The sequence below is a fragment of the Ferrovibrio sp. GW821-FHT12E11 genome, assembly GCF_058806975.1.
The window spans coordinates 1,724,906-1,834,893 of record NZ_JBXAQG010000001.1 but is presented as its reverse complement, the minus strand read 5'-3'; the positions used below and the strand labels follow the sequence as shown (position 1 = coordinate 1,834,893).

Sequence of the window (109,988 nt, the reverse complement as noted above, 5' to 3'; positions counted from 1 at the left end):
GCAGCACATGACCCACGCGCAGCAGGTTGCCGTCGGGATCGGTAAAATGGAATTCGCGCAACCCCCAGGGTTTGTCTTCTATGGCGCTGAACCGCGGCAGGCCGAGCGGCTGCCATTCGCGATGCAGACTGTCGGCATCGCTGCAGCGGAAATAACAGGCCGACATGCTGTTCTTCGGCTCCAGCAGGATCGGGGCTGCGCCGCTGCAATCGGCGAAATGCAGTTCGTGGTCATCGCGCACGATCACCAGATAATCGGGATAGCGGTTCTGCCGCCCGAAACCGAGGCGGTGATAGAAGGCTGCCGTGCGGTCAAGATTGGCCGATGGCAGGATGGCGATGGCAGGCATGACGGCGCTCCAAAAGAAAACGGCCCGCCGTGAAGCGGGCCGTCATCATACAACCTGCTGTCCGGCGCTTACCACTCGGTAAGAACGGGCTCCATCTTCGCTGCGGTCAGGGCGTCGGAACGCGCCTTCATCCAGCCTTTCATGAAGGCGGCCTCGTCGGCATGGCTGCCCTTGTTGTGGCCGGCCCAGGCATCGGCCAGCACCTTCTGGCGCTGGATCAGGGCGGCGTTGCTCTTGTCGTATTCCGGCTTCCAGACGCCGATCTCCTTGAAGTATTTGATCGCGCCCTCATGCACCGGCACCACCCAGTCGAAGACCTGGCGCTTGATGTCCCAGCCGCTGTTGCCCGGCGCGGCATCCTTGTAGTCGGGGAAGAGTTCGACCATCGCCTTGGTCATCGCATAGACCATGCCGGCGTCGATGTTGTCGTAGGTCATCAGCACCGGATAGGGATAGGTCGCGGCTTCCACGGTCTTGGTGGCGCTCAGCTCCGGGCCTTCGGCGCCCATGAAGGGCACGAAGAACGGCGCCTTGCCTTTCAGCCGCGCCCAGCCGGCCTTGTCGCCATGCGGCACGGTCGGATACTGGATGCCGCGCGGGCTGGAGGCGAGCTGATAGGCCGGGCCCGAGATCGACGAGCCGAAGGCGGCATCCACCTGGCCGTTGATCATGCCCTGCATGGCCTGGCCGAAGCCGCCGAATTCTACGCGCTGCACGTCGTTCCAGGTCAGGTTGGCAAAGGCCAGCAGCGCCGTGATGTTCTGATTCAGCGACGGCGCGCCGATCACCCAGGCGACCTTCTTGCCCTTCAGGTCGGCCATGGTTTTGATATTGGCGTCTTTCGCCGTCATGATGGTGAGCAGCGCGTCGGAATTGTTCAGCAGCAGCGAGCGTACCGGCTGCGGACCCCAGTCCTTGGCGCCGAATTCGTAGACCGCTTCCTGCGCCATGTAGGTGCCGCCCACGCCGTTGGCGGAGAAGGGCACCTTGCCTTCGCGCAGCGGCACGGTGCGCGACACGTCATTCTTGCCGGGCAGCACGCGCAGCGTGATGTTCTGCTTGTTCTTGAGCGCGTTGCCGACGGCGACGGCCTGGTTGTAGCCGCCCGAGCCGACATCGTAGGCCGTCCAGGTCAGTTGGTCGGGCAGCTTCTGCGCCGATGCCGCCGTGGACAGGGCCAGCGCAGCAACAGCGCCGAGCAAAGAATAGGTGTAGTGACGCATCTCTGGTTTCCTCCGGTTATACGTTTATGCGATTTTTATGCGGCCAGTGTGTCGCTCTTCCCTAGTTTCAGCAACAGGAAAGCGCCGAGCGCCAGCGCCGCGCCGATCACCGCCAGCGTTGTATTGCTGACGGGAATGAGATTGCCGCCCGGTGCGGCCAGCGCGATGCCGCCGATGGCCAGCATGATGCGGGCGAGCAGCCGCAGCCAGGTGCCGTCCAGCCGCCCGGCGCCGATCAGCCAGCCCTGGATCGCGGCCGCGATCAGCCACACGCCAATGAAGGCGGTGACAATCACCGACACCACCTCCATCGGTTCGCCCTTCAGGATCAGGGCCGGATTGAGGGCGAAGAAGAACGGCACGATATAGATCACCGCGCCGAGCCGCACGGCCTGGAAGCCGATCTTGAACGGCGAGGTGCGCGCGAGCGGGGCGGCGGCAAAGGTAGCCAGCGCCACCGGCGGCGTGATGAAGGAGATCATGCCCCAGTACATGATGAACAGATGCACGGCGAGCGGATCGAGGCCGGCCTTGACCAGCGGCGGCGCCAGCACGATGGCGAGGAAGATGTAGCAGGCGGTCACCGTCATCCCCATGCCGAAGATGAAGCTGGTGATGGCGCCCATCAGCAGCAGAACGATCGGCTTGTCGCCGGCGAGATAGACCAGGTCGTTGGCCAGCGTGCCGGCGAGACCTGTCACCGAGAAGGCGCCGATGATGAAGCCGACGCCAGCCAGGATGGCGACCAGTTCGGCCAGCGCCCGGCCGGTGGCCAGCACCAGGTCGACGAAGCTGCGCCAGGTCAGACGGTTTTTCGGCAGGATCTGGTTGATCACCAGCAGCATGCCGGTGGCGATGAAGGGGGCCATCGCCTCCTGCTGCTCATTGATCATCAGGTAAACCAGAACGGCAAAGACGGCGATGTAGAGCCAGCCGTCCTTCAGGGTCGCCTTGAGCGACGGCAGCTCCTCCTGCTTCATGCCCTTGAGGCCCAGCCGCGCCGCATAAGCATCGATCTGCATGGAGAGCCCGAAATAGAACAGCAGCGCCGGCACGGCGGCGGCGAGCGCGATCTCGCCGTAGGAGATGCCGAGGAAGCTCGCCATCACGAAAGCGGTCGAGCCCATCACCGGCGGCATCAGCACCGCGCCGGTCGAGGCGACCGCTTCGACGCCGCCGGCATAGTCGGCACGAAAGCCGGTGCGTTTCATCGCGGGGATGGTGACGACGCCCGACGAGATTACGTTGGAGATCACGCTGCCCGAGATCGAGCCCTGTAAGGCGGATGAAATCACGCCGACCTGGGCGGCGCCGCCGCGCCAGCGGCCGACCAGTGCAAAGGCCACGTCGTTGAAGAACTTGCCGCCACCGGTGTGGTTCAGCGCCACACCGAAGACGATGAAGCCGATGACGATCTCGCCGAAGGCCCGCATGGGGATGCCGAAGGCGCTTTCGGCCGAGACGATGTGATAGGCCAGTGTATCGGTCAGCGGCTGGTCGATGCCGTTGAGCGGCGAGGGCAGCCTGCCGGCGACGACGGGATAGAGCGAGACGATGGCGACGATGATGAAGATCGGCGTGCCGCCGGTGCGGCGCAGGGCTTCTAGGATCAATACCCAGAGCAGCGCGCCGAGAATTTTTGCCATCGCCGGCGCTGCGAATTCCCAGCCCTCGCCGAGGATGGCTTCGGCTTTCCAGCTGAACCAGAACAGCGCCGCCATGGTGACAAGGCACAAGGCGATGTCGAGGCCGAGCCAGAGCGGAGACCGCGCGGCTTTCGGATGCCAGGGATAGGCGAGGAAGACCAGCGGCAGCGTGGCGACCGCCAGCAGGAAGAGGTAGCGGTTTTCGACCAGCGTGTAATTGAAGAGCCGCAGATTGAACTGCTGGTTCAGCACCAGCACCATGGTCAGCAGTGTCAGCGTACCGAAGGCGGCCTGCAGCCAGGCCGGCAGGATGCGATAGGACAGCTCCTCCACCATGCGGTCGGCGGCGGAGACGCCATCCTGCGAAATGACAGATGTATCCTGCTCGGCGCGCTGCTCGGCGTCGCTGTCCCGCTGCATTCTGTATCCCCTCCCTGTGGCCGACTTGCTGTCGGTCCGATTGTCGGACCAACAGCTTAGGCATCGATCACCGGAGGATCAACTCACCGAATGGCGAGCGGTACAAGACGATAATGACTTACGCCGTCTGACCGTCGGCCGGGTGGTCGCGCAGCAGCATCGGCTTCTGCCAGAAGGGCTGTGCGGCCTCGAAGGCGGCGATGCCGGGCGAAATGCCCGCGTCACGCAGGGTTGCGGCATCGACCTGGGCCAGCGCCCGGCGTGCCTGCACCCGCTGCTGCCAGGTGGCGAGCGTCTGCTTCAGCACCGGCAGGGCCAGGCTCCACCAGGGCTGATCGAGATGATCGAAGACGGCGGGATTGCTCACGCCGTCGAGCCAGCGCAGGTCGGCCTTGGTCGGCGCGATCACCAGCTTGGGGCCAAGCCAGTCCGGCCGCTCGCCGGTCGGCTTCAACTGCCGCAGATTTTGCGCTGCACCAGAACGATCGTGCTTTTTCGGGAGGGTCTGAGGGGACTGTTGTGCGATCTGGGTCATGGGGAGGCTCTTTTCTTTAGGTCGTCGGGGGAGGCGTACTGAAATCAGTGCGTGGCGGCTGACCGGTCCAGAAGACTGCGGAAAGCGGTTTCGGCGCGTTCGACGGCGGCGGCATCGCGCAGCAGCCGGCGGAAATAGGTCAGGCTGAGGAAGATGCCCTGCAGCTCGTAGGCAAACTGTTTCGGGTCCAGGTCGGCGCGGAAATGGCCTTCCTGCACGGCGATCTGGGCGCTGCGGGCGAGCGTCGCCTGCCACTGGCCCTGCATCTCGGCCAGATGGTCGCGCACCGGACCCGGCTTGTCGTCATATTCTGCCGACAGCGTCACGAACAGGCAGCCGCCGGGCATGTCGTCATTGTGCAGGCTCCAGTCCAGCCATTCCCGGAACAGCACCTCGATGCGCGGCCGGCCGCGCGGCGCTTTCATGGCCGGCTGCCAGATCGTGGCCATGAAACGCTGGGCCGCCTCGTCCAGCATGGCCCGCTCCAGCTCCTCCTTGGAGCCGAAATGGGCAAACAGGCCGGATTTCGACATGTTCAGCCGGTCGGCCAGCATGCCGATGGAAATCCCCTGGAAACCGTCGACGCTGGCAGCGCGGAGGGCCTCGGAGAGGATGGTTGCACGGGTTTGCTGGCCTTTGCTCATGGGGTGAATATACGAACGATCGTGCTGAAAGTCAAAACCAAACCGCGGAGCGGACGTGACGGGGCGCACAAACCGGCAGTTTGGGCCCGGACCCGGGCGCAGGGGCCGGAGCCGGATGCCGTGAAGGCTGGGCACGATCTCAGAGCCACGGAGTTTCCCTGACCATGACCACCCGACGCGCCCTTCTTTTGCAGGCGGCCCTGTTTTCCGGCCTGCCGGCCGTCACCGCGCTCTCGGCGCTTGCCCAGTCGCGGCAGCTGCCGCTGAAACCCACGCCGGCCTGCAGCGACGGTCATGCCGGCCAGCCCGGCCCGACGCCGGAGCAGACCGAAGGGCCGTACTACTCGCCGGACTCGCCGCAACGGACCAGCCTGCTCGAACCCGGCATGGCCGGCACGCGGCTGCGGCTCGGCGGCCTGGTGACGGGCCGCGACTGTCGGCCGCTGGCGCATGTGCTGGTCGATCTCTGGCATGCGGATGCGAACGGCGTTTATGACAATGCCGGCTATCGCCTGCGCGGCCACCAGTTCACCGATGCGCAGGGGCGCTGGCAGTTCGAGACCATCGTGCCGGCGCTCTATCCGGGCCGGACGCGGCACCTGCATGTGAAGCTGCAGCCGCCGCGCGGCGACATCCTCACCACGCAGCTCTATTTTCCAGGCGAGCCGGGCAATGCGCGCGATCCGATCTTCGACCGCCGCCTGCTGATGACGGTGGCCGGCGACGCCGATGCCCAGATCGCACGCTTCGATTTCGTGCTGGCGGTCGGGTGATGCGAAATTGACGCGGTGACAATGCCGCGCTTGATCCGGCGACGGGGCGGCGCGATATAGTGCCGCCATGATGGACCTCGCCACCCTGCTCACCTTCACGTTGGCCGCCTTCGCCCTGGCGGCCACGCCCGGTCCCGACATGCTGCTGGTGATGACGCGCAGCGTCGCGCAGGGGCGTACCGCCGGTCTGGTGACGCTGGCCGGCATCTGCGCCGGCTGCTATTTCCATGCGATTATTGCCGGCCTTAGTCTGAGCGGCGTGCTGCTGATGGCGCCGGTGATGTTCGAGATCATTCGCTGGGCCGGCGCGGCCTATCTGCTGTATCTCGCCGTGCAGGCCTTCCGTGGCGCTGGCGGTTTCTTGCCGCCGAGCGCCGATGCGCCGGCCCTGCCGCTGGGCACGCTGTTCCGCCAGGGTCTGCTGACCAACATTCTCAATCCGAAAGTGGCGTTGTTCTTCCTGGCGCTGTTCCCGCAGTTCATGCAGCCCGATCCGCAGACGGCGCTGGCGCAGGCGCTGGTGCTTGCCAGCGTGCTGAATGTGGTGGGTGGGCTGCTCAACGGCGGCATCGTGCTGGTGGCCGGGCGGCTCGGCGAGTGGCTGTCGCAGCGTCCCGGCTTCGTGCGCTGGCAGAACCGCCTGCTTGGTGGCGTGTTTGCGGCGCTCGCGCTCAGGCTGGCACTGGATCGCCGCTGAACGTCAGTTGATCTGCGGCGCCTGCAGCAGTCCGGCCATCTCGCCACTGCGGATCATGGCATTGCAGGTCGCGGTGAAAGCGGCGGCCACCTCGGGCGCGGTCTTCTGTCCGAAGGCCAGGTAGAGCTTCATGCTCAGCTCCGGCAGGGCCAGGAAATTTTCGACGGGATCGCCGCGCTCGCCCATCTCGCGCACGCGCTGGCGGATGGCAGCCGGATGCGAGGCGATGGCGTCGACCCGGCCATAGAGCAACAGCCGCAGGGCTTCATTCTCATCGGCGGCCGGAATCACGCTGACGCCATTGCGTTCCAGATACAGCGTCTTCACATCCTGGGCGACACCGGCGATGCGCCAGGTTTTCAGATCGGCAACGCGGGCGGCGGCCAGTTCCGTGCGGTTGCGGCGCCGGAACATCTGCACTTCGTAATCCAGCACCGGGCAGACCCAGTGGAAGCGCGTCTCGCGTTCCGGGCTGCGGGCGAAGAGGGCGATCAGGGTGTTGGGTTCGTTTTCCGTCGTGGCCAGCGCGCGGGCGAAGGGCAGGATGTCGAGCGTGGCCGGGCGGCCGAGACGATGGCTCAGCGTCTCGATCAGATACGCTGTCGGTCCGGCGGCTTTGCCGTCAGGGGCGGTGACCGTGTAGGGGACGAAGGGCGCGGCGACATAATGGATGGTCGGCAGGTCGGCGCCACGGGCCGGCAGGACGATCAGCAGCCAGCCGGCCAGCATGATCGTCAGGATGAAGAAAGCGGAGCGGAGCGGCGTGGCCAGCATGGCACATGGTATAGAGACGCGCTGCGCCACCCGGCAGGTAACTTTCCGGCTACCTCACGCCAGGGTCATCATATGCCCGCGGATTGGGCAGTGTCAGAGGCGCGCCGCCTTGACGCCTGAGACTTCGGCATGGCCGTCCAGGATGGCCGCCTTGATGGTTTCCAGCCCGCGCTCGAATTCTTCGATGCGCTCGCGCAGACCGCGCAGCTCGTCCAGCGCGATCTTGCTGATCGGCCGTTCGCTCTGGGCATATTCCAGCACCATGGAAGCATAGCGGCCACGCATTTTGGCCAGCGATTTCAGCATGGTCTCGATCTCGTTGGGCTCGATGCGGCCGAGCGCCCAGACCATCTGCGCCTGGGTGATCTCTTTCTCACGGATAATGATCTGCTGCACATACTGGCGCGCATTCAGCGCCGCGGTGACGGCTTCGACCGGGCCTTCCCGCAGCGCCAGGCGCTCGCGGGCGGAAAGCCCGGCATCGGCCATGGATTTGGTGCTGGCAGGGCTGGCCTGGTTTGCCGATTTCATGGCTGCCTTGAGATGGGGCTCGGCCTTTTCGGCCTGGCGCAGCGACAGCAATGCAATTCCCATGGCGGCAACTCCTGTGCGGATCGGTCTGTTTCCACAAGGAAGGGAGCAAGCCGCGTGCCATGGTTAAAATGGCGGATTATCAGGAAATATAATGAGGCCGCAGCCTGCCGGGCGGCAGATTCTGCCGACAAAGTCCGTCTTACGGGGCCAGGGCCGGCGCCGCCATGCTGGCGATGCGGTTGTCGAAACGCAGCTCCAGCAGCCAGTCTTTCGGCCGGGCGCGGTATTGCGCCATCTGGTCCGGCGTGAGGGCGAACTCTGCCTGGGTGGCCTGGGCCGCCGGCCGGCTGCCACCCCCGCCGCCCATGGGGAAGCTGATCCCGACGCCGGTGCCGAAGCCGCCGCTGGATCCGGCCGAGCCGCCGACCCCGACGGTCGGGCGATTCCAGGTCTCGTTGCCACCGCCGGTCCGGCCGGCGCCTTCGGGCTGGCTCAGGCGCTGGGTCAGCACATGGCGGCCATCCGGCATGGTCAGGCGGGCGTCGCGCAACGGCTGTTCGGACAGCACCCGCATATACAAAAGGCCGGTCTGCTCGCCCTGCCAGACGGCCACGCGCGGCGCGGTCGTTTCGGCGCTGCTGCAGGCGGCCAGGACCAGAAGGGCAAAGGCAATGAAGACGTTGCGGAAGGTCATGGCATCTATATAGGGGCGGCGGCCGTGGGTTCCCATAGCCCCGGACGAACGTTTAAGCTGCCGCAACATCTCGTAAAAAAGACAGGGAAACGTCATGGGCGGCACGCTTTTCGATCTCAAGGACAAGGTGGCGGTGATCACGGGCTCCAGCCGCGGCATCGGCCGCGCGATTGCCCTGCGCATGGCCGAGCATGGCGCAAAAGTCGTCGTCACCAGCCGCAAGGCCGAGGCCTGCCAGAAGGTGGCGGACGAGATCCAGGCTTCCGGCGGTGAGGCCATCGTCGTGCCCTGCAATGTGTCGGACAAGGCGCAGCTGCAGGCGCTGGTCGATGCCACCGTGAAGCAATGGGGCAAGGTCGACATCCTGGTCTGCAATGCCGCCGTGAATCCCTATTTCGGCCCGTCGAAGGACATCCCCGACGAGGCCTTCGACAAGATCATGGCGGTCAACATCAAGTCGAATCACTGGCTGGCCAACATGGTGGCGCCGGGCATGGCCGAGCGCGGCGACGGCGCCATTATCGTGATCTCTTCCGTGGGCGGCCTGTTCGGGTCCAACACGCTGGGCGCCTATGGCATCTCCAAGGCGGCCGACATGCAGCTGGTGCGCAACCTGGCCGTCGAATGGGGGCCGCAGAATGTGCGGGCCAACTGCATCGCGCCGGGCCTGATCCGCACCGATTTCGCCCGGGCGCTATGGGAAAACCCCGAGATCTCGAAGAAAGCCACGAAAGGCTATGCGCTGCGCCGCATCGGCGAACCTGACGAGATCGCCGGGGCCGCCGTGTTCCTGGGCTCCGCTGCCGGCAGTTTCATGACCGGCCAGACCATGGTGATCGATGGCGGCGGCATGGTGAATTTCCAGTCGGTCTGAATATAGGGCTTTGTAACGAAACGCCTTATATAAGCAGGTATGAGCTTCCGGCCCCTGATTCCCGATCCGCGCCAGATCATCGACCGCAAGGCGTTGACGCTGCAGCTCGATGCGCTGGGCGGCGAGGGCACCCATGGCAGCAAGGAACAACGCGCCCAGGCGCTGGTGCTGCTGAAGGCCGCGCTGACCCAGGGCCGCAAGGTGGTGCGCGACCGTTTCGAAAGCGGCACGCCGGCGCTGGCCACGCGCCAGTCGCTGGCCTTCCTCACCGACCAGGTGATCCGGCTGGCGCATGACTTCACGGTCAACCGGGTTTATCGCCTGCCCAATCCGACAGCCGCGGAAAAGCTCTCGATCGTCGGCGTCGGCGGCTATGGCCGCGGCGAGATGGCGCCGTTCTCCGATGTCGATCTGCTGTTCCTGTTCCCCTACAAGCAGACCCCCTGGGGCGAGCAGGTGGTGGAATACATGCTCTACCTGCTGTGGGATCTCGGCCTCAAGGTCGGCCATGCCACGCGCTCGGTGGATGAATGCATCCGCCTTAGCTTAAGCGACATCACCATCCGCACGGCCATCCTGGAACAGCGCTGGATCTGGGGCGACCAGGAGCTGGCGCTGCAGCTCAAGACCCGCTTCCAGAACGACGTGGTCGCCAAGAGCGGTTCGGATTTCATCGAGAAGAAGCTAGCCGAACGCGACGAGCGCCATCGCCGCATGGGCGACTCGCGCTATGTGGTCGAGCCCAATGTGAAGGAAGGCAAGGGGGGCTTGCGCGATCTGCACACGCTGGTGTGGATCAACAAATATGTCTACGGCATCACCGACGCCAGCGAACTGGTGCTGCGCGGCCTGCTGCTGCCGGAAGAGCAGCGCTCTTACGTGCAGGCGATGGAATATCTGTGGACCGTGCGCATCCATCTGCACTATCTGGCCAACCGCGCCGAGGAACGCCTGACCTTTGACATGCAGGTCGAGATCGCCAAGGCGATGGGCTATGCCGACCGGCCGGGCCGCAGCGATGTCGAGCGCTTCATGAAGAAGTATTATCTGGTCGCCAAGGAAGTGGGCGACCTGACGCGCATCTTCGCCGCCGCGCTGGAAGAGCGCCACAAGAAAAAGAAGCCACTGGCGGCGTTCCGCGCCAAGATCCGGCGGCCCAAGCAGCTCGATGGCTTCGAGGTCGATAACGGCCGGCTCAATGCCGGCAAGGCCGATCTGTTCGAGAAGCAGCCGATCAAGATGCTGGAAATGTTCCATGTGGCGCAGCAGCATGGGCTGGATATTCATCCCGAAGCGCTGCGCCTGGTGCGCCGGCATCTGAAGCTGCTGGATGGCAAGGTCCGTAACGATCCGGACGCCAACCGGCTGTTCATGGACATGCTGTGCTCGAAGCAGGATCCGGAAACCACGCTGCGCCGCCTGAACGAGGCTGGTGTGCTGGGGCGTTTCGTGCCCGATTTCGGCCGTGTGGTGGCGCAGACCCAGCACGACATGTACCACACCTACACGGTGGACGAGCATACCATCCGCGCCATTGGCCTGCTGTCGCAGATCGAAAGCGGCGCGCTGAAGGAAGATCATCCGCTCTCGGTGAATGTGATCAAGGAAGTGCTGTCGCGGCGCGTGCTCTATGTCGCGGTGCTGCTGCACGATATTGCCAAGGGCCGTGGCGGCGATCATTCCATGCTGGGCGAAAAGGTGGCCGAGAAGCTCGGGCCCCGCTTCGGCCTGTCGCCGGCGGAAACCGAAACGGTGGCTTGGCTGGTGCGCTGGCATCTCGCCATGTCGGCCACCGCCTTCAAGCGCGATCTGGGCGACGCCAAGACCGTGGTGGATTTCTCGCAGCTAGTGCAGAGCCCGGAGCGCCTGCGGCTGCTGCTCTGTCTCACGGTCGCCGATATCCGCGCCGTCGGCCCGACGATCTGGAACGGCTGGAAGGGCCAGCTGCTGCGCGAGCTGTATTATCGCGCCGAGGAATATCTCTCGGGCGGTTTCGCCGGCCGCGGCCGCGACCAGCGCATCGCCGAGACCAAGGAGAAGGTGCGCGCGGGCCTGAGCGGCTGGCCGAAGGCCGATATCGATCGCCTGCTCAAGCGTCATTACGAGAATTACTGGTACTCCAACGAGGCCGACGCGATCCTGCGCCATGCCCAGCTGATGCGCGAGGCCGATACAGCCGGCCGCACGCTGACCACGGCGACGCGGGCCGACCGCTTCCGCGCCGTCACCGAATTCACGCTCTATGCGCCCGATCACCCGGGGCTTTTCGCGCGCGTCGCCGGTGCCATGGCCTCGGTCGGGGCCAATATCGTCGATGCCAAGGTCTTCACCACCAATGACGGCATGGCGCTGGACAGCTTCTATATCCAGGACATGGACGGCGCGGCTTTCGACAAGGCGGATCGGCTGAAAAAGCTCGCCACCGCCATCGAACGCGCGCTGTCCGGCGATCTCAAGCTGCGCTCGGCGATTGCCACCGAAAAGCCGGGCCAGAACAGCCGCACCCGCGTCTTCAAAGTGGCGCCGCGCGTGCTGGTCGATAACACGGCGTCGAACCGCTACACCGTGATTGAGGTGAATGGCCGCGACCGGCCGGGCTTCCTCTATGATGTGACCCGCGGGCTCTACGATCTCAATCTCACCATCGGCTCGGCCCATATCGCCACCTATGGCGAACGCGCCGTCGACGTCTTCTACGTGCAGGATCTCACCGGCATGAAGCTGACCGACAAGCGCCGGTTGCTGCAGATCGAAAAACATCTGCTGAAAAAGATCAGCCCGGCCGAAGACAAGCCGGCCGCCAAGGCCGCTGCTGCAGCCAAGGCGGCCTGACCGGTGCCACCCAGACTGCAGGGCGGCATACGGCGTTGAGCCGTCCGTGGTCACGCTTGGCACAAAAACTCAATCTGCCATAATTGCCAATTCAGGAGTGGCGCATTATTTTGCGACCTTGAGTAGATGGTTTGGGGTGTTGCGCAGAGTTATGCGGGCGCTCCCGGCCATGGTGGATAGGGAAAGGCTTGCAGCTTATGAAGTCAGTGTTGAACAAGGTCTTGGCCAAGACGACCGGGTACCAGTTGGCTCGACACCGCAAAGACCCCAAGCTCTATCTCTATGGCGACAACGCCCGGCCCAGTACCCCGCGCTATCTCAATATTGGCGCCGGCAAGTGGGGCCACCCGATGTGGCATAATCTGGATAACCCGCGCGCCGACTACGGCAAGTCGCTGTATTCCCATATTGCCCATGATCTGACCTCAGGCGAGCCGTGGCCCATTGCCGATGACAGCCTAGAGGCGATTTACAGCTCGCACACGATCGAACATCTGAACGATGCGACCAACGCGGCGATGTTTCGGGAGGCTCACCGGACGTTGAAGAAAGGCGGAGTCATTCGGATCACGACGCCCGATATCGATCTTTACCTCGATGCCTATCGCCGGAAGGACGATCAGTTCTTCCGATATGCCACCGGTGGCCATCCGACTAAGCCGCTGCAATTCGGGATTGAGCAGGCTCTACTCGAGACCTTCGCTGGTCCGCTGAGCGCGTATCACAAGGCCAACGATATCGAAAAGGTTTCATCGGAGGAAATCCGCGCGCTGTTCGCCGGCGATCCCTATGCGGCTCTGGACAATCTTTGCGCCCGCATACCGCTCGAAATGGTGCGCAAATGGCCGAAGCATCATAAGGCATGGTTGAACGGCGCCAAGCTGACCGGCATGCTGAAGGCTGCCGGTTTCGCGGTCGCCGAGAAATCCGGATATGGGCAGTCGCGACTGGCGATTCTGCGCGATACCGATTTCTTCGATGCCACGCATCCACCGCTGTCGTTGCATGTCGAAGCCGTGAAGTGAGCGGCAACCGCTTGCCCTGATCGCCAGCAGAACGTGTCGCTGGTCACAGCGGCCTGCAGGCGCGTTGGGAAAGAGTGGTGCGTTGCCAGGGCCTTGCCTATACTCGCCGCGCCTGCAACGGAGCGGCCGTCCACCCCATGTCCCTGTTTCGCGCCATAGCCACTGTCGGCGGCCTCACCATGGTGAGCCGCATCGCCGGCTTCGTGCGCGACCTGCTGATCGCGCGCTATCTTGGCGCCGGTCCGATCGCCGACGCCTTCTTCGTGTCGCTGCGGCTGCCGAATTTCTTCCGCTCGCTGTTCGCCGAAGGCGCCTTCACCGCCGGCTTCCTGCCGCTGTTCAGCCGCACGGAGGCCAAGGAAGGCCGCGCCGCCGCGCAGCATTTCGCCGAGCGAGCGCTTGCCCTGCTGCTGCTGGTCACGCTTGGCTTCACGCTGGTGGCACAGATCGCCATGCCGCTGGTGATCCTGGTGCTGGCCCCGGGCTTTGCCAATGATCCGCTGCGCTTCCCGCTGTCGGTGACGCTGACCATCATCACCTTTCCCTATCTGCTGTTCATCAGCCTGGCTTCGCTTTACGGCGCGGTGCTGAACTGCCTGGGCCGCTTTTTCGCCATGGCGGCGACGCCGATCCTGCTCAACCTGGTGATGATCGCCGGCATGCTCTGGCTGACGCCGTATGTGCCCAATGCCGGTTATGCGCTGGCCTGGTCGACGCTGGTCGGTGGCATTCTGCAGTTCCTCTGGCTCGCCTGGGATGCCCATCGTGCCGGCCTGTCGCTGCGCCTGCGTCGTCCGGTGATCAATGACAAGGTGCGCCGCCTGTTCCGCCTGGTGCTGCCGGCCGCCCTGGGCGCCGGGGCCACTCAGGTCAACCTGATGGTCGGGCTGATCCTCGCCTCGCTGCTGCCGGCCGGCGCGGTGTCGTATCTCTTCTATGCCGACCGCATCAACCAGCTCACTGTGGGTGTGGTCGGCGCCGCAATCGCCACGGCGCTGCTGCCCACGCTGGCCGGCCAGCTGGCGCGCGACGATCACAAGGCGGCCACCTACACGCAGAACCGCGCCATCGAATTCGGCCTGCTGCTGGCCCTGCCATCGGCGGCAGCATTGCTGGTGGTGCCGTTCCCGATCATTTCGATCCTGTTCCAGCGCGGCGAGTTCAATCTGGTCACGGCGCAGGAGACGGCGATGACGCTGCTGGCTTATGCCATCGGCCTGCCGGGCTTCGTGCTGTCGCGCACCCTGACGCCGGCCTTCCATGCGCGCCAGGATACGCGCACCCCGGTCAAGCTGGCGCTGGTGACGATCGCGGTGAACATTGCGCTGAGCCTGGCGTTGATGCCGTTTCTGGCCCATGTCGGCCTGGCGCTGGCCACGGCGCTGGCCGCCAGCGCCAATACCCTTCTGCTGCTCTACACGCTGCATCGCCGCGGTCACTGGCGCAGCGATGCGCGCCTCAGCGGACGCGCCCTGCGCATCCTGATCGCTTCGGTGGCGATGGCCGCCGTGTTGGTGGCGCTGGATCGCGTGGTGCTGCCGCCCTGGTATGCCGGCGGTTTCTGGATGCGCGTTTCCGCCCTGGCTGTGCTGGTCGGCGGCGGCATGGTCACCTACCTGGCATCGATCCTGCTGCTGGGCGCCAGCCGTCCGTCGGAATGGCGGGCGATCCTGCGTCGCGGGTGACCGGCAGCTATTGACGGAATGCCGGCGCCCGGCGATAACCGGCGCGCTTTAAATTTTCCCGCAACCGGGGTCTTCCACCGCCCCATCGTCACAGGGACCGTCATGGCCTTCCAACGGCGCATCTTCTCGGGCATCCAGCCCACCGGCAATCTCCATCTTGGCAATTATCTCGGCGCGGTGCGCAACTGGGTCGCGCTGCAGACCGAATACGAGTGCATCTTCTGCATGGTCGACATGCATGCGATCACCGCGTCGCTGCTGAATGCCGACGACCTGCGCAACAGCACCCGCGAGCTGGCGGCGGCGATGATCGCCTCGGGCATCGACCCGAAGAAGAACATCCTGTTCAACCAGTCGCAGAATCCCGATCACGCCACCCTGGCCTGGATCTTCAACTGCGTCGCCCGGCTCGGCTGGATGAATCGCATGACCCAGTTCAAGGAAAAAGCCGGCAAGGACCGCGAGAATGCCTCGCTCGGTCTCTATGCCTATCCCGCCCTGATGGCCGCCGACATCCTGGCCTACAAGGCCACCCATGTGCCGGTCGGCGAGGATCAGAAACAGCATCTGGAGCTGACCCGCGATATCGCGCAGAAGTTCAACCACGACTACGGCAAGGAGATGTTCCCGCTCACCGAGCCGCAGATTTTCGGCACGGCCACGCGCGTGATGTCCCTACGTGACGGCGCCAAGAAGATGTCGAAGTCGGATGCGTCCGACCAGGCGCGCATCAACCTGACCGACACCGCCGATATGATCGCCGACAAGATCAAGCGCGCCAAGACCGATCCCGATCTGCTGCCCGACACGGTTGAAGGCCTGGAGGGCCGTCCGGAAGCCCAGAACCTGATGGGCATCTATGCCGCCCTGTCGAACCAGACGCTGGAGCAGGCGGTGACGGCCACGGCCGGCAAGGGCTGGGGCGCTTTCAAGACGCTCCTCACCGAGACTTCGGTTTCTGTACTCGGTCCGATCACAGCAGAGATGCGTCGTCTCACGGCCGACCCGGGCTATGTCGACGGCGTCCTGCGCGAAGGCGGCGAGAAGGCTCGCGCCCTGTCGGCGCCGGTGATCGCCGAAGTCTACGACACGGTCGGGTTCCTGCGGCCATAAGGCGCACGCAGGTGACCCTGCCTTCCACCTGCGCCGTGCTGATCGCCGGCGGCGGCCCCTGCGGCCTGATGCTGGCCAACGAACTGGGCCGCCGCGGTATCAACACCCTGCTGGTCGACGAGAAGCCGGGCACGGCCTTCAATCCGCAGGCCAATGCCACGCAGGCCCGCACGATGGAGCATTTCCGTCGCCTGGGATTTGCGGATGATATCCGCGCGCTTGGTCTGCCGCCGGATTATCCCACCGACATCGCCTATTTTACGCGCTATGCGGACCATGAACTGGCACGCTTCCGCCTGCCATCGGCACAGGAGGCGAAGCAGCGCGCGCGCGAATCCGGCTCCTCCTGGAGTACGCCGGAATTACCGCACCGCGTCTCGCAAAAATACGTCGAGGCCGTGTTGCGCCGGAAGGCGGAGGCACTGCCCGGCGTCACACTGCAGTATGGCTGGCGACTGAAGGATTTCACCGACCACGGAGACAGGCTTACCGCGACAGTGGAAAATGTCGCCGATGGCCGTCTGCATGCGGTGACGGCGGACTATCTCGTCGGTGCGGACGGCGCTCGCAGCATGGTGCGCGGCAGGTTGGGTATCCGTTATGGCGGCGAAACCGGCGTGCAGCGCGACTTCATGGGCGGGCGCATGTATGCGATCTACCTGCGGGCGCCGGATTTCTATGCTGCGACCGGCCAGGCACCGGCCTGGATGAATGTCACCTTCAACCCGTCACGCCGTGCTTTCATGGCGGCCGTCGATGGCAAGGGGGAGTTTGCCTTCCACACCCAGCTGCGGCCGGGGGAGGACGAGGCGTCGGTCAGTGAGGCTGATGCGCGGGCCATGTTCCATGCGGCCGCCGGCAAGACGATCGATCTCGAGATCCTCTCGCGCGGCACCTGGACGGCCGGCCATGCCCTGGTCGCCGAGCGCTTCGGCCGCGGTCGCGTGCTGCTGGGTGGCGATGCCGTGCATCTCTTCACGCCCACCGGCGGCCTGGGCTACAACACCGCCATCGAGGACGCCGTCAATCTCGGCTGGAAGGTGGCTGCCGTGCTGCAGGGTAGCGCACCGCCGGCGCTGCTCGGCAGCTATGAAGCCGAGCGCCGGCCGCTGGCATTGCGCAATACTGGTTATGCCCGCGCCTTCGCCGACTCGCTTGGCCTATTCACGGTCGATCCGGCCATCGAGACGGACACGCCGGCCGGTGTCGCGGCACGGCAGAAAGCCGGCGCCTATCTGGAAGAGCATGCGCGGCGCGAATTCAACATACCCGGCATCACCTTCGGCGGCCGGTATGATGGCTCGCCGGCGATCATCGCCGATGGCAGCACACCACCACCGGATGCGGCAAATATCTATGTGCCATCCGCCTGTCCAGGCGGTCGCCCGCCACATCTGTGGCTGGAGGACGGCGCATCCCTGTTCGACCGCTTTGGTTTCAACTGGACCCTGCTGCAGCTTGGCGGCGATGGCGCATTCGCAGCGGCCATGGCTGAGGCAGCACGCGCATGTCGCGTGGACTTGACGCGGGTCTCGCTTGCCTCGGAATCCGCCCGCGACGTGTATGCGGCGGACTATGTTCTGATCCGGCCGGACCACATCGTCGCCTGGCGCGGCGCAGGTGGCGAGCCTCAGGATATTCTGCGCCGGTTGCTGGGCCACCTTGAATGACAGCCGCGGCGGGCCCACATTGGTGGTGCCTCCCGTCCTTTTTCTGGCCGAACCCCCATGCTTGACGACACCACGACCGGCTCTTCCCTCAAAGCCTGGCTGCGCGCCCGCTGGCTGCCGGCTAGCGTCATCGCCGTCGTGCTGGTGTTCGGCCTGTATTATCCGGTCGGCATGCTGATCGCCCACAAGATTGACGACCGCATGGATTACGCCGTTCCGGCCGCCGATCTGCCCGCTGGCGGCAGCCGTACGGTGGCGATGGCGGCCTCTCTCATCGACCGCGAAGTGAATCGCAACGGCTGGGTCGCCAACGATCCCTTCTTCATGCCAGGCTCGATGCTCGACAACATGCCGAACTACCAGCTCGGCATGATTCACGCGCTGGGCCGTTTTGCCTTCCAGCTGGTCGACCAGATCGGCCGCACCCGCGGGTCGAGCCAGACCGACCGCGACCTGCAGGAGGCCGCCGGCCTGCTGCAGTATTCCGGCACCAAGTGGATTTTCGATTTCTCCACGTCCTTGCTGCCGACCGCGAAGTCGGAAGACCAGTATCGCAAGGCGCGTTCGGCGCTGCTTGGTTACAACACGCGGCTTGGCGCCGGCCAGGCGGTGTTCGAGCGCCGCGCCGACAATCTGCAGGCGACCTTGGAGCGCATCGCGCTAGATATCGGCTCGGCTTCGGCGGCGATTGACCGCCGCATCCAGGAGGGCGGCAATACCGTCATCGACTGGGAAGCCGACGATGTCTTCTACAGCGTCAAAGGGCAGATGTACGCCTATTACCTGATCCTGCGCGAGCTGAAGCAGGACTATCCCAATCTGGTGCGCGACCGCGAACTGGTCGGCACCTGGGACCAGATGCTGGCGTCATTCGCCGCCGCCGCCGGGCTGAAGCCGCTGGTGGTGTGGAATGCGAAGCCCGACGCGGTGATCCTGCCCAATCATCTGGGCTCGATGGGATTCTACGTCGAGCGTTCGCGCACCCAGATCTACGAGATCATCAATATCCTGCAGAAATAAGCCGGCGCCCTAGCTGTCGCTGCCGCGCTGCTGCACGATTGCCATGGCGAATTTGCCATTGCCGACCGACCAGTCGGAATAGTCGTTCTCGTGCGTGAAGATGAAGACGTCGCGCGGCGACACGCCGGCATCCTTCTCCAGATTGGCGGCAATCGCGGCATAGAGATCGCGCTTCATCGCGTCGCTGCGGCCGCGCCGCATGGTGATTTCCACCACCACCAGGTCGTCCGAACGGGCGATGCCGTTGAAGCCGCGGTCGTAGAAGAAATCGTCATCGCCGTATTCCTGCACGGCGTTGAACAGCTCGTCGGCGGGCATGCCGATGGCGGCGACCAGGGCCTGGTGAATGCCGGTGACAATGGCGCGCTTGCGGGCGGGCAGGGTGCCCCGGCGGACCAGGGTGCGGATAAAGGGCATGACGGAAAGCCTTGTTGCTTGGGTTCTGCGTGATCCAGCATCACGCCGCCGGCAGTGATATCTGGCAATTTATCAGTTGAAAAACGATCATTTTTCCGTCTTCCTGTGATTTAAACTCACAGGAAGAGTCATGCGTCGCCGCCTGCCCTCCCTCAATGCCCTGCGCAGTTTCGAGGCCGCCGCCCGGCAGGGCAGCATGACCCGCGCCGCCGATCTCCTCGGCGTCACCCATGGTGCCGTCAGTCGGCAGGTGCGTGGCCTAGAGGCAGAGCTTGGCCTGTCGCTGCTGGAAAACCATCGTGGCCGCCTGGTGCTGACGCCGTCCGGCACGCATCTGATGGCCGTGCTGGAAGATGCCTTCGACCGGATTGCGCGCGGCGTCGATGCCTTGCGCGCGGAGGCCTCCACCGATATCGCGGTGTCCAGCTTCGGCAGTTTTGCCATGCGCTGGCTGATCCCGCGGCTGCATCGCTTTCAGGCCGCCCATCCCGCGCTGATCGTCCGGCTGACGACATCGGACAGCGATATCGCGCTGGCGCAGGGCAGTTTCGATCTGGCGATCCGCGTCGGAAGCGGACCCTGGCCTGCCGGAGTTGCGGCGATTCCGCTCTTTGCGGAATTCGCGGGGCCGGTGCTGGCACCGGTGCTGTTGCAGCGCTGCCCTCTCGATACGCCGGCCGCGCTGCTGCAGGCGCCCTTGCTGCACACCGCCACGCGCAAGGATGCATGGCCCGAATGGTTCGCCCGCCATGGCCTTGCCACGCCGCCGGCGCTGGAGGCCCAGAGTTTCGAGCATGTCTATTTCATGCTGGAGGCGGCCATGGCCGGACTCGGCGTTGCCATCGGTTTCTGGCATCTCGTCGCCGATGACATGCAGGGCGGCCGCCTGCTCGCACCGTTCGGTTTCGCGCCGACCGGCCGGCATTACATGGCCTTGTTGCCGCAGTCCGGTTCCGCGGCAGCGCAGACCTTTGCCCGGTGGCTGCAGCAGGAAGCGCAGGCATTCATGGCGGCGCAGCCACCGCTTTAGCCGGTTAACCGCGCTGTCCTGGCCGCTTGCATTCCAGCCGTCAGCGATGGCACCTTGCCGGGATGAGTGAAACCAAAAGCCCGTCCGCCGCCGAGGCTCGCCGGCGCAGCAAGTTCCTGGTCGTCGTCGACGATACGCCGGAAGTGCGTGTTGCCGTGCGCTATGCCACGCGCCGCGCCCGCAATGTGCGCAGCGGCGTGGTGATGCTGCGCGTGGTGTCGCCGGTGGATTTCCAGCAATGGGCCGGCGTGGCCGAGATCATGCGCTCGGAAGCCCATGATGCGGCTGAAGGCCTGCTGCAGAAGCTGGCCGAACAGGTCAACCAGGACTCCGGTCTGCTGCCCGAGTTGGTGATCCGCGAGGGTGTGGCGAAAGACGAGATCCTGAAGCTGGTGGATGAAGATCCCGATATCCGCATGCTGGTGCTGGCTGCGGCGCCCGGCGGCGAGGGTCCGGGCCCGCTGGTCAGCGAACTGGCCGGTCAGAAGGCGGGGCAGCTGAGCTTCCTGCTCACCGTGATCCCGGGCAGCCTCACCGACGAGCAGATCGACCGGCTGACTTGATTTTCGTCGACGATACCGATGGCCATCGCATCGAGGTGGTAGTCGCTGCGGCGACCATGCACTGAGGCTATCGTTTTACGGCGGCACATCCAGCGGAATGGTGTGCTCGGTGAGAATGCTCACTTTGACCGGGTCGCCGATGTGATCAATCGGGTTGCCGTCATGGCCTTCCAGCCGGTCGTAGAGCGCGATACCGAAGATCAGGTCCACGTTGTGGCGGTTGCTCGACAACGGCAGCAGCAGGCGCTGAAACCGCATGACGGGCATGCCACGCCGTTCCCAGTGCTGCATGGCATACTGGGCATTCCCGGTCAGCACCAGATGATAGCTGGCCTCGATGCGGACGAGCTGGTCGTCATGGAACAGGTCCTCCAGATAGCGGCTGCTCAGCTCGAAGCCGAGATTCTCGCGCACGGTTTCGCCGGACAGCACGAAGCGGAAGCGATGGTGGTCGGGTTCCACCTCGACCAGGAACAGGTTCGGCAACAGGCGTTTCAGGTCGAGCGGATCGATATCGGCGCGCGCCGGATAGCGGTTGGTGCCGCGCCAGCGATGCCAGCAACTCAGCGCATAGCTGAGCCGGGCATCGTCCTTGAGGGCGGGCGGCAGGGCGGTCATGACATGGCGGACTCTGGCGTCGCGCGCGGGCCGCGACAAGCCCAGAACGCGCCGGGCCCCCCGACGTTACCGGAAATCTAGTCTTCGTAGCCCGCCAGACGCTCCGCAGGCAGACCGAACAGCTCCTGCGGTTCGCGCACGCCGCGCAGCACATGGAAGCCCAGCGGCTCCAGCCGCTGCCCGGGACTGCTGCCCGGGGTGTTGATCTCGGCGGCGAAGGCGGTCGAGGCCAGCAGGGGGCGCCCCACCGCCTTGGTCTGGGCTTCCAGCCGCGACACTTCGTTCACGGCACGGCCGATCACGGTGAAATCCAGACGGTCGCGGGCGCCGATATTGCCGAACACCACCTTGCCCACATGCAGGCCGATGCCGACCCGCAGCGGCGGCGCCCCGGCAATGCCGCGGCCCTGGTTCAGTTCATGCAGGCCGGCAAAGGCCGACTCGGCAGCGATCAGCGCGCGGCGGCAGGCGGCTTCGCGCGTATTGCCTTCCTCGACGCGGAAGATGGCCAGCAGGCCATCGCCGATGAATTTCAGCACCTCGCCCTCATGGGCCTGGATCGGGGCCGCCACGGCGTCGAAATAGCGGTCGAGGGTCGCCACCACCTCGGTGGCGGTGTTGCGGTCCGAAAAGGCGGTGAAGCCACGGAGGTCCGACAGCAGGATGGCGGCTTCCACCTCATAGCCTTGGCCGCGCTGGATGGCGCCGTTCAGCACCCGCTTGGCCGGTCCATGGCCCAGATAGGTGGTCAGCAGGTCCCGGGTCATGCGGCGGGAGGCTTCAAGCTCCATCCGCAGGGCGATCAGCGGCATCAGCTCCATCAGGTAGCTCAGATGCTCGGGCCGGAATCCGCCAGGCTTGTCGGTGGCGAAGCTCATGAAGGAGACATTCTGCCCGGCCTCGCGGCCCATGCCCGGTCCCTGGGTGAACCGCATGGGCAGCATCAGGTAGTCGGTCACCCCCATCGGTTTCAGCTCGTGCAGGATCTCGAAATCCAGCGGCGTGTCGGGCAGCTCGATCTGCCGGCGGATGGCGGCGGCGCCCTGGTGGATCACGGCGATCGGGCTGTTCAGGTATTCGGCGGTCTTGGTGATCCCGTGGGGCCGTTCGCCCATCGTGACTCCCACATCCCGTTGCCAGACGAAGCCGCGCGTATAGGTCTGGGGGTGCATCGAGGGCAGGCCGGTCATCAGACGGAGCAGTGGTATGCCTTCGTCGAGCAGATGGCGACAGAATCCCTCGATCAGGTCGGCGATCGGCATCGCCTGACCATCATGATCGACCAGCCAGCGGGCTGCCGGGGTGAGAACAAGCCGCGAATCGGGCCAGCTCGGCAGACGCGCCACCCCCTCTGCCGGGATGCTCATCGCTCCACAGCCCTGGGGACAACCCGCAGTTTTATCCACATCGGTTTAAATTCTTCCAATTATTGTGCGGCACGCGCAACTTAATTGCCGGAACACAGTTTTGCCATGACCTTCGTCCTTGATATTTGCGGACCCCCCAACCAATTTCCAGTCCACCTTTCACGGATACATCAAGAATGTTCATCCAGACCGAAACCACGCCGAACCCGGCGACCCTGAAATTCCTGCCCGGACGCGATGTCCTGGGCGGCGATTTCGGTTCGGTTGATTTCACCGATGCCGAGGCCGCCAAGGCTTCCCCACTGGCCACCCGCCTGTTCGCGGTGGCCGGGGTCGAGGGCGTCTTCCTGGGCGCCGACTTCGTCACCGTCACCAAGCCCGATGCGCGCGACTGGACCGAGCTGAAGCCGGCCCTGTTGGGCGCCATCATGGAGCATTTCATGGCCGGCCTGCCGGTTATGAATGCCGATGCTGGCAGCGCCGGCGTCGAAGAGACCTACGATCCAGCCGATGCGCCGCTCGTGGTCCAGATCAAGGAACTCATCGATACGCGGGTGCGTCCCGCGGTCGCCCAAGATGGCGGCGATATTATCTTCCGCGGATTCGAGCGGGGGATTGTTTACCTGCAGATGCAGGGCTCCTGTTCCGGTTGCCCCAGTTCGACGGCAACTTTGCGCTACGGCATCGAGAATATGCTGAAGCATTACGTGCCCGAGGTATCGGAAGTTCGGGCTGTCTGAGTATTCATCGCCGCTGGTTTCCTGGGGTTGCAGGAACTAACGGCAGTTCACCGCGTTTTCGGTGAGTTCACTGCGTTTCCTGGTGGGGGATCGCACATAGGGCAGCGTCCGGCGCGGTCCGACGAAGTTATGTCGGCTGTGTCGTGGGCTTGGCGCTGATAACTGTGGAGGTTTGACCCATGACGGCACATCGCGATAGGCGGTTGCTTGCCATTGGATCGGACGTACGTCTGATTGTTGCCGGTTTCGGTCTGTTATTGGCCGTCGGCCTGGTTTCCGGCGTGGGGGTGGGGCTGCTGTCCAGCCGCCAGCTCGCGCGCGTCCCCGACATGCAGGTGCAGCAGGCCTCGCTGGGCGAAGGCGTGCATGACGCCTGGGATCGCCTGCGCCAGGTGGCGCAGCTCGACTGGCGTGCGCTGATCGAGCCGCGCAGCGTCGTGGCCGATGCCGTGCGCCCCGTTGCACCCAAAATTACCGAAGAACAGCCTGCCGTGAGCGCGGCCGAAGCCTCGCGCCGCATCGCGGAAGTGCGTCAGTTCTCGCCGTATCGCACGGCGTTGCGCGCTGACTCCGACCGCACCGTCGATGCCATGCTGCGTCGCTTCGAGCAGGAAGGCTTCGATCTGGCCGAACTGCGCAATGCCAATGGCCAGGTGGAAGTGCCGCGTATTTTCCTGGCTTCGCTGCCGGTCGATATCGCCGATGTCAATCTGACCGAGAAGCGCAAGCGCGCCTTCCTGAAGGTGATGCTGCCGCATATCCTGCGCGAGAACGAGCGCATCGCTGCCGATCGCGACCGCCTGCAGCAGCTGCGCAAGCGCAATGAATTCGGTACGGCTGTTTCTGCGCGCGACCAGCAGTGGATCGAGCAGATGGCCGAGCAGTATGGTGTCGATGATGCCGACATCAATGAACTGATCGCGCGCGTCGACGTGGTGCCGCCGGGTCTGGCGCTGGCGCAGGCGGTGGAAGAATCCGGCTGGGGCACATCGCGCTTCGCACTGATGGGCAATGCCGTCTTCGGCATGTGGACCTGGAATCCGGGCAGCGGCCTGGTGCCGGAAAACCGTCCCGATGGCGAGACCTATGAAGTGCAGCGCTTCAAGAGCCTGGAGCATTCGGTCGCCGCCTATATGCGCAACCTGAATTCCAAGGCCAGCTATCGCGAATTCCGCGACAAGCGCGCCAACATGCGCGACCGCGGCAGTCTCGACAGCTACCAGCTGGCCGGCACCCTGCATCGCTATTCGGTGCGCGGCCCGGATTACATCCGCACCATCCGTTCGATCATGAAGTCGAACAGCCTGGACACCTTCGACGCCGCCAAGCTGGCGGACGAGCCGGCCCCGCTGTTCTCGACGCTGGACTTCTTCAGCAAATCCTAAGCGGTAAGACTTCCCTAACCATAAAGGCCGGCAGGACGCTGTTTCTGCCGGCCTTTTTTCGGTTTCGCCCGCCCGAGTCTGCCGCCCGCCCGTCTTGCGGCGCACCAAACCCGACCAATATACTGTAGATACCGGACTCGGCCGCGAAGCCGCGCCGCCGGTTTGCCTGTGAGGATCCTATGAACACCCGTCTTTCCCGTTTCCTGGCCGTGCCCGCCCTGCTGGCCGCCCTCAGCCTTGCCGCCTGCCAGAACGGCCAGGGCCCGGAGATGAACAAGGAGAATATCGGCACCGTGCTCGGCGGCATCGGTGGCGCCGTACTCGGTGCGCAGTTCGGCAAGGGCACCGGCCAGCTGGTTGGCGTGGCCGCCGGCGCGCTGGCAGGCGCCTATCTGGGCAACCAGGTCGGCTCGTCGCTCGACAAGGCCGACAAGGCGCATATGGAACAGGCCAGCCAGAAGGCTACGACGGCGCCGATCGGCCAGCCGATCTCTTGGCGCAATCCCGACAGCGGCAATGCCGGCACGGTGACGCCGACCCGCGAAGGCACGGCGTCGAATGGCGACTATTGCCGCGAGTTCCAGCAGTCGGTGACCGTGGGCGGCAAGACCGAGCAGGCCTTCGGCACTGCCTGCCGCCAGCCCGACGGCAGCTGGAAGGTCGTCAACGGCTGAGATCATGCATAGCGTAGTGGCGTCGTCGCGACGGCAGTTGCGTTCGGCCGGCAACCTTGCGGCGGCCGCGCTGGCCGCGCAGGTTCTGCTGGCGACCGCGTTGGTCTCCGGGCCGGCGCGGGCCGACTTCACGGCCGGCGTGCGCGCCTACGAGGCCGGCGATTATGCTGCTGCTTATGCCCAGTGGCTGCCAGTCGCTGAAAAGAACGATGTGGCTGCGATGCGCAACATCGGCCATCTCTACCGTTGGGGCCAGGGTGTCGAAAAGGACATCCAGAAGGCCATGGACTGGTATCGCCGCGCCGCCGAACTCGGCTTCTCGCGCGCCCAGGCCAATCTCGCCGCGATCTATCTGCAGGGCGAGGAGGGCGTGCCGGTCAATTACGAGGAAGCGCATAAGTGGTTTGCCGCCGCTGCCATCCAGGGCCATGCGGTGGCGCAGTATAATCTCGGCCTGATGTTCGAACTGGGCCTCGGCATCGAGAAGAGTGAGCCGCGTGCGCTCGGCTGGTACAATCTCGCGGCCAAGAACGGCCAGCCCGAAGCGCTGGACCGGCTGTCGCAGATGGTGCGCAAGCCCGAGGAGACGGCGCCGCTGATTTCAGGCCTCCGCCTGGCCGGGCCGCAGGCCGCCGAAGCCGACGACAAGACCGAAAGCACCACGGCCTCGGCTGTTGCGCCGGCCCCGGCAGCTGTGCCCAGTCTGCCGCCGCCAATTGCCGCGGCACCGGTTTCTGTCGAACAGCCTGCCGCCGAACCGCCAGCGGTACAGGCCGTGACTGTGCCGGCGTCAGAGCCTCCCGCCGTCCCGCCCGCCGAGACACCGGCGTCATCCCAGCCGGAACGGCCGGGCTTTTTCGCGCGTGTCTATAATGCGCTGGCGTCGGGTGGCGGCGTGTCGATCCCCGATATCTTCGACGGCGGCGAGAGCAAGACGGACGAGCAGAAGGCCGATGAGTCTAAGGATGGCGAGCCGAAGCCGGCCGGCGAGGCCAAACCATGAGCCGCGTCAGCGTCAGGATGCATCGCCATGCGTGATCCTTATACGGTGATCGGCGTTGCCCGCGCGGCGAGCCAGGACGATATCCGCAAGGCCTATCGCAAGCTGGCCAAGGAATTTCACCCGGACCGCAACCAGGGCAATGAAAAGGCCTCCGAGCGGTTCAAGGAAATTTCCGCTGCCTATGACATCATCGGCGATGCCGACAAGCGCGGCAAATTCGATCGCGGCGAGATCGATGCGGCCGGCCAGCCGCGCCGCCCCGGCTTCAACCCCAATGCCGGCGGCCGCGGCCCCGGTGGGGCGCGCGGCCCGTTCGGTGGTGGCACCGGCGATTTCTCCGGCTTTGACGGTACCGGCGCCGAAGACATTTTTGACGAGATTTTCAGCCAGATGCGGCGCGGTCGCAGCGGCGCCGGCGCGGCCGGTGCCGGAGGCTTCGGCGGTGCCCGTGGCAGCCGACCGCTGCGCGGTGCGGATCGCCATTTCAACCTGAAGATCGGCTTCCTCGATGCGGCCCGCGGCACTAAGCGCCGCCTCACCATGCCCGATGGCAAGCAGCTCGATGTCGCCATTCCGGCAGGCCTTGCCGATGGCCAGCAGATCCGCCTGCGCCATCAGGGTGACGGCGGCCGGCATGGCGGCGAGGCTGGCGATGCGCTCATTGAAGTGACGGTCGAGCCGCATGCCTTCTTCACCCGCCAGGGCGACGACATCCATGTTGAGCTGCCGGTCACCATCGACGAGGCCATTCTCGGCGCCAAGATTCCGGTGCCGACCATCGATGGCATGGTGGCGGTCGCCGTGCCGAAAAGCGCCAGTTCGGGCACCACGCTGCGGCTGAAAGGTCGCGGCTTCCCCGGCAAGGGCGATGAACGCGGCGACCAGTATGTGAAGCTGAAGGTGGTGCTGCCCGAAAAACCGAACTCGGCGCTGGAAAAGCTGATCGAGAGCTGGGTCAAGGGCAACAAATACGACGTCCGCGCCAAATACACGGTCGATTGAATCCGGGCGGCCGACCCATTAACGAAGCCTTCACCATCTCCTGACAGCTTTGGCCACGCGGACTTTCCTTGCACGGGAGTCTGGCGGATTCTATCGTCCGCCGCATCCCCGCCGATTCGCGCGGGCACAGGATTCGTTTTGACCGCTTCGTCTGGTCGGAAACCGGCATGTATTCACGGCGCCTCGTCATCTCTTCGCTTCTCGGCCTGCTCGGCAGCAGTGCGCTGCCGGGTCTGGGCCTGGCGGCTGACCGTGCCGCGCCGCTGCCCGGCCGCAAGCCGGCCGGCAGTGGCGCACCGCCGAAGCCGGTGCCGCCGCGCCCGCCGGCCGTCATCGTGCTCGATCCCGGCCATGGCGGTCGCGATCCCGGCGCCATCGGCGTCACCGGCACGGAGGAAAAGGATGTCACGCTCTCGATCTGCCTCAGCATCCGGCAGGCCCTGGCCGGCAATCCGAACCTGAAGGTTTTCATTACCCGCGAACGCGACAGCTATATTCCGCTGCCCAGCCGCGTCGCCTTCGCGCATGAGAAAAGCGCCGACCTGTTCCTGTCGATCCATGCCGATGCGGCGCCCAATCGCGGTGCCCGCGGCCTGTCGGCCTATACCCGCGCCGAAAAGGCCACGGACGATTTCGCCCGCCGGCTGGCCGACCGCGAGAACCAGGTGGACGCGATCTACGGCTTCGATGCCGGTGCCACCGACAAGCAGACGGCGGCCATCCTGATCGATCTGGCGCGTCGCCATGGCCACAATGCCTCGCTCAGCGCCAAGCGCCGCATCGTCACCGGCGTCGGCCGCCGCGTCGAACTGCTGGAGAATCCGATGCGCGCGGCGAATTTTGCCGTGCTGCGCTCGCCGGCGCTTCCCTCGGTGCTGATCGAGACCGGCTTCCTGTCCAATCCGCAGGACGAGAAAATCCTGCGCAATCCCAAAAGCCGCGCCGAACTGGCGCGCTACCTCGCCGACCAGATCGCCCCCGTCGCACTGGATCTGCGCGAGGCGTAAGCCGCGCCGCATTGCCCCCTGACAATTCAGCGGATGCGCATCGCCATTCCGGCTGCTAAAGCAGTCTGACGATGCTCCCGGAGATTCTTCCCCTCGTCCTTGCGCTTTGTGGCGTGTTCCTGATCGCCTTCATGCGCGGCGCCTTCGGCGGCGGTTTTGCCATCGTCGGCATCCCGCTGCTTTCGCTCGGCCTTGATCCGATCATGGCTGGCGCACTGCTGGCGCCGCTGTTCATCGTCATCGACCTGTTTGCGCTGCGCTACTGGAAGCCCAATACCTGGTCGAAACCCGATGCAAAACTGCTGCTGCCGATGCTGCTGCTCGGCATTGCGGCGGGCACCGTGCTGATGCGCGTGCTGGATCGCCACCTGATCGAAATCGCCATGGCGCTGATTACGCTGCTGTTCGCCGGCCTGTGGTTCAGGGGCGGCGGCGAGGTGCGGGTGCAGCCACGGCAGCCGGCGAAAGGCATGCTGGCGGGCTTCTGTTCCGGCATCACCACGATGGTGGCGCATGCAGGCGGACCGCCGCTCGCCCTGTATCTGCTGCCGCTGGGTCTGCCCAAGATGGTTCTGGCCGGCACCACCAGCCTGTTCTTCACGGTGGCCAACATGACCAAGGCCGGACCCTGGCTGTGGCTGGCGCGACCGGGCCCGGAGATCTGGATTCTGATGGCCTGCTGCCTGCCGGTGATTCCGCTCGCCGTCTGGGCCGGCTGGCGCCTGCATGAACGGCTGGACCAGCGCCAGCTCTATCGCATCTGCTACGGCCTGCTGATCGTCACCGCCTGCAAGCTGCTGTGGGACGGTGTGTCAGGTCTTGTCCAGTTCTGACGGCAGGATGGTTGCCCAGAAATCCTCGGCGATGCGGGTGCCGCGCTCGCGCGGACGGTAAAGCCGGATCTCGACCGGGATGGTCCAGGCCTCGCCACCGGCCGGCACCAGGCGGCGGCTGGCCAGATCTTCCTCGATCAGGCTTTGCGGCAGCCAGGCGATGCCGCGGCCATCACGGGCCATGGCGCGCAGCACGGTGCCCTGTGGCGCGATGAAACTGACGCGCAGCGGCAGACTGGTTTCGCGGCGGCCCAGCATCGCGGTGACGATGCGGCCCAGGCCGGAATCCTCGGCATAGGCCAGATAGGGCAGGGCCTGCGACGCGGCATCCAGAGCATGGCGCGGCTTGCCGCTGTCATCCGCTGCGCAAACCGGTAACAGCCGGTCCTGTGCCAGACGGCGGTACAGGAAACGGTCTGGCGGCAGGCGGTTGGCCACCGCATCGTGGCCGTGGCACAGCAGGAACTGACTCTGTCCCTGCAGAAGGGCTTCCTCGCCGGCCAGCATGCTGCCCGACATCAGGCGGATGGCGCCGAGCTTGGCGGCGATATCCAGGCCGCGCAGCCAGTCCGGGAAGAAGGTCAGCGATAATGCCTGGGTGGCGGCAAAGGTCAGCGTTGCGGTTTCCGCCTGCTCGGCCTGCCGCGCTTCCTCGCGGCCCTGCGCCAGGCGTCGCAACGTGTCGCGCACGGTGGGCATGAACTGCTCGCCGGCTGCCGTGAGCCTCACCGGCTGGGCCGAGCGGTCGAACAATCCGACACCAACCCAGTCCTCCAGCGCGCGGATGCGGCGGCTGAAGGCCGGCTGGGTCATATGCCTGGCCTCGGCGGCGCGGCTGAAATTGCCCGCTTCCGCCAGACTCAGGAAATCTTCCAGCCAGTTCAGTTCCATAAGGCTCATGCCCCGGGTGAATAACAGTATCTGAATCTGGCATTGGCGGTGGTCTGCTGTCCATGTCTAGATGCGGGCCTTCTCACAGGAGCCCGCCTTTCCCATGCGTATTGTCGATGTCCGCGAAAAAACCGTCTCGATCGCCTCGCCGATTGCCAATGCCTATATCGATTTTTCCAAGATGACCTGCTCGGTGGTCGCCGTGATCACCGACCAGCTGCGCGATGGAAAGCCTGTCGTCGGCTTCGGCTTCAACTCCAACGGCCGCTATGGCCAGGGCGCGCTGATGCGGGAACGCTTTTTGCCGCGCCTGACGGACGCCAAGCCGGACACGCTGATCGACACGGCCAACAACAATCTGGATCCGTTTGCGATCTGGAAGACGCTGATGAGCAACGAGAAGCCCGGAGGCCATGGCGAGCGGTCGGTCGCCGTCGGCACGCTGGATATGGCGGTGTGGGATGCCGTCGCCAAGATCGCCGGCGTGCCGCTCTGGCGCCTGCTGGCCGACCGCTATCGCGGCGGCGTCGCCGACGAGAAGGTCTGGGTCTATGCCGCTGGCGGCTACTACTATCCCGGTAAGGATCTGGGCGCGCTGCAGGACGAGATGAAAAGCTATCGCGACCGCGGCTACCGTGTCGTGAAAATGAAGATCGGCGGCGAGCCGCTGGCCGAGGATTTAAAGAGAATCGAGGCCGTACTGAAGATCGTCGGCGACGGGCAGAATCTCTGCGTCGACGTGAATGGCCGCTTCGACATCAAGACCGCCATAGAATACGGCAACGCCATCCGGCCCTATAATCTCTACTGGTATGAAGAGGTCGGCGATCCGCTGGATTACGCGCTGCAGGCCGAGCTGGGCCGGCATTACGACAAACCGATGGCCACCGGCGAGAACCTGTTCTCGCATCAGGATGCGCGCAACCTGATCCGCTTCGGCGGCATGAACAAGGATCGCGATTTCCTGCAATTCGACTGCGCACTCAGCTATGGCCTGGTGGAATACCTGCGCACCCTGGATGTGCTGAAAGAACATGGCTGGTCCAGCCGCCGCGTGGTGCCCCATGGCGGCCACCAGATGTCGTTGAACATTGCTGCCGGGCTGCATCTGGGCGGCAACGAAAGCTATCCCGATGTGTTCAAGCCGTTTGGTGGTTTTGCCGATGGCATCGCGGTGAACGACAGCTATGTGTCTTTGCCGCAGATTCCCGGTGTCGGCTTCGAGGCCAAGGCAGAACTCTACAAGGTGATGAAGGCGCTGCTCGATTGATCCGGCTCTGGCTGTAGGGCAGGCGATGCGCTAAACATCGCCTGCCCCCTCGAACCGGACATCCGATGCAAAAGAAACTGCCCGCCCGCTACAATCTGGTCGCCATGCCGCTGGCGCTGTCTTTCCTGATGACCTTCATTGTCTCGGGAATTTCGACCTTCAATGGCGTGGGCTTCACGCCCGGCGTGGTCGAGAAATGGATGCAGGCCTGGGGCCTGTCCTGGATCGTGGCGTTTCCCACCATGCTGTTCGTCTTTCCGCTGGTGCGGCGTCTGGTCGGTTTGATCGTCGAGTCGCCGCGGTCCTAGACGTTCTTCTGCAGCGCGACGGCGAAGAAGCCGTCCATGCCGCCGCGGCCCGACCACATCGAGGGCAGGGTGCGCAGCGCGCCGTCATGGGCCACGGCTTCCGACGGCAGGCGCAGTTTCGCCGCATCGGCCCGCACCAGCGTCGCGCCCTGCAGGGCCTGCAGATAACCGATCTGGTATTCGCCTTCTTCAGGCTGCAGCGAGCAGACGCAATAGACCATGCGCCCGCCGGGTTTCAGTAGGCTCCAGGCCTTGGCGATCAGCCGGCGCTGCAACTCGGCCAGCTTCATCACATCGGTCTCGTCTTTCAGATAAGGCAGATCGGGATGGCGGCGGATCGTGCCGGTGGCCGAGCAGGGCGCATCCAGCAGCACGGCATCGTATTGCCGCGTGGTGTTCCATTCGGCGATTTCGGCAGCGACCACATCGGCCTGCAGGCCAAGCCGCGCCATGTTCTGTTCCAGCCGTCGCAGCCGCTGCGCCGAACGGTCGACAGCGGTGACGGCAGCGCCCATCGCCGCCAGCTGCGCGGTTTTGCCGCCCGGCGCGGCGCAGAGATCGGCCACCGACTTGCCGGCCACATCGCCCAGCATCTTTGCCGGCAGGGTCGCGGCGACATCCTGTACCCACCAGGCGCCTTCGCTGAAGCCAGGCAGGCTTTCGACGCCGCCGGCAGCAGTGCGGCGCAGGCTGCCGCTCGGCAGCAGCTCGGCTTCGAGTTTTTCAGCCCAGCCCGCAGCGTCGTCTTTTACCGAGATATCCAGCGGCGCTTCGTTCAGATGCGCGGCGGCAATGGCGCGCGCGGTGTCTTCGCCGTAAGCGTTGATCCAGCTCTGCCACAGCCAGTCCGGCGTGTTGGCCTTGGCCGCATCCAGCTGCGCCACAATGGCGGGCCCTTCCGTGGCGACCTTGCGCAACACGGCGTTAATCAGGCCGCGCGGCTTTTTCTGCTCGGGATGCATCAGGTTGACGGCCTCGCCGACAGCGGCATGGGCCGGCGCATCGAGAAACAGCAGTTCAGCGGCGCCGAGCCGCATGGCTTCGCGCGGCAGCCCCTTGGGCCACAATGTGAGGAATTTGCGCAGGGTGCCGTCGATCTGGCCGCGGCGGCGCAAGGCTGTGGCGACCAGCCGGCGCACGAAGGCGCGGTCGCGGTCGGAGAGGTCGCGGAAGCCGTTCTTGCCGTCCAGCAGCGCATCATCCAGGGCCCGACCATGACCCAGCACACCGTCCAGCAGGCTGGCGGCAACGCGGCGGGCTGAGGGCGGGGCGGGGGGTGTCTGGTCTGGGGCTTCGGACATGGGCGTGTTCTAGCCTCCGGGGGATGCATAGTCGAGCGACTCGCCCGAAAGGGTGGAATCGGGCAGGCGAATCGGAGCGTTATCGCCGACCCGTGCCCCGGCTGTTCCCGGTGCCTTGCTTGGCGGGAGCGGTCAAATTTGCTACGCCTGTGCCATGCCGCAGCAAGCCACCCGAATCGCCCCCTCGATCCTCTCGGCTGATTTTGCCCAACTGGGCGCCGAGGTTGTCGCCATCGACAAGGCCGGTGCCGATTACATCCATATCGATGTGATGGACGGCCATTTCGTGCCCAATCTCACCATCGGGCCGAGCGTGGTCGGCGCGTTGCGTAAACACACGAGTAAGACCTTCGACGTGCATCTGATGATCTCGCCCATCGATGCCTTCATCCCGCAATTCGCCGAGGCCGGCGCCGACATCATCACGGTGCATCCGGAAGCCGGTCCCCATGTGCATCGCACGCTGCAGCTCATCCGCTCTCTGGGCAAGAAGGCCGGCCTGTCGCTTAACCCGGGCACCCCGGTTGAAGCCGCGCTTGCCGTGCTGGACATGGTCGACCTTGTGCTGGTGATGAGCGTCAATCCCGGTTTCGGCGGGCAGAAGTTCATCCATACCCAGCTCGACAAGATTCGTGTCTTGCGCGCCGCCATCGACAAGAGCGGCCGCGCTATCGACCTGGAAGTCGACGGTGGCATCAATGCCGAGACGGCAAAGCTTGCCGTCGATGCCGGTGCCGATGTGCTGGTGGCCGGCACCGCCACCTTCCAGGGCGGGCCGTCGGCCTATGCCGGCAACATCGCGCGGGTGCGCGCGTCCCGATCCAAGTGATCTGACGTGACTGCGGCACCGCTGCAGGATTCACTGGCGAGCAGAATGCGGCGGCGGCTGGCCGGCATCTGGTACGGCACGCGACTCTATGCCCTGGCCCTGCCGCGCAAGGCGCCACTGGAACTGCCGCTGCTGCCGGACGATCCGTTCCCGGGCGCGGTCTCGAATGCGGATCGTCTGTTCCAGGGCCGCTTCGTCTTTGCCGGCGCCGAGGTGGTATCGCCCCATGCCGCGCCCTGGGGCATGACGGCTGCCGAGACCAAACTCGATCCCGCCAGTCACGCGGCCTGGGCCGCCGGCCTGCATGGTTTTGCCTGGCTGCGCGATTTTTCTGCCCAGGGTGGCGACATGGCGCGGCGCATGGCACGCAGCCTGGTGGCCGACTGGATGGCGAAACATGCCGACCGCATCCATGGCATGGCCTGGCGGCCTGATATCGCCGGCGGCCGTCTGGCCCATTGGATTCTCGCCGCGCATTTTCTGCTTGATGGCTGCGACGAGCGCTTCGCCCATGATTTCCTGCTGTTGATCGCGCGGCACCGCGCCCATCTCGGCCGTGCCGCATTGCATGCACCGGCCGGCCTGCCGCGTCTGCGCGCCCTGCTCGGTCTGGTCTATGGCATCGAAGCGATGGGCGATGGTGCCGACGGACGCGATGGTGCCGCTGCCATGCGCGACCTGGTCGCCTGCCTCGACAGTCAGGTTCATGCCGATGGCGGTCATGTCTCGCGCAATCCCTCGATACTTTACCGCCTGCTGCGCGACCTGATCGCGCTCTGGATGTTTCTCAAGGCGGTCGATCCCGAACGCGGCGCGATGCTGCAGGTCTATCTCGACCGCATGGCACCGATGCTGCGGTTTTTCCGCCATGGCGATGGCGGGCTGGCGCTGTTTCATGGCGGCGAGGAAGAGCAGCCGTCACAGATAGACCTGGCTCTCGATCTGTCGGAGTCCGGCGGCAAGCCGCTCAACTCGGCCAGCCACAGCGGCTTTGAACGCGCGGCTGCCAAACGCGCGCTGTTGCTGCTCGATGCTGCAGGGGCACCGGCGGCACATCTTGGCACGCCGCATCGTGGCCTGCTGTCGGCTGAATTCAGTCATGCCAAGGATCGCCTGATCGTCAACTGTGGTGCCGCCCGCCGCCCGGGTGGCGGCTGGAGCGAGGCCCTGCGCGGCGTCGCTGCGCACAGCACGGTCAGTCTTGGGACTGGCGAACCGGCGCAGGATGCCCGCGTCAGCGTCACGCGCAACGAACAGGACGGTGCGATCTGGTTCGAGGCCGAGCATGATGGCTGGCAGGCCAGTCATAACCGGCTGCATCGCCGCCGTCTGTATGTGGCGGCGGGCGGCGAGGACCTGCGCGGTGAGGATATCGTCACCGAGGCGCCCGTTTCAGCGAATGCGGGCATGCCGGTACAGGCGACGCTGAGGTTGCATCTGCACCCGTCCGTGCACGCGTCTTTGATCGGCAGCGGCGACACGGTGATCCTGAAGGGCAACAGCGGGCAGGGCTGGCGTTGGCGCGGTGCCGGTGGCGTGGTACGATTGGAAGACAGCGTGTATTTCGGTAGTCGCGACACCAGTACGGGCGGCGAACCGCGCCGCACCCAGCAGATTGTTATGACCGGTTCGGCCGGTGCGGAGTCACTGGTATTCAAATGGGCCCTTACAAAAATCAATTAGGCAAGTTCGGTCCGGTGCATGTGGAGCCTGGCAAGGCTCTGCCCGGGGCGAATCCGGCCGATGACAGCCAGCTGCTCAATCTGGCCAGCCTGCCAACGCATATCTGGAAGAATGGCGGCGGCGTCACCACCGATATCGCCATGGGGCCACCCGGCGCGACGCTGGACAATTTTCGCTGGCGCGTCAGCCGCGCGGTGATCGAGCGCGACGGGCCGTTTTCGGTTTTCCCGGGCATCACCCGCTGGATCGCGCTGATGGACGGCGCCGGCTGTCATCTCGATTTCTCCGACGGCACCTCGCTCGACCTGGTGAAGCATCGCGTCTTCTGGTTCTCCGGTGATCTCGTCACGCAATGCCGGCTCAAGGGCGGGCGACCCTGCACGGTGATCAACGTGATGGCGCAGGCCGACGTGACCATGCGGGTGAATGTGCAGCGCAGTCGCCAGCCGCTGCCGTCGCAGGGCCATGCTGCGGTCTCCAGTTCCGGTGCCGCCGTGCGCCTCGATGCCTCTTATGTGCTGACGGCCGATGCGGATCGCTGAACCCCGCCCGCACGACAAGCCGGCCGGCACGCTGATCGATCTCGCCGCGCTGCCGGCGCAGCCATGGAAGAATGGCGGTGGCACCACCACCCAGATCGCCATCGATCCGCCCGAGGCCAGTCTTGACACCTTCGCCTGGCGCATCAGCAGCGCGCGTATCGAGGTCGACGGACCTTTCTCGGTCTTCGCCGGCGTCACGCGCTGGATTATGCTGCTACAGGGCAACGGCTTCGTGCTGGAGTTTCCCGGCGGCCGTTCGCTCACCGTGGCCAAGCCCTTCGTGCTGCATCGTTTCGATGGCGGTCTGCGCACGCGCTGCCGTCTGATCGATGGCCCCTGCACCGATCTGAATGTCATGGCGCGCCGCGACCTCAGCCTCAATGTCACCGTGACGACGGCGACCGCGGATGCTCCGCCCGAGGGCCATGCCCTGCGCCAGGCCGCAGGCGCGCAGATACGGCTCTCGGTCGGTCGCCTGCTGCGGGTCCTGGTCGCCGGCGAAGCCTGAGCCGCCCGGAATTCGGATCGCTGCCGGGCTTTAGCTCTTCAGGGCTTTCTCAGCCAGATCCTTGATCGAACCCTGCGGGCGCGGGCCGATCTGGGCAATCACGGCGGCGGCGCAGAGCGAGCCGAGCGTGCCGGCCTGATGCAGGTTGAAGCCATGGGTCAGGCCATAGAGGAAGCCCGAGGCGTAGAGGTCGCCGGCGCCGGTGGTGTCCACCACCTTCACGCCCTTCACCGCGTCGATGATATGCACGGCTTCGCCGGCCACGATCACCGAACCCTTTTCCGAACGCGTCAGCGCCGCGACATCGACATGCTGACGCACATGCTGCAGCGCGGAGTCGAAATCCTGCACCTGGTACAGCGCGGTGATCTCGGCCTCGTTGGCGAACAGGATGTCGATGTGGTTCTCGACGAGGTTGAGGAATTCGGCGCGATGGCGGTCGACGCAGAAGCTGTCCGACAGCGTCATCGCCACCTTGGCGCCGTTCTCATGGGCCAGCCGCATGGCCTTGCGCATGGCGTCCTTGGCGGTCGGCTGATCCCACAGATAGCCTTCCAGATAGACGATTTCAGCCTTGGCGACGGCGGCCGGATCCACATCGTCTGGCGTCAGGCCGACGCAGGCGCCCAGATAGGTGTTCATGGTGCGCTGCGCATCGGGCGTAATCAGGATCATGCAGCGCGCGGTCGAGGGGCCGTCGGTGGCCGGGGCATTATCGAACACGACACCCAGGTTGCGGATTTCGCGGATGAACACGGCACCCAGCGTGTCGTTGCGCACGCGGCCGATATACTGGACGGAGCCGCCCAGCGCGGCGACGCCGGCGGCAGTATTGGCGGCAGAACCGCCCGAGGTCTCGGTGGCGTGGCGCATCTCGGCATAGATCGCCTCGGCCCGGCCGCCATCGATCAGCGTCATGCTGGCCTTGGTCATGCCATGGGTGTCGATGAAATTGTCGTCCACCTTGGCCAGCACATCGACGATGGCATTGCCGATGGCGAGAACGTTGTTGCGAGCAGTGGTCATGGACGGCTTTCCGGGTCAGGATGAACGCCGCTACTCTGTAACCAATCGGCAGAAGGAAGGCAAATATGGACGCGTTGATCCGGATGACGGCCCGGCAGGCTGTGGCGGCCCTCAAATCCCGCGAGGTCACCCCGGCGGAACTGATCGATGCCGCCGCAGCCCGGATTGCCGCCGTCGAGCCCCAGGTCAATGCCCTGCCCACACTATGCCTGGACCGGGCCCGGGCGCTGGCCGCCAGGCTGGTGCCGCCCGATCCGGCCCCGCCGGGCTATCTTTACGGCCTGCCGATGGCCACCAAGGATCTCGTCGATGTGGCGGGCGTGCGCTCCACCCAGGGCAGCCGCGTCTTCGCCGATTACGTGCCGGCCAAATCCGGCTGGTCGGTCGAACGGCTGGAAGGCAACGGGGCGCTGATTATCGCCAAGTCGAACACGCCGGAATTCGGCGCCGGCTCGCAGACCTTCAACGATGTCTTCGGCACCACCACCAATCCGTGGAATACCGCCACCACCCCGGCCGGGTCCTCGGGCGGTGCGGCGGCGGCCCTGGCGGCGGGCGAAGTCTGGCTCGCTGATGGCTCCGATCTCGGCGGTTCCTTGCGCATTCCCGCCAGCTTCACCTCCGTGGTCGGCCTGCGTCCGTCGCCCGGCCGCGTTGCCTTCGGTCCGCGCGCGCTGCCCTTCGATCCGCTGTCGGTCTATGGCCCGATGGCGCGCAACGTGGCCGATTGCGCCCTGATGCTGGATGCGATGAGCGGCTTCGAGCCGCGCGATCCCTTAAGCATTCCGGCGCCAGAGCGCAGCTTCGTTGCGTCTGTCGATCACGCCATGGTCACTGGTCGTCTGCCGAGTCGATTTGCTAGTGGCTGCCGTATCGGCTGGTCGGCGGATCTCGGTCTCTCGCCGGTCGATGCGGAAGTGCTGCAGCTCTGCGAAGCCGCCGTGAAGCGGATCGAAAAGCTGGGCGCCGCGGTCAGCGACGAGATTCCCGATTTCAGTGGGGCGGAAGAGTGTTTCCAGGTTCTGCGCGCCGCCAACTTCGCCGTCACCGTATGGCCGAAGATCAAGGACAAGACCGATCTGGTGAAACCGGAAGTGATCTGGAATGCCGAGAAGGGGCTCAAGCTCACCGGCGAGGAAAAAGCGCAGGCCCTGCGCACACAGGGGCTCATCTACAATCGCGTCGCCAGTTTCTTCGAGAAGCACGATTTCCTGGTGCTGCCCACCTGCGTGGCGCCGCCCTTCGATCATCGCAAGCGCTATCTGGAAGAAGTCGCCGGCCGCAAATTCGACACCTACATTTCCTGGCTGGTGCTCACCTTTGCCATCACCATCACCGGCACGCCGGCGATCTCGATTCCCTGCGGCTTTACCCGCAAGGGACTACCGGTCGGACTCCAGATCGTGGCGCGGCCGCGCGCCGAGGCCGAATTGCTGGCCTTCAGTGCGGTGCTCGAGGCCGATCTGGGGCTGAGCCAGAACGTGCCCCTCGATCCGATTGCAGGCACGGCATGATCGCCGCGTCCTTCTCGCGCGCGCTGGCGCAGCTGCCCGATCCGGCTTTCCGCAGCGTGCTGGTGAAGTCGCTGCTGATCAGCATGGTGGTGTTCGGCCTGCTGGCGGTCGGCCTGTGGTCGGCTTTGCTGCTGCTGCCGGAAACGCAGCAGACCTGGATCGACTGGGTGGTCGGCTTCCTCTCGGGTGTCGGCTTCTTCCTTGGCATGATGCTGCTGTTTCCGGCGGTAATGACCGCAGCCATCGCCCTGTTCATCGACGATATCGCCGATGCGGTGGAGGCACGCTATTACCCTGGCCAGCCGCGCGGCCGGCCGGTGGCCTTCTGGCCGGCACTGGGCAACGCGCTGCGGTTTCTCGCCACCGTGCTGCTGATCAACCTGGCGCTGCTGCCGCTCTATGCCGTGCTGCTGTTCTTCCCGCCGCTGTCCTGGCTGCTGTCGGTCACCGTGAACGGCTGGCTGGTCGGCCGCGAGTATTTCGAGGCCGTGGCCTTCCGCTACCAGCCGCGCGCCGAGGCGGATCTGCTGCGCCGCCGGCGCCGTGGCGATGTCTGGCTCTGCGGCGTGCTCATTGTCCTTCTGTTAACCATTCCGCTGGTAAATTTTCTTGTCCCGATTGTAGCGACCGCTTTCATGGTACATGTCTACAAGCGATTGCACATGACAGGCCCGCATCAATCGGGCGGGACAGGCCTTTAACGCCGGCAGTACAGGGCTGCCAGACGGATATGAGGAGTGCCGCATGTTTGGTCGCAAGAAGCCGAGTACCGAGAGCGCCGCGCCGTTGCCGCTCGCCCCGGAGCCGAAGCAGCCTGAACTGGCGATCGGCCCCGTCGCTGCCGCGCCGGCTCCGCTGAAGGCGCTCGATGACGACCTGCCGCCGATGCCCAGCCATCTGCGCGCGGTCGGCAAGCCCGTCCTGCCCACTGCCCCCGTATCCGCCCCCGTATCCTCAGGAGCTCCCGTCATGGCCGAAGTGACCCCCCCGACCCCGACCTTCCGTCCCGAAATCGCCAAGCGTCCGAATGCCGACCTCGCGCCCAAGGCCGTGGTGCAGGCCAGCGCCGGTTCGGTCTCCTCGCCGTCTTCGGGCACCAATACCGAACCGAAAGTGCTGCTGATCGGTCGCGAAATCAGCCTGACCGGCCAGATCACCGCCTGCGACAAGGTGGTGGTGGAAGGCCGCGTCGAGGCCCAGCTGACCGACAGCCGTTTTGTCGAGATCACCGAAAGCGGCCAGTTCAAGGGCTCGGCCGAGGTGGATGAAGCGGAAATCCGCGGCCGCTTCGAGGGTCGCCTCAGTGTGCGTGGCCGCCTGCTCATCCGTGGCAGCGGCAAGGTTTCGGGCGAGATCGCCTATGGCCAGGTCGAGATCGAATGCGGCGGCGAGATTTCCGGCACGGTGCAGACTGTGGCGGCGGGCGCCCGTCCGGCCACGTCATCGGCGGCCGCCGAATAACTTTTTTTCTCAGGCCTATCTGTTTAAGCTGCGCGGCGTGAAAACGCCGCGCTTCTTTTTTGTCCTGCCGTTCCTGCTCGGGCTTGCCGCCTGTGGCGGACGGCCCGCGGCTACGCCCGCCACCGGTGTGATGCCGGGCGAGGTACTCGATCTTTCCCTGGTGCACCAGCAGCCGAACGAGCCGCCGCGCCGCGCCGTCTCCGCCGATGTGGTGCGCAAGTCCGAGGCCGAGGCGCGGGCGCTGTTCGGCGTGCCGACGGCGCTGCGTCGGGAACCGCCGGGTGAGGTCTGGCAGTATCAGGCGGAATTGCCGCGCTGCACGCTGCTGCTGTTTCTCTATCCCGATGATGCCGCCGCGCGCCTGCGCGTCAGCCATGCCCAGGTCCTGAGCCGCGTGCGCGGCCAGACAGTGGACGACAGCGACTGTCTCGCAGCCCTGCTCAAGACGCCGCAGCCGGCCGGGCCGGCGGCACGGCCGCTCTCCTAGTCCAGATCCAGGAACTCCGCGCGGAAGTCGGCATAGGTCAGCACGCGCAGGCCTTCCACATCCGGGATCGCGCGTGCCGTCTGCGTCAGCTGGTCCGTCAGGGCCTGGTCGTCGGTCACGAACAGGTCGCAGTGGGTTTTCGCCGCCGCCGCGATCATGGCGTCGCGCGCGGCATCCCAGCGGCTATTGAGTGACACCGTCTCGCAGCCCAGTTCGTGATACAGCTCCAGCAGCCGCAGGCGCCGCGGGATATCGGCGATCTGATGCAGCTCGTCTTCCTGCACGCGCGTGGTCACCAGGTTCAGCGGCATGCCGATGATCCGTGCGGCATCGTCATGCGCCAGGATCTGATCGTAGGCATTGGTGTCGAACATCAGACAGAGCGTCATGGCCTGGGCCGCCACTGTGCTGGCGTCAGCACGCTATCCAGCAGACCGCCGGCACAGCCGGAGGTAAGGCTGCATGGCCGCTGCTCGGGCAAGGCGTTCGTCCCCTTCATTTCTCCCTCTGCGCCGCTGCTTGCGGGCCGGGCCGGCATCCGGCGACAATGGTCGCCATCGCGACTCCGGCCAGTTTACCCCAGAATGCCGCAGCAAGCCGGGCGGAACAACCGTACCGGACAGAGAGGAAATATGACGGATTCGTCCATTGATGCGGTCCTGATCCAGATTAACGCCACCGGCCAGCTGGTCCTGGGGGGCGTTCTGGCCGTCATCATGTTCGGGGTGGCGCTGGACCTGCGGTTCAGCGATTTTGCCGATGTCCTGCGCCGGCCGCTGGCGCCGTTTTCGGGCCTCGCCGCCCAGCTGCTGGTGCTGCCGGCCGTCACCTGGGCCATCACCATGGTGATGCAGCCGGCCCCCAGCATCGCGCTGGGCATGATGGTGGTGGCGGCCTGCCCGGGCGGCAATCTGTCCAATCTGCTGACTCATATGGCGCGCGGCAACACCGCGCTGTCGGTCAGCATGACCGGCATTTCCAGCATCCTCGCCGTGGTGACCACGCCGCTGAACATTCTCTTCTGGGCCTCGCTCAATCCTGCAACCGCCGTGCTGCTGCGGCAGGTGAGCATCGAACCGGTCTCCTTCATCGGCTCCACCGTCATGATCCTCGGCATTCCGATGGTCGCCGGCATGCTCACCGTACGCTACTGGCCCGGTGCTGCTGCCCGGTTGCGGCGGCTCTTCCAGATTCTCTCACTGTTGTTCCTGGTCGTGTTCATCGCCGCCACCGTGGTGGCGAATGGCCGGCATCTGGGCGTCTTCCTCACCCAGATCCTGCCGCTGGTGGTGCTGCATAACACTGTCGCTGTCCTGCTGGGCTGGGCAGCGGCGCGAGTCTGGCGGCTCAGCGCCTTCGACACCCGTGCCATGACCATCGAGGTCAGCATGCATAATTCCGGCCTGGGCCTGGCGCTGATCCTCAATCATTTCGATGCGCTCGGCGGCGCGGCGCTGATCGCGGCCGGCTGGGGCGTATGGCATATTGTGTCGGGCTGGGCGCTCGCCGCATGGTGGAAGCGCCAGGATCAGCGGGCTGGTTTTGCCTAGGCAGGGATTGCCATGCTGCCTCAGGTTAAGTTTCGTCCGGTGCTTTCGTCTTCGGCTTGAAGGCGCAGTCGACGGCGACGATGCAGCGCCAGCAGTCCGGCTTGCGCGCCTTGCAGATATAACGGCCGTGCAGGATCAGCCAGTGATGGGCATGCTGGACATATTTTTTCGGCACGGCCTTTTCCAGCGCCAGTTCCACATGCAGCGGCGTCTTGCCCTTGGCCAGGCCGGTGCGGTTGCCGACCCGGAAGATATGGGTGTCGACGGCAATCGTCGGCTCGCCCCAGATCACGTTCAGCACCACATTGGCGGTCTTGCGGCCGACGCCGGGCAGCTCTTGCAAAGCGTCGCGGTCGCGTGGCACCTCGCCGCCATGGCGTTCGATCAGCAGCTTCGACAGCGCGATCACATTCTTGGCCTTGGTGTTGAACAGGCCGATGGTCTTGATGTGTTGTTTCAGTCCGTCTTCGCCCAGCTTCAGCATGGCCTGCGGCGTGGTCACCGTCTTGAACAGTTTCTCGGTCGCCTTGTTGACGCTGACATCGGTGGCCTGGGCCGACAGCGCCACGGCGACCAGAAGCGTATACGGGTTGACGTATTTCAGCTCGGTCTGCGGCGCCGGATCGGCGGCCGACAGCGTGGCGAAGAAATGTTCGATCTGGGCAGGCTTCATGAACGGGTGATGGGGCTTGGCAGACGCGGGCTGGTCAGTGATCTTTAGACTGCCATGAAAGCCTTTAGCAAGCTCGCCCTGCTGCTGTTGCTCCTGTCTGCCCTGCCGTCTGCGGCCGCGGCGCAGGAGCAGTGCCGCCTGCCGTCCCGCATCGAGGCCGCGCCCTGTCCTGCGGCGGGCCGCGAGGAAGCGCGCGGGGTAAAAGGCGATTTCGACCATTACGTGCTGAGCTTCAGCTGGTCGCCGGCCTTCTGCGCCGGGCCGGGGGGCAACCGGGCGACGCTGCAATGCCGCGACAACCGCTTCGGCTGGGTGGTGCATGGCCTGTGGCCGCAATACGCAGACCGGCGCGCCGGCCAGCGCTGGCCGCAATATTGCGGCCGGGCCGATCTCGTGCCCGAGCCGGTGCTGCGCCGGCATCTCTGCACCTCGCCCGATCCGCGGCTGATGCAATGCGAATGGGCCAAGCATGGCAGCTGCAGCGACTTCGCCGACCCGGCCGGCTATTTCGAGGCCATCGAAAGGCTGCGCGCCCGGCTCACGCTCCCGGAGCCGCAAAGCGGTCTGGGCACCGCCGCTTTCGAAAGCGCGGTGATGGCGGCCAACGCCGCCGCCGGACTGGAGCGCCGTCATCTGCAGGCTGTCGGCGGACCCGACGGCATCCGCGAGTTGCGGGTCTGCGTCAGCCGCGATCTCGGCCGGTTCATCCCCTGCCGGGGCTGAATCCCGGAACTTGTGCGCGAATAAAAGACAACTGAAATCCCCCATCGCTATTGTCGGCCTGCAGACAATCGTATGAAATCCACCGGAGATAAGTGGAGTTTCTGGGGGGAAATCATGATTTTACAGCGCTCGATCGGTGCGCGGCTTATTGCCGCCATGCTGGGCATCACCTTTGCCGTCACCGCGGTCATCGCCAGTTACATGTTTATTAAGCAGGTGAGCTCGGCCGGGGAAGACCTGCGCGACGATTTGCAGGGCAAATACGAGGCGGTGCTGGAAGGCATCGATTTCGAGGGTCGCACGGTTTCGGCGGTCAGCGCCACCCTTACCGGCCTCAGGCCGCTGCAGGAAGCCGTGGCCAGGGGCGATCGCGAGGCCGGCCTCGCGTTGCTGACCGAGAGCCTGAAGATCCTGCAGCAGCGTCAGGGCGTCGGCCTGATCACGGTGCAGACGCCGGCCGGCGTTGCCCTGTTGCGCGTCCATTCGCCGACCAACCACAGCGACAATGTGCTGAGCCGCCGCCAGACGGTGAAGCAGGCCATCGATACCGGCAAACCTCATACCGGCATCGAACCGGGCCGCGAGACGCTGAGCCTGTTCTCCTCCCATCCGCTGCTGCATGAGGGCAAGCTGGTCGGCGTGGTCGATACCGGCACCAATCTGAGCGCCGAATTCCTGCAGCGCATGAAGCGCCATCTGAATGTCGATCTCACCCTGCATCTGCTGACCGAAGACAAGCTGAATGTCTATGCCAGCACCTTTGCCGAGAAGACCACGGCAACCGAGGCCGAGTATCGCGCGGCACTCGGCGGCGCACAGTCGGTGAAAACCGCCACGTTCAAAGGCCGCCAGACCACCACGCTGTTGGCGCCGCTGAATAACTTTTCCGGCAAGGCCATCGCCGTACTCGAGATCGTCGCCGATACTGAACGTCAGGCTGCCGAACAGCGCCATGAGCTGCTGATTATCGGCCTGTTCACGCTGGTCACCCTGCTGCTCACCGCCGCTGTCGCCGTCTGGCTGTCGCGCGGTCTGAGCCGTCCGGTCACGGCGATGACGGAATCGATGCAGACTCTGGCCGCTGGCGATCTCGACCGAGAGATTCCGGCGCAGGATCGCGTGGATGAACTCGGCGCCATGGCGAAGGCCGTGCAGGTGTTTCGTGAACAGGCCCTCGAAAACCGTCGTATGGCGGCCGAGCGCGACAGCCAGCGCCAGGCGTACGAGGATCAGCGCAAGGCCCAGGAAGACGAACTGGATCGCTCCATCGGCGGCATCGTCGCGGCAGCGGCGGCCGGCGATCTGAGCCAGCGTATTGCTGTCGACGGCATGGATGGCGTGATGCGGCGCCTGGGCGATGGCGTGAACACCTTGGTCGCCACCACCGATGGTGCGCTGAAGGAACTGGGCACGGTGCTCGATCGCCTGGCCGAGGGTGATCTCAGTGGCCGTGTGCAGGGCAACTACGCCGGTGTCTTCGCCGGCCTGCAGCAGGCGACCAACAGCATGGCTGAGCGTATCTCGGAGGTCGTGCGCGGCCTGTCGCAGAATGCCGAAGCGGTGAATGCGGCGGCAGCCGAAATCTCGACCGGCAGCCAGGATCTGGCCAGCCGCACAGAATCGCAGGCTGCCAGCATTGAAGAGACGGCCGCCTCCATGCACGAGATCACGGCGACCGTGCGCCAGAATGCCGACAATGCCCAGGCGGCCAGCCAGCTGGCGGTGGTGGCGCGCGATGCCGCAGAAAAGGGTGGCGGCGTGGTGTCAAATGCGGTGACTGCGGTCAGTCGCATCGAGGACAGTGCCCAGAAGATTTCCGACATCGTGTCGCTGATCGACGAGATCGCCTTCCAGACCAATCTTCTGGCCTTGAATGCGTCTGTGGAAGCGGCGCGTGCGGGTGAGTCCGGCAAGGGCTTTGCCGTGGTCGCCCAGGAGGTGCGGGCGCTGGCCCAGCGTTCCGCCAATGCCTCGAAGGACATCAAGGCGCTGATCGCGGAATCCAACACCCAGGTCAAGACCGGTGCGGCGCTGGTCAACCAGACCGGCCAGTCGCTGACCGAGATCGTGGCTTCGATCAAGAAGGTGTCGGATATCGTGGCCGAGATCGCCGCCGCCTCGCGCGAACAGGCGACCGGACTGGATCAGGTCAATACGGCGGTCGGCAGCATGGACGAAATGACCCAGCGCAACGGCGCCCTCGTCGAGGAAACCTCGGCTTCGGCCCAGGCGCTCGCCGGTCAGGCCCAGGAGCTGGCCGGGCTGGTCGGGTTCTTCCGTCTCCGGTGATATCAGGCGGCCGGCAGCGGGGCTGCACGCTCCGGCTGCCGGTCTCCGGGCCGGTTCGCATTATTCGTGCATAACCATTACTAGTTTTTAATATACCAATATACAACCAAACCCCGTTACTCTGGCCCCAGGGTTAAGAGGCGTTGCCAGGGGTGGCAGAGTGAATCAGTCGAGCCAATCGGGACATCTGCGGCAGGAAACCCTGCGGCTGCTGGCTCAGGTCGAAAAGCAGGGCCTGGATATCGCGCGCGCCTATCAGGACGGCAGCGACGTGTCCGGCCGCTTCACCGATTTTCGCCGCTTCATCGAAAAGGTCGACCACTTCTACGTCTTCATCGATCTGGTGGAAGAACGCCTGCCGGGCTTCGACGACGACAAGCGCGCCGCGCTGAAGCGCCATCTGGCCGATATCCGCTGGCGCATCGTCATCGTCGAAGTCGATACGACGCAGATTTTCCTGGTGCGTATCGGTGAGTCCAGCCTGCCCTGGCCGCTGGGCAGCCGGCAGTTCCTGCAGCGCCGGCTCGAGCGCCTGGACGAGATTGACGCCTATTTCGATGCCTTCGGCGAGATCTATGAACTGCAGCCGCTGAGCGAGGCGATGGTGCGCGCGGTCAGCGGCCTGCTGAAGGCGCAGATTCCGCGGGCCACCGAACTGAACGACTTCACCGGCAGTGTGCTGGTACGGCCGGAAGAGATGACCGTGCAGCTCGACCGCGGTGGCGCCGCCCGTCGCCGCAGCCCGCCGCCGCTGCCCCAGCGTGCGCCGACTCCGCCCTTCCGGATACGCGAGATGGATGGCCGCTTCTATGCCGATCGCGATGGCATCGTGGCGGTGAGCGAAGCCTGCCGCGTGGCGCAGATGAGCCTCGATGATCTCGCCCGCCGGCTGGGCATGAGCCGGCCAAGCCTGGTGCTGCTGCTGAACGGCAGCGATCCGCTGGCGCGCGGCGCGGTGGATGAGATCCGCAGCTTCGTCAAAACCCATGGCGGCAGTTATGTCTGAGCGGGCCTCCCGCGCACCGAGTCAGCAGATCGCCTATGAGGTTGATGAGATCAGCCGCATCATCACCGTGGTTTATATCGGCGCGCTGACCGATGCCGATGTGCTGGATTTCTATCGCGGCCTGGTGGGCAGCAGGGCCGATGCATCCGATTACGATTTCCTGCTCGACATGCGCTACACCGACTGGGCGGCGCAGATCGAAACCATTGCCGGAATCGATGCCCTGTTCAGCGACGGCAGCCGCCTGGAAGCCCGCCGCATCGCCGTGGTTCGCAAGGACCATGCCGTTGCCTACGAGCGCGACAGCGCCCTGATCCGCCATGGCATCGGCAATCGCCGGATTCAGTATTTTGCCGCTCTGGATACCGGTCGCAACTGGCTGACCGGCCTGCCGCCAGTCTAACCTTTCGCTTACCGTAGACGGAAAGTTATCCCGGACAGGCCAGGATGAGCCTAGGGTGTCGGCATGACGGCTGACGGAATCGCGGAGCGGCAGAATGGCCCCCAAAGCAAATGACCTGCGTGCGGCGGCGCTGGCCCTGGTGAGCCAGGTGGAGCGCCAGGCCATGGACATTGCCCGCTACTACAACAATGGCGATGGCGTGGCCGACAGCTTTGTCAATTTCCGTACCCTGATCGACAAGCTGGACCAGTTCCATGTCTTTGTCGGCCTGGTGGAGAACCGGCTGGGCGATTTCGAACCCGAGAAACAGGCGGTGCAGGCGAAGAACCTGACCGATATCCGCTGGCGTCTCCTGCTGCTGGAGGTCGCCGCCACGCGCGGCTTCCTGGTACGCTTCATCGCCAGCGGCAAGCCCTGGCCGCTCGGCAGCAAGGCCTTTGTGGCGCGGCGCCAGGGGCGGCTGGACGAAATCACCGCTTTCCATGCCGATATCGGCCAGAAATACGATCTGCCGCTGCTGGATGCCGGATTGCTGCGCGAGGTGACCGATCTGCTGGAAACCCAGCTGGGCCTCAGCCGCGCGCTGGACGATTTCAGCGCGCCGGATTTTGCCGCCGGCCTCGACAGTTTCGCTCCGCCACCGCCACCGCCGCGCCGTGAACCGCCGCCCGTGCGCGTCGCCCCACCGCCCGCCACGGCACCGGTGGCCAGTGCCCTGCCGCCCAAGCGGCGCCTGAACACGCGCCATGAGGGCGACAATGTCTATATCGATGCCGAGGGTGCCTCGGTGGTGAACGACGCTTGCAAGGTGGCGAAGATCACGCTGGACGAGCTGGCCAGCCAGCTGGCGCTCAGCCGCTCGACACTGGTGCTGATGCTCAACGGCAGCGATGCCATCGAGAAAAAGCCGCTGAACCAGCTGCGCAACTTTGTCGGCCGCAATGGCGGCCTAGTATAGGGGCGGCCCGGTATAGGCCTCAGAACTCGACGTCGAGCTCGTCCAGATCCTCAGGTTCCGATTTTGCAGCGCCGATCCATTCCTGCATGATCGGCCAGGCCATCACGGTCTGGCAGTAGGCGGCGCAGGCCGGATCCAGCTTCACGTCATAGGTGAGGAAGCGGGTGCAGACCGGGGCATACATCGCATCGGCCACACTGGGCTTCGCCCCGAACAGCCAGGGGCCGCCGTAAGCCGTGAAGCAGTCGCGCCAGATCGTCACCACGCGCTCGATATCGGCCTGGGCCCCGGCCCAGACCTTGAAGCCCGGGTAATGCGCCTTCAGGTTCATCGGCAGGGCCGAGCGCAGATTGGAAAAGCCCGAATGCATCTCGCCCGAGATCGAGCGGCAATGGGAACGCTGCACCGTGTCGGTTGGCAATAATCCGGCATCGGGGAAGATTTCCCCTAGGTAAGCCGCGATCGCCAGGGTGTCCCAGACCGAGATGGCGCCATGGGTCAGCCGCGGCACCAGGAAGCTGGGCGAGAGCAGCAGAAGCTCGGCGCGGGTCGAGGGATCGTCGCTGGACAGCAGCTTTTCCTCGAAATCGAGCCCGGCCATGCGGCAGAGCAGCCAGCCGCGCAGCGACCACGACGAGTAGTTCTTGCTGCTGATGGTCAGTGTGGCCTTCATCCCGTCCGTCCCCCAGCCTTTGTCTGATACATATATCTCGCATTGCAGCGTAAACTGCATTAGCTTTTTTTGCAGATCGGAACGGCAGCCGTGGGGGAGTGCCGCCGGTCGGGGGCAGTAGGCCCCAAAACCCGCGGGGCCTGACGCTGCTTTATCTTGCTTACCAGACCCAGGCCGACCTGATGGCGCCCCTGCGCCAGCTGGCCTCCAGCGCCCTGCCGGGGCTGCAGCAGATGGCATCGATGAATCCGGGCCTGCGCGGCATCGCGGCCTATACCGAGATGGTGTCGCGTGCCGGCATCAGCCATGGCCGCCCGCCCTATAACATCGAGAGCGTCAAGGTCGGCAACCGCGAGGTGCCGGTGGTCGAGGAACCGGCCCTGGTGATGCCGTTTGGCACCCTGCTGCATTTCAAAAAGAACCTGGATGCCACCCAGTCGCATCTGGGGGTGCAGCCGCGCGTGCTGGTGATCGCGCCGCTGTCGGGGCATTTCGCCACCCTGCTGCGCGACACCGTGGCCACCATGCTGCCCGACCACGATGTCTACATCACCGACTGGCACAATGCCCGCGACGTGCCGCTCAGTGCCGGCCGCTTCGGCTTCGAGGATTATGTCGATCACCTGATCCATTTCCTCGAGATGATCGGGCCGGGCGCCCATATGGTGGCGGTGTGCCAGCCCTGCGTGCAGGCGCTGGTGGCGGCCAGCGTGATGGCCGAGAACAAGCACAAGGCGCAGCCGCGCTCGATGACCCTGATGGCCGGGCCGATCGACACCCGCCTCAATCCCACCAAGGTCAACACGCTGGCCAAGGAGCACCCGATCGAGTGGTTCAAGGAGAAACTGCTCTCCACCGTGCCGCCGGGCCTGCCGGGCGCGGGCCGCAAGGTCTATCCCGGCTTCATGCAGCTTACGGCCTTCATGAGCATGAACATGGACCGCCATGTGAAGGCGCATGTCGAACTGTTCGAAAACCTGTGGCGCGGCGATATCGCCCAGGCGACCAAGACCAAGGATTTCTACGACGAATATTTCGCCGTGCTCGACCTCGATGCCGAATTCTATATCGAGACGGTGCAGTGGGTGTTCCAGGAACACCGCCTGCCGCTCGGCACGCTCACCCATCGCGGCCGCGTGGTGAACCCGAAGGCGATCCGCAAGACCGCCCTGCTCACCGTGGAAGGCGAGCGCGACGACATCTGCGCCATCGGCCAGACGGTGGCGGCGCATGATCTCTGCACCGGCCTGAAGCCCTATATGAAGCGGCATCATCTGCAGGCCGGCGTGGGCCATTACGGCGTGTTCAGCGGCAAACGCTGGGCCAACCAGATCTATCCGTTGGTGAAAAACACCATCCTGGCGATGGAATAAGGCTTAAGTGCCTGAAGAGTCTGGGCCGCTGCGGTCCGGCCATGACCAATACGGGGCCAATTGGGTGCCAATTGCGGCCCATTGAGAGCCAGTTGAGGCCCATTCAGGGCCGATTGAGTCCCGTTCAAAGCCAATTCCGTCCCATGCAGAGCCGATCGAGTCTGATTGCGGCCAATCGGGTGGAGCAAGACGTATTCACGATGGGCAAGAGCGGCGACCCAACAGGATGAGTCGCATACAGACGTATTCTTCAAGAAATAAGAACAAAAGAAGAATATTGCAGACGGACCCCTTGGTCAAGTAAAACGCTTCGGCCCTTCATGATGACAACCAGCGTTTCAGGATTTTCAGCGTGTTCGAACAGGCCTTCAGGAATATCGATGATGTCCTCCGCAAGGAGGCCGGCTGCACCACCGAACTGGATTACACCGAGCAGACCTCCTGGCTGCTCTTCCTGAAATACCTCGATGCCCTGGAGCAGGAGCGGCATACGGTCGCCAAGATCGAGGGCAAGCCCTACAAGTTCATCCTCGACAAGCGCTATCGCTGGGAAAGCTGGGCGGCGCCGAAGGATAAAGCCGGCAAGCTCGATCACAACACGGCGCGCGCCGGCGACGACCTGATCGATTTCGTCAACGACGACCTGTTCCCCTATCTGCGTGGCTTCCGCGAGAAGGCGAGCGGACCGAATACCATCGAATACAAGATCGGCGAAATCTTCGCCGAGATCAAAAACCGCATCACCAGCGGCTATACCTTGCGCGAAATCGTCGACCAGCTCGATGGCCTGCGCTTCGGCTCGCAGGCCGAAAAGCACGAACTCTCCGATCTGTATGAATCGCGCATCCGCAAGATGGGCAATGCCGGGCGCAATGGCGGCGAATACTACACGCCGCGCCCCCTGATTCGTGCCATGATCAAAGTGATCGATCCCAAGATCGGCGAGCGCATCTATGACGGCGCCTGCGGCTCGGCCGGATTCCTATGCGAGGCCTTCGCATACCTGGATACCAAAGCGACCAAGACCAAGGACAAGAAAATCCTGCAGGAGAGCACCTTCTTCGGCAAGGAGAAGAAGTCGCTCGCCTATGTGATCGGCATCATGAATATGATCCTGCATGGCATCGCGGCGCCGCATATCCTGCACACCAACACGCTGGCCGAGAACCTCGCCGATATCCAGGCCAAGGATCAGTTCGATGTGATCCTTGCCAATCCGCCCTTCGGCGGCAAGGAGCGCGACGAGATTCAGCAGAATTTCCCGATCCGCACCGGCGAGACGGCTTATCTGTTCCTGCAGCATTTCATCAAGATGCTGAAACCCGGCGGCCGCGCCGCCGTGGTGATCAAGAACACGTTTCTGTCCAACACCGACAACGCGTCGGTCAAGCTGCGCGAGGAATTGTTGACCACCTGCAATCTGCACACTGTGCTGGATTGCCCGGCGGGCACGTTCCAGGGCGCGGGCGTGAAGACCGTGGTGCTATTCTTTGAGAAGGGCAGTAAGACTCAAAAGATATGGTATTACCAGCTCGATCCAGGTCGGAATTTGGGTAAGACCAATCCGCTCAATAACGACGATTTGGCTGATTTTATTTCGTTGCAGAGTGGTTTATCCGGTTCAGAGAAGAGCTGGAGTGTCGCCGTCGCAGCTATAGATTCAATGATGCTCGACCTATCGGTGAGGAATCCAAACGGTAAGGGAGATATCCAATATCGCAATCCTCAAGAAATTTTAGACGAAATCGCTGCGCTAGATGTGGACAGCGCGAACGTCCTTCGGAAAATTCGGGGATTGTTGTGAGTTTGAATTGGGCGACGAAGCCATTGGGTGACGTATGCCGTATTGTTGGCGGCGGGACACCGAGCAAGAACAAGGTCGAGTATTTTTTAGGGGATATCCCGTGGGCCACTGTCAGAGACATGCACTCCGATATTCTATCCGAAACCGAGCATTCGATAACTGAAGCGGCGTTAAAAAACAGCTCCGCGAAAGTCGTTCCCGCAGAGAGTGTTATTATCGCCACTCGTGTTGGGCTGGGGAAAGTTTGCTTAGCGGCGCAGGATACGGCAATCAATCAAGATTTGCGTGGTGTTATTCCGATTGACAAGAATTCATTGTCGGCAAAGTTTTTATTTTTTTGGTTTAAAAGTATTGCAGATCGGATTGTCGCGGCGGGAAGGGGGGCGACTGTACATGGCGTGACATTGCCATTCGTGAAGTCACTTCAAATTCCTTTGCCTCTGCGGTCGGAGCAAGAACGGATTGTTGGGATTCTTGAGGAAGCATTTGATTGGATAGATGCAATAAAAGCGAATTCAGAATCGAGTCTTAGAGATGCTTATGATCTTTATGATTCCTACATGAACCAGATGTTTTCTTCCTTCAGTGGGAAAGATTCTTCATTCGGAGAGCTAGCTACTTTCAGGAATGGCCTGAACTTCACTCAATCTAGCCGTGGAGAAACAGTAAGAATCGTAGGAGTGAAGGATTTTAAAAATAGGTTTTGGGTGGATTTCTTGAGCTTAGATAGCGTTACTATTAATGGCGGATTAGATGATAGTGACGTATTGGAGGAGGGCGACATACTTTTCGTTCGCTCGAATGGGAATGTCGAATTAATTGGGCGAAGTTTATTGGTGGGCGCTGTTGACGAGCGCATTGCTTATTCCGGGTTTACCATACGAGCACGGCTGAAAAATAAGAACGATGTGATGCCAAAGTATGTTTGCCATTATTTGAAGTCGTCTGTTCTGCGGCGAAAGATGGTGGATGGGGGTAATGGAGCAAACATCAAAAGCTTAAATCAGAGCACCCTCTCAAATTTGATTATTCCGCTCCCTTCCACCACAACACAGAAGAGAATTGTTGATTCGCTCGAAAAAGCTTCTGAGCAAATTTGGCACCTAAATTCCCTTTATAAACGCAAACTCATCGCCCTCGACGAGCTGAAGAAGTCCTTGCTGAGTCACGCCTTCAGCGGCAATCTGTGATGGCATGAACGAAGCCGAGACGCGTGCCGAGCATATCGATCCTGCCCTGGCCGCCGCCGGCTGGGGCGTGGTGGCGGGCAGCCGTATTCGCCGTGAATATCCGATTGTGCCGGGCCGGCTGGAAGGCCATGGTCGGCGCGGCAAGAGCCTGACCGCCGATTACCTGCTGATCTATCGCAACACCACGCTGGCGGTGATCGAGGCCAAGGCCTGGGCCGAGCCGCTGACGCTCGGCGTGGCCCAGGCCAAGAATTATGCCGGCAAGCTGTCGGTGCGCTTCGCCTATGCCAGCAATGGCCAGGGCGTCTATGGCATCGACATGCAATCGGGCCATGAAGGCGAGTTGCCGCGCTTTCCCACGCCCGACGAACTCTGGGCGCTGACCTTCAGCGCGGCCAATGCCTGGCGCGACCGTTTCGCCACCGTGCCGTTTGAGGATCGCGGCGGTTATTTCGAAGGCCGCTATTACCAGGACACCGCCGTCGAGCGCGTGCTGCAGGCCATCGGCAATGGCCGCGATCGCATCCTGCTGACGCTCGCCACCGGCACCGGCAAAACCTTCATCGCTTTCCAGATCTCCTGGAAACTGTTCCATAGTCGCTGGAACCTGAAGGATTGGCGCGATGGCACCGAGCCGACGCGCCGGCCGCGTATCCTGTTCCTGGCCGACCGCAACATCCTGGCCAATCAGGCCTTCAATGCCTTCTCGGCGTTTCCCGAGGATGCCCTGGTGCGGATCAGGCCCGACGAGATCGCCAGACGCGGCCGCGTGCCCACCAATGGCAGCATCTTCTTCACCATCTTCCAGACCTTCATGAGCGGCCCGGTGGATGAGCAGGGCAATCCCTCGCCCTATTTCGGCGACTATCCGCCGGATTTTTTCGATTTCATCGTGATCGATGAATGCCATCGCGGCGGCGCCAATGACGAAAGCACCTGGCGGGCGATCCTGGAGTATTTTTCGCCCGCCGTGCAACTGGGCCTCACCGCCACGCCGAAGCGGCGCGACAATGTCGATACCTATGCCTATTTCGGCGAGCCGGTGTTCACCTATTCGCTGAAGGCCGGCATCAACGATGGCTTCCTGACGCCGTTTCGCGTCAAACAGATCGCCACCACGCTGGATGATTATATTTTCACGCCCGGCGATACCCTGGTGCAGGGCGAGGTCGAGGCCGGCAAGCGCTACACCGAGGGCGAGTTCAACAAGATCATCGAAATCCGCGAACGCGAGGCCCATCGCGTCAAGCTGTTCATGCAGCAGATCGACCAGCGCGAGAAGACGCTGGTCTTCTGCGCCACCCAGGACCATGCGCTGCTGGTGCGCGACCTGATCAACCAGATCAAGACCAGTCCCGATCCGAATTACTGCCATCGCGTCACCGCCGATGATGGTGCGCTGGGCGAACAGCATCTGCGTATCTTCCAGGACAACGAAAAGACCATCCCCACCATCCTGACCACGTCACAAAAGCTGTCGACCGGCGTGGATGCCCGCAATATCCGCAATATCGTGCTGCTGCGGCCGATCAACTCGATGATCGAGTTCAAGCAGATCATCGGGCGCGGCACGCGGCTATATGATGGCAAGGACTACTTCACCATCTATGATTTCGTGCGCGCGCATCACCATTTCAGCGACCCGGAATGGGATGGTGAACCGCTGGCACCGGAGCCGGTGACGCCGCGCCCGCCGCGTGGCGGCGGCTTCGATGATCCGCCGGCGCCACCGCCTGAGCCGCCGCTGCCGCGCCAGAAGATCAAGGTGACGCTGGCCGATGGCCGGGCGCGCAGCATCCAGTCGATGATGGCGACGTCTTTCTGGCATCCCGATGGCACGCCGATGTCGGCGCAGCAATTCATGGAAATGCTGTTCGGCAAGCTGCCGGAATTTTTCCATGACGAAGAGGAACTGTGCGCGCTCTGGAGCGATCCGGACACCCGGCGCAAGCTGCTGGAAGGCCTGGCCGAGGCCGGCTTCGGCCGCGAACAGCTGGCCGAGATGCAGAAGATCATCGATGCGCAGAACAGCGACCTGTTCGACGTGCTGGCCCATGTCGCCTATGCCATGCCGCCGCAGACCCGCGAACAGCGCGCAGCCCGCGCCAAGGCGGTGATCGCCACGCAGTTCAATGCGAAGCAGCAGGGTTTCCTCGATTTCGTGCTGTCGCATTACGTCAGTGACGGCGTGGACGAACTAGATGCCGAGAAGCTGACGCCGCTGCTGCGGCTGAAATACCGGGATTCCATCGCGGACGCCGTGGCCGATCTGGGCCGGCCGGAGGAGATCGGCCGGGCTTTCACCGGTTTCCAGAAATACCTCTACCAAGATTCTCAAACAGCAGAGTGACCATTATGAAAGCCGCCTGGTACAGCAAGAACGGCGAAGCGAAGGATGTGCTCACGGTCGGCGAACAGCCGACGCCGCAGCCGAAGCCTGGCGAGGTGCTGGTGCGGCTGCACAGTTCGGGCGTCAATCCCTCCGATGTGAAAAGCCGGCGCGGCCGGCCGCTTGCCGGGCCTTTGGTGATTCCGCATAGCGACGGCGCCGGCGTGATCAGCGCCGTGGGCGCGGGCGTGCCGGATGCGCGTCTGGGCGAGCGGGTCTGGATCTGGAACGGCCAGTGGCAGCGGCCATCGGGCACGGCGGCCGAGTATATCGCGCTGCCGGCGGCTCAGGCCGTGGCCCTGCCGGATCGTATCGATTTCAGCACGGCGGCCTGTTTTGGCATTCCGGCGCTGACCGCCCTCCATGCGGTGCGGCTGGCGCAGCAGAACGGCGCCCGCTCGGTGCTGGTCACCGGTGCGGCCTCCGCCGTCGGCCATTACGTCACCCAGATCGCGGCGCGGCGCGGCCTGCGGGTGATCGGCACGGCCTCGGCCGCGCGCAGCGCTGTGGCGCGCCAGGCCGGCGCCCATGAAGTGATCGACTATAAGAGCGAGGATGTGGCGGCGCGCATCGCCACGCTCACCGATGGCCGCGGCGTCGAAGCCATCATCGACATGGACCTGTCCTCCACCGCGCCGCTGCTGGCCAAAGGCGTGCTGGCGCCCCATGGCACGCTGGTCTGCTACGGCTCCAATGCCATGGGCGATGTGGCGCTGCCCTTCCGCGACCTGCTGTTCCGCGGTCTGAACCTGCGCTTCTTCGTGGTCTACGAGCTGACGCCGGCCGATCGTGCGGCGGCGCTCGCCGATCTCGACATGCTGCTGCAGTTCGGCGGCCTGGCCACGCGGATCGCCGCGCGCTTTCCGCTGGATGGCATCGTGGCTGCGCATGAAGCGGTGGAGCAGGGCGCGGCCGGCAATGTGGTGATCGAGATCTCCTGACATGGTGATCGCTGCCAATCCGGTGCTTGTGGCTGCGCGCGATTACTGGCGCGACCTGCCGCATCCGGTCAACATTCCCGATTTCCGGCTGATCGATGCGGCGCAGATTCCGCGCCTCATCCTGCCGCATATGATGATCGCCGAGATCACGCGCGGCAATTTCGATCTCGGCCGCCTGCGGCTTTGCGGCCATGAGATTGCGCGCTGGTTCCGCGAGCTGCCCGAAGGCCTGGATGCCGGCAGCTTCGCCGCGCTCACCGATCCGGCCTATACCAGCCATATGCGCGACCTGCTGGCGGAACTGATCCAGCGTCGCAAGCCGGTCTACTGCCAGAGCGTCTATACCCTGCCGGGTCTGGTCGAGGGTGATGCGCCCATCACGGTCACGGCCGAGCGTCTGGTGCTGCCGCTGGCCGATGGCGCCACCGCAGTGGAATGCGTGATCGTCGTCGAGACGCTGAGCGCCAGCGACAGCCGCGCGGGACCGATCCGCATGCTGCCGCCCGAACCCGGCATCCCGGTCAAACACGGCCCGTTCGAACAGGCATCTTAAGCAGGCATTGGCGGGGAAAATTGGTGGAGCCGAGGGGAATCGAACCCCTGACCTCCTCATTGCGAACGAGGCGCTCTCCCATCTGAGCTACGGCCCCAAGCCGGTGCGCCGGCCGTGCATAAAGGGGACCTCGCAAGGGTCCCGGCCGGGCGGCCAAGCAAGTAGCAAACACGCCCGGCTTTGTCCAGCGCCCCCATACCGCCTCCCGGGGGCGAATCCGGGCCATGCCGCCGTCCCGGACCGGTGCCGCCGGCCCCGGCCGAACCGGACCCGGCCAGGCGACGGAAAACCGCTTTTCCGCCACTCTTTCCGGCCTGTTTCCACCGATCTGTGACGGCGGCCGTGCGGCCTTCGGGTTGCGTTTCCGCAGGCCTGCCGGTATCACTCAGGCCCAGCATCACCCGGGGCGGCCGCTCGCCGCCCGCTTGGAACAGCCCTTCAGAGGAGCCGCGAAGCCGCCGATGTTTGCCCTGTTCTGGCTGATAGACACCATCCTGGGACTCTACACCTGGATCCTGATCGCTTCGGCCATCCTGAGCTGGCTGGTCGCCTTCAACGTGATCAACACGCGCAACCGCTTCGTCTATGTGATGGGTGACTTCCTCTATCGCGTCACCGAACCGGCGCTCCGCCCGATCCGGCGCATTCTGCCCAACCTGGGCGGCATCGACATTTCGCCTGTCATCCTGATCCTGCTGATCCTGTTCCTGCGCCAGCTGATTCAAAACGACATCGCGCCGCTGTTCCTGTGAGAGTCGCCGCCCGCTGACCGCGCTTAAGCCATATCGCATCCAGCCGCCAACGGGTTCAGAGACAGGCGGTCTGCGCCTGTTTGTGCGCCTGACCCCGAAAGCCGGCCGCGACGGCATCGACGGGCTGAAGGCCACGGCCGAGAACGGGACCAACCCGTGCGGCGTCGAGATCGCGGCGAAGGTGACGGCGGTGCCGGAGAACGGCAAGGCCAATGCGGCATTGCTGACGCTGCTGTCGAAAAGCCTGAAGCTGCCGGTCTCGCGTTTCGCCATCGTCGCCGGCGCCACCGACCGGCACAAGCAGATTGTCATCAGCGGCGATGCGGCCGCGCTCGAGACCGCGCTGGCGCCTTGGTGCGCCGCGCTTACGATGAAGGAGTGATCCCATGACCGCAACCCTGATCGACGGCAAGGCCGTTGCCGCCGCCCTGCGGGCCGAGATCGCGCAGAAGGTGCAGCGGTTCGCAGCCAAGGCCGGGCGCCTGCCGGGACTGACCGTGGTGCTGGTCGGCGAGGATCCGGCCTCGGAAGTCTATGTGCGCAACAAGGGCATCCAGACCCGCGAGGCCGGCATGGTCTCGCATGAAATCAAGCTGCCGGGCGATACCACGCAGGCGGCGCTGCTCGACGTGGTGGCGAAGCTGAATGCCGATCCGGTGGTGGACGGCATTCTGGTGCAGATGCCGCTGCCCAAGCAGATCGATACCCAGGCCATTATCGCGGCCATCGATCCGGCGAAAGACGTCGATGGCCTGCATCCGGTCAATGCCGGCAAGCTCAACCAGGGTATCGAGGCGCTGGCGCCCTGCACGCCGCTCGGCTGCATGATCCTGCTGGACAAGGCCGGCGTGGCGATCAGCGGCGCCAATGCGGTGGTGATCGGCCGCTCGATCCTGGTCGGCCGGCCGATCGCAGCCCTGCTGCTGGCCGCCGATGCCACGGTGACCATCGCGCATTCGCGCAGCCGCGATCTGAAGGCGATCGTATCCCAGGCCGATATCGTGATCGCCGCCGTCGGCCGGCCGCAGATGGTGCCGGGCGACTGGATCAAGCCGGGCGCCGCCGTCATCGATGTCGGCATCAACCGCGTGCCGAAAGACGATGGCAAGACCAAGCTGGTCGGCGATGTGGATTTCGCCTCCGCCGTCGAACGCGCCGGCGTGATCACCCCGGTGCCCGGCGGCGTCGGGCCGATGACCATTGCCTGCCTGCTGCAGAATACGCTAACGGCCGCCTGCTACCGCGACGGCATCGCACCGAAGAGTCTGTAACCTCTTCATCGTCGTCCCGGCGGAAGCGGGGACCCAGCGGGGCTGGCGAAAGGGTTACGTGACGGCAGCTTCCGCCACGTCATATCTTCCCATTCGGCTGAATCGTCCTAATCTGGAGGCATGGGAAAACGTCTGCCGCCGCTGCTTGCCCTCGAAGCCTTCGATGCTGCCGCCCGTGCGACCAGCTTCAAGGCGGCGGCTGCCGAACTCAATCTCACGCCCTCGGCGATCAGCCACCGGGTCAAGCAGCTGGAACAGCATCTGGGACTGGCCCTGTTCCGCCGGCTCAACCGCGAGATCCGCCTGACCGAGGCCGGGCAGGATTATTTCGGCACCGTGCGGCGCGCCTTCGACCAGGTGGCGCAGGCCAGTCTGCGCCTCGGCCAGCCGCGGCAGGTGGAAGAGCTGCGGCTCTCGGCGGTGCCGCATTTCGCCACCACCTGGATCATCCCGCATCTGGAAGACTTCCTGAACCGCCAGCCGGGCCTGCGGCTCTATGTGGAATCCAGCACGCGCAATGCCGATTTCGCCCGCGACGCCGTGGATGCCGCCGTGCGTTACGGCCATGGCCGCTGGCCCGGCCTGGCTGCCACCAAGCTCACGACCTTGAGCATGGCGCCGGTCTGCGCGCCGAAGCTGGTGAAGGCCGGGCTGAAACAGCCGCGCGACCTGCGCGAGGCGACGCTGATCCATTTCACCCAGTTCCCCGACAGCTGGACCAGCTGGCTGCAGGCGGCCGGTCTGGCCTCGCTCAAACCCAAACGCGAGGTCTGGGTCGACAGCGTCAGCCAGGCGCTCGATGCGGCCGAGAACGGGCTCGGCGTGGCGCTCGGCCTGGCGCCGCTGATCGGGCCGAAGCTGCAGGCCGGGCGGCTATTGATGCCGTTTGCGCCGATGCTGCCGGTCGATTTCGGCTACTGGCTGGTCTGCCGCCGGGCCGAGGCCGACAAGCCGGCCCTGCAGGCCCTGCGCGGCTGGCTGCTCGAACTGATGCAGCAGGCCGAGCTTTCGATGAAGGGCCAGGGGCCGAAAGCGAATCCCGTCGCGCGCCGCAAGGGCAGGTGAATCATATTCACCTGAAGCCCCCGGGCTTTGCGTTTGCCGAAGGCGGAGCAGCTTTTTATCGTCGCGCCATGAGCAAGACCGAGATCACCATCCTCTGCGCCGACGGCCAGACCCTGGCCGGCACGCTGTTTGAACCGGCGCAGGCCAATGGCCTGAGCCTGCAGATCAATGGCGCCACCGGCGTGCCGCGACGCTATTACGAGTCTTACGCGGCCTTCCAGGCGGCGCGCGGTTTCACCGTTCTGACCTTCGACTATCGCGGCATCGGCGACTCCGCCCGCTCGACCGGCGCACCGCCGCCGCGCATGCTCGACTGGGCGATCAAGGATGTGCCGGCCGCCGCCGATGCGCTGGCGCAGCAGGCGCCGGGCATGAAACGCACCTATGTCTGCCATTCCTTCGGCGGCCAGGTGCTGGGCCTGATGCCACAGGCCGGCGAGATCGCCGCCGTGATCACCGTTGGCTCGCAGCAGGGCTACTGGCGCAACTGGCCGCTGTCGCATCAGCTCTACCTGCCGCTCTGGTGGTATGTGCTGGTGCCGGCCCTGGTGGCGCTCACCGGCAAGCTGCCGGGCGCGGTGCTGGGCAGCGAAGACCTGCCGCGCGGCGTGGCGCTGGACTGGGCGCGCTGGTGCAGGTCGCCGCAGTATCTGGTCGACGATGCCGGCAAGGCCATGCGGCCTTACAACGACCGCATCACCGCGCCGATGCGTCTGATCAGCTTCGCCGACGATAACAAGTTCGGGCCGCGGCGCGGCGTCGATGCGCTCGCCGGCTACTATCCGCGCGCCCGCATCGAGCGCCATCATGTGTCGCCGGCCGACTGGGGCCTGCCGCGCATCGGTCATTTCGGGTTCTTCAAACGCGCCATGCCGCCGGCGCGCTGGGCCGAGCAGGCCGACTGGCTGCTGCAGGCCGCCGGCACGCGTGCCATGCAGGCGGCGTGAGCGCCGGTTTGTAAAGCCAGCGCGAATCGCGCGGCCTCTGCGGCAATGACCCAACAGGGTCATTGCTGCGGGCGAACCGGCGCAGCAGTCTGCGCGCCATGAACACACCGCAGATGACACTGACTGCTGTTACGATTCCCGTTCACGATGGCCAGAAGCTGGCCGGCACGCTGATACAGCCGGCGCAGTCCAACGGCGTCACCGTACAGATCAACGGCGCCACGGGCGTGGCGCGCCGCTATTACGAAGCCTTTGCTGCCTATCTCGGCGGCCGTGGCTTCACCGTGCTGACCTTCGATTACCGCGGCATCGCCGACTCGCCGCGCAGTGCGGCCGCGCCGCCGCCGCGCATGCTCGACTGGGGCCGGCGCGACATCCCGGCGGCCGCCGACTTCCTGACGACACGCCTGCCCGGTGCGCGGCGGGCGATGGTCTGCCATTCCTTCGGCGGCCAGATGCTCGGCCTGATGCCGCAGGCCGGCGAGATCGCCGCCGTGCTGGCCATCGCCGCGCAGCATGGCTACTGGCGCAACTGGTCGCCGCTGCAGCAGGTCAAGCTGGCGCTGTCATGGTATGTGGCTTTTCCTCTCGTCGTCGGCCTGCTCGACCGACTACCGGGCTGGTGGCTCGGCGGCCAGACCCTGCCGGGTGCGGCGGCGCGCGACTGGCGGCGCTGGTGCTGCTCGCCGCATTACCTGGTCGACGATGCCGGCCTGCCATTGCGGCCCTACAATCATGCTGTGCGCGCACCGATGCGCCTGATCAGTTTCGCGGACGATCTGGATTTCGGCCCGAAGAAGGGCGTCGACAAGCTGGTCGACTATTATCCCAATGCCGAGATCGAACGCCTGCATGTGGCGCCGCGCGACTGGGGCCTGGCACGCATCGGCCATTTCGGCTTCTTCAAACGCGACATGCCGCGCTCCTGCTGGGCCATGCAGGCCGACTGGCTGCTGCAGGCGGCGCAGGGCCAGCCCGATCGCAGCATTGCCAGCCTCAATGCCCGGCCGTCTTCGAAAACAGGTTGATGACCAGAACGCCGGCCAGGATCAGGCCGCAGCCGGCAATGGCGGCGGCATCCAGCACCTGTCCGAATATCACCCAGCCGATGATGGCGATCAGCACAATGCCGATGCCGGACCAGATGGCGTAGGTGACGCCGACCGGAATGCTGCGCAGCGCCAGCGACAGGCAATAGAACGACAGGCTATAGACGATCACCACGCCGATGCTGGGCCACAGCCGGGTGAACTGCTCGGATGCCTTCAGCAGGCTGGTGCCGATCACTTCGGCCAGGATCGCGATGCTCAGGTAGAGATAGGCCATGGGTTTATCTAACCATTATACCGGTTGAAGCGACAGGCAGGCCAGAGTATACCAGCCCGATGACGCATCCATCCCATGCGGCGGGCGTGGCGGCCGGCATTGCCGCCGGCGCGCTCTGGGGCCTCACCTTCATCGCGCCGCATATGGCGCCGGATTTCGGCGCCGTGGGCATCAGCATCGCCCGTTACATTGCCTATGGCGGACTCTCGCTGGGTCTGCTGCTGGTGGCGCGGGCGCCGCTGATGGCCCTGCTGCGTCAGCATGGCGTGGCGCTTTTGCTGTTCAGCATGAGCAGCAGCCTGCTGTATTTCCTGCTGCTGATCTTTGCCGTGCAGCGCATCGGCGCGGCGCTGGCGGCGCTGATCATCGGCTGCCTGCCGATCACGGTGCCGCTGACCGGCGCCTGGCGCGACGCCACGATGCTGCGGCGGATCGCGCCGGCCCTGATCCTGATTGCCGCCGGTCTGGCGCTGATCCAGCAGCCGGCGCTGGCTGGCCTGGCGTCCTGGCCCGATCCGCTCGGCCTGCTCTGCGCCATCGGCGCGCTGACGCTGTGGAATTACTATGCGGTGGCCAATGCGCGCTACCTGGCGCGGCATCCGCAGATCGGCGCGCGCGACTGGGCCTCGCTGACCGGCGTGATGACCCTGGTCGGCATGCCGGTGCTGCTGCTGGTCCTGCCATTCAGCGCCGAGACGCTGCCGCCGCTGGCAGAAACCGGAGCCTGGATCCGGCTGGCGGCGATGGCGATTGCCACCGGCATCGGTTCGGCCTGGGTTTCGGCCTGGCTGTGGAATATCGCCAGCCGCAACCTGCCGGTCGCCCTGGCCGGCCAGCTGATCGTGTCGGAGACGGTATTCGCACTGCTCTACGCCTTCGCGCTGGAGCAGCGCCTGCCGCAGTTGCACGAGACGGCAGCGATTGTACTGGTGATCGGCGGCGTGCTGCTCGGCCTGCGTCGACTCAGACCGGCGGCGACGGCCTAAGTCCGGCCAGGATTTCCGCGAAACCGGTGCGGCAGGTGAAGCCGAGCCGCCGTGCTGCGCGGCCCGAATCGTAGACACGGTCGATGGTGGCGAACATGGTCCAGCCACGCCGGTCATAGAGCGCGTAATACTGCGGGAAATAGCGCGCCACCACCGCCGGCGCATCACGAACCAGATCTTCACAGTCTTCCGGCCGGAATGGCGTCGGTGCGCAAAGGATGAAAGTGTCGAAACCGAGTTCCGGGGCCCTGGCCAATGCGGCGACATGGGCCTCGGCCGCGTCCTCCACGGTCAGGCGGCGGAACAGGAACTCGTTGGCCTTGGTGTTGGGCTCCGACTGGGCGATGGCATGGGACATGTCGTCGTCTTCGGGGAAAAAGCGCGCCGTGCGCAGGATAACCACCGGCAAGCCATGCTGTTCATGCATCATGCGGCAGAGATGCTCGGCCGACAGCTTGGTCACGCCATAGATGTTGCGCGGCAGCAGCGGCGCCATGCCTTCGTCGATCCACACCGCCTTTGCCGCGCCGCCATCCACACCAGCGCGGATTTCACGCGAGATCATCAGCGAGGTGGTGGAGGTGAAGACGAAACGGCTAACAGTCGAACCGGGAGCCACTGCCGCTTCTAGAAGATTCAGCGTGCCCTGCACGTTGACGGCGACGAAAGCAGTGTTGTCATGGGTGGCGATGCTGGGCTTGTGCAAGGCGCCGGCATGGATCACCGCTTCGATGGCGTGATCGCGCATCGTGCGGAAGACCAGCTCGCGGTCGACGATCGAACCGGCGATCTGTGTGGTCGGTCCGGAGACCGGATCGAGGCCGATGACGGTATGGCCATCGCGGTGCAGGCGTGGCACCAGGGTCTGGCCGAGCCAGCCCGAGGATCCGGTCACGAGAATACGCATGGCATGCCCCAGAAACGAAAAGACCGCGTCGCCGCGGTCTTTGTCGATTTTTGAATCTGCGTCCCGGGCTGTCAATCCTTTTGCGCGAGCGGACCGATCACGCTGCCATCCCAGCCGCCGCCGAGCGCCTTGTAGAGATCGACGCTGGCGCCAAGCCGGCTGAGCGAGGCCTGCACCATCGAATCATTGGCCGAGAAGACCGAGCGCTGGGCATCCAGCAGGTCGAGGAAGCCCACCGTGCCGGCGCGATAGCGCATCTCCACGATGCGATAGGCGTCGTTGGCCTGCTCGTAGGCTTCCGAGGCGAAGCCATACTGGCGGCCGGTATTCACCGTGGCACCCAGGGCGTCTTCTGTATCGCGGAAGGCGCTCAGGATGGCGCCGCGATAGGATTCGATCAGTTCGTCCTTACGGGCGCGCGACAGTTCCTCGCCCCCCTCCAGACGGCCGCCCTGGAAGATCGGCGCGGTCAGGCCGGCGGCAATCGAATAGATCATGGTGCCGGGATCGAACAGGTAGCGCAGCTGGTCTGAGCTGGTGCCGGCGCGGCCGGTCAGGTCCAGGCTGGGGAAGCGTGCGGCGCGGGCGGCGCCGATGTCGAAATTGGCCGCCTTCAGGTCGGTTTCGGCCTTGCGCAGGTCGGGCCGGCGCAGCAGCAGCTCGGAGGGCAGGCCAGCCGCGACGCGCGGCAGCGACAGGCCGGCCATCGAGCGGCCCTCGACGCGGAAGCCCTGCGGATTGCGGCCCAGCAGCACGGCCAACGCATCCAGCGACTGCCGTTCGGTCTGTTCCAGCGCCGCCACGGTGGCGCGCTGGGTGGCAACGCTGGAACGCTGCTGCGCCACTTCGTAATCGGTGATGATGCCGTTGGCGCGCTGGGTCTGCAGCAGTTCGAGCACGCCCTGGGCGGAATTCAGCGTGTCATTGGCCAGGCGGATGCGGTCACGTAGCGACAGCAGCTGGAAATAGGTGTTGGCGATGTCGGCATAGAGCGTGATCGCCACGGTCTCGCGGTCGAAGCGGCTGGAATCGAGGCGGGCGATGGCCGCTTCGGCGGTGGCCGAATTGGCGCCGAACAGGTCGACCTGGTAGCCCACGGTGAGGTTGCCGCTGAAGCTGTTGCGGATGATCGCATCGCGACGGGCATTGGCAGAGCTGGTGGTTGTGCTGCTGCTGGTGCTCGACGAGGTCTGGCGGCCGGTGCGGGTGCGGCTGGCATCGGCATCGAGTCCAACGGTGGGATAGAGCGCGGCCCCGGAAATCTTGGCCTGCGCCTCGGCCTGGCGGATGCGGGCGACGGCGGCGCGCAGGTCGGTGTTGTTCTCGCGGGCGCTGGCGATCAGGCCATCGAGTTCGCGGCTGCCGAAGCCGGTCCACCAGTCGGCTTCCGGCCAGACATTGACGGCATCCTGCCGGCTGTCCCAGGCGGCGGGCGCCTCGACCTTGGGACGGAAATACTCCGGCACCATCGAGCAGGCGCCGAGCGAGACCGAGAGCAGCGCGACAGCCGCAGTGGAGGTGAGAAGACGCATGGATCGTGGTTCCGTTGGTTATTCCGCGGCCAGCGCGACGACGGGATCGAGGTCGGCGGCCTTGCGCGCCGGCAGGTAGCCGAACAGCAGGCCGGTGGCGAAGGCGCAGAAGAAGGCGAGCAGCACCGGCTCGGGCGAGAAGATCACCGGCCGGCCGAACCAGGCGAACAGCCAGGTGGTACCCAGGCCGAGCGCCACGCCGATCAGGCCGCCCAGCGTGCAGATGGCCAGAGCCTCGGCATTGAACTGCATCATGATGTTGAACCGCCGCGCGCCCGTGGCCATGCGCACGCCGATCTCGCGGGTCCGCTCGGTGACGCTGACCAGCATGATGTTCATGACGCCGATGCCGCCGACCAGCAGCGAGATGGCGGCAATCGAGCCCAGCAGGATGGTGAGGGTGTTCTGGGTTTCCATGGCGGTTTCGATGATGGACGCCATGTTCCGGATCTGGAAATCCTCGGTCCGGTGGCGGGCCATCAGAAGCTGGCGGATTTCTTCCTGGGTGTCATTGATCCGCGTCACATCCTGCACCTGGACTGTGATGGTGCGCACATAGCGCTGGCCGAACAACCGCAGCATGCCGGTGCTGAGCGGCACGTAGATCACGTCGTCCTGGTCGGCGCCCCAGGGGGTGGCGCCCTTGGGTGTCATGATGCCGATGACCTGGAAGGGAATATTGTTCAGCAGCACGTATTTGCCGATGGGGTCGGTGCCTTCGAACAGGTTGTTGACGATGGTCTGGCCGATCACCGCCACCGGCAGGTAGGATTTCACATCCGAGTCCGAGAAAAAGATGCCCTCGGCTACGGGCCATTCGCGTGCCTGCGGGAAGGGCGCGGTGGTGGCGTTCACCTGGGTGACATAGTCGCGACCGTTGGCGCGCACGGTGACATTGCTGGCATATTCCGGCACGGCGGCGAGGATGTTGTGAAGCTCCGCACTGATGGCTTCGGCATCTTCTGCGATCAGCGTAGCCGTGACACCGGTCGGGCGGATATTGGGCGCGCCCGGCCGCACCAGCAGCAGGTTGGTGCCCATGGCAGTGATGCGGTCCAGAACCTGCTGCTTGGCGCCGTCGCCAATCGCCAGCATGGCCACCACCGAGGCAACACCGATGATGATGCCCAGCAGGGTGAGGAGCGTACGCAGCAGGTTGCTGTGCAGGGCCTGCAGGGCCATGCGGCCAGCTTCCAGCGCGTCGAACATGGCAAAGGCGCGGTTGCGCTGACGCGACGGCTGCTTGGGCGTGGCGGGCGCTACAGCCGGCGGGTCATGCTCCACCGCATGATCGGCGATGATATGGCCGTCTTTCAGTTCGATGATGCGGTTGGCCTGGGCGGCAACTTCATGATCGTGGGTGATCAGAAGGATGGTATGGCCCTGGGCATTGAGGTCATGCAGCAGATGCATCACCTCGGCACCGCTTTTGCTGTCCAGCGCACCGGTCGGTTCGTCGGCCAGGATCACGGCACCGCCATTCATCAGCGCGCGGGCAATCGAGACGCGCTGCTGCTGGCCGCCCGACAACTGGGTCGGCCGGTGGTCCATACGATCAGCCAGGCCCAGCATACCCAGCAACTGCTGGGCGCGGGCGGTGCGTTTGGCGCGCGACAAGCCGGCATAGATCGCCGGCATCTCCACATTGGCGGTGGCGCTTTCGCTCGGCAGCAGATTGTATTGCTGGAAGATGAAACCGAAGGCTTCCCGGCGCAGCAGCGCGCGCGCATCGGCCTCCAGCGGCGCGACTTCCGCGCCGTCGAAGCGGTAGCTGCCGCTGGTCGGCCGGTCGAGCAGGCCGACCAGGTTCATCAGGGTCGACTTGCCCGAGCCGGACGCGCCCATGATGGCGACGAATTCGCCGGGATAGATGTCCAGCGATACGCCATGCAGCACCTCGACCGCCAGGCTGCCGCGATAGAAGGTCTTGCGGAGGTCGCGCAAGGCGATGATCGGCGCCGGCTGGTTCGCCGTGCGCGTTTCGTTGCCTGGAGCCATCACGTTCATTATGGACCTGTGCGGTCAGAGCCGCGGCGTGCGCGGCGGGGCGCCGGGCGGCGGTTTCGCCGCGGCGACGTCGATCACCACTTCGTCGCCCACCTTCACGCCGTTGCTGATGGCGGCATTGACGCGGTTGCTGGCGGCCACATCGACCACGCGGCGCACCGGCGCGCCGTTCTCCAGCACGCGCAGGCCATAGCGGTTCCTGTCATTGGGCAGCGGGCGCAGCGCTGCCATCGGCACCACCGGCAGGTTCTCGGCCTTCGAGATGACGAAGAAGACCTGCGCGCTCATCTGGGTCAGCAGATCGTTCTCGGGGTTGGCGACATCGAACAGCGCGGAGTACAGCACAACATTGTTGACGACTTCCGGGGTCGGCAGGATCTGGCGCAGGCGGCCTTCGCGGCGCTTGTCGGGTTTGCCCAGCGTGGTGAAATAGGCCGGCATGCCGACATTTAGCCTGGGCACATCGGCTTCCGACACCTGGGTCTTCACCGTCATGGTATCGAGGTCGGCGATGCGCAGCACGATCGGCGCCGACTGGTTGGCATTCAGCGTCTGGCCCTGGCGCGCGGTGATATCCACCACGGTGCCGGTCATCGGCGCGAAAATCTTGGTGTAGCTCAGGCTGGCGGTGTCGGACCGCAGGGTCGACTCGCCCTGCTGGATCTGGGCGTCGAGCACGGCGATCTGCGCGACCAGCGACTTGCGGCCGGCCTCGGCGCTGTCATAGGCGTCCTGACTGGTGGCGCGGCCGGCCAGCAGGTTCTTCTGGCGCTCGAACTGGCGGTCGGCGAGGCCGAGCTGCACCTGCTTGTCGGATTTCTGCGCGCGCAGCGCCAGCAGGTTGGCCTGGTCGGCGGCGACGCGGGCCTCGTAGATGGTGGGATCGATCTGCGCCAGCAGCGTACCCTGTTCGACGCGCTGGCCGAAATCCACGTAGATCATCTTCAGCTGGCCCGAGACCTGGGTGCCGACATCGACGTAGTTCAGCGGCTGCAGGGTGCCGACGGCGGACACGGTGTCTTCCACATTGCCGAGCGCCACGGTCTGGGTGCGGAAGGCCGGCTTGGTATCGGCACGGGCCGACCAGTACCACCAGCCGCCGCCGGCAAGGGCGGCAGCAACGATAGTGACGGAGAGCAGGAAGGGGATGCGTGTCATGGTTTGCGGGTTATCAGCCGTTTGTTTTCTTATACGAAAGAGGCTTCTGAATCCTGCGCCCCCAGAGCTGAGGACGAGCATACCACACCGTCTTTCCGCAGCCGGCGCAGAGAATCTCGCAACTTATTGAAATAAATCAACATTTTATTTCAGAGAATCGCCCGTTCCGGCTGAAGATCGCCCTGGCCGTTTCCGGTGTCGAGAGTCCGGCCTTTTCGGGGAAGTCACAAGGTGGGTGGGTCGGCCGTCTAAGGGGTATTCTGGAGGCAGGAGACCCCGATGACCGACAAGGCCGCCCTCTTCGAGCAGCATCGCAAGCGCCTGTTCGGCCTGGCCTATCGCATGCTGGGCAGCGTGAGCGATGCCGAGGATGCCGTGCAGGACACCTATATCAGCTGGCATCGCACCGACACCACGGCGGTGCAGGTACCGGAGGCCTGGCTGGTCACCGCCTGCACCCGGCTCTGCATCGACCGCCTGCGCGCCGCCAAGGCCGAGCGCGCGACCTATCCCGGCATCTGGCTGCCAGAACCAATAGTCACTGGGCCTCTGGAGGTCAGCATCGCCGACACCGCCCCGGGCGCCGAGGCCGAGGCCGAGATGGCCGACGATCTGTCGATGGCCATGCTGGTGGTGCTGGAACGTCTGACGCCGGCCGAGCGCGCCGCCTATCTGCTGCGCGAGGCCTTCGATTACGACTACCCGCAGATCGCCCTGGCGCTGAAAAAGAGCGAGGCCTCCTGCCGCCAGCTGGTCAGCCGCGCGCAGAAGCATCTCAAGGAAGCGCGCCCGCGTTTCTCAGCCGATTCAGCGGCGGCGCAGCAGCTGGCGAAAAAATTCTCGGCCGCGACCAAAGCCGGCGATACGGCGATGTTCGCCGGCCTGCTGGCCGAGGATGCCATGCTGTGGTCGGATGGCGGCGGCAAGGCCAGCGCGGCGCTGAACGTGATTCATGGCGCCGACAAGGTGACGCGGTTCTTCGTGGGGATTTCGCACAAGCTGCCGGCGGGCATCCGGCGGGTCTTCGCAATGGTGAACGGCCAGCCTGGCTGGGTGCTGTTCGATGGCGATATGCCGTATCTGGCGCTGGCGCTGGATATCGTGCCCGGCGAGTCAGGGGGCGTTGTGCGCAACGTCTTCATCATGCGCAACCCCGACAAGCTGGCGCGCCTGCGGGGCCTGTAGGGTTTACGCGTAGATATCGACGTAGCGGCCGAGACCATCGCGCAGGGTGCCAAGCACCTGGCGGAAGGACCGCTTCTTCGGCTGCGGGGCCGACCGTGTTTCCTGCACCGGGCCTTCCAGGCGGCTGAGCGCGCGCTGCCACAGGCGCTCTTCCATATAGCGTTCGTTGGCTTTGGTGGTGCGACGATAGGCGGTGGCCGGGGTCACGCGCTGGATGGTCGTCATCATGGCAAGTCTCCTGTCTTCTACGGGAGCAGTCCGGAGGATCCGGAAGCTGCGGCCCCTCTTCAGGGTCGTGCTGATGAAAAACCTAGAGGCAAAACAGGTGGTTGGGTTGCGACCAGACTGTGGCCTTGCGTGACAAGAATGCGATGCCCAAAGAAAAAGGCGGGCTGAAAAGCCCGCCTTTCCGGCAAAAACCGTCGAAACGCAGCTTAACCGTTAATTCTTCTGCCGGTTGAGCAGGCGGAGCCGCAGCGCATTCAGCTTGATGAAGCCGGCGGCGTCCTTCTGGTCGTAGACCGAATCTTCCTCGAAGGTCACATGGGCCAGCGAGTAGAGGGACTTGGGCGACTTGCGGCCGACCACGCTGACCGAGCCCTTGTAGAGCTTGAGGCGCACGGCGCCTTCGACATTCTGCTGGCTCTTGTCGATCAGGGCCTGCAGCATCTCGCGCTCGGGCGAGAACCAGAAGCCGTTGTAGATCAGCTCGGCATAGCGCGGCATGATCTCGTCCTTCAGATGCGCCGCACCGCGATCCAGCGTCACCTGCTCGATGCCGCGATGAGCCATATGCAGGATGGTGCCGCCGGGCGTCTCGTAGATGCCGCGGCTCTTCATGCCGACGAAGCGGTTTTCCAGCAGGTCGAGACGGCCGATGCCATGCTTGCCGCCGAGCTCGTTCAGCTTGGTCAGCAGCGCGGCGGGCGACAGCTTTTCACCGTTCACGGCAATCGCATCGCCGGTCTTGAATTCGACCTCGATATATTCCGGCTTGTCCGGGGCTTTCTCGGGGTCGACAGTGCGCGAATAGACATAGTCGGGCGCTTCCACCCAGGGGTCTTCCAGCACTTTGCCTTCGGCCGAGATGTGCAGCAGGTTGGCATCGACCGAGAAGGGCGCTTCGCCGCGCTTGTCCTTGGCGATCGGAATCTGGTGCTTCTCGGCGAAGTCGATCAGCGTGGTGCGCGAGGTCAGGTCCCATTCGCGCCAGGGCGCGATCACCTTGATCGACGGGTTGAGCGCATAGTAGCCGAGTTCGAAGCGCACCTGGTCGTTGCCCTTGCCGGTGGCGCCATGGCAGACCGCATCGGCGCCGACTTCGCGGGCGATCTCGATCTGGCGCTTGGCTATCAGCGGGCGCGCGATGGAGGTGCCGAGCAGGTAGAGGCCCTCATACATCGCATTGGCGCGGAACATCGGGAAGACGAAGTCGCGCACGAATTCCTCGCGCACATCCTCGATGAAGATCTGCTTCACGCCGAACATCTCGGCCTTCTTGCGCGCCGGCTCCAGCTCCTCGCCCTGGCCCAGATCGGCGGTGAAGGTCACCACCTCGCAGCCATAGGTCTCCTGCAGCCATTTCAGGATCACCGAGGTATCCAGGCCGCCGGAATAGGCCAGAACCACCTTCTTGACGCTGCCATGCTTGCTGCCGCTCATCGGGCGCACTCCTGATTGGAAAGGGTAGGAAAATCGGGCCGGAGTATAGGCAAGGCCAAAGGCCATGCAAGCCGTGCAGGGCGGCTGTGCCGCCGCAATTCCGGCGCAATCGGCTCCTAAATCGGCCTCAGAAGTCGGAAACGATGCCCTTGCGTTCCCAGTCGCCGTAGCGGGTGGGCTCGGGGCCCTTGGGGCCGTCTTCCTCGCCGGGCGCCTGGGTCAGCTTGATCGCCGGTTTGGCCGGCGCCAGCGGCTTGCCGGTCTTCGGGTCGATCGGGCGGGCATCCTGGGCCACGCCATCTAGGGAGGGCACGGTATCGGCGGGTTGGTTTGGATCGTCGGCCATGGCAACGCTTCTTGCAGAGACGGGTTGCGATCTTAAATATAGCGGTGCGGGCCGGCTGAACAGCTATGGCAGGCGTGCCGGCCGCGAAAACGAGGGTGAAGACCATGAATTACATGAAGACGGGTCTGTTACTGGCCGCCATGACGGCGCTGTTCGGTGCGGTCGGCTTCCTGATCGGCGGCGAGGCCGGCATGCTGATCGCGCTCGCGCTCGCCGCGGCGATGAACCTGTTCGCCTACTGGAACAGCGACCGGATGGTGCTGTCCATGTATGGCGCGCGCGAGGTGGATGCCGCCACCGCGCCGGAATTCTACGGCCTGGTGCAGACGCTGGCGCAGCGCGCCGGTCTGCCGATGCCGCGCGTCTATGTGATGGACAACGACCAGCCCAACGCCTTTGCCACCGGCCGCAATCCGGAGAATGCCGCCGTGGCCGCCACCACCGGGCTTTTGCACAGCTTGAACCGCGAGGAAATCGAAGGCGTGATGGCGCATGAGCTGGCGCATGTGAAGAACCGCGACACGCTGATCATGACGATCACGGCGACGCTGGCGGGCGCCATCGGTATGCTGGCGAATTTCGCCATGTTCTTCGGCGGCAGCCGCGACTCTGAAGGCAACCGCAGCGGCTTAGGCATGATCGGCAGCATCGCCATCATGATCCTGGCGCCGATTGCCGCCATGGTGGTGCAGATGGCGATCAGCCGCAGCCGCGAATACGCCGCCGACCGCATGGGTGCCGAGATCAGTGGCAATCCGCATGGTCTGGCTTCGGCCCTGCAGCGCATCAGCGGCACAGTGGAACGCGTGCCCAACGAGCGCGCGGAGGGCAATCCGGCCACCGCGCATATGTTCATCATCAACCCGCTGCATGGCCGCGGCATGGACAGCCTGTTCTCCACGCATCCCAGCACCGAGAACCGCGTTGCCGCTCTGATGGAACTGGCGGCCAGCGTTCGTGGTGGCGGTAGCCGTTCGTACGAGCAGACCGCCTTTGCCGCTGCGCCGGCGGCCTCCGCGCCGGTACGCGGCAGCAGTTCGGTGCCGACCTCGGGCACGGCGCGCCGTCGCCGGCCCTGGGGGCGATAAGTCCCAACCATAATCAGGACGTCACCCTCGGGCTTGTCCCGAGGGTGGTTCCCGTTTTAGCTGATTGCCAGCCGCGCCGGACCGCCATCGGCGGCCGGCTCCAGCATCACATGTTGCTTGTGGAACTGCTGCAGGGCCGGGCGATGACCGATGCTGAGCACGGCGGTTTCCGGCAGATGCGCGCGCAATGCGGCCAGGGCCTTGGCTTCGGTGGCTTCATCCAGCGCCGAGGTCGCCTCGTCCAGATACAGCCATTTCGGTTTCAGCAGCAGGGCGCGGGCGAACTGCACGCGCTGCTGCTCGCCGCCCGACAGCTGCTGGTGCCAGTGCGCATCTTCGTCCAGGCGCGGCGCCAGCTTGGCGAGATCGAGCGCTTCCAGCGCCGCGCGGTAATCGGCATCGGTGAAGCTCGCCGGGTCGCGCGGATAGGCCAGGGCGGCGCGTAAGCTGCCGAGCGGCAGATAGGGTTTTTGCGGCAGGAACAGGCTGTCGGCATCGGCCGGCCGTTTCAGGCTGCCATGGCCGAAGGGCCAGAGGCCGGCGATGGCGCGCAACAGGGTGGTCTTGCCGGTGCCGGATTTACCGCCGACCAGCAGGCTGTCGCCGGCGTCGAGGGCCAGGCCGCTCACCTGCATCAGCGGCTTGCCGGTCGGCAGGTCGAGGCGGAGCGTTTCGACGGCAAGGCGGTCACCCGTACGCGCGACGCTGACGTCCGACTGGCTGCCGAGCGTTCTGGCTTTCTCCAGGCCGTCGCGGAAGCCGGTGAGGCGATCGATCACCGCGCGCCATTCGGCGATCTCGCTGTAGGAGCTGATCAGGTAGCTGAGTGCCTCCTGCACCTGGCCGAAGGCGGAGACGATCTGCATCAAGCCGCCAAGCTGGATGGCGCCGCTGAAGTATCGCGGCGCACCGACCACGAAGGGGAAGATCAGCGCCAGTTGGGCATAGCCGCTGGTGAACCAAGTCAGCTGCTTGGTCTTCAGCATGATGGCATAGAAGTTGTCATAGACCGCGCGGAAGCGGCCCAGCAGTCCGGCCTGCTCAACAGTTTCGCCATGCTGGAAGGCGATGCCCTCGGCATGTTCGCGCACGCGCACCAGATGGAAGCGGAAATCGGCTTCCACGCGCTGCTTGTCGAAATTCAGCTTCACCAGCGGCCGGCCGATCAGATGGGTCAGGCCGGTGCCGATGGCGGCATAGAGGATGGCGGCCCAGACCATGTAGCCGGGAATGCTGATCTCGTGGCCGCCCAGCGTGAAGCTGAAATCGCCTGACAGCGACCACAGGATGCCGAGGAAGGACACCAGTGTAACCACGGCATTCATCAGTCCGAGTGTCAGTGTCAGCGAATAGGCGGGGAACAGCCGCAGGTCTTCGGCAATGCGCTGGTCGGGGTTGTCGGTATCCAGGCCGGCCATCTGCATGTGGTAATAATGCTTGTCGGCCAGCCAGTCGGCCATCCAGTGTTCAGTCAGCCAGCGGCGCCAGCGGATCTGCAGCAGCGACTGCAGGTACAGCCGGTAGACGGCAACCACGATGAAGGCCAGCGCCACACCGCTGAAATACAGCAGCAGGGTCTTGAAGCTCTCGTAATCCTTTTCCTGCAGGGCATTGTAAAAATCGTTGTACCACTGGTTGAACCAGACGCTCAGACCCACGCTGCCGAGATTCAGGATCACGATTACGGCCAGCAGGCCCCAGGCGGCCACACGTTCTTTCGGATCGTTGAAATAGGGTTTGGCCAGCGACCAGAAGGCGCGGCAGAAGGCGGTGAATTGCGGCATGAGGAGGCTCCGGGGCGACAGCAGCGCCGGATCGACCGGCGCCGCGACCATACCCCGTAGAATGCGGCGAAGTCTTGGCTCGCCCCTCCAGATGAAGAAAGTTTAATCCTTCGGGAAATCCGGCCGGTAGGTACCGAAGCTCCACAGATGGCCTTCCGCGTCGCGGGCCGAGAAATCGCGCGAGCCGTATTCGGTGTCGCGGATGCCCCAGACGATCTCGGCACCGGCCGCCTTTGCGCGGGCGAACAGCGCGTCGATCTCCGCCACCACGATATAGACACCCTGGGTGATGCCGCCGGCCTGCCCGGGCGTCTTCATCGCGAACGGGCCGTCCGATTTCAGGCTGCCCAGCATCACCATGCCGTTGCCGAGCTGCAGTTCGGCATGGGCGATGCCGCCGGTCTCGTCGGGATGCGCCATCAGGCTGCGGAAGCCGAAGGCCTGTTCCAGCCAGGCGATGGCGGCTTTGGCGTCGCTGTACTGCAGGAAGGGATAGATATCAGGGCGCTGGGTCATGGTCCTCTCCGTTGATCTGGCGGGGAGGATAGGCGGGGCCGGGAATGTCGTATTGGAAAAATGTAACCGGTTTCAGCCGACGGCGAGGCCGTTCTGTCCGGGCAGGCGTTCGGCCAGGTATTCGCCCGGGCTGCGGCCGGTGAGGCGGCGGAAGTCGTTGCCGAAATGCGCCTGGTCGAAATAGCCTGCGGCTTGTGCGATGGCGCTCCAGTTCGCCGGCGCCGCATCGATCAAGTCCAGCACCTGGCGGAAGCGCAGGATGCGGGCGGTGGATTTCGGCGTCAGGCCGACATGCTCGCGGAACCGCGCGGCCAGATGCTTGCGGCTGCAACTGAGCTCGGTGGCCAGCGCCGCAATGGTGAGCCGGCCATGGCTCTGCTGCAGCTGGCGCAACGCCCAGGCGGTTTCGCGCGCACCGGCGAGATCGAAATCCGGCGCTGCCATCACCCGGCGGGCAATGACCTCTGCCAGCAGGCGGAAGCCGGCGCTCCAGCTGTTGGCGGCCTGCAGGCCCTCGATCAGGCGCTGCGCCTCGGCCGGACCCAGCAGGTCGGCGAGATCGAAGACCCGGTTGGTCAGCAAATGCAGCGGGACGCCGAAGAAGCGGCGCGCGCCCTGCGGCGTGAACATGACCTGGACGCCGCGCTGGCTGCCGTCGGATTCCGAGATGGCATAGGCATCGCTCAGGCCGCCGCCGAAGCCCGCGCCACAACCGACCCGGATGCTGTGGCCGTCGGTATCGATCACGGTGATCGGCGTGCCGAGATTGACGATCAGCACCGCCTGGACGGTGGGCAGTTCGTGGCGGCGGGTGAAGCGGGTGCCGCGCTCGTCATAGCCGGCAAAGATATCGACAAAGGGGCGCAGCAAGGCGGCGGGCGGCGCGAATGCCATCTCCCACTGGCCGAGGTCAGAGCTGTGCCGGATCACCTGCATGGCCGACAGTATCGGTTGCGCAACCGAGGCCGCGCAACCGTATTTCGCTACCAGCGGAATTCCGCCCCCAGATAGACGGCGCGGCCATCGCCCGGATTGAACAGCGCCGAATTCGCAGTGGCCGTCGCCGCCACGCTGGTATTGGAGATATAGGCCTTGTCGAGCAGGTTGCGGCCGTCGACAAACAGCTTCAGCCCGTTGCCGAAGTCATAGCCGGCCTTGGCGCCGAGCAGGGCGTAAGGATCGGTCTTCAGCGTATTGGCGTTATCGACGAAATAGCCCTGCGGCACCCATTCCACATTGGGGCCGCCATACCAGCCGCTGGCATGGCTGTAGCGCAGTTCGGCCCGCAGGTAATGCGCCGGCGCGCCCGGGATGTCGTTGTTGCGATAAACCGGGTGGTTGTCGAAGCGGAAGTCGCTGAAGGTATAAGCGGCGCGGATCGAGGCCTTGTCGCCGGTGGCAGCCAGATCGCGCAGCGCCACCCATTCGCCGCCCAGTTCGAGGCCCTGGTGGATGGTGTTGTCGGCATTGAACACGTTGGTGACGTTGCCGACGGTGAGGAACTGCAGCTCGTTATGCAGCCAGGCGCGATAGACCGCGGCATCCCAGGAGAAATCCTTCACGCGGCCGCGGGTGCCGATTTCCAGCGTCTTCGATTCCTGTTCCTGCAGGTTGTTCTGCACGCCGGTGGTACCGAGTTCGGAAAACGGCGGCGGCTCGGTCGACCAGCTGAAATTGGTAAAGACCTGACTCTGCGGTGCGATATCCCAGCGCGCGCCCAGCTTCGGATTGACGCTGTTATAGTCGCGCTGGAACGACTGGTTGCCGTCGCCCCGGAAATTGTCGTCGTAGTCGCGTCGCGCCAGCGTGCCCTGCAGGCCGGCGATCAGCGCCACCTCGGGGATCACGTAGAAGGCATTCTCGCCGTACAGCTCCACCGTGCGCGAAGTCTGTTCGGAATCGGACAGCAGCGCACCCTTGCTGCCGCCAACATTGTTGTACTGCCGGGCCTGCATGGTGCCGCCGAAGTAATTCACACCCAGCGCGGTTTCGTTGCGATGGCCCGCGATCTGCTGCTCGTCGGTCCAGCGCGCGAAGCCGCCGCCATTGACCTCGTCATTCTGCAGCACGCGGTTGAAGCCGCCGAACAGCGGGTGGAACAGCTCCTTGCGGGCGAGGAAGGCGCCCACCGTCACCTCGCCGCTGTCGGTCAGGAAAGTGGTCTTGTTGGCGCCACGCACCGCATCGATGTTGCGCTTGGTGTTGCCGATGAAGCTGGCAGGCACAGTCGAATGCGGGCTGTTCAGCGCCTGGGCCTTGGTCAGGCTGCCCGGAATCTTCTGGTCGATATTGGCGGCGCTCAGGAAGAACCGCGTTTCGCCGCCATCGGTGAAGCGATAGCCGATATTGCCGTTCAGGCGGCGGTAATCCTGGTCGGTATGGTCGCGATAGCCGCTGCTGTGGCTGTAGGTCGGCGTGACATAGTAATCGGTGCTGCCAGCGGAACCGCCCATGCCGAACTGCGTGCGCATACTGTCGAAGCTGCCGAATTCCTGGCGCAGCAGGAAGCCGGGCTGGCTGCGGCCGGTGGGGCTGACGAAATTCACCGCGCCGCCGAGCAGCGAGGCGCCGTATTGCAGCGCATTGGCGCCCTTGTAGACCTCGGTGTAATCGACGGCGAGCGGATCGATTTCCATCGTATCGCCGGCACCATCGGCGTCGGTGATGGGCACGCCGTCGCGCAGGATGCGGGTGCCGCGCAGGTGGACATTGCGCGAGAGCCCCGAGCCGCGGATCGACAGCCGCGAATCCTCCTGGCCGTATTTCGACTGGGCGAAGACGCCGGGTACGTAGTCCAGGATGTCCTTCACTGCATTGGCGCGACCATCGCGCACCTCATCGCTGGTGACGACATCGACGCCGCCGGCGGTTTTCTCGATCCGCTGCCGGGCCTCTTCGGCGGTCGGCACGGTCAGTGCCGGTGTTTCAGGCGGCGCGGTGACGGTGATCGGTGGCGTGACGACTTGCGCGGATGCGCTGGCGGCGATGCCGCCGGCACCCAGCAGGGTGAACAGGAAACGGGTCATGTCAGGCTCGCATGGCAACGGAGCGCGCAGCACGGATTCGTGGCGGCAGCTCCGGATGGAACGGAATATGTGTGGCTTAGTGCTTGTGGTCGTGGCCGCCGCTGGCAGGCGCCCCGGCGCCGGCCTTCTGCACCGGCACCTGCAGCGTCACCGTGCCGGCCTTCTCGAAGGTCAGCGTCAGCGGGAACTGCGTGCCGTCTTTCAGCGGCTGGCGCAGATCGATCAGCATGATGTGATAGCCGCCGGGCTCCAGCGCGGTCTGGCCATTGGCCGGCACGGGGATGGTCTCCACCGGGCGCATGCGCAGGGCATCGCCATCCTTCACATGGGTATGCAGCTCGACGCTGGCGGCCACGGGAGAGGCCGCCTTCAGCAGCCGGTCAGGCGTGCCACCGGCATTCTTCAGGGTCAGGAACACGCCGCCGACCTTGGCCGGGGTGGCACGGGCAAAGGGCTGCAGCACCTGGATGTCACCGGCCTTGGCAACCGCCGGCGCCTCGCCGGCGATGCGGATGAGGGCGGCGGGACGGTCAGCCTTCTGCCCGGCCGCCGGCACCTGGTCCCAGCGGGCTTCGCCGCCGGCGCAGGTCTGCACCACCGGCAGCCACAGCTCCTTGCCCGGCGCGTCGGGCAGCTTCAGCACCAGGCCGAATTCGTCGAACTGTTCGTTGGGCAAGCTGCCGCCGCTCCAGGTGATGGCGCTGACCACGGTATCGGTCTTGCGGCCATGGCCGGCATCGATCGGCTGCGCCAGCTTGGTGGTCTCCACCTTGATCTCCCAGCCCGGCTTGGGCTGGGCGCTGGCATTGGCCACGCCTTCGGGGATGCTGACGCGCACCGCCGTCGTCGGCTTGCCGGCGCCGCAGCCATGGCCGACGCGGAGCGCCGTGCGGAAATAGCTGCCCGGCTGGGCCACCGCCGGATCGGCGACGATATGGGCCAAGGTGGGCGTGGACAGAAGCGTGATAAGCGCCGCGGCGCCTGCAAACTTGATGGTCGACATGGGAAAACTCCCGGTAATCCTGAAACGAAAGGTGGCGTAGCTCAGGACAGGGAGATGGGTGGCGCGCGGGCCTGCTGTGGCAGGCGCGTTGCCTGTGTCAGCGTGCTGCGGCCGGCGGCGCCGTAAAGGACGGTGACGGCCAGAACCGGCCGGGACAGCGCCGGGGCGACTGGCAGGAGGCCGGCCTGCAGGTTGGCGTTGGCAAAGCAGACCGGGCAGAGCTTGCCGGTCTTCTCGGCCTTGGCCGGATCGGTATCGACCGGCATGCCGTCCTGCATGGCCAGCACGCGGAAGCCGAGCGCCGAGCAGAGCACGATCTGCTCGATGCCATTGGCGGCCTGGACCTGGCGCACGGCCTGCTGGGTCAGGGGCAGCAGGGCATGGAACAGCAGCGCACCCAAGGCAAGCATTGCCGCGAAACGCGGCAGGGCGGCCAGCATCGCCGCCAGGCGAGGCAGATCGGGACCGGCGGAAAGACGGCGGCTGCGCATGGGTTACGCATACCGTTGCGGCCGGCCTTCCGCAAGGGCGGCCATTTGACGCAGACCGCACCGCAACCTAAGGTCTGAGGGTCATTCGGCGGCCCGATTCCGGCAGCCGCCCCCCAGATTTGTACGGAGGTGCATCATGTTGCGTCTGGTCGCCGGCCTTGTGGCCTTCTTCGCAGCGGCTCCGGCCTTCGCCCATCACGCCATGGATGGGGAAACCCCGAATACCCTGGCCACCGGCCTGCTTTCCGGCCTGGCCCATCCGGTGATCGGCCTCGACCATCTGGCCTTTATCCTGGCTGCCGGTCTGCTGGCGGCGCCGCGGGCGCGCGGCCTGCTGCTGCCGCTGGCCTTCGTGATCGCGTCGGTCCTCGGCGTCGTGCTGCATCTCAGCAGCGTCGACCTGCCGGCCGGCGAAATCGCCGTCGCCGTCTCGGTGCTGCTGCTCGGTATGCTGCTGGTGGTGCCGCGCCGGATCGACGACGGCCTGTTTGCCGCCATTCTGGCCCTGGCCGGCCTGTTCCATGGCTATGCCTTCGGCGAAAGCATCGTCGGCGCCGAAACCACCCCGCTGCTGTCCTACCTCGTCGGTCTTGCCGCGATCCAGTATGGCATTGCCGCCGGCGTGGTGATCGCCTGGCGCCGTCTGGTCCTGAATCACGCCGCTCTGCTGCCTCAGATCAGCCGGATTGCCGGCGCCGGCGTCGCCGCGGTCGGCGCGGTCTTCCTGGTGCTGAACCTCACGGCCTGATCGGGTCGCTATTTTGTTACAGGGCGGGCGGCTGCACCGGCAGCGCCCGCCCTTGACTTATCTGCGGGGCATTGCTATCTCGCTTGGGCAACCGGCCCATCTTCTTTCGGACCGGGGCCGCTCCGGCACATCCCGCATCCCATAAGATTTCAAGTTCATGATGCGGAAGCTGCGCGGGCGGTCGTCAACACCCCCCTTCACTGGCTGCTGCGCTCCGTCCTGGATGCAGCGCCCAAATCTCCCAAACAACATTCTCCTGCCGAGTCCGCGAGTCCGTTCATGAATCTCCAGGAACTGAAAACCAAATCGCCCACCGACCTGCTCGCCTTTGCCGAAGAGCTGCAGATCGAGAACGCTTCCACCCTGCGCAAGCAGGACATGATGTTCGCGATCCTCAAGCAGCTGGCCGACAAGGAAGTCGAGATCACCGGCGAGGGCGTGCTCGAACAGCTGCAGGACGGTTTCGGCTTCCTGCGCTCCGCCCAGGCCAACTATCTGCCGGGCCCCGACGACATCTATGTCAGCCCCAACCAGATCCGCCGTTTCGGTCTGCGCACCGGCGACACCATCGAGGGCACGATCCGCGCCCCGAAAGACGGCGAACGCTATTTCGCGCTGCTCAAGGTCAACACGATCAATTACGAAGACCCCGAGCAGAGCCGTCACAAGGTGCATTTCGACAACCTGACGCCGCTCTATCCGACCGAGCGGTTGAAGATGGAATTGCCGCAGGTGGAAGAAGAGGCGCCGGCCGTGCCGGCCGCCGCGCCCAAGACCCCGACCATCAAGAGCCGCAGCGGCGAGAAGCGCGAGAAGATCATTTCCGGTGGTCCCAAGCGCGATGTTTCCGCCCGCGTCATCGATCTGATCTCGCCGCAGGGCAAGGGCCAGCGCGCCCTGATCGTGGCGCCGCCGCGCACCGGCAAGACCATGCTGCTGCAGAATATCGCGCATGCCATCAGTCACAATCACCCGGAAGTCTATCTGATCGTCCTGCTGATCGACGAACGCCCGGAAGAAGTCACCGACATGCAGCGCACGGTGAAGGGCGAGGTGATCTCCTCCACCTTCGACGAGCCGGCGAGCCGCCATGTGCAGGTCACCGAAATGGTGCTGGAAAAGGCCAAGCGCCTGGTCGAGCACAAGCGCGACGTCGTCATCCTGCTGGATTCGATCACGCGTCTGGCGCGCGCCTACAACACCGTGGTGCCGTCGTCGGGCAAGGTGCTGACCGGCGGCGTGGATGCCAACGCGCTGCAGAAGCCCAAGCGCTTCTTCGGTGCCGCCCGTAACATCGAAGAGGGTGGCTCGCTCACCATCATCGCCACCGCGCTGATCGAAACCGGTTCGCGCATGGACGAAGTGATCTTCGAAGAATTCAAGGGCACCGGCAATTCGGAAATCATCCTCGACCGCAAGCTGTCGGACAAGCGCACCTTCCCGGCCATCGACATCACCAAGTCGGGCACCCGCAAGGAAGAGCTGCTGGTCGACAAGGGCGTGCTGGCCAAGATGTGGGTGCTGCGCCGCATCCTCATGCCGATGGGCGGCCAGGACGCGATGGAATTCTTGCTCGACAAGATCAAGCACAGCAAGACCAACGCCGATTTCTTCGATTCGATGAATACCTGAGCCGGATAGTCATCCGGACACGGCGACGGGCGGGGCGAAACCCCGCCCGTTTTTTTTGTTTTTCACCGGTTGCCGGAGTTTTTCGGCGGTATATCTGTTGTCATCAGGTCTCTGCCAACGGAGGAAACACCCATGCAGCGTCTCTTACAGGGGACCGCCATCCTCGCCACGGTCCTGTTCGCCCTGCCGGCGGCGGCGGCCGAGAAGACCATCCCGATCAACGCCATCAGCGCCACCGGCATCGGCGAGAGCATCGGCACCATCACCGCGAAAGACAGCAGGCAGGGCCTGGTGCTGACGCCGCAGCTGACAAAACTGGCACCGGCCGGCCCGCATGGCTTCCACATGCATGAAAAGCCCGATTGCGGTCCGGCACCCAATCCGGCCGCCAACAACCAGCCGGCGGCGGGCTTTGCCGCCGGCGGTCATTACGATCCGCGCAAGACCGGCATGCATCACGGCCCTGGCCACAAGGAAGGCCATGTCGGCGATCTGCCGGTGCTGGTGGTCAGCGGCGATGGTTCGGCCACCCTGCCCATGGTGGTGCCGCATCTGAAAGTGAAGGATCTGGCCGGCCGCGCGCTGATGATCCATGCCGGCGGCGACAATTACAGTGACACTCCGGCGCCGCTCGGCGGCGGCGGCGGTCGCATCGCCTGTGGCGTGGTGAAGTAAGGGACGCGATACCGCGGCCACAGTTTGACAGACTGCGGCCGTCTTGCTTTTCTGGTCGTGATGCAGCCTTCGCCACAGGACTGGTTTGATTTCGCCCGCGATCCGTCGAGCGGCACCGAGGCCGTGCATGCGCAGTTCCATGCCCATGCCTACGACCCGCATTTCCATGACCAGGTGCTGGTCGGGGTCACCGAGCAGGGCTGCCAGCAGTTCCGCTGCCGCCGCGAAACCCAGCGCAGCACGCCGGGCCGCGTCATCCTGATGGAGCCGGGCGAGACCCATGATGGCGAGGCCGGCGCCGATGGCGGCTTCACCTATGCGATGCTGTATTTCGATCCGGCCTGGCTGCGGCAGGCCGCCGAAGCCTGCACCGGCCGCGATCCGGGCGACGCGATCTTCAGTTTCCCGGCCGTGCTGAACGACGATGCCCCGCTGGCCCATGCCGTGCTGGCCGCGAGCCGGCAGCTCGGCGTGCCCGACAGCCGCATGGCGCGCGATGCGGCGCTGGATCATGTGGCGGCTTTGCTGATGCAGCGCTTTGCCGGTGGCGGGGTGCCGACGCAGGATGCCGCGCCGCATCTGGCCCGCCGCGCCCGCGCCGCCATCGAGGCGCATCAGGCCGAAGACCTGGGATTGCAGGCGCTGGCCGATCTGGCCGGTACGGATCGCTTCCGCCTGCACCGGGTGTTCAAGGCCGCCTATGGCCTGCCGCCCCATGCCTGGCTGGTGCAGCGCCGGCTCAACCAGGCGCGCCGTCTGCTGAGCACGGGACAGATGCCGGCCGATGTGGCGGCGGCCGTCGGTTTCGCCGATCAGAGCCATCTCGGTCGCTGGTTCCGTCGCGCCTTCGGTCAGACGCCGGCGGCCTATCGCCGGGCCTGCACAAATCTTCCAGACTTGGCCGCCGGCTGACGGCACTCTCGGGCTTCCGTTCTGCAGGGAGACGCCCGTGTTCACCACCAAGATTGCCATTGTCGTGCGCGAGGATCTGGCGACCTGGCAGAAGCTGAATGTCACCGCCTTCCTGTCCAGCGGCATTGCCGCTGCCATTCCGGATTGCATCGGCGAGCGTTATATCGACGGGGCAGGGCGGACATACACCGCGATGTGCGGACAGCCGATCCTTGTTTTTACAGGTGGCGTCACGGAGCTCCAGAAGGCCCATGGCCGCGCCTGTGACCAGGGCCTCGTCATCGTGCCCTATGTGGAGGCGATGTTTTCAACCGGGCATGACGCGGCCAACCGCGAGGTTTTCGCGGCCGGCGATATCGCAGCCCAGACCTGGGTCGGCCTGGGCTTTCACGGCGACCGCAAGGCCGTCGACAAGGCTGTGAAAGGCCTGAAGCTGCATCCCTGACGGATCAGATATTCGGATCGAGGAAATCCACCGCCAGCATCAGCATGTCGACGGTTTCGCCATCGCCGCTCAGCGGCAGGCGCAGGATTTCGTAAGCATGTCTGCGGTCGTCGATGATCATGTTCATGCGCTCGACCTGCGGTTCGCGCCGTTGCAGCATTTCCGCATAACACTCCTGCACGCGCGCCTGATAATCGGGCTCGGGCAGTTCATCAAGCCATCGGCCGGTCAGGTCGTAGCGCAGACGCTGCACCACGCGGGTGCCGGTGAGGCGGCAGCGATAGCGCGGCGTGCCGTCGGGACGATGATGCACTTCGAACAGCGAGACATTGCCAAGAATCCACGGGATATCGAGCGGATCGATATCGGCGCGTGCCGGCATCGGGCGATCGCCGCGCCGCGCATGCCAGTAGCCCAGCAGGCGCTGCAGTTTCGGTCGTCCAACGGTGTGCGGTGTTGCCGGAATCTGGCCGGACACGATGATCCCCCGTTGCTGCTGTTTCCCCGTTTACCGGACTATTTAGCGCGGCTCATAAAAAAAGCGTCACCGGCCTGATTTAAGTCTTGTAATTGCAAATCATTCGCATATACTCGGGCGCATCGCACCTCGGTGCGGTTTTTAGGTCGGCCTCATCACTCTGCTGGTCGTGATGAGGTTCGTGGTCGGTCCGATACAATGGGGCATTGTCGGGCCGACCCCGACCGAAACTTTCCCACACATCATGGAAAATCAAATGCTTGGCTCAAAGGCATCGTTTGGGCCATGCATTTTTTGCGTGTGAGTTATGTTTTATTTGCGTCAAATTATGTGAATTAGATTTGACTTGCCTCCCTATGTGTGGAATATAGGGGTTATCCGGCTCACGCTGGATCGCGGGATTTGAAGGGCAGCTTGCGCCGCGACACCAACGCTAAAGCGCCACGGCCAGGCATCCTGCCTGGGTCGTGGGCCCGGCACTGAACGGAAGAGACCCATGACCGCGACGCTGAAAACCATCCGCCTCTGTTGTTGTCGCTGAACGCACCCTTTCGGTTCCTGCGTTTCCACCAGCGATAAACGCCGACAGCCGTCGGCCAACGGAGATTTCCCATGAGTGAAGCCTATCTGATCGAGGCGGCCGGCGAGGCCGCCGGTGTGGTGATCCGCGAACGCAGCGGATTCCGCTTTTTCGCCTCCGGCCCGCAGTTCAGCAGCCTGGAGCAGCGCGTCTACCGCCGCACCGAAGATGCCGCCCGCGCCGCCCGGGCGCTGGCCCGCGCGGCCGCCAATGACAACAACCGCCGTCCGGCCTGGAGGTAACCAGCCATGACCCAGATCCAGATCATTCAGAGCCACAAGCCCGGTTTCGTCGACCGTATCCAGGCCGCCTTCGGGGCCTTCGTGGCGCCTGAGAAATACGATGGCGGCCGGCTGCAGCCCGCCGACAACGACAACCAGGCGGTGGCCGCCGAGGATTACGCCAGCTCGTTGGCCGATCCGCTGGCGCTGCCGCCCGACTGGCACGCGGCCGGCGATCTGCTTAGTCTCAGCTTCCTCCCCTTCGACCGCTGAGACGTCCATGATCGAACTGCAATCCATCACCAAGCGCTTCGCGGCCGAGTCCGGCTCGGTCGAAGCGCTGCGTGATGTTTCCCTGACTGTCGCGCCCGGCGAGATTTTCGGCGTCATCGGCCGTTCCGGCGCCGGCAAGTCGACGCTGATCCGCTGCATCAACCTGCTGGAACGGCCGACCGAGGGCCGCGTCATCGTCGGCGGCCGCGACCTGACCGCGCTGTCGGCGGCCGCGCTGCGCACCGCGCGGCGCGACATCGGCATGATCTTCCAGCATTTCAACCTGCTGTCCTCGCGCACGGTGTTCGACAACGTGGCGCTGCCGCTGGAGCTGCGCGGCGAGAGCAAAGCTGTCATCAAGGCCAAGGTCGCGCCGTTGCTCGAACTCGTCGGGCTGTCCGACAAGGCTGGCCAGTATCCGGCGCAGCTTTCGGGCGGGCAGAAGCAGCGCGTCGGCATTGCGCGCGCGCTGGCCACCGACCCCAAGGTTCTGCTCTGCGACGAGGCGACCTCGGCGCTCGATCCGGAAACCACCGAGCAGATCCTGACGCTGATCAAGGACATCCGCGACCGGCTCAATCTGACCGTCGTGCTCATCACCCATGAGATGGCGGTGGTGAAGGAAATCGCCGACCGCGTCGCCGTGATGGAACTGGGTCATGTGATCGAGCAGGGGACGACGTTTGAGGTCTTCACCCGGCCCCAGCATCCGACCACCCGCAGCTTCGTGGCCGACCTGATCGGCTTCGACCTGCCGCCGGCGCTGCAGAAGCGCTTGGCCGCTGCCGAGAAGCCTGGCGCCAATTCCCGCCTGTGGCGCATCCTGTTCACCGGGCCCCATGCCGACGAGCCGGTGATCGCCGAGTTGTCGCGCAATCTGGGCCTTGATCTCAACATCCTGCATGGCCGGATCGACGAGATCCAGGGCCGCCCGTTTGGCGTTATGGTCGTGCAGGCGCGCGGCGACGAGGCCAAGCTGATCGCCGCCAAATCCTACCTGGCCAGCCGCCAGCTCACCGTCGAGGAACTTGAAGATGTCATCGCAATTGATCGCGCTGCTGTTTGACGGCCTCTGGGAGACGCTGGTGATGGTCGGCATCTCCGGCGGTGTCGGCGCGGCCTTCGGGATTCCGCTCGGCGTCATCCTGATCCTCACCGACCGTGGCGGGATTCTTCAGAATTTGTCCGTCAATCGCGGGCTTGGCCTGATCATCAACGCCGCGCGCTCGACGCCTTTCATCATTCTGATGGTGGCGATCATCCCGTTCACGCGCTTGGTCGTCGGCACTTCCATTGGAACGGCCGCCGCCATCGTGCCGCTGACCATCGCCGCCATCCCTTTCATCGCCCGCCTGGTGGAAACCGCTTTGCGTGAAGTACCGTCGGGCCTGATCGAAGCTGCCGATGCCATGGGCGCGACGCCGCTGCAGATCGTCACCAAGGTTCTGCTGCCCGAGGCGCTGCCCGGTATCGTGGCCGGACTCACCATCACGCTGGTCAGCCTGATCGGCTATTCCGCCATGGCCGGCGCGGTCGGCGGCGGCGGGCTCGGCGATATCGGCATCCGCTACGGCTACCAGCGCTTCCTGCCCGAGGTGATGGCCGCCGTGGTGCTGGTGCTGATCGTCTTCGTGCAGGGCGTGCAGTCGCTGGGCGACCGCCTGGTGCGCAAACTCAGTCATCGTTGATTTCGTCTCCCCCTACAGAAAAGGAAAAACCATGTCTCTCACTCGCCGTACTCTTTCTGCTCTGGCGCTCGCCGCCTTCGTCGCAACGCCGACCCTGGCCCAGGACAAGCCGATCAAGGTCGGCGTCACCGCCGGGCCGCATGCCGAAATCTTCGAAGTGGTGAAGAAGGTCGCCGAGAAGGACGGCCTGAAGATCCAGATCGTGGAATTCAGCGACTACATCCAGCCGAACGCCGCGCTCAATGCCGGCGACCTGGACGTGAACTCCTACCAGCACCTGCCGTATCTGGAAGCCCAGGTGAAAGACCGCGGCTACAAGATCGTCAATATCGGTTACACCGTGAACTTCCCGATGGGCGTCTATTCCAAGAAGGTGAAGTCGCTCGCCGATCTGCCCGCTGGCGCCCGCGTCGGCATCCCGAACGATCCGACCAATGGCGGCCGCGCGCTGCTGGTGCTGGAATCGGCCGGCCTGATCAAGCTGAAGGACGGCGCCGGCCTGAAGGCCACGCCGCTCGACATCACCGACAACGCCAAGAAGATCAGGATCGTCGAACTTGATGCCGCGCAGCTGCCGCGCGCGCTGGACGAGCTCGATGCCGCCGCGATCAACACCAACTACGCGATCCCGGCCGGCCTGTCGCCGGTGAAGGATGCCATCGCCACCGAGGGTGCCAAGGCCCCCTATGTGAACATCATCGCGGTGCGCAGCCAGGACAAGGACAAGCCGGAATACGCCAAGCTGGTGAAGGCCTATCAGTCGGCCGAGGTGAAGGCCTTTGTCGAGCAGAAGTACCAGAAGGCCGTCGTCACCAGCTGGTAAGACTTTGAAAGATTACCGTCCGCGCTGATCCTCCCCAGACGGACGTTCCCTGGCCCGCCGCGACCGGATCAATCCGGCCGGCGGGCCTTTTTATGCCCGGATCGGTCAAGGGATGGCACGGATGGCCGTGCGGCAAATCCGGTTCGTTTCACTTCCCGATGCTTCGTTTCACTTCCCGGGGCTTCGTTTTGCTTCCCGGCGCTTCGTTTGCCTTCGTTTCGCTTCGTTCGTCTTCGTTTCGCTTCGTTTGCGTTCGTCCGGCTTCGCCGGTGTTCCGGTCCCGGACAGCAGCCCGGACCGGCAACCAGAGCCATATAGGGCGGCGCAGCCATCGCGTCCCGACATGAACATTATTTAATCTGGCGTCAGGCCGCGTCGGCGCGCATGGCGGCGGCGAACACCTTCAGCGACTGCCGCGCCGCCGGATCGGCCAGGCTCGCATAGAGCACAAGGTCGCGCGGCGGCAGCGGCGGCAGGCCCAGCATGGGCCCGACATCCACCGTGCCCGGTGGCGCGACGCGGCGGCCCAGCACCGCGATGGCGACGCCGGCCGAGACGGCTGCGGCAATGGTGCCGACGCCGCCGCCGACGAAGACCTCGGTCCAGGGGATGCCGGCCGCATCCAGCGCCGTCACCCCCATGCTGCGCATGCCGCAACTGTCGGCATGGGCGGCCAGCGGCAGCGGTTCGCCGGCGCGATGCACGAAATCGCGCGACGCCATCCAGCCGAACTGTTCGGCGCGCAAGACCTCGCCGCCGCGCCGGCCGGCATCCTGTCCCATCACGATCGCGGCATCGAGGTCACCGTGATCGAATGCCATCAAAAGCTCGCGCGAACTGCCCACCCGCATCTCCAGCACCAGGCCCGGCTCGGCGCGCGTCACCCGGCTCAGCAGCCGCGGCAGCTCGGCGCCCACCGCATGGTCGCTGATGCCGACCACCAGCCGCCGCCGCGCCGGCTCGAAGGAGTCCAGCGCCGCGCCATGGGCGGCGATCAGCAGCCGGGCGCGGTCGAGGAAGAGCTGGCCGGCGGCGGTGAGGCGGACCCGGCGCGGCGTCCGCTCCAGCAGGCGGCGTCCCAGCCCGTCTTCCAGCCGCTTGATCTTCAGGCTGACGGCGGACTGGGTGGCCTCCATCGCCTCGGCCGCGCGCGTGAAGCTGGCGAGGTCGGCCACCAGCACAAAGGCCTGCACGCATTCGATGTCCAAAGACTTCAAAGTCGCCTTCCATGAGGAATGGAAATCATTGAAATAGGATTTCATATGATTTTCGAATGGTCAATCCGGCATTACCCTCCGGTGTATCGACCCACCAGGAGGACCCCCATCATGCCGATCACCCGTGTCTCGCTGCGCCGGGGCAAACCCGTCGCCTATCGCCAGGCCATCCTCACCGGGCTTTACCAGGCGATGGTCGAGACCTTCGATGTGCCGGAGACCGATTATTTCATGACGGTGGCTGAGCATGACGCGGCGGATTTCTGGTGCAGCCCCAGCTATCGCGGCGGCCCGCGCAGCGACGATCTCGTCATCATCCAGCTCACCGTCAACAACACGCGCGGGCTGGAGAAGAAGAAGGCGCTCTACAGGCGCATCGCCGAAAAGCTCGGGCAGAACCCCGGCATCCGGCCGGAGGATGTGCTGATCAACCTGCTGGAGACGACGACGGAGAACTGGTCGCTCGGGTTTGGGCTGGCGACGTTTGTGGAAGAGGAGGCGGCGTAAAATTTATCTTGAAGTTTCGTACAAAATACCGTACAGTACGTATAAATGTAGTGCTATACGGAGATTTGTCATGCCCCCGAAAACTGATCGCGTAGAACTTCGTCTTGAGCCTGACCTTTTGGAACGCCTCGACCATTGGCGCGAAGAACGGGATGACAAGCCAACTCGATCAGAGGCGATCCGCCATTTATTGGAAGTCGGCCTGGAGGGAGGGACCAAGGAGAATTTCCGTCTGAACAATCGGGACAAGCTTCTGGTGTGGATGATGAGTGAGGTCCTGAAATACCAAGCCCAAGGCCCAAAGAAGGGGGCTGACAGCCATGCGTTGGAAACGGTCGATCTAATTCAGGAAGCGATCGTTGGTGGCCATTTTTGGGCGCTGGTCTGGGAAATGCCGGGCATCATCCACGACTACGTGGACGACCCCAGAAAGGTTCGTGCCGTGGCCAATATTCTCGACGTCTGGGACTTCATCGAAACCGCGTGGCAAAAGTTTTCCGATGAAGAGAAGAGTTATATCACTGAGAAAACGGGCGTGAAGGAACCAAGGTTCGCAGGCTTCGACGGCAACAACGAGGCCGAGTACATGGGGATCGCGCGCATGTTCGTGGACAAGATGGATCGCTGGCAGCACTTCAAAGGACGCGATTTCAATTCGCACTGGCCATCTGTTCCCCGCTACAACGCTATGGCGGAAGCGTTCGAGCCAGTGCGTCGGACGCTTATGGGAGGAGAACTTTCAGCGAAACAAATCGTCCAATTGCTCAAGGCGCAGGAGCGCGGCCGCTGAAGAGAAGAACGATACTAGTAATGGTGAATAAGACTAGAGAGGCTATAGGGTGACGCTCCGCGCCTTCTTCACCAGGCGCACCAGCTCCACCCGCGCCTCCTCGGCACTGCCGATCGTTGTCTCAAACGGCAGGCGCGCCACGCGGCCGTCGCGGATGAGGTCGGCGCCCTCGGCATCGACGCCGCTCAAGCTCCAGCCGTCGCCGCTCTTGCCCAGCAGCCTGGTCGCATAGAGCTGCACGGCGTCGGCATGGTCGCTGTTCATGTGTTCGATGATGCCGGCTTCCGCATCGGCCAGCGCCTGCCAGTCACCCGTGTAGCTGTAATCGTCCATCCAGTGGATCTTCCCGAAGCCGGCGACGATATGGGCGCGTTCGACCTCGATGCGGTAGAAGGCGAAATCGGCGAAGCCGGCATACATCTCGGCGGCCGGGTGGCGGGCGAGATAACGGGCGCGGTGGCGCGCCTCTTCGGTCTTCGCCGCATGGCCCATCAGGGTCACGCGCGGGCCGGTCAGCGGCTCGGCATAATGCGCGGTGCCATCGCAGAGCAGCGAGACGCGGTCATCCATCAGGATATTCTTGGTATGGTCGGCCAGCCGCGAGATCAGCAGCAGCGGCGCGGCATCGTGGTCGAAGGCCACCAGCACCAGCGAGGCATAGGGCGCGCCATCCGCGGTGATGCTGGCCAGGCTGGCGGTGCGGCAGGCGCGGGCCACAGCGCGGGCCTGCTGGGCCGGACTGCGGGCGGGCAGCACGGCCTCGTTCACTGGAACCACCCGGTCATTGGAACCGCCCTGTCATTGGAATCTCTCCGCGCGCGCGACTTCGACATCCGAGAGATAGACGATGGCCACCGCATCGGCGAAACGGCCATGGAAGCCGTCCAGGACCTTGCGCGCCACCGCCTCGGTGGTGACGGCCACGATCATCACATTGTCGAAGGCGCGGGTGATGTCGTCGCTGCTGCGTTCGCCATGCTGGCCGCCGCCGATCACCCGGGGGAGCAGGCTCCAGCCCTGCACGCCCTGGGCGGAGAGCCAGTCGAGCACCGAGCGCTGAAGCGGCGCCTCGACGATGATCTCGATCTTCTTGCGCGGATGGGACATCTGCTAGTTCCCGAACAGGCGCTGCGCCACGATCAGGTAGAGCGGCAGGCCGATGGCGACATTGAAGGGGAAAGTGACGGCCAGCGCCAGTGTCACGGAGAGCGACGGACTGGCGGCCGGCAGCGCCAGGCGCATGGCGGCCGGCACGGCTATGTATGACGCAGAAGCGGACAGGACTGCGAGCAGCATGGCGCCGCCGGCCGAAAGCCCCAGCAGGGCGGCGGCCGTAAAGCCCAGGCCCGATCCGATCAGCGGCATGACGATGCCGAACAGGATCAGCGCCTTGGGGAATTTTTTCGCCGCGCGGCCCTGGCGCACCGCCACCAGGCCCATATCGAGCAGGAACAGGCAAAGTGCACCGTTGAACAGGTCGGCCACGAAGGGCTTGATCTTGGCCATGCCGGCATCGCCGGTGATCCAGCCGATGACAAAGCCGCCGACCAGCAGCATGACCGAGCCGTTGACCAGCACCTCGCGGATCAGGGCGCCGCGCTCGCTGCTGCCGGGCTGCATGCCCTGCTGCGTCTGCGGGCCGGCGAGCAGCAGGCCGATCAGGATGGCCGGGGTTTCCATCACCGCCGTCATGGCGACGAGATAACCCTCATAGGGGATGTCGCGGCTGCGCAGGAATTCAGCCGCGGTCACAAACGTGACGATGCTGATCGAGCCGTAATGGGCGGCGATGGCGGCGGCATTCACCCGGCTCTGGCCCCAGACGGTGCGCAGCAGGCCGAAGGCGATCACCGGCAGCAGGAGGCTGAGCCCCAGCGCCGCGACGATCGCGCCGACCAGCGCCCAGCCCGAGGCGGCATGCATGGCGACGCCGCCCTTGAAGCCGATGGCGAACATCAGGTAGATCGCCAGGCCTTTCGCCGCGCCCTCGGGGATTTCCAGATCGGAACGCAAGGCGGCGGCCGCCGCGCCCAGCACGAAGGCCAGGATCATCGGCGACAGCAGGTTCCCGGCTGCCAGATGCAGAAGCTCGCTCATCGCGGCGCAGCATGGCAAAGCGGCGTGAGGCGGGAAAGGGCCGGGCGCGCGGAAAAGCCTCAGGCCGTCCGTCCGATAACAGCCATGGGCGGGGCAGGCATGAGGCATTGTCTCAAACACAGATCGTCACCCCCGCGAAGGCGGGGGTCCAGGCCGGCGGAAAGACTGGGTCCCCGCTTTCGCGGGGACGACGAATCAGTTTACGCCAGCCCCAATCTTACGGCAGCAGCAAGGTCGAGCCGGTGGTCTTGCGGGCTTCCAGGTCGGTATGGGCCTGCACGGCATCCTTCAGCGCATAGGTCTGCGGGATTTCCACCTTCACCTTGCCGCCCTTCACCACATCGAACAGCGCCTGCGCCGAGGCCACCAGATCGGCACGTTTCGCCGTGTAGGTGTTCAGTGTCGGCCGGGTGACATAGAGCGAGCCCTTGCCGGCGAGGATGCTGATATCCACCGGCGGCACCGGGCCGGAGGCATTGCCGAAGCTGACCATCAGGCCGAAGGGCTGCAGGCAGTCGAGCGAGCCGGCCCAGGTGTCCTTGCCGACGCCGTCATAGACGACAGGCAGCATCGCGCCCTTGGTCAGCTCCTTCACCTTCTCGACGAAGTTGTCGGTGCGGTAATTGATGATGTGGTCATAGCCATGGGCTTTCGCCAGCTTTGCCTTCTCGTCATTGCTGACCGTGCCGATCACGGTGGCGCCGAGCGCCTTGGCCCATTGGCCGAACAGCAGGCCGACGCCGCCGGCGGCGGCATGGAACAGCACGGTATCGCCGGCCTTGATCTTGTAGGTGCGGCGGACCAGGTATTCCGTGGTCATGCCCTTGAGCATGATGGCGGCGGCGATTTTGTCGTCGATGCCGGCGGGCAGCACCACGCAGCGGTCGGCCTGCATCAGGCGCTCTTCCGCATACGAGCCGAGCGGCGCCGAGGCATAGGCGACGCGGTCGCCGGCCTTGATGTCGGTGACGCCCTGGCCCACCGCCGTCACCACGCCGGAGCCTTCGGTGCCGAGCGTGAGCGGCAGCGGCAGCTTGTAGAGGCCGGTGCGGTGATAGGTGTCGAGATAGTTGAGGCCGGCGGCCGAGGTCTTGAGGCGGATCTGGCCGGGGCCGGGATCGCCGACCTCGACTTCTTCCCATTTCATCACGTCGGGGCCGCCGGTGGCGTGGATGCGGATGGCATGAACCATGATCGTAAAATCCTTTTAAGCGAGATGCTGTTTGAAGAAGGCCGCCGTGCGGCTGTTGGCCAGGTCGGCCGCCTTTTGATCGTAATGCTCGCCGCCGACGCGGGCGAAGGCATGGTCGTTGCCCTGGTATTCGTGCAGCGTGACCTTCGGGTTGGCGCTGACGGCGACTTTCACGGCCGTCTGTTGGTCCTTGGGCACGAACTTGTCCTCGGTGGCGACATGCATCAGCAGCGGCTTCCTGATCGTCGCCACTTCGCCGGTCAGCTCGGCGAGGCCGACGCCGTAATAGGCGGTGCTGGCATCGACATCGCTGCGCGCCGCCATCAGGAAGGCGAGCTTGCCGCCCAGGCAGTAGCCCACCGTGCCGGCTTTCCCCGTGCAGCCCGGCAGCTTGCGCAGGACGGCGAGGCTGGATTTCAGATCTTCGACACCGAGATCGACATTGAAGCCGCCGAACAGCGCGAAGGCCTTTTTCCACTCGGCCTCGCTCTTGTCGGTGATGTCGATGCCGGGCTCCTGGCGCCAGAAGAGATCGGGGCAGAGCGCGACATAGCCCTGTTGCGCCAGGTCGTCGCAGATGTCGCGCATGACCTTGTTGACGCCGAAGATTTCCTGGATGACCAGGATGCCCGGACCCTTGTCGCCGGCCTGGTAGGCGCTGAATGAGCCGCCGTCTTTCGCGCTGATCGTGATGGTCTTCGCCATGGCGCTTCTCCTCCGGTTTTTATGGACGGAGGAACCTTAGCCAATGCCGATGCCACGCGGCAACCGGCAGGCGGGCCACTAGAACAGGCTGACCTGCTCGGACGGCACATAGGCGCCTTCGTGGCGCAATAACCATCGCTTGGTGTCCAATCCGCCCTTGCCGGAATAGCCGCCGGCATCGCCGCCGGCCGCCAGAATCCGGTGGCAGGGGATGATCACCGGGATCGGGTTGGCGCCGCAGGCATTGCCCACAGCCCGGGAATCGACCACGCCGCTGCCGATGGTGGTGGCGGCCTCGCCGTAAGACCGGGTGCGGCCGGCCGGAATGGCCAGCATGAAATCCCACACGGCGCGCTGGAAATCGCTGCCTGCCGGTTCCAGCGGCAGGTCGAAGCGGAAGCTGCCATCGGCGAAATAGGCCTCGAGCTGACGCGCCGCCTCGGCCAGCAGGGCCTCGGCTTCCGGCGGCATGTCCACATCCGCCGGCTTCGCGCCGCGGCCGCCCCAGTCGAGCTTGACGATGGCGGTGGCGGTGGCGGTCACGGTGAGGGAACCGAGCGGGCTGGGAATGGTGACGGAATAGGTTTTTGCCATGGTTTCTGCGCTCTGGCCGGCACTGGACTTGGGCGGGCGGGCCACTATGGTTACGCCCCGATATACCCCATATAGGGCCCTGTGATTAGCATGGCCATGCCGTCCGGAGATATCCGTTTATGTCGCAGTCATTGGAAAACACGCAGACCCCCGTCACCGTGCTCACCGGCTATCTCGGCGCCGGCAAGACCACGCTGCTGAACCGCATCCTGACCGAGCCGCACGGCAAGAAATACGCCGTCATCATCAACGAGTTCGGCGAGACCGGCATCGACGGCGAGCTGGTGGTGGATGCCGACGAGGAAGTCTTCGAGATGAACAACGGCTGCATCTGCTGCACCGTGCGCGGCGACCTGATCCGCATCATCGAGGGCCTGTTCAAACGCAAGGACCGTTTCGACGCCATCATCGTCGAGACGACTGGTCTTGCGGACCCCGGCCCGGTGGCGCAGACCTTCTTCGTCGATGAAGACGTGTCGCGCCGTGCGCGGCTCGATTCGATCGTCACCGTGGTCGATGCGCGCCATCTGCCGGCGCGGCTGAAGGACAGCCGCGAGGCCGAGGAACAGATCGCCTTTGCCGATGTGATCGTGCTGAACAAGACCGACCTGGTCAGCGCCGACGAACTGGCCGAGGTCGAGCGCCGCATCCGCAGCGTCAACCGCTTCGCCCAGATCCACCGCGCCACCAAATGCGATGTCGCGCTGGACAAGGTGCTGGATCGTGGCGCCTTCGATCTCGGCCGCATCCTCGACCTGGAGCCGGATTTCCTCAACCCGCCGCATGGCGAGGCCGGCCATGTGCATGACGAGCATTGCGGCCACGACCACCATCATCACGATCATGGCCACGACCATGTGCATGACGAACATTGCGGCCACGATCATCACGATCACGGCGACAGCATCCATGACACCACGGTGAAGAGCGTGTCGCTGCGCCTCGATTCCGCCGTGGACGCGAAGAAGTTCGACGCCTGGATCGGCGAGCTGCTGGCGACCAAGGGCCAGGACATCCTGCGCACCAAGGGGATTCTCGACTTCAAGGGCGGCGACAAGCGCTTCGTCTTCCAGGCCGTGCATATGATCAAGGACGGCGACTTCCAGCGTCCGTGGAAGGCCGACGAGCCGCGCTTCTCGCGCCTGGTCTTCATCGGCCGCGATCTCGATGCCGCCGCACTCCAGCAGGGTTTCGATGCCACCCGCGCCTAAGTCGGACGGCCAGATCGGGTTCCGCGCCTTTCTCTGGCAGTTCAAGTCCGGCGTCGTTGCCGTCGCTGCCGCCGAGGCTGCCGGCCATGCCGGTTTCGGCTTAGGGGACGGCTCGATCGCGCTGCGGCCGTTCGCCGAGCCGGACGCACCCACCACGCGGCGCCTGATCGCCCATACCGATGCGGCCTTGCTCTGCATGGCGGCCTCGCCCGATGGCGAAGGCTTCGTCTCCGGCGGCGATGACGGCCGGCTGATGCTGACCTCGGTGGCGGGCGAGGGCCAGGAACTGGCGGCCGTGCCGCGCAAATGGATCGAGCAGGTAGCCGTCTCGGAAGGCGGTATCGCCTATGCCGCCGGCAAGCGCGTCGGCCTGCTGAACACGAAGGGCGAAAGTGTCGCGGTCTTCGAGGACCATCCGAGCACGATCAGCGGCATCGCCTTCAACCCGAAGGGCAAGCGCCTGGCCGTGTCGCATTACGGCGGCGTCACGCTGTGGTGGGCCAAGGCGGATGCGCAGCCGGCAAAAAGACTGGCCTGGAAAAGCTCGCATGTCGCGGTGACCTGGTCGCCGGACGGCAAGTTCATCATGACGGCGACGCAGGAAAACGAGATGCATGGCTGGCGCCTGTCTGACAGTGCCGACATGCGCATGAGCGGCTATCCCAACAAGCCGAAAGGCATGAGCTGGTCGAAGGACGGCCGCTGGCTCGCCACCTCGGGCGCGGAAACCGTGGTGGTCTGGGACTGCAAGGGCAAGGGCCCGATGGGCTCGGCGCCGGTGGAGCTCAGCCGCGGCGATGTCGCCACCGCTGTCGCCTTCCATCCGCGCCACGGCCTGGTGGCGTCCGGCGATGTGACCGGCAAACTGAAGCTCGCCCGGGTCAGCGATGAATCGAGCATCGATCTGGAACAGCTCGGCCCGGCGCCGGTGACGGCGCTGGCCTGGAGTGCGGACGGCCGTTACCTGATCGCCGGCGGCGAGGACGGCTCGGCCGGCATTCTCGATTTCGGCAATTAGCGGCTGACCCTGGCAGCCCTGGCGATGCGCAGCAGCGCGTCGCCGCAGGCCGAGGCCGCCGGCATGCCGGTGCTTTTCGCCAGCAGCTCGGCATCGGTGAGGATTTCCAGCGCCCGCATCAGGCGGTCGCTCGACCACATCTTGCTCTGGCGCTCGAAGCCGTCGCGCCGCGTCCAGTGCACGCCAAGGCGCGTCGGATCAGCGCGGCCGCCGCTCTCGCGCTGGGCTGCGGCCAGATGCAGCTTCTGGCCATGCTTCTGCGCCACGCGCAGGATCGCCACCGGCGACTCGCCGGCGCTTTCGCAGCGGGTCAGCGCATCGGCCAGAGTGGTGAAGTCGCCGCCAAAGGCGGCAAAGGCGGCATCGTCCAGGAACAGCGTGGATGAGTCGCCGATAGTGGCTTCGCAATCTTCCAGGCTGATCGGGGTCGGGTCGTCACCCTTGTAGAGCATCAGCTTGGCCAGTTCGCCGCGGCTGACCATGCGGTCGGTGCCCAGATTATCGGCCAGATAGGCGAGCGCTTCGGGGGCGATTTTCTTGCCCGCTTCGCGCGCCACCTCTTCGGCGAGGCCCTGCAGGGCGCGCTGATCGTCGGCGTAGCACCCCAGTGCCGCAGCCTGGCCGGCGTCCTCGAAGGCGACGCGGATGGAGGAGCGGGCGGTGAGTTCGCCGGCCTCGACCACGATCAGCGTGTCGCCGGCATAGCCTTCCAGAAAGGATTCAAAGAGTTTTCCGTTGCGGTCGCCGGCACCCGAGACCATGACGACGCGGCGGCCACCGGTCAGCGCCATGGCGCCGGCTTCGTCGGCCAGTCGTGCCGGATCTTCATGCAGCTGCGCGCCGGTCAGCGTGGAAACGCGGAAAGGATCGTTCAGGTCTTCGCAGGCGCTCTGAGCGATACGCTTGGCACGCTCACGGATCAGTCCGGCATCGCTACCAAACAGCAGTACGGCCCGGATATCGGCGCGCGGCCGTTTGACGAAGGCCTCGACGTCGCGTGCCGCCAGCTTCATCGCGCTTGTTGCTGCTGCCGTTCGCGGGCTTGCTGATCCAGCATAGGCTTGCGATCGAAAAAATTACTCAGACGCAGGCGCATCTGCTCGGCAGCATCGCGCATCGCGCGTTCGCGGGCATTCTTTTCGCTCACCAGATTGGCATAGTCGGCCACGGTCAGGTTGTAGGAAGCTTGGCTGAGGGCTGCAAAATTAAAGACGACGATCCCAGACTGATAATCCCGCAGATTCGCATCGACCGTGAGCTGCAGGTTGTTGCGGGTGATTTCTTCGCTGCGGGTAACGAAAACCGAACCTACCGATTCGCTGAGGCGATATTCCAGCAGGTAGCGCGGCCGGTCCGGCGTGCCGCGCGGCGTTAACATGTCGAGCAGAAGATTGCGAAGCTGCTGGTTGCCGCGATCTTCCGGCTGGGCGATGGAAATCTGCTCGAACTGCGGTATCGGATCCTGGCTGCTGCCCTGTCGGTACAGAGGCTTGAAGCCACAGCCGGCCAGGGCAGCCAGCGCAAGCCCTGCAATGAGGATTGCGCCGCGCCTAGACCACGACATTGACGATCCGGTTCGGAACGACAATGACCTTGCGTGCCGGCTTGCCTTCCATGGCGCGCAACACGTTGTCATTGGCCAGGGCCAGTTTTTCCAGTGCCGTCTGCTCCATGTCGCGATCCACCTCGATGGTGGCGCGCAGCTTGCCGGAAACCTGCACGGCAATGGTCACCATTTCATCGCGGGCCAGTGTAGCATCGGCGACCGGCCAGGGTTGATCGAGCAGCAGGCCATCATGGCCGAGCGCCTGCCAGATTTCCTCGGCCAGATGCGGTACCATTGGACCGATCAGCTTGGCCAGCGCCTCCAGGGCTTCGCGGCGTGCCCAGGCAGTGGCAACGTCATCGCCCTTGGCTGCCTCCAACTGGTTGGCAAATTCATGCACGCGCGCGACGGCCTTGTTGAAATGGAAATTCTCCAGATCATGGGTCAGGGCGGCAATCGTCTTGTGCAGGGCGCGGCGCAAGTCCAGCGCCGATGCTGGCCATTCTGCTGGCTGTGACGCCACCTTGCCAGCAATCGGACCGCGCGGTTCGGCAATCAGGCGCCACAGGCGCTGGGTAAAGCGCCATGCACCTTCAACGCCGGATTCGCTCCATTCCAGATCGCGTTCCGGCGGGCTGTCAGACAGCATGAACCAGCGCGCGGTATCGGCGCCGTAGGTATCGATGATCAGGCCAGGATCGATGACGTTCTTTTTCGACTTCGACATCTTCTCGGTGCGGCCGACCGTGACCGGTTCACCCGTCTTCAGGTTGACGGTCTTGCCGCCATCCTTCCTGATCTCCGTCGGCAGCAGCCAGACGCCATTGGCGTCACGGTAGGTCTCGTGACAGACCATGCCCTGGGTGAACAGGCCGTCGAAGGGTTCGCCGCTCGGCAGCGAGACGTGGCCGGTGTCGCGGAGCGCCCGGGTGAAGAAGCGCGAATAGAGCAGGTGCAGGATGGCATGCTCGATGCCACCGATATACTGGTCGACCGGCAGCCAGTAATCGACTTCAGCCTTCTGCATCGGCACATCGGCGCGCGGACTGCAGAAGCGGGCGAAATACCATGACGAGTCGACGAAGGTGTCGCAGGTATCGGTCTCGCGCCGGCCCGGCTTGCCGCAGGTCGGGCAGGCGACATGCTTCCAGGTCGGGTGCAGGTCCAGCGGATTCCCGGGCTTGTCGAAAGTGACATCCTCGGGCAGCTCGACGGGCAAATCTTTTGCCGGCACCGGTACGATGCCGCAATCCTCGCAGTGGATCACCGGAATCGGGCAGCCCCAGTAGCGCTGGCGCGAGACGCCCCAGTCGCGCAGGCGGAAGGTCACGGTGCCTTCACCGGCCTTGATCTCTTCCAGCTTGCGGATCGCGGTGCGTTTGGCGGTCGTGACATCCATGCCGTCGAGGAATGCCGAATTGATCGCGACGGTGCTGTCGGTCTCGGTGAAAGCCTCGTCGCCGATACCAAGTGCAGTCTGGCCTTTCGGCGCCACCACGGCCTTGACCGGCAGATCGTATTTGCGGGCGAAATCCAGATCGCGCTGGTCATGGCCCGGGCAGCCGAAAATGGCGCCGGTGCCGTATTCCATCAGTACGAAATTGGCGACGTAAACAGGCAGCGTCCAGGACGGATCGAAGGGATGCACCGCCTCGACCGGGATGCGGTAGCCCTTTTTCTCGGCCTTCTCCAGCTCGGCTTCCGCCGTACCGGTCTGCCGACATTCCTCGATGAAGGCGGCAAGTTTCGGATCTGTCTTCGCGGCCTCGGCGGCAATCGGATGATCAGCGGCGATGGCGACGAAGCTGGCGCCATACAGCGTATCGGGGCGGGTCGAGTAGACGTCGATTTTATCGGCGCGGTTTTTCAGCGCGAAGGAGAAACGGGCGCCTTCGGATTTGCCGATCCAGTTCTGCTGCATCAGCTTGACACGTTCGGGCCAGCGCTCCAGGCCACTCTGCAGCGTTGTCAGCAGATCGTCGGCATAGGCCGTGATCTTGAGGAACCACTGCGACAGCTTGCGCCGTTCGACAAGGGCTCCGGAGCGCCAGCCGCGGCCGTCGATCACCTGCTCGTTGGCGAGCACGGTATGGTCCACCGGATCCCAGTTGACGAAGCTTTCCTTGCGATAGATCAGCCCGGCTTTCAGGAAATCGAGAAAGATCTGCTGCTGGTACTTGTAATAGCCCGGATGACAGGTCGCGAGTTCGCGGCTCCAGTCGAGTGACAAGCCCATGCGCTGGAGTTCGCTGCGCATGTTGGCAATGTTGTCGTAGGTCCAGGCGGCGGGATGCACCTTCTTTTCCTGGGCGGCATTCTCGGCCGGTAAACCGAAGGCGTCCCAGCCCATCGGATGCAGCACGTTGAAGCCCCGGGCCCGTTTGTAGCGCGCGACCACATCGCCCAGCGTGTAGTTACGCACATGGCCCATATGGATGCGTCCCGACGGATAGGGAAACATCTCAAGGACGTAGTATTTCGGGCGCGTGGTGTCGGCTTCGGCGCGGAAGGACTGCTGTTTATCCCAGACGGCCTGCCACTTGGTTTCGACCGCCTTGGCGTTATAGCGGGACATATACTGATCCGGTGCTTCTCTTATACGGATGCTGCGTTGCCGGCATCAGCGACGCGCTTCGGATTCCATGCGGAATTCGCGGGCCCTCTGAAGGATCGCATTCTCCATGCTGATCGCAGTGTTCTGCGCGGCGGGTTGATCGAGCCAGCCTTCGCCCTGACGCACCTGACGGAAAACGCCGACCCGCAATCCGTCGGCCCGGAGGGCGCGATCGAGAATGTAGACGGTCACCTTGAAGCGCTCGTTCGGGGTCTGGGGCGGGACATACCAGTCGGTGATGATGACACCGCCGAAGGGATCGGCGGAAACCAGCGGCATGAAGGATACGGTGTCCAGGGTGGCACGCCACAGGAAGCTGTTGACGCCGATGCCGCCACCGGAGCCTTCATCGACCTTCTTGGCGCTACCCAGGATGTTAAAACCACCGGGTCCGAACACGCTCTGGCGCTCGCCGCTGGGCGCCGGATTGTAGGTGCCGCCTGGGCCTCGCTCGGGATAATAGGTCTGGGTCTGACCGTCATCGGGCGAAGAGCAGCCGGACAGGGCCAGCAGCCCGATGCAGGCCGCAAGGCCAAGCCGGAGCATGGCTGAACGGATGGAAATCTGTCGATACAGAGTTGCCATTGCGGCAATCCTCCTGGAACGCTTTAAGGCTGCGTGGAATAGCACAATTCCTGCCGGATCGCCAATCGCCCCATGGCGTCTGACGAGGGGGGATTGCCAGTTTTTGGGAAAACCCTTAAAGGCCGTCCGATGACCACAGCCGATCCAGTTATCAGCGCGTTATTCCGCAGGGCTTGGGATGCACAGGTTGCGGGTGCGCCCGAAGCAGCCATCGCGCTCTACCGGCAGATTCTGGCCACAAACGATGATGGTTCAGCCTGGCTGGGGCTGGGTCAGTGTTATCTGGATCTCAAGGATCGTGATCAGGCTTTGCAGGCCTTCCGCAAGGCGTCGGACCTGCTGCCCGACTCGGGTGCGATTCGCCATATGGTCAGCATGCTGGCGGGCGGGGCGGCGCCGGATCGGGCGCCGGATGATTACGTGCTCTGGGTTTTCGATGGGCATGCCAGCAATTTTGACGCGCATCTTTCCGCTTTGGCCTATCGCGGACCGGACATGATCGCCCGACTGGCGGCCCAGGCCTGGAAGGCAGGGCCGACCAAAGCCATCCTCGATCTGGGATGCGGGACCGGGCTCAATGCACCCCTGTTCAGGCCTTATGCCCAACGTCTGGACGGTGTGGACCTGGCCCCGAATATGCTGAGGCAGGCCAGTCGGCGCGGCTATGACCACCTGTACAAGGCGGAAATCCACACCCTTCTGCGTCAGCCGCCGGTACGCTATGACGCCCTTCTGGCAACGGATGTCTTTATTTATATCGGCCGCCTGGATGATATTTTCATACATTCAAATCAAATGCTTAATGAAGGTGGCTCGATGCTGTTCACCATCGAGCTTGGCGAGGGGGCAGAGCCGATCCGGCTGATGCCGACCGGCCGTTTCCGGCAGACGGACCATTACATCCGCGACTGCGCGGCCCGGGCCGGTTTCGACGTGGCCGCACAACTGGATGACACGTTGCGGATTGAGGATGGCGCCCCCGTCCTTGGTCGGGCTTACCGCCTGATCAAAGTGGACTTGTAGCTCGCGCTCCGCGAGGTCAGAACGCTGGTCAAAATTGGCATATCCCTTTGATATAAAAGGCACTATCGGCGAAAAACACAGAATGTGTGGCGGGATTGCAACACCGCCAGCAAAAGCGTGACGGAAATCACTGCTTTTATTGACACCTGGCGGCGCGAAATGGCTTGATCCTCGGCGATCACGCAGCCCGTCGGCTGTCTGTTCATTGCTAGTGACTAGCACTGCAACCCTAATCCCGGTGGGAGAGGAAAGAGGAAAATGAAGAAGACTCTGCTTCTGCAAACTGCGCTCGTTGCCGCTGCCGGCCTGTTCGTGGCCGACATCGCTTCCGCGCAGGTCAAGGCCGAGCCGATCGGTGTCACCGTCGGCGGCTATTTCACCCAGTTCTACAAGGCTCAGGATCGCGGCAACGCTCAGCTCGATCAGCAAACCCAGAGCTTCACGTCGGACGCTGAAATCTGGTTCAACATCCGCAGCGTTCTCGACAACGGCACCGTGATCGGCGGCCGCGTCGAGCTCGAAGCTGCCACTTATACCGACCAGATCGACGAAGCCTATGTGTTCGTCGAAAAGTCGGATATCGGCCGCGTCGAACTCGGCTCGACCGACAAGGTCTCGGGCAAGATGCTGTATTTCGCCCCGACCGTTCTGCCGGGCCACGGCACCACGGTGCATTCGGAATACTCGGCGGCCAGCGCCACGCCGCTGATGTGGTTCGCCAATGCCAACCACGACACGCAGGGCATCAGTCTCTATACCGCTTCGAACCGTTACCTGGGTTCGAAGGCCGGCAAGGGCATCCAGCTCGGCCTGTCGTATGTGCCGGATGGTTGTGAAGACTTCACTCCGTCGGGCACGGTCGCTCCGACCACCATGCCCAGCGCGACCAGCGGCATCAATGGCGGCTCGGGCCGTGGTTGTGGTGGCGGCTTCGGCTCGTCGGCCAATATCGGTCAGTTCTCGAAGCAGTATGTCGGTGCGGCCAACTACCTCGAGACCTTTGGCCCGGTTGATGTGGCCTTGTACGGTGCGTACCAGAGCGGTGCTTTTGAAGTGCTCGTCCCGACGTCGGGTAGTGCCGCAGGCGTTGCCCCCGAGCGTGTCGACGCTTGGCAGTTGGGCACTCTGCTCACCTACAACGTCGGCGACGGCTCGACCGTGCAGCTCGGCGGTGGTTACAGCGACGAAGAACTGACCAAGGCTGCCACGGGCGTTGCTTCCCGTGACCGCAAGGCCTACTCGATTGGCCTGCGCTACCTGACGAACGGTGCCAATGCCGGCTCGATCGGTATCGGTGTGGAAGGTTACAAGCGTAAGGACACCAATACGGTTGTCGGTGCCAGCACTGTGTTCGGTACTGCGGCCGCTACTGGTGACCAGGAGCTCAAGTATTACCAGCTCGGTCTGACCTATCAGATCGCGCCGGGTATCTTGGGCTTCGGTGGCGTGGGCGTTTCCGACCTGGACAATCCGGGCGGCGCTCGTGACAATAAGCAGACCTTCGGCGTCCTCGGCCTCGGCCTGACGTTCTAATACGATCCTTTATCGGATACGGGAAAGGGCGGGGAAACCCGCCCTTTTTCTTTTTGATATGCGGTCTTGCAGGTTTTGGGTGGAGTTATTCGCTGGCCAGCTCAGTGTGACCGCCGACACAGGATCCGTTGCCTTATCGGCAACAGCCGTCAGGAAAAATCCGGCTGTCACGGGAATGCAAAGCATTCGGGCTAAGCCTCCATTGACTTGCAGCGGGCCTGAGGAATATCCCATTACGGTGGCGAATGCCGGGGGGCATTGCTTCGACGCTGACAAGCACATCAAACGCAAGGACCCCGCATGAAAAAGACCTTACTCCTTCAGACTGCCCTGGTAGCGACCGCCGGCCTCTTCGTGGCCGATATTGCTTCTGCTCAGGTCAAGGCCGAGCCGATCGGTATTACGGTTGGCGGTTACATGACCCAGGAATTGAAGTTTCAGGACCGAGACAACAACCGGACCCTGCGTGACACCAATTCCGTTTCCTTCGGCGCTCCCGATGCGGAAATCTATTTCAATATCCGCGCCGTGCTGGATAACGGCTTTGTCATCGGCGGCCGTGTCGAACTGGAAGCGCAGACCGAAGCGGACCAGATCGATGAGAGCTATCTCTTCGTCGAGCGTTCCGACATCGGCCGCATGGAAGTCGGTTCGACCGATCGTGCGGCCTCGAAGATGGTCTATGGCGCCCCCACAGCCATTCCGGGCTACGGGACGATCGATCCGACTGGCTCGGTTGCGATCACCACAGCCCCGACCGGCGCCCGCACCACCGGCAATCTGACCAAGTTTGCCGGTGCGCCGGACGATGCACAGGGCATCAACCTCTATACCTCGGCGAATCGTTATTTCGGCTCGAAGGCTGGTAAGGGTCTGCAGCTCGGCGTGTCCTACACCCCGGATGGCTGCGAAGACTTCAGCCCGGCTGCTACCACATCCCCTACGACGATGCCTGGCGGTACCAGTGGTATCAACGGCGGTTCGGGTCGCGGTTGCGGCGGTGGCTTCGGTTCGACAGTTAATATTGGTCAGATTTCCAGGGCCTATACGGCGGCCCTGAACTATCTCGAGTCCTTCGGCCCGGTCGATGTGGCCCTGTTTGGTGGCTACAATCGCTTCTCCACTGAAGCCACTTCTACCGGCTCCGCTGCCAATGGCTCGGCCACGGTGTTCAAGAATGACGGTCTGAACGGCTACGCGTTCGGCACCACGCTGACCTACAATGTTGGCGATGGTTCGACCGTGCAGCTCGGTGGCGCCTACAAGCATGAAGACACCGGCGTCACCGCTGGTGGCGACGATAATCGCCGCGTTTACACGGCCGGTCTGCGGTATCTGACCGATGGCACCAAGTCCGGTTCGGTCGGTATCGGCGTTGACTTCGCCCGTACCAAGTCCGACCAGGGCAACATCGCCGGTACGGCGGTGGGTGGCGAAGACAAGTACACCTGGTACTCGCTCGGTGTGACCTATCAGATCGCCACGGGCATTCTGGGCTTCGCCGGTGTTGGCCGTTACGAGTATGACGATGCGATCGCAGCCGGCACGCTGGTTGGCGGCACCGCGCAGCTCGACAACAACTCGAAGGCGACCTTCGGCGTCACTGGTATCCGTCTCGACTTCTGATCCAAACCGGATCGGGATCAAGCGAAGGGGCCGGGTAACCGGCCCCTTTTCTTTTTACGGATCAGAGGAACAGGGTCAGCACCAGCAGGGCGGCAATGGCCCAGAGCGCCCAGAGCAAGGGGCGGCGCCGACGGGCCTGTGCTGCCGCCTGACTTTCGGCCAGCGCGAGAATGCTGGCAGCACTCAGATGCAGGCCTTCGGCTTGTGCCGTCTCGACCAGGCTTTCCAGATCGCGCGCGACCTTGGGCAGGCGTTTGGCGAAATCGACCACCATGCCGGCTGCTTCACTCAGATAAGCCTCCGGCCCCATATTCTCGCGGGCCCAGTCCTCGATCACCGGCCGCGCCACTTCCCAGAAGTTGATCGCCGGATCCAGGCTGCGCGCCACGCCTTCCACTGTCACCATGGTCTTCTGCAGCAGAAGCAGATGGGTCTGCGTCTGCATGCCGAAGGTCTCGGTGATCTGGAACAGCTGCGCCAGCAGGCGGCCGATGGAGATTTCGGTCACCGGGCGGTCGAGGATCGGTTCGCCGATCGAGCGGCAGGCCTGGGCGAAGGCGTCGACGCTGCGATCGGCCGGCACGTAGCCAGCCTCGAAATGTACTTCCGCGGCGCGACGCCAGTTTCCTGTCAAGAAAGCCCCTAGCATTTCCGCCATGAATCGGCGGGTCTTCAGGTCGAGCCGGCCCATGATGCCGAAATCAACCAGTTCCAGCCGGCCGTCAGCGGCCACGAACAGGTTGCCGTGATGCATGTCGGCGTGGAAATAGCCATCGCGCAGGGCCTGCTTCAGGAAGACGCGGATGACGCGCTCGGCCACCATTGTGACATCGATGCCGGCGGCCACCAGGGCGGCGCGATCCTCGATGGCAATGCCGCTGATCCGCTGCACGGTCAGCACGCGGCGCGCGGTGCGCTGCCAGTCGATGGCTGGCACGATGACATCCGCATCGTCGAGGAAATTGTCGCGCAGTTCGGATGCTGCGGCGGCTTCCAGGCGCAGATCGAGTTCGATGGAAACCCATTCGCGCAGGGAGTTCACGACATCACGGGGCCGCAGGCGCACCATGCCTGGTTCGTGCCGCTCGACAGTCTCGGCGATCCAGGCAAACAGCGCCAGGTCGCGGGCGAAGGCCGCTTCGACGCCAGGCCGCAGCACCTTTACGGCAACGGGCAGGCCCTCGCTGGTCTCGGCCATATGCACTTGCGCGACACTGGCGGCGGCGACAGGCTCGGGGTCGATATGATTGAACAGCCGTTCGATCGGCACGCCGAGTTCGGCTTCGATCTGCGCCTTTGCAACAGGCCAGGGAAATGGCGGCAGCTTGTCGCGCAGACGGCCCAGATCCTCGGCCACCGGTCCGCCGACCACATCGGGTCGCACCGACAGGACCTGGCCCAGCTTGATATAGCTTGGCCCCAGATCGCCAAGTGCCGCAGCCAGTCGTTCGCCTGGCCGCAGACCGGGGCGACGGCGACCGAAGACAGCCTGGAACAGCTTCAGCGCGACCTTGCTGCCGCGCGGCGTCAGCGATGATTCCTGCAGCAGGAACAGCGCATCATGCCGGGCGAAGCTGCGACCGGTGGCAAACAGGCGGAACAGATGGCGCAGATCGGTCAGCACGGCAGCAAATGCGTCAGATACGGTAGGCCGAATGGAGCGCGGCGACGCCACCGGTCAGATTGCGCACCGCAACCTGGCCGAAGCCGGCCTCGGCGATCATGGCGGCGAAATCCTCCTGGTTCGGGAAGCGGCGGATGCTTTCCACCAGATAGCGATAGGATTCCTCGTCCTTGGCAACGATACCGCCGATCCTGGGCAACAGGTTGAAGCTGTAGATATCGTAAATAGCGGCCAGGGCCGGATTGCGCACCGTGGAGAATTCCAGGCAGAGGAAGCGCCCGCCGGGTTTCAGCACGCGGAAGGCCTCGCGCAGCGCCGCATCGATATGGGTCACATTGCGGATGCCGAAGGCGATGGTATAGGCGTCGACCGAGCGATCGGGCAGGCACAGATGTTCGGCATCCATGCAGGTCCAGTTCAGGCGCGTCAGCCGGGCCTGGTCGATGGCGCGATTGCGGCCCTGTTCCAGCATCGCGGCGTTGATGTCTGCCACCAGCACCTCGGCTTGTGGCGCGCGGTCGAGAATGCGAAAGGCGATGTCGCCGGTGCCGCCGGCCATGTCGAGCACGCGGATCGCGCCGCGGGGGTTGAGCCAGTCGATCATGCTGTTCTTCCACAGCCGGTGCACGCCGCCTGACATCAAGTCGTTCATGATGTCGTAGGAGCCGGCGACCGAGTCGAACACGCCGCGCACCAGACCGGCCTTTTCGGTTTCGCGCACGGTGCGGAAGCCGAAATGGGTCTCGTCGCCGGGAGGATTTCCCGGGGCATTTCCGGGCGTCTGGCCTGTCTGGGTCATGGCGGCAGACCATAGCCGAATTGGGCCGGTAACGGTATAGAGACAGGCATGCCTGAATTACCCGAAGTGGAAACCACCCGCCGGGGACTGGCCCTGAAACTGGAGGGCCGGCGCATCACCCGCATCGAGGCCCGCCGGCCCGATCTGCGTTTCCCCCTGCCGAAGAATTTCGCCAAATCCATCCAGGGCCGGCAGGTCGAGGCATTGGAGCGGCGTGCCAAATACATCCTGATCCGCCTGGAAGGCGACCTGGTCTGGATCATCCATCTCGGCATGTCGGGCCGCATG

Annotated in this window: 112 protein-coding genes and 1 tRNA gene (2 of these 113 running past the window's edge); 67 read left to right on the top strand and 46 right to left on the bottom strand. The window is 64.6% G+C overall.

Annotated elements, in window-relative coordinates; genetic code table 11:
* The 5 genes from AC1ROT_RS09080 to AC1ROT_RS09060 form a co-directional block, all read right to left on the bottom strand.
* A protein-coding gene (locus AC1ROT_RS09080; RefSeq protein ID WP_492998542.1) for a bleomycin resistance protein crosses the window boundary here: on the bottom strand, positions 1-349 show its 5' portion. 5 nt of this gene lie to the left of the window's left edge; 349 of the gene's 354 nt are visible here — the first part of the coding sequence; the start codon lies at positions 347-349; its stop codon lies off the left edge, out of view.
* 68 nt (positions 350-417) lie between these two features.
* Positions 418-1,572, bottom strand: a complete 1,155-nt coding sequence (locus AC1ROT_RS09075) for a TAXI family TRAP transporter solute-binding subunit (RefSeq protein WP_492998540.1) — start codon at positions 1,570-1,572, stop codon at positions 418-420.
* Between the two features lie 35 nt (positions 1,573-1,607).
* Positions 1,608-3,638: a TRAP transporter permease gene (locus tag AC1ROT_RS09070; protein ID WP_492998538.1), complete on the bottom strand. Its 2,031-nt coding sequence runs from the start codon at positions 3,636-3,638 to the stop codon at positions 1,608-1,610.
* Positions 3,639-3,756: 118 nt separating this feature from the next.
* Positions 3,757-4,173: a DUF1127 domain-containing protein gene (locus AC1ROT_RS09065; protein ID WP_492998537.1), complete on the bottom strand. Its 417-nt coding sequence runs from the start codon at positions 4,171-4,173 to the stop codon at positions 3,757-3,759.
* 44 nt (positions 4,174-4,217) lie between these two features.
* Positions 4,218-4,817: a TetR/AcrR family transcriptional regulator gene (locus AC1ROT_RS09060; RefSeq protein ID WP_492972539.1), complete on the bottom strand. Its 600-nt coding sequence runs from the start codon at positions 4,815-4,817 to the stop codon at positions 4,218-4,220.
* A gap of 164 nt (positions 4,818-4,981) precedes the next feature.
* On the opposite strand from AC1ROT_RS09060, the gene AC1ROT_RS09055 reads away from it, so the two are divergent.
* Both AC1ROT_RS09055 and AC1ROT_RS09050 read left to right on the top strand, forming a co-directional pair.
* A complete protein-coding gene (locus AC1ROT_RS09055) occupies positions 4,982-5,590 on the top strand; it encodes a dioxygenase family protein (RefSeq protein WP_492998535.1) in 609 nt (202 codons plus the stop codon).
* A 67-nt stretch (positions 5,591-5,657) separates the two neighbouring features.
* The gene (locus AC1ROT_RS09050; protein WP_492998533.1) at positions 5,658-6,287 is read left to right on the top strand and encodes a LysE family translocator; all 630 of its coding nucleotides are present in this window, start codon (positions 5,658-5,660) and stop codon (positions 6,285-6,287) included.
* 3 nt (positions 6,288-6,290) lie between these two features.
* On the opposite strand, the gene AC1ROT_RS09045 is transcribed toward AC1ROT_RS09050, so the two are convergent.
* The 3 genes from AC1ROT_RS09045 to AC1ROT_RS09035 all read right to left on the bottom strand — a co-directional run bounded on the left by AC1ROT_RS09045 (position 6,291) and on the right by AC1ROT_RS09035 (position 8,289).
* Positions 6,291-7,061 (bottom strand): substrate-binding periplasmic protein, encoded by a 771-nt coding sequence (locus tag AC1ROT_RS09045; protein WP_492998532.1) that lies wholly within the window; start codon positions 7,059-7,061, stop codon positions 6,291-6,293.
* A gap of 93 nt (positions 7,062-7,154) precedes the next feature.
* On the bottom strand, positions 7,155-7,655 hold the full coding sequence (locus AC1ROT_RS09040) for a hypothetical protein (RefSeq protein WP_492972544.1): 501 nt from the start codon (positions 7,653-7,655) through the stop codon (positions 7,155-7,157).
* A 139-nt stretch (positions 7,656-7,794) separates the two neighbouring features.
* Entirely contained in the window at positions 7,795-8,289 is a 495-nt protein-coding gene (locus AC1ROT_RS09035; RefSeq protein WP_492998530.1) for a hypothetical protein, read from the bottom strand.
* Between the two features lie 94 nt (positions 8,290-8,383).
* Between AC1ROT_RS09035 and AC1ROT_RS09030 the strand changes: the two genes are divergently transcribed.
* The 7 genes from AC1ROT_RS09030 (at position 8,384) to AC1ROT_RS09000 (ending at position 18,508) form a co-directional block, all read left to right on the top strand.
* Positions 8,384-9,163 (top strand): SDR family NAD(P)-dependent oxidoreductase, encoded by a 780-nt coding sequence (locus tag AC1ROT_RS09030; protein ID WP_492972546.1) that lies wholly within the window; start codon positions 8,384-8,386, stop codon positions 9,161-9,163.
* Positions 9,164-9,202: 39 nt separating this feature from the next.
* Positions 9,203-11,995, top strand: a complete 2,793-nt coding sequence (locus AC1ROT_RS09025) for a [protein-PII] uridylyltransferase (RefSeq protein ID WP_492998528.1) — start codon at positions 9,203-9,205, stop codon at positions 11,993-11,995.
* A gap of 197 nt (positions 11,996-12,192) precedes the next feature.
* The gene (locus tag AC1ROT_RS09020) at positions 12,193-13,020 is read left to right on the top strand and encodes a class I SAM-dependent methyltransferase (RefSeq protein ID WP_492998526.1); all 828 of its coding nucleotides are present in this window, start codon (positions 12,193-12,195) and stop codon (positions 13,018-13,020) included.
* 137 nt (positions 13,021-13,157) lie between these two features.
* The gene (gene murJ / locus AC1ROT_RS09015; protein WP_492998525.1) at positions 13,158-14,705 is read left to right on the top strand and encodes a murein biosynthesis integral membrane protein MurJ; all 1,548 of its coding nucleotides are present in this window, start codon (positions 13,158-13,160) and stop codon (positions 14,703-14,705) included.
* Between the two features lie 102 nt (positions 14,706-14,807).
* Entirely contained in the window at positions 14,808-15,818 is a 1,011-nt protein-coding gene (gene trpS / locus AC1ROT_RS09010) for a tryptophan--tRNA ligase (RefSeq protein WP_492998523.1), read from the top strand.
* Between the two features lie 11 nt (positions 15,819-15,829).
* Positions 15,830-17,488 (top strand): FAD-dependent oxidoreductase, encoded by a 1,659-nt coding sequence (locus AC1ROT_RS09005; protein ID WP_492998521.1) that lies wholly within the window; start codon positions 15,830-15,832, stop codon positions 17,486-17,488.
* A 57-nt stretch (positions 17,489-17,545) separates the two neighbouring features.
* Positions 17,546-18,508: a DUF2333 family protein gene (locus tag AC1ROT_RS09000; protein WP_492998519.1), complete on the top strand. Its 963-nt coding sequence runs from the start codon at positions 17,546-17,548 to the stop codon at positions 18,506-18,508.
* Positions 18,509-18,517: 9 nt separating this feature from the next.
* Here AC1ROT_RS09000 and AC1ROT_RS08995 read toward each other — a convergent pair whose 3' ends face one another.
* Positions 18,518-18,925: a tautomerase family protein gene (locus AC1ROT_RS08995; RefSeq protein WP_492998517.1), complete on the bottom strand. Its 408-nt coding sequence runs from the start codon at positions 18,923-18,925 to the stop codon at positions 18,518-18,520.
* Between the two features lie 130 nt (positions 18,926-19,055).
* On the opposite strand from AC1ROT_RS08995, the gene AC1ROT_RS08990 reads away from it, so the two are divergent.
* Both AC1ROT_RS08990 and AC1ROT_RS08985 read left to right on the top strand, forming a co-directional pair.
* On the top strand, positions 19,056-19,955 hold the full coding sequence (locus AC1ROT_RS08990) for a LysR substrate-binding domain-containing protein (RefSeq protein WP_492998515.1): 900 nt from the start codon (positions 19,056-19,058) through the stop codon (positions 19,953-19,955).
* 62 nt (positions 19,956-20,017) lie between these two features.
* Positions 20,018-20,518, top strand: coding sequence for a universal stress protein (locus AC1ROT_RS08985; RefSeq protein WP_492972554.1), 501 nt, complete (start codon positions 20,018-20,020; stop codon positions 20,516-20,518).
* 75 nt (positions 20,519-20,593) lie between these two features.
* Here AC1ROT_RS08985 and AC1ROT_RS08980 read toward each other — a convergent pair whose 3' ends face one another.
* Positions 20,594-21,136: a PAS domain-containing protein gene (locus AC1ROT_RS08980; RefSeq protein WP_492998513.1), complete on the bottom strand. Its 543-nt coding sequence runs from the start codon at positions 21,134-21,136 to the stop codon at positions 20,594-20,596.
* A 77-nt stretch (positions 21,137-21,213) separates the two neighbouring features.
* Positions 21,214-22,503, bottom strand: coding sequence for an adenylate/guanylate cyclase domain-containing protein (locus tag AC1ROT_RS08975; protein ID WP_492972556.1), 1,290 nt, complete (start codon positions 22,501-22,503; stop codon positions 21,214-21,216).
* A gap of 176 nt (positions 22,504-22,679) precedes the next feature.
* On the opposite strand from AC1ROT_RS08975, the gene AC1ROT_RS08970 reads away from it, so the two are divergent.
* The 7 genes from AC1ROT_RS08970 to AC1ROT_RS08940 all read left to right on the top strand — a co-directional run bounded on the left by AC1ROT_RS08970 (position 22,680) and on the right by AC1ROT_RS08940 (position 29,147).
* The gene (locus AC1ROT_RS08970; protein WP_492972557.1) at positions 22,680-23,243 is read left to right on the top strand and encodes a NifU family protein; all 564 of its coding nucleotides are present in this window, start codon (positions 22,680-22,682) and stop codon (positions 23,241-23,243) included.
* A gap of 179 nt (positions 23,244-23,422) precedes the next feature.
* Positions 23,423-24,628, top strand: coding sequence for a glucosaminidase domain-containing protein (locus AC1ROT_RS08965; protein WP_492998511.1), 1,206 nt, complete (start codon positions 23,423-23,425; stop codon positions 24,626-24,628).
* Positions 24,629-24,807: 179 nt separating this feature from the next.
* Positions 24,808-25,302: an RT0821/Lpp0805 family surface protein gene (locus AC1ROT_RS08960; protein WP_492998509.1), complete on the top strand. Its 495-nt coding sequence runs from the start codon at positions 24,808-24,810 to the stop codon at positions 25,300-25,302.
* Between the two features lie 4 nt (positions 25,303-25,306).
* A complete protein-coding gene (locus AC1ROT_RS08955; RefSeq protein ID WP_492998508.1) occupies positions 25,307-26,305 on the top strand; it encodes a tetratricopeptide repeat protein in 999 nt (332 codons plus the stop codon).
* 27 nt (positions 26,306-26,332) lie between these two features.
* Positions 26,333-27,307 (top strand): DnaJ C-terminal domain-containing protein, encoded by a 975-nt coding sequence (locus AC1ROT_RS08950; RefSeq protein WP_492998506.1) that lies wholly within the window; start codon positions 26,333-26,335, stop codon positions 27,305-27,307.
* 167 nt (positions 27,308-27,474) lie between these two features.
* Positions 27,475-28,314, top strand: coding sequence for an N-acetylmuramoyl-L-alanine amidase family protein (locus AC1ROT_RS08945; protein WP_492998504.1), 840 nt, complete (start codon positions 27,475-27,477; stop codon positions 28,312-28,314).
* A gap of 71 nt (positions 28,315-28,385) precedes the next feature.
* Positions 28,386-29,147, top strand: coding sequence for a sulfite exporter TauE/SafE family protein (locus AC1ROT_RS08940; RefSeq protein ID WP_492972563.1), 762 nt, complete (start codon positions 28,386-28,388; stop codon positions 29,145-29,147).
* Here the strand turns inward: AC1ROT_RS08940 and AC1ROT_RS08935 are convergent.
* Positions 29,127-30,038 carry a LysR family transcriptional regulator gene (locus tag AC1ROT_RS08935; protein ID WP_492998502.1) on the bottom strand — a complete coding sequence of 304 codons (912 nt, stop codon included), beginning with the start codon at positions 30,036-30,038 and terminating at the stop codon, positions 29,127-29,129. The two genes, AC1ROT_RS08940 and AC1ROT_RS08935, sit on opposite strands and share 21 nt — an antisense overlap.
* Positions 30,039-30,141: 103 nt before the next feature.
* On the opposite strand from AC1ROT_RS08935, the gene AC1ROT_RS08930 reads away from it, so the two are divergent.
* Together AC1ROT_RS08930 and AC1ROT_RS08925 are read left to right on the top strand one after the other, a co-directional pair.
* A complete protein-coding gene (locus AC1ROT_RS08930) occupies positions 30,142-31,308 on the top strand; it encodes a mandelate racemase/muconate lactonizing enzyme family protein (protein WP_492998500.1) in 1,167 nt (388 codons plus the stop codon).
* 65 nt (positions 31,309-31,373) lie between these two features.
* Positions 31,374-31,616, top strand: a complete 243-nt coding sequence (locus AC1ROT_RS08925) for a DUF2798 domain-containing protein (protein ID WP_492998498.1) — start codon at positions 31,374-31,376, stop codon at positions 31,614-31,616.
* On the opposite strand, the gene AC1ROT_RS08920 is transcribed toward AC1ROT_RS08925, so the two are convergent.
* Positions 31,613-32,917, bottom strand: coding sequence for an RsmB/NOP family class I SAM-dependent RNA methyltransferase (locus AC1ROT_RS08920; protein WP_492998496.1), 1,305 nt, complete (start codon positions 32,915-32,917; stop codon positions 31,613-31,615). The two genes, AC1ROT_RS08925 and AC1ROT_RS08920, sit on opposite strands and share 4 nt — an antisense overlap.
* Before the next feature lie 154 nt (positions 32,918-33,071).
* Between AC1ROT_RS08920 and rpe the strand changes: the two genes are divergently transcribed.
* Genes rpe through AC1ROT_RS08900 form a run of 4 tightly spaced genes read left to right on the top strand, consistent with a single transcriptional unit; the run spans position 33,072 to position 36,479 of the window.
* Positions 33,072-33,746 carry a ribulose-phosphate 3-epimerase gene (rpe, locus tag AC1ROT_RS08915; RefSeq protein ID WP_492998495.1) on the top strand — a complete coding sequence of 225 codons (675 nt, stop codon included), beginning with the start codon at positions 33,072-33,074 and terminating at the stop codon, positions 33,744-33,746.
* A 6-nt stretch (positions 33,747-33,752) separates the two neighbouring features.
* A complete protein-coding gene (locus tag AC1ROT_RS08910) occupies positions 33,753-35,429 on the top strand; it encodes a heparinase II/III family protein (RefSeq protein WP_492998493.1) in 1,677 nt (558 codons plus the stop codon).
* Positions 35,405-35,971 (top strand): HutD/Ves family protein, encoded by a 567-nt coding sequence (locus AC1ROT_RS08905; RefSeq protein ID WP_492972570.1) that lies wholly within the window; start codon positions 35,405-35,407, stop codon positions 35,969-35,971. The genes AC1ROT_RS08910 and AC1ROT_RS08905 overlap by 25 nt, the downstream gene beginning before the upstream one ends.
* A complete protein-coding gene (locus tag AC1ROT_RS08900; protein ID WP_492972571.1) occupies positions 35,958-36,479 on the top strand; it encodes a HutD/Ves family protein in 522 nt (173 codons plus the stop codon). Before AC1ROT_RS08905 ends, AC1ROT_RS08900 begins: the two co-directional genes overlap by 14 nt.
* 30 nt (positions 36,480-36,509) lie before the next feature.
* Here the strand turns inward: AC1ROT_RS08900 and AC1ROT_RS08895 are convergent, their stop codons facing one another.
* Positions 36,510-37,505, bottom strand: coding sequence for an adenosine kinase (locus AC1ROT_RS08895; protein ID WP_492998491.1), 996 nt, complete (start codon positions 37,503-37,505; stop codon positions 36,510-36,512).
* Positions 37,506-37,570: 65 nt separating this feature from the next.
* On the opposite strand from AC1ROT_RS08895, the gene AC1ROT_RS08890 reads away from it, so the two are divergent.
* From AC1ROT_RS08890 to AC1ROT_RS08875, 4 genes are read left to right on the top strand one after another with little or no spacing between them, the layout of a single operon-like run.
* Positions 37,571-39,019: an amidase gene (locus AC1ROT_RS08890; protein ID WP_492972573.1), complete on the top strand. Its 1,449-nt coding sequence runs from the start codon at positions 37,571-37,573 to the stop codon at positions 39,017-39,019.
* Positions 39,016-39,720, top strand: coding sequence for an EI24 domain-containing protein (locus AC1ROT_RS08885; protein WP_492972574.1), 705 nt, complete (start codon positions 39,016-39,018; stop codon positions 39,718-39,720). The genes AC1ROT_RS08890 and AC1ROT_RS08885 overlap by 4 nt, the downstream gene beginning before the upstream one ends.
* 43 nt (positions 39,721-39,763) lie before the next feature.
* Positions 39,764-40,480 carry a bactofilin family protein gene (locus tag AC1ROT_RS08880; RefSeq protein WP_492972575.1) on the top strand — a complete coding sequence of 239 codons (717 nt, stop codon included), beginning with the start codon at positions 39,764-39,766 and terminating at the stop codon, positions 40,478-40,480.
* Between the two features lie 37 nt (positions 40,481-40,517).
* On the top strand, positions 40,518-40,967 hold the full coding sequence (locus AC1ROT_RS08875) for a hypothetical protein (protein ID WP_492972576.1): 450 nt from the start codon (positions 40,518-40,520) through the stop codon (positions 40,965-40,967).
* Here the strand turns inward: AC1ROT_RS08875 and AC1ROT_RS08870 are convergent.
* Entirely contained in the window at positions 40,964-41,356 is a 393-nt protein-coding gene (locus AC1ROT_RS08870; protein WP_492998490.1) for a hypothetical protein, read from the bottom strand. The genes AC1ROT_RS08875 and AC1ROT_RS08870 overlap by 4 nt on opposite strands.
* 243 nt (positions 41,357-41,599) lie before the next feature.
* Between AC1ROT_RS08870 and AC1ROT_RS08865 the strand changes: the two genes are divergently transcribed.
* Positions 41,600-42,517, top strand: a complete 918-nt coding sequence (locus AC1ROT_RS08865; protein ID WP_492998489.1) for a bile acid:sodium symporter family protein — start codon at positions 41,600-41,602, stop codon at positions 42,515-42,517.
* 25 nt (positions 42,518-42,542) lie between these two features.
* On the opposite strand, the gene nth is transcribed toward AC1ROT_RS08865, so the two are convergent.
* Entirely contained in the window at positions 42,543-43,190 is a 648-nt protein-coding gene (gene nth / locus AC1ROT_RS08860) for an endonuclease III (protein WP_492972579.1), read from the bottom strand.
* Between the two features lie 54 nt (positions 43,191-43,244).
* Here nth and AC1ROT_RS08855 point away from each other — a divergent pair, with 54 nt between their 5' ends.
* The 5 genes from AC1ROT_RS08855 (at position 43,245) to AC1ROT_RS08835 (ending at position 48,569) form a co-directional block, all read left to right on the top strand.
* Positions 43,245-43,913: a ribonuclease T2 family protein gene (locus AC1ROT_RS08855; protein WP_492998487.1), complete on the top strand. Its 669-nt coding sequence runs from the start codon at positions 43,245-43,247 to the stop codon at positions 43,911-43,913.
* A 114-nt stretch (positions 43,914-44,027) separates the two neighbouring features.
* Complete coding sequence (locus AC1ROT_RS08850) at positions 44,028-46,202, top strand: methyl-accepting chemotaxis protein (RefSeq protein WP_492998485.1); 2,175 nt, start codon at positions 44,028-44,030, stop codon at positions 46,200-46,202.
* A gap of 160 nt (positions 46,203-46,362) precedes the next feature.
* Positions 46,363-47,208, top strand: a complete 846-nt coding sequence (locus tag AC1ROT_RS08845) for a hypothetical protein (protein WP_492998483.1) — start codon at positions 46,363-46,365, stop codon at positions 47,206-47,208.
* A complete protein-coding gene (locus AC1ROT_RS08840; RefSeq protein WP_492972583.1) occupies positions 47,201-47,611 on the top strand; it encodes a hypothetical protein in 411 nt (136 codons plus the stop codon). Before AC1ROT_RS08845 ends, AC1ROT_RS08840 begins: the two co-directional genes overlap by 8 nt.
* Before the next feature lie 94 nt (positions 47,612-47,705).
* A complete protein-coding gene (locus AC1ROT_RS08835) occupies positions 47,706-48,569 on the top strand; it encodes a hypothetical protein (RefSeq protein ID WP_492972584.1) in 864 nt (287 codons plus the stop codon).
* Positions 48,570-48,588: 19 nt separating this feature from the next.
* Here the strand turns inward: AC1ROT_RS08835 and AC1ROT_RS08830 are convergent, their stop codons facing one another.
* On the bottom strand, positions 48,589-49,242 hold the full coding sequence (locus AC1ROT_RS08830) for a glutathione S-transferase family protein (RefSeq protein WP_492972585.1): 654 nt from the start codon (positions 49,240-49,242) through the stop codon (positions 48,589-48,591).
* Positions 49,243-49,424: 182 nt separating this feature from the next.
* On the opposite strand from AC1ROT_RS08830, the gene AC1ROT_RS08825 reads away from it, so the two are divergent.
* From AC1ROT_RS08825 to AC1ROT_RS08800, 6 genes are all read left to right on the top strand, one after another.
* Complete coding sequence (locus AC1ROT_RS08825) at positions 49,425-50,615, top strand: polyhydroxyalkanoate depolymerase (RefSeq protein WP_492998481.1); 1,191 nt, start codon at positions 49,425-49,427, stop codon at positions 50,613-50,615.
* Positions 50,616-50,967: 352 nt separating this feature from the next.
* Complete coding sequence (locus AC1ROT_RS08820) at positions 50,968-52,419, top strand: class I SAM-dependent DNA methyltransferase (protein ID WP_492998480.1); 1,452 nt, start codon at positions 50,968-50,970, stop codon at positions 52,417-52,419.
* Positions 52,416-53,609: a restriction endonuclease subunit S gene (locus AC1ROT_RS08815; RefSeq protein WP_492998478.1), complete on the top strand. Its 1,194-nt coding sequence runs from the start codon at positions 52,416-52,418 to the stop codon at positions 53,607-53,609. Before AC1ROT_RS08820 ends, AC1ROT_RS08815 begins: the two co-directional genes overlap by 4 nt.
* 4 nt (positions 53,610-53,613) lie before the next feature.
* The gene (hsdR, locus tag AC1ROT_RS08810) at positions 53,614-55,959 is read left to right on the top strand and encodes an EcoAI/FtnUII family type I restriction enzme subunit R (protein WP_492998476.1); all 2,346 of its coding nucleotides are present in this window, start codon (positions 53,614-53,616) and stop codon (positions 55,957-55,959) included.
* A 5-nt stretch (positions 55,960-55,964) separates the two neighbouring features.
* Positions 55,965-56,939: an NADPH:quinone reductase gene (locus tag AC1ROT_RS08805; protein ID WP_492998473.1), complete on the top strand. Its 975-nt coding sequence runs from the start codon at positions 55,965-55,967 to the stop codon at positions 56,937-56,939.
* 1 nt (position 56,940) lies between these two features.
* On the top strand, positions 56,941-57,492 hold the full coding sequence (locus tag AC1ROT_RS08800) for a PAS domain-containing protein (protein ID WP_492998471.1): 552 nt from the start codon (positions 56,941-56,943) through the stop codon (positions 57,490-57,492).
* A 21-nt stretch (positions 57,493-57,513) separates the two neighbouring features.
* On the opposite strand, the gene AC1ROT_RS08795 is transcribed toward AC1ROT_RS08800, so the two are convergent.
* Positions 57,514-57,589: transfer RNA gene (locus tag AC1ROT_RS08795), tRNA-Ala, on the bottom strand.
* 364 nt (positions 57,590-57,953) lie between these two features.
* Here AC1ROT_RS08795 and AC1ROT_RS08790 point away from each other — a divergent pair.
* The 6 genes from AC1ROT_RS08790 (at position 57,954) to AC1ROT_RS08765 (ending at position 62,555) form a co-directional block, all read left to right on the top strand.
* A complete protein-coding gene (locus AC1ROT_RS08790; RefSeq protein WP_492972590.1) occupies positions 57,954-58,244 on the top strand; it encodes a YggT family protein in 291 nt (96 codons plus the stop codon).
* 13 nt (positions 58,245-58,257) lie between these two features.
* Positions 58,258-58,626 (top strand): DUF167 family protein, encoded by a 369-nt coding sequence (locus AC1ROT_RS08785; protein ID WP_493001147.1) that lies wholly within the window; start codon positions 58,258-58,260, stop codon positions 58,624-58,626.
* A gap of 4 nt (positions 58,627-58,630) precedes the next feature.
* On the top strand, positions 58,631-59,515 hold the full coding sequence (gene folD, locus AC1ROT_RS08780) for a bifunctional methylenetetrahydrofolate dehydrogenase/methenyltetrahydrofolate cyclohydrolase FolD (protein ID WP_492998470.1): 885 nt from the start codon (positions 58,631-58,633) through the stop codon (positions 59,513-59,515).
* Positions 59,516-59,635: 120 nt separating this feature from the next.
* Positions 59,636-60,580: a transcriptional regulator GcvA gene (gene gcvA / locus AC1ROT_RS08775; RefSeq protein ID WP_492998468.1), complete on the top strand. Its 945-nt coding sequence runs from the start codon at positions 59,636-59,638 to the stop codon at positions 60,578-60,580.
* A gap of 68 nt (positions 60,581-60,648) precedes the next feature.
* A complete protein-coding gene (locus AC1ROT_RS08770; protein ID WP_492998467.1) occupies positions 60,649-61,527 on the top strand; it encodes an alpha/beta hydrolase family protein in 879 nt (292 codons plus the stop codon).
* A gap of 98 nt (positions 61,528-61,625) precedes the next feature.
* Positions 61,626-62,555 carry an alpha/beta hydrolase family protein gene (locus AC1ROT_RS08765; protein WP_492998465.1) on the top strand — a complete coding sequence of 310 codons (930 nt, stop codon included), beginning with the start codon at positions 61,626-61,628 and terminating at the stop codon, positions 62,553-62,555.
* Here AC1ROT_RS08765 and AC1ROT_RS08760 read toward each other — a convergent pair.
* Complete coding sequence (locus AC1ROT_RS08760) at positions 62,524-62,853, bottom strand: SMR family transporter (RefSeq protein ID WP_492972595.1); 330 nt, start codon at positions 62,851-62,853, stop codon at positions 62,524-62,526. The genes AC1ROT_RS08765 and AC1ROT_RS08760 overlap by 32 nt on opposite strands.
* A gap of 59 nt (positions 62,854-62,912) precedes the next feature.
* Between AC1ROT_RS08760 and AC1ROT_RS08755 the strand changes: the two genes are divergently transcribed.
* Positions 62,913-63,839, top strand: coding sequence for a DMT family transporter (locus AC1ROT_RS08755; RefSeq protein ID WP_492972596.1), 927 nt, complete (start codon positions 62,913-62,915; stop codon positions 63,837-63,839).
* Here AC1ROT_RS08755 and AC1ROT_RS08750 read toward each other — a convergent pair.
* The 4 genes from AC1ROT_RS08750 to AC1ROT_RS08735 all read right to left on the bottom strand — a co-directional run bounded on the left by AC1ROT_RS08750 (position 63,817) and on the right by AC1ROT_RS08735 (position 69,443).
* Complete coding sequence (locus tag AC1ROT_RS08750; RefSeq protein WP_492998463.1) at positions 63,817-64,746, bottom strand: NAD-dependent epimerase/dehydratase family protein; 930 nt, start codon at positions 64,744-64,746, stop codon at positions 63,817-63,819. The two genes, AC1ROT_RS08755 and AC1ROT_RS08750, sit on opposite strands and share 23 nt — an antisense overlap.
* A 71-nt stretch (positions 64,747-64,817) precedes the next feature.
* Positions 64,818-66,278: an efflux transporter outer membrane subunit gene (locus AC1ROT_RS08745; RefSeq protein WP_492998461.1), complete on the bottom strand. Its 1,461-nt coding sequence runs from the start codon at positions 66,276-66,278 to the stop codon at positions 64,818-64,820.
* Between the two features lie 18 nt (positions 66,279-66,296).
* Complete coding sequence (locus AC1ROT_RS08740; protein WP_493001145.1) at positions 66,297-68,276, bottom strand: MacB family efflux pump subunit; 1,980 nt, start codon at positions 68,274-68,276, stop codon at positions 66,297-66,299.
* A 24-nt stretch (positions 68,277-68,300) separates the two neighbouring features.
* Entirely contained in the window at positions 68,301-69,443 is a 1,143-nt protein-coding gene (locus AC1ROT_RS08735; protein WP_492998459.1) for an efflux RND transporter periplasmic adaptor subunit, read from the bottom strand.
* Positions 69,444-69,722: 279 nt separating this feature from the next.
* Between AC1ROT_RS08735 and sigJ the strand changes: the two genes are divergently transcribed.
* A complete protein-coding gene (sigJ, locus tag AC1ROT_RS08730; RefSeq protein WP_492998457.1) occupies positions 69,723-70,628 on the top strand; it encodes an RNA polymerase sigma factor SigJ in 906 nt (301 codons plus the stop codon).
* Between the two features lie 3 nt (positions 70,629-70,631).
* Here sigJ and AC1ROT_RS08725 read toward each other — a convergent pair whose 3' ends face one another.
* The 3 genes from AC1ROT_RS08725 to AC1ROT_RS08715 all read right to left on the bottom strand — a co-directional run bounded on the left by AC1ROT_RS08725 (position 70,632) and on the right by AC1ROT_RS08715 (position 72,636).
* Positions 70,632-70,856, bottom strand: a complete 225-nt coding sequence (locus AC1ROT_RS08725) for a hypothetical protein (protein ID WP_492972601.1) — start codon at positions 70,854-70,856, stop codon at positions 70,632-70,634.
* Between the two features lie 213 nt (positions 70,857-71,069).
* Positions 71,070-72,290, bottom strand: coding sequence for an argininosuccinate synthase (locus tag AC1ROT_RS08720; RefSeq protein ID WP_492998456.1), 1,221 nt, complete (start codon positions 72,288-72,290; stop codon positions 71,070-71,072).
* 127 nt (positions 72,291-72,417) lie between these two features.
* Positions 72,418-72,636 (bottom strand): succinate dehydrogenase assembly factor 4, encoded by a 219-nt coding sequence (locus tag AC1ROT_RS08715; RefSeq protein ID WP_492972603.1) that lies wholly within the window; start codon positions 72,634-72,636, stop codon positions 72,418-72,420.
* Between the two features lie 104 nt (positions 72,637-72,740).
* Here AC1ROT_RS08715 and htpX point away from each other — a divergent pair, with 104 nt between their 5' ends.
* Positions 72,741-73,724: a zinc metalloprotease HtpX gene (htpX, locus tag AC1ROT_RS08710; protein WP_492972604.1), complete on the top strand. Its 984-nt coding sequence runs from the start codon at positions 72,741-72,743 to the stop codon at positions 73,722-73,724.
* Positions 73,725-73,780: 56 nt separating this feature from the next.
* Here htpX and AC1ROT_RS08705 read toward each other — a convergent pair whose 3' ends face one another.
* The 6 genes from AC1ROT_RS08705 to AC1ROT_RS08680 form a co-directional block, all read right to left on the bottom strand.
* Entirely contained in the window at positions 73,781-75,508 is a 1,728-nt protein-coding gene (locus AC1ROT_RS08705; RefSeq protein WP_492998454.1) for an ABC transporter ATP-binding protein/permease, read from the bottom strand.
* A 102-nt stretch (positions 75,509-75,610) separates the two neighbouring features.
* Complete coding sequence (locus AC1ROT_RS08700; RefSeq protein WP_492998453.1) at positions 75,611-76,024, bottom strand: VOC family protein; 414 nt, start codon at positions 76,022-76,024, stop codon at positions 75,611-75,613.
* 72 nt (positions 76,025-76,096) lie between these two features.
* Entirely contained in the window at positions 76,097-76,960 is an 864-nt protein-coding gene (locus AC1ROT_RS08695; RefSeq protein ID WP_492998452.1) for a helix-turn-helix domain-containing protein, read from the bottom strand.
* Between the two features lie 47 nt (positions 76,961-77,007).
* On the bottom strand, positions 77,008-79,050 hold the full coding sequence (locus AC1ROT_RS08690) for a TonB-dependent receptor family protein (RefSeq protein WP_492998450.1): 2,043 nt from the start codon (positions 79,048-79,050) through the stop codon (positions 77,008-77,010).
* Positions 79,051-79,126: 76 nt separating this feature from the next.
* Entirely contained in the window at positions 79,127-80,053 is a 927-nt protein-coding gene (locus AC1ROT_RS08685; protein WP_492998449.1) for a DUF1775 domain-containing protein, read from the bottom strand.
* A gap of 41 nt (positions 80,054-80,094) precedes the next feature.
* Positions 80,095-80,544, bottom strand: coding sequence for a DUF2946 family protein (locus tag AC1ROT_RS08680; RefSeq protein ID WP_492998448.1), 450 nt, complete (start codon positions 80,542-80,544; stop codon positions 80,095-80,097).
* Positions 80,545-80,680: 136 nt separating this feature from the next.
* On the opposite strand from AC1ROT_RS08680, the gene AC1ROT_RS08675 reads away from it, so the two are divergent.
* The 5 genes from AC1ROT_RS08675 to AC1ROT_RS08655 all read left to right on the top strand — a co-directional run bounded on the left by AC1ROT_RS08675 (position 80,681) and on the right by AC1ROT_RS08655 (position 84,956).
* The gene (locus tag AC1ROT_RS08675; RefSeq protein WP_492998446.1) at positions 80,681-81,292 is read left to right on the top strand and encodes a HupE/UreJ family protein; all 612 of its coding nucleotides are present in this window, start codon (positions 80,681-80,683) and stop codon (positions 81,290-81,292) included.
* Between the two features lie 279 nt (positions 81,293-81,571).
* Positions 81,572-82,924, top strand: coding sequence for a transcription termination factor Rho (rho, locus tag AC1ROT_RS08670; protein WP_492972612.1), 1,353 nt, complete (start codon positions 81,572-81,574; stop codon positions 82,922-82,924).
* A 132-nt stretch (positions 82,925-83,056) separates the two neighbouring features.
* Positions 83,057-83,599 carry a superoxide dismutase family protein gene (locus AC1ROT_RS08665; RefSeq protein ID WP_492972613.1) on the top strand — a complete coding sequence of 181 codons (543 nt, stop codon included), beginning with the start codon at positions 83,057-83,059 and terminating at the stop codon, positions 83,597-83,599.
* A gap of 60 nt (positions 83,600-83,659) precedes the next feature.
* Complete coding sequence (locus AC1ROT_RS08660; protein WP_493001143.1) at positions 83,660-84,511, top strand: helix-turn-helix transcriptional regulator; 852 nt, start codon at positions 83,660-83,662, stop codon at positions 84,509-84,511.
* 37 nt (positions 84,512-84,548) lie between these two features.
* Positions 84,549-84,956 (top strand): DUF2000 family protein, encoded by a 408-nt coding sequence (locus AC1ROT_RS08655; protein ID WP_492998445.1) that lies wholly within the window; start codon positions 84,549-84,551, stop codon positions 84,954-84,956.
* A gap of 4 nt (positions 84,957-84,960) precedes the next feature.
* Here AC1ROT_RS08655 and AC1ROT_RS08650 read toward each other — a convergent pair whose 3' ends face one another.
* The gene (locus AC1ROT_RS08650) at positions 84,961-85,434 is read right to left on the bottom strand and encodes a PAS domain-containing protein (RefSeq protein WP_492998443.1); all 474 of its coding nucleotides are present in this window, start codon (positions 85,432-85,434) and stop codon (positions 84,961-84,963) included.
* 612 nt (positions 85,435-86,046) lie between these two features.
* On the opposite strand from AC1ROT_RS08650, the gene AC1ROT_RS08645 reads away from it, so the two are divergent.
* From AC1ROT_RS08645 to AC1ROT_RS08625, 5 genes are read left to right on the top strand one after another with little or no spacing between them, the layout of a single operon-like run.
* Positions 86,047-86,256 carry a hypothetical protein gene (locus tag AC1ROT_RS08645; RefSeq protein ID WP_492972616.1) on the top strand — a complete coding sequence of 70 codons (210 nt, stop codon included), beginning with the start codon at positions 86,047-86,049 and terminating at the stop codon, positions 86,254-86,256.
* Between the two features lie 6 nt (positions 86,257-86,262).
* Entirely contained in the window at positions 86,263-86,508 is a 246-nt protein-coding gene (locus AC1ROT_RS08640) for a hypothetical protein (protein WP_492998441.1), read from the top strand.
* Positions 86,509-86,515: 7 nt separating this feature from the next.
* Positions 86,516-87,574 (top strand): methionine ABC transporter ATP-binding protein, encoded by a 1,059-nt coding sequence (locus AC1ROT_RS08635; protein ID WP_492998439.1) that lies wholly within the window; start codon positions 86,516-86,518, stop codon positions 87,572-87,574.
* Entirely contained in the window at positions 87,543-88,196 is a 654-nt protein-coding gene (locus AC1ROT_RS08630) for a methionine ABC transporter permease (RefSeq protein WP_492972619.1), read from the top strand. The genes AC1ROT_RS08635 and AC1ROT_RS08630 overlap by 32 nt, the downstream gene beginning before the upstream one ends.
* A gap of 31 nt (positions 88,197-88,227) precedes the next feature.
* Positions 88,228-89,019, top strand: coding sequence for a MetQ/NlpA family ABC transporter substrate-binding protein (locus AC1ROT_RS08625; RefSeq protein WP_492998437.1), 792 nt, complete (start codon positions 88,228-88,230; stop codon positions 89,017-89,019).
* Positions 89,020-89,384: 365 nt separating this feature from the next.
* Here the strand turns inward: AC1ROT_RS08625 and AC1ROT_RS08620 are convergent, their stop codons facing one another.
* Complete coding sequence (locus AC1ROT_RS08620) at positions 89,385-90,236, bottom strand: LysR family transcriptional regulator (protein WP_492998435.1); 852 nt, start codon at positions 90,234-90,236, stop codon at positions 89,385-89,387.
* 111 nt (positions 90,237-90,347) lie between these two features.
* Between AC1ROT_RS08620 and AC1ROT_RS08615 the strand changes: the two genes are divergently transcribed.
* Both AC1ROT_RS08615 and AC1ROT_RS08610 read left to right on the top strand, forming a co-directional pair.
* Entirely contained in the window at positions 90,348-90,743 is a 396-nt protein-coding gene (locus AC1ROT_RS08615; protein WP_492998433.1) for a tautomerase family protein, read from the top strand.
* Positions 90,744-90,813: 70 nt separating this feature from the next.
* Entirely contained in the window at positions 90,814-91,533 is a 720-nt protein-coding gene (locus tag AC1ROT_RS08610; protein ID WP_492998431.1) for a YfbU family protein, read from the top strand.
* Positions 91,534-91,575: 42 nt separating this feature from the next.
* Here AC1ROT_RS08610 and AC1ROT_RS08605 read toward each other — a convergent pair whose 3' ends face one another.
* The 6 genes from AC1ROT_RS08605 to AC1ROT_RS08580 all read right to left on the bottom strand — a co-directional run bounded on the left by AC1ROT_RS08605 (position 91,576) and on the right by AC1ROT_RS08580 (position 96,166).
* On the bottom strand, positions 91,576-92,301 hold the full coding sequence (locus tag AC1ROT_RS08605) for a HugZ family pyridoxamine 5'-phosphate oxidase (protein WP_492998429.1): 726 nt from the start codon (positions 92,299-92,301) through the stop codon (positions 91,576-91,578).
* A 30-nt stretch (positions 92,302-92,331) separates the two neighbouring features.
* Positions 92,332-92,640 carry a P-II family nitrogen regulator gene (locus tag AC1ROT_RS08600; protein WP_492972625.1) on the bottom strand — a complete coding sequence of 103 codons (309 nt, stop codon included), beginning with the start codon at positions 92,638-92,640 and terminating at the stop codon, positions 92,332-92,334.
* 3 nt (positions 92,641-92,643) lie between these two features.
* The gene (locus AC1ROT_RS08595; RefSeq protein WP_492972626.1) at positions 92,644-93,630 is read right to left on the bottom strand and encodes a sodium-dependent bicarbonate transport family permease; all 987 of its coding nucleotides are present in this window, start codon (positions 93,628-93,630) and stop codon (positions 92,644-92,646) included.
* Positions 93,631-93,847: 217 nt separating this feature from the next.
* The gene (locus AC1ROT_RS08590; RefSeq protein ID WP_492998428.1) at positions 93,848-94,822 is read right to left on the bottom strand and encodes a quinone oxidoreductase family protein; all 975 of its coding nucleotides are present in this window, start codon (positions 94,820-94,822) and stop codon (positions 93,848-93,850) included.
* Positions 94,823-94,837: 15 nt separating this feature from the next.
* The gene (locus tag AC1ROT_RS08585; RefSeq protein WP_492998427.1) at positions 94,838-95,527 is read right to left on the bottom strand and encodes a dienelactone hydrolase family protein; all 690 of its coding nucleotides are present in this window, start codon (positions 95,525-95,527) and stop codon (positions 94,838-94,840) included.
* Between the two features lie 78 nt (positions 95,528-95,605).
* The gene (locus AC1ROT_RS08580; protein ID WP_492998426.1) at positions 95,606-96,166 is read right to left on the bottom strand and encodes a methylated-DNA--[protein]-cysteine S-methyltransferase; all 561 of its coding nucleotides are present in this window, start codon (positions 96,164-96,166) and stop codon (positions 95,606-95,608) included.
* A gap of 74 nt (positions 96,167-96,240) precedes the next feature.
* Between AC1ROT_RS08580 and AC1ROT_RS08575 the strand changes: the two genes are divergently transcribed.
* Both AC1ROT_RS08575 and AC1ROT_RS08570 read left to right on the top strand, forming a co-directional pair.
* Positions 96,241-97,332 carry a CobW family GTP-binding protein gene (locus tag AC1ROT_RS08575; RefSeq protein WP_492998424.1) on the top strand — a complete coding sequence of 364 codons (1,092 nt, stop codon included), beginning with the start codon at positions 96,241-96,243 and terminating at the stop codon, positions 97,330-97,332.
* A complete protein-coding gene (locus AC1ROT_RS08570) occupies positions 97,316-98,350 on the top strand; it encodes a WD40 repeat domain-containing protein (RefSeq protein ID WP_492998422.1) in 1,035 nt (344 codons plus the stop codon). The genes AC1ROT_RS08575 and AC1ROT_RS08570 overlap by 17 nt, the downstream gene beginning before the upstream one ends.
* Here AC1ROT_RS08570 and holA read toward each other — a convergent pair.
* Genes holA through AC1ROT_RS08550 form a run of 4 tightly spaced genes read right to left on the bottom strand, consistent with a single transcriptional unit; the run spans position 98,347 to position 103,095 of the window.
* Positions 98,347-99,363, bottom strand: coding sequence for a DNA polymerase III subunit delta (holA, locus tag AC1ROT_RS08565; RefSeq protein WP_492998419.1), 1,017 nt, complete (start codon positions 99,361-99,363; stop codon positions 98,347-98,349). The two genes, AC1ROT_RS08570 and holA, sit on opposite strands and share 4 nt — an antisense overlap.
* Positions 99,360-99,914 carry an LPS assembly lipoprotein LptE gene (gene lptE, locus AC1ROT_RS08560; RefSeq protein ID WP_492998417.1) on the bottom strand — a complete coding sequence of 185 codons (555 nt, stop codon included), beginning with the start codon at positions 99,912-99,914 and terminating at the stop codon, positions 99,360-99,362. The genes holA and lptE overlap by 4 nt, the downstream gene beginning before the upstream one ends.
* Positions 99,901-102,471 (bottom strand): leucine--tRNA ligase, encoded by a 2,571-nt coding sequence (gene leuS / locus AC1ROT_RS08555; protein WP_492998415.1) that lies wholly within the window; start codon positions 102,469-102,471, stop codon positions 99,901-99,903. The genes lptE and leuS overlap by 14 nt, the downstream gene beginning before the upstream one ends.
* A gap of 45 nt (positions 102,472-102,516) precedes the next feature.
* Positions 102,517-103,095 (bottom strand): DUF3576 domain-containing protein, encoded by a 579-nt coding sequence (locus AC1ROT_RS08550; RefSeq protein WP_492998414.1) that lies wholly within the window; start codon positions 103,093-103,095, stop codon positions 102,517-102,519.
* 129 nt (positions 103,096-103,224) lie between these two features.
* Here AC1ROT_RS08550 and AC1ROT_RS08545 point away from each other — a divergent pair, with 129 nt between their 5' ends.
* The 3 genes from AC1ROT_RS08545 to AC1ROT_RS08535 all read left to right on the top strand — a co-directional run bounded on the left by AC1ROT_RS08545 (position 103,225) and on the right by AC1ROT_RS08535 (position 107,277).
* A complete protein-coding gene (locus tag AC1ROT_RS08545) occupies positions 103,225-104,118 on the top strand; it encodes a class I SAM-dependent DNA methyltransferase (RefSeq protein ID WP_492998412.1) in 894 nt (297 codons plus the stop codon).
* A 258-nt stretch (positions 104,119-104,376) separates the two neighbouring features.
* Positions 104,377-105,651, top strand: coding sequence for a porin family protein (locus AC1ROT_RS08540; RefSeq protein ID WP_492998410.1), 1,275 nt, complete (start codon positions 104,377-104,379; stop codon positions 105,649-105,651).
* 300 nt (positions 105,652-105,951) lie between these two features.
* A complete protein-coding gene (locus AC1ROT_RS08535; RefSeq protein WP_492998408.1) occupies positions 105,952-107,277 on the top strand; it encodes a porin family protein in 1,326 nt (441 codons plus the stop codon).
* A gap of 61 nt (positions 107,278-107,338) precedes the next feature.
* On the opposite strand, the gene ubiB is transcribed toward AC1ROT_RS08535, so the two are convergent.
* Positions 107,339-108,901, bottom strand: coding sequence for a 2-polyprenylphenol 6-hydroxylase (ubiB, locus tag AC1ROT_RS08530; RefSeq protein ID WP_492998406.1), 1,563 nt, complete (start codon positions 108,899-108,901; stop codon positions 107,339-107,341).
* 13 nt (positions 108,902-108,914) lie between these two features.
* The gene (ubiE, locus tag AC1ROT_RS08525; protein ID WP_492998405.1) at positions 108,915-109,700 is read right to left on the bottom strand and encodes a bifunctional demethylmenaquinone methyltransferase/2-methoxy-6-polyprenyl-1,4-benzoquinol methylase UbiE; all 786 of its coding nucleotides are present in this window, start codon (positions 109,698-109,700) and stop codon (positions 108,915-108,917) included.
* Positions 109,701-109,748: 48 nt separating this feature from the next.
* Between ubiE and mutM the strand changes: the two genes are divergently transcribed.
* On the top strand, positions 109,749-109,988 hold the beginning of the coding sequence (gene mutM / locus AC1ROT_RS08520) for a bifunctional DNA-formamidopyrimidine glycosylase/DNA-(apurinic or apyrimidinic site) lyase (RefSeq protein ID WP_492998404.1). It continues 585 nt past the right edge of the window; only the first 240 of its 825 coding nucleotides appear in the window; its start codon is at positions 109,749-109,751; its stop codon lies off the right edge, out of view.

Bases quoted from the DNA above. Each gene is read 5' to 3' on its own strand.
- AC1ROT_RS08665 (WP_492972613.1), top strand. From the start codon at position 83,057: ATGCAGCGTCTCTTACAGGGGACCGCCATCCTCGCCACGGTCCTGTTC.
- AC1ROT_RS09065 (WP_492998537.1), bottom strand. From the start codon at position 4,173: ATGACCCAGATCGCACAACAGTCCCCTCAGACCCTCCCGAAAAAGCAC.
- AC1ROT_RS09055 (WP_492998535.1), top strand. From the start codon at position 4,982: ATGACCACCCGACGCGCCCTTCTTTTGCAGGCGGCCCTGTTTTCCGGC.
- lptE (WP_492998417.1), bottom strand. From the start codon at position 99,914: ATGTCGTGGTCTAGGCGCGGCGCAATCCTCATTGCAGGGCTTGCGCTG.
- AC1ROT_RS08905 (WP_492972570.1), top strand. From the start codon at position 35,405: ATGGGCCCTTACAAAAATCAATTAGGCAAGTTCGGTCCGGTGCATGTG.
- AC1ROT_RS08805 (WP_492998473.1), top strand. From the start codon at position 55,965: ATGAAAGCCGCCTGGTACAGCAAGAACGGCGAAGCGAAGGATGTGCTC.
- AC1ROT_RS08720 (WP_492998456.1), bottom strand. From the start codon at position 72,290: ATGAGCGGCAGCAAGCATGGCAGCGTCAAGAAGGTGGTTCTGGCCTAT.
- AC1ROT_RS08880 (WP_492972575.1), top strand. From the start codon at position 39,764: ATGTTTGGTCGCAAGAAGCCGAGTACCGAGAGCGCCGCGCCGTTGCCG.
- AC1ROT_RS08885 (WP_492972574.1), top strand. From the start codon at position 39,016: ATGATCGCCGCGTCCTTCTCGCGCGCGCTGGCGCAGCTGCCCGATCCG.
- AC1ROT_RS08945 (WP_492998504.1), top strand. From the start codon at position 27,475: ATGTATTCACGGCGCCTCGTCATCTCTTCGCTTCTCGGCCTGCTCGGC.
- AC1ROT_RS08585 (WP_492998427.1), bottom strand. From the start codon at position 95,527: ATGGCGAAGACCATCACGATCAGCGCGAAAGACGGCGGCTCATTCAGC.
- AC1ROT_RS08690 (WP_492998450.1), bottom strand. From the start codon at position 79,050: ATGACCCGTTTCCTGTTCACCCTGCTGGGTGCCGGCGGCATCGCCGCC.
- holA (WP_492998419.1), bottom strand. From the start codon at position 99,363: ATGAAGCTGGCGGCACGCGACGTCGAGGCCTTCGTCAAACGGCCGCGC.
- AC1ROT_RS08930 (WP_492998500.1), top strand. From the start codon at position 30,142: ATGCGTATTGTCGATGTCCGCGAAAAAACCGTCTCGATCGCCTCGCCG.
- rho (WP_492972612.1), top strand. From the start codon at position 81,572: ATGAATCTCCAGGAACTGAAAACCAAATCGCCCACCGACCTGCTCGCC.
- AC1ROT_RS08770 (WP_492998467.1), top strand. From the start codon at position 60,649: ATGAGCAAGACCGAGATCACCATCCTCTGCGCCGACGGCCAGACCCTG.
- AC1ROT_RS08675 (WP_492998446.1), top strand. From the start codon at position 80,681: ATGTTGCGTCTGGTCGCCGGCCTTGTGGCCTTCTTCGCAGCGGCTCCG.
- AC1ROT_RS08705 (WP_492998454.1), bottom strand. From the start codon at position 75,508: ATGCCGCAATTCACCGCCTTCTGCCGCGCCTTCTGGTCGCTGGCCAAA.
- AC1ROT_RS09075 (WP_492998540.1), bottom strand. From the start codon at position 1,572: ATGCGTCACTACACCTATTCTTTGCTCGGCGCTGTTGCTGCGCTGGCC.
- AC1ROT_RS08990 (WP_492998515.1), top strand. From the start codon at position 19,056: ATGCGTCGCCGCCTGCCCTCCCTCAATGCCCTGCGCAGTTTCGAGGCC.
- AC1ROT_RS08575 (WP_492998424.1), top strand. From the start codon at position 96,241: ATGTCGCAGTCATTGGAAAACACGCAGACCCCCGTCACCGTGCTCACC.
- AC1ROT_RS08680 (WP_492998448.1), bottom strand. From the start codon at position 80,544: ATGCGCAGCCGCCGTCTTTCCGCCGGTCCCGATCTGCCTCGCCTGGCG.
- AC1ROT_RS09030 (WP_492972546.1), top strand. From the start codon at position 8,384: ATGGGCGGCACGCTTTTCGATCTCAAGGACAAGGTGGCGGTGATCACG.
- AC1ROT_RS08635 (WP_492998439.1), top strand. From the start codon at position 86,516: ATGATCGAACTGCAATCCATCACCAAGCGCTTCGCGGCCGAGTCCGGC.
- AC1ROT_RS08825 (WP_492998481.1), top strand. From the start codon at position 49,425: ATGGCGCCCCTGCGCCAGCTGGCCTCCAGCGCCCTGCCGGGGCTGCAG.
- htpX (WP_492972604.1), top strand. From the start codon at position 72,741: ATGAATTACATGAAGACGGGTCTGTTACTGGCCGCCATGACGGCGCTG.
- AC1ROT_RS08755 (WP_492972596.1), top strand. From the start codon at position 62,913: ATGACGCATCCATCCCATGCGGCGGGCGTGGCGGCCGGCATTGCCGCC.
- AC1ROT_RS08595 (WP_492972626.1), bottom strand. From the start codon at position 93,630: ATGAGCGAGCTTCTGCATCTGGCAGCCGGGAACCTGCTGTCGCCGATG.
- AC1ROT_RS08765 (WP_492998465.1), top strand. From the start codon at position 61,626: ATGAACACACCGCAGATGACACTGACTGCTGTTACGATTCCCGTTCAC.
- AC1ROT_RS08935 (WP_492998502.1), bottom strand. From the start codon at position 30,038: ATGGAACTGAACTGGCTGGAAGATTTCCTGAGTCTGGCGGAAGCGGGC.
- AC1ROT_RS08870 (WP_492998490.1), bottom strand. From the start codon at position 41,356: ATGACGCTCTGTCTGATGTTCGACACCAATGCCTACGATCAGATCCTG.
- AC1ROT_RS08745 (WP_492998461.1), bottom strand. From the start codon at position 66,278: ATGCGTCTTCTCACCTCCACTGCGGCTGTCGCGCTGCTCTCGGTCTCG.
- ubiE (WP_492998405.1), bottom strand. From the start codon at position 109,700: ATGACCCAGACAGGCCAGACGCCCGGAAATGCCCCGGGAAATCCTCCC.
- AC1ROT_RS08995 (WP_492998517.1), bottom strand. From the start codon at position 18,925: ATGCCCTTTATCCGCACCCTGGTCCGCCGGGGCACCCTGCCCGCCCGC.
- AC1ROT_RS08940 (WP_492972563.1), top strand. From the start codon at position 28,386: ATGCTCCCGGAGATTCTTCCCCTCGTCCTTGCGCTTTGTGGCGTGTTC.
- AC1ROT_RS08865 (WP_492998489.1), top strand. From the start codon at position 41,600: ATGACGGATTCGTCCATTGATGCGGTCCTGATCCAGATTAACGCCACC.
- AC1ROT_RS08955 (WP_492998508.1), top strand. From the start codon at position 25,307: ATGCATAGCGTAGTGGCGTCGTCGCGACGGCAGTTGCGTTCGGCCGGC.
- AC1ROT_RS08625 (WP_492998437.1), top strand. From the start codon at position 88,228: ATGTCTCTCACTCGCCGTACTCTTTCTGCTCTGGCGCTCGCCGCCTTC.
- AC1ROT_RS09070 (WP_492998538.1), bottom strand. From the start codon at position 3,638: ATGCAGCGGGACAGCGACGCCGAGCAGCGCGCCGAGCAGGATACATCT.
- AC1ROT_RS08685 (WP_492998449.1), bottom strand. From the start codon at position 80,053: ATGTCGACCATCAAGTTTGCAGGCGCCGCGGCGCTTATCACGCTTCTG.
- AC1ROT_RS08630 (WP_492972619.1), top strand. From the start codon at position 87,543: ATGTCATCGCAATTGATCGCGCTGCTGTTTGACGGCCTCTGGGAGACG.
- AC1ROT_RS08535 (WP_492998408.1), top strand. From the start codon at position 105,952: ATGAAAAAGACCTTACTCCTTCAGACTGCCCTGGTAGCGACCGCCGGC.
- AC1ROT_RS08850 (WP_492998485.1), top strand. From the start codon at position 44,028: ATGATTTTACAGCGCTCGATCGGTGCGCGGCTTATTGCCGCCATGCTG.
- AC1ROT_RS08960 (WP_492998509.1), top strand. From the start codon at position 24,808: ATGAACACCCGTCTTTCCCGTTTCCTGGCCGTGCCCGCCCTGCTGGCC.
- AC1ROT_RS08890 (WP_492972573.1), top strand. From the start codon at position 37,571: ATGGACGCGTTGATCCGGATGACGGCCCGGCAGGCTGTGGCGGCCCTC.
- AC1ROT_RS08570 (WP_492998422.1), top strand. From the start codon at position 97,316: ATGCCACCCGCGCCTAAGTCGGACGGCCAGATCGGGTTCCGCGCCTTT.
- AC1ROT_RS09035 (WP_492998530.1), bottom strand. From the start codon at position 8,289: ATGACCTTCCGCAACGTCTTCATTGCCTTTGCCCTTCTGGTCCTGGCC.
- AC1ROT_RS08855 (WP_492998487.1), top strand. From the start codon at position 43,245: ATGAAAGCCTTTAGCAAGCTCGCCCTGCTGCTGTTGCTCCTGTCTGCC.
- AC1ROT_RS09040 (WP_492972544.1), bottom strand. From the start codon at position 7,655: ATGGGAATTGCATTGCTGTCGCTGCGCCAGGCCGAAAAGGCCGAGCCC.
- AC1ROT_RS08980 (WP_492998513.1), bottom strand. From the start codon at position 21,136: ATGACCGCCCTGCCGCCCGCCCTCAAGGACGATGCCCGGCTCAGCTAT.
- AC1ROT_RS08800 (WP_492998471.1), top strand. From the start codon at position 56,941: ATGGTGATCGCTGCCAATCCGGTGCTTGTGGCTGCGCGCGATTACTGG.
- AC1ROT_RS08840 (WP_492972583.1), top strand. From the start codon at position 47,201: ATGTCTGAGCGGGCCTCCCGCGCACCGAGTCAGCAGATCGCCTATGAG.
- AC1ROT_RS08895 (WP_492998491.1), bottom strand. From the start codon at position 37,505: ATGACCACTGCTCGCAACAACGTTCTCGCCATCGGCAATGCCATCGTC.
- AC1ROT_RS08750 (WP_492998463.1), bottom strand. From the start codon at position 64,746: ATGCGTATTCTCGTGACCGGATCCTCGGGCTGGCTCGGCCAGACCCTG.
- AC1ROT_RS08600 (WP_492972625.1), bottom strand. From the start codon at position 92,640: ATGTCCCATCCGCGCAAGAAGATCGAGATCATCGTCGAGGCGCCGCTT.
- AC1ROT_RS09025 (WP_492998528.1), top strand. From the start codon at position 9,203: ATGAGCTTCCGGCCCCTGATTCCCGATCCGCGCCAGATCATCGACCGC.
- AC1ROT_RS09020 (WP_492998526.1), top strand. From the start codon at position 12,193: ATGAAGTCAGTGTTGAACAAGGTCTTGGCCAAGACGACCGGGTACCAG.
- AC1ROT_RS08790 (WP_492972590.1), top strand. From the start codon at position 57,954: ATGTTTGCCCTGTTCTGGCTGATAGACACCATCCTGGGACTCTACACC.
- AC1ROT_RS08725 (WP_492972601.1), bottom strand. From the start codon at position 70,856: ATGATGACGACCATCCAGCGCGTGACCCCGGCCACCGCCTATCGTCGC.
- nth (WP_492972579.1), bottom strand. From the start codon at position 43,190: ATGAAGCCTGCCCAGATCGAACATTTCTTCGCCACGCTGTCGGCCGCC.
- AC1ROT_RS08925 (WP_492998498.1), top strand. From the start codon at position 31,374: ATGCAAAAGAAACTGCCCGCCCGCTACAATCTGGTCGCCATGCCGCTG.
- AC1ROT_RS08900 (WP_492972571.1), top strand. From the start codon at position 35,958: ATGCGGATCGCTGAACCCCGCCCGCACGACAAGCCGGCCGGCACGCTG.
- hsdR (WP_492998476.1), top strand. From the start codon at position 53,614: ATGAACGAAGCCGAGACGCGTGCCGAGCATATCGATCCTGCCCTGGCC.
- AC1ROT_RS08695 (WP_492998452.1), bottom strand. From the start codon at position 76,960: ATGCAGGTGATCCGGCACAGCTCTGACCTCGGCCAGTGGGAGATGGCA.
- AC1ROT_RS09045 (WP_492998532.1), bottom strand. From the start codon at position 7,061: ATGCTGGCCACGCCGCTCCGCTCCGCTTTCTTCATCCTGACGATCATG.
- gcvA (WP_492998468.1), top strand. From the start codon at position 59,636: ATGGGAAAACGTCTGCCGCCGCTGCTTGCCCTCGAAGCCTTCGATGCT.
- AC1ROT_RS08835 (WP_492972584.1), top strand. From the start codon at position 47,706: ATGGCCCCCAAAGCAAATGACCTGCGTGCGGCGGCGCTGGCCCTGGTG.
- AC1ROT_RS08970 (WP_492972557.1), top strand. From the start codon at position 22,680: ATGTTCATCCAGACCGAAACCACGCCGAACCCGGCGACCCTGAAATTC.
- AC1ROT_RS08660 (WP_493001143.1), top strand. From the start codon at position 83,660: ATGCAGCCTTCGCCACAGGACTGGTTTGATTTCGCCCGCGATCCGTCG.
- leuS (WP_492998415.1), bottom strand. From the start codon at position 102,471: ATGTCCCGCTATAACGCCAAGGCGGTCGAAACCAAGTGGCAGGCCGTC.
- AC1ROT_RS08615 (WP_492998433.1), top strand. From the start codon at position 90,348: ATGCCGATCACCCGTGTCTCGCTGCGCCGGGGCAAACCCGTCGCCTAT.
- trpS (WP_492998523.1), top strand. From the start codon at position 14,808: ATGGCCTTCCAACGGCGCATCTTCTCGGGCATCCAGCCCACCGGCAAT.
- AC1ROT_RS08740 (WP_493001145.1), bottom strand. From the start codon at position 68,276: ATGGCTCCAGGCAACGAAACGCGCACGGCGAACCAGCCGGCGCCGATC.
- AC1ROT_RS08985 (WP_492972554.1), top strand. From the start codon at position 20,018: ATGAGTGAAACCAAAAGCCCGTCCGCCGCCGAGGCTCGCCGGCGCAGC.
- AC1ROT_RS08640 (WP_492998441.1), top strand. From the start codon at position 86,263: ATGACCCAGATCCAGATCATTCAGAGCCACAAGCCCGGTTTCGTCGAC.
- AC1ROT_RS08950 (WP_492998506.1), top strand. From the start codon at position 26,333: ATGCGTGATCCTTATACGGTGATCGGCGTTGCCCGCGCGGCGAGCCAG.
- AC1ROT_RS08540 (WP_492998410.1), top strand. From the start codon at position 104,377: ATGAAGAAGACTCTGCTTCTGCAAACTGCGCTCGTTGCCGCTGCCGGC.
- AC1ROT_RS09060 (WP_492972539.1), bottom strand. From the start codon at position 4,817: ATGAGCAAAGGCCAGCAAACCCGTGCAACCATCCTCTCCGAGGCCCTC.
- AC1ROT_RS08715 (WP_492972603.1), bottom strand. From the start codon at position 72,636: ATGGCCGACGATCCAAACCAACCCGCCGATACCGTGCCCTCCCTAGAT.
- AC1ROT_RS08610 (WP_492998431.1), top strand. From the start codon at position 90,814: ATGCCCCCGAAAACTGATCGCGTAGAACTTCGTCTTGAGCCTGACCTT.
- AC1ROT_RS08975 (WP_492972556.1), bottom strand. From the start codon at position 22,503: ATGAGCATCCCGGCAGAGGGGGTGGCGCGTCTGCCGAGCTGGCCCGAT.
- folD (WP_492998470.1), top strand. From the start codon at position 58,631: ATGACCGCAACCCTGATCGACGGCAAGGCCGTTGCCGCCGCCCTGCGG.
- AC1ROT_RS08830 (WP_492972585.1), bottom strand. From the start codon at position 49,242: ATGAAGGCCACACTGACCATCAGCAGCAAGAACTACTCGTCGTGGTCG.
- AC1ROT_RS08550 (WP_492998414.1), bottom strand. From the start codon at position 103,095: ATGGCAACTCTGTATCGACAGATTTCCATCCGTTCAGCCATGCTCCGG.
- AC1ROT_RS08700 (WP_492998453.1), bottom strand. From the start codon at position 76,024: ATGACCCAGCGCCCTGATATCTATCCCTTCCTGCAGTACAGCGACGCC.
- AC1ROT_RS09050 (WP_492998533.1), top strand. From the start codon at position 5,658: ATGATGGACCTCGCCACCCTGCTCACCTTCACGTTGGCCGCCTTCGCC.
- AC1ROT_RS08590 (WP_492998428.1), bottom strand. From the start codon at position 94,822: ATGGTTCATGCCATCCGCATCCACGCCACCGGCGGCCCCGACGTGATG.
- sigJ (WP_492998457.1), top strand. From the start codon at position 69,723: ATGACCGACAAGGCCGCCCTCTTCGAGCAGCATCGCAAGCGCCTGTTC.
- rpe (WP_492998495.1), top strand. From the start codon at position 33,072: ATGCCGCAGCAAGCCACCCGAATCGCCCCCTCGATCCTCTCGGCTGAT.
- AC1ROT_RS09000 (WP_492998519.1), top strand. From the start codon at position 17,546: ATGCTTGACGACACCACGACCGGCTCTTCCCTCAAAGCCTGGCTGCGC.
- AC1ROT_RS08760 (WP_492972595.1), bottom strand. From the start codon at position 62,853: ATGGCCTATCTCTACCTGAGCATCGCGATCCTGGCCGAAGTGATCGGC.
- AC1ROT_RS08545 (WP_492998412.1), top strand. From the start codon at position 103,225: ATGACCACAGCCGATCCAGTTATCAGCGCGTTATTCCGCAGGGCTTGG.
- AC1ROT_RS08920 (WP_492998496.1), bottom strand. From the start codon at position 32,917: ATGTCCGAAGCCCCAGACCAGACACCCCCCGCCCCGCCCTCAGCCCGC.
- AC1ROT_RS08735 (WP_492998459.1), bottom strand. From the start codon at position 69,443: ATGACACGCATCCCCTTCCTGCTCTCCGTCACTATCGTTGCTGCCGCC.
- AC1ROT_RS08645 (WP_492972616.1), top strand. From the start codon at position 86,047: ATGAGTGAAGCCTATCTGATCGAGGCGGCCGGCGAGGCCGCCGGTGTG.
- murJ (WP_492998525.1), top strand. From the start codon at position 13,158: ATGTCCCTGTTTCGCGCCATAGCCACTGTCGGCGGCCTCACCATGGTG.
- AC1ROT_RS08965 (WP_492998511.1), top strand. From the start codon at position 23,423: ATGACGGCACATCGCGATAGGCGGTTGCTTGCCATTGGATCGGACGTA.